The following is a 112091-nucleotide window of genomic DNA, read 5'->3' as shown; positions in this document are numbered from 1 at the left end:
CCCGTGTCCCGGTACCGCGGCAACGCCATCAGCACCGCGACACAGACCTCCTGTGCGAGGTCCTCCACGAAATGGCGCGCGTCACCCGGCAGCCGGCTGAGCCGGGTGCGGCAGTAGCGCAACGCGAGCGGATGGACGTGCGCGAGGAGATCGTGCGTTGCCTGCTCGTCGCCATCGACGGCACGGTGAACGAGTGCACCGATCACCGTGGGCTCGTCGTTGCGCATCGGTCCATGGTGCCTTGGCGGCTGAGAATCCGTGGCACCGCGTCCAATGTTGTGCACCGAAGCGTTATGAGCAGGTGCGCCGGAACTCATCTCCTGCGCCCTCCTCTTCCGCTCGACCGACTTGTCCCCGAGGAACTCCACTCCTCAAGGATGCGGCATCGCGGGGGAAACGGATGCCTTCGGCCATCCGTCGTCCCGCCCACCCGACGGCGGGCGGGGTCCGGCACTCCCCCGCGGCGAACCACTCGTATGGCCTAGCGGACCAGGCCCCAGCGGAATCCGAGCGCCACCGCGTGCGCCCGGTCCGAGGCTCCGAGTTTCTTGAAGAGCCGCCTGGCGTGCGTCTTCACGGTGTCCTCGGAGAGGAAGAGCTCGCGGCCGATCTCGGCGTTGGACCTGCCGTGGCTCATGCCCTCGAGCACCTGGATCTCACGAGCGGTGAGGGTCGGCGCGGCGCCCATCTCGGCCGAGCGCAGCCGCCGCGGGGCGAGCCGCCACGTCGGGTCGGCGAGGGCCTGCGTGACCGTCGCGCGCAGCTCGGCGCGCGAGGCGTCCTTGTGCAGATAGCCGCGGGCACCGGCGGCGACCGCGAGCGCGACGCCGTCCAGGTCCTCCGCGACGGTGAGCATGATGATCCGGGCGCCCGGGTCCGCGGACAGCAGCCGCCGGACGGTCTCGACACCGCCGAGACCGGGCATGCGTACGTCCATCAGAATCAGGTCCGAGCGGTCCGCGCCCCAGCGGCGGAGGACTTCCTCGCCGTTGGCCGCGGTCGTCACGCGCTCGACGCCGGGCACGGTGGCAACCGCGCGGCGGAGCGCCTCTCGGGCAAGCGGGGAGTCGTCGCAGACGAGGACGGATGTCATGGCCGCCCTCCGCAGCTGATGCGCGTCACCTTGAGCCTCCAGGCTGGGTACGTTTCGTCACCTGTGCGGTTGAACGCTCTCGGACATGTGCCCTAGCGCTTGTTCTTTCAACCGCCTCCGCACTCTCAACGACGGTCACTCGAAAGAGTTACGGGTCGGACTCCCGCCTTCAGCACTCTATGTGAGGGGGCGTGCGCAGAGGAGAGCACCGCAGGTCATGAGCCCTTCACCCGGAAGGTCTGCCCCATTTAGCGCCTTTTCTTCCCTTTTTGTAGTGTCTGTAGCTAGATTCGCAATGAGTCATATTTACATCTACTTACATAGTAGATGTACGGTCGTGAGGCACGTGCGGGTGCCGGACCCGGCTCGTAGCCCGCTCGTGTGCGACCTGACCTGTATCCACTCAGCACGGTTTCAAGGGGACATGCGCTATGGCAGATTTCTCCCGCCTTCCCGGACCCAACGCCGATTTGTGGGACTGGCAGCTCCTCGCAGCTTGCCGTGGGGTGGACAGCTCTCTCTTCTTCCACCCCGAGGGCGAGCGGGGTGCCGCACGGAGTGCGCGCGAGAACTCGGCAAAAGAGGTCTGCATGAGGTGCCCGGTCCGCGCGGAGTGCGCGGCGCACGCGCTGGCGGTGCGGGAGCCGTACGGCGTGTGGGGCGGACTGACGGAGGACGAGCGCGAGGAGCTGATGGGGCGTGCACGGCATCGCCTGATCCCGGCCACCAGCGTGGGAGGCGTGACGCGGAACTGACACCCGCGGTTCGAAGGACATTCGAAGAAACGATCCTGCACCACCCCCGCCCGGGCTTCGGACGGGGGTGGCCGGGTCAGCGGGGTGCGGCCAGGCTCAGCTGGTGGAGCGTGGCCGCGACCGCCGGGACCTGAGCCAGGTCCGGCAGTGTGAGCGCCACGATCTCGCGCTCGACGGACGGCTCGACGGTCACGGTGCGTGCACCCCCCAGCCGTACGGACTCCATCGCCAGCTCGGGCAGCACAGCGACGCCGAGACCCGCGCCCACCAGGCCGATCACCGCCGGGTAGTCGTCGGTGGCGAAGTCGATCCTGGGCGTGAAGCCGGCCTCCTCGCAGACCTCCACGAGGTGGTGGCGGCAGCGTGGGCAGCCCGCGATCCAGGACTCGTCGGCGAGATCGCCGATGGCGACGGCCTGTGAACCGGCCAGCCGGTGCCCGTCCGGGACCAGTCCGACAAGGCGGTCGGTGAGCAGAGGGCGGACGATCAGGTCGTCCCACTCCGCGGCCGTCCCGCCGTACCGGAAGGCGAGCGCCACATCGCAGTCGCCCTCCCGCAGCATCTCGACCGAGCGCGGCGGCTCGGCCTCCACGAGCGAGACCCGGGTGCCCGGGTGGGCCGCGCGCAGGGCGGCGAGCGCGCTCGGTACCAGCGTGGAGCTGCCGCTGGGGAAGGACACAAGGCGCACCCGGCCGGCCCGCAGACCGGCGATGGCCGCGATCTCCTCCTCGGCGGCGGTCAGCCCGGCGAGGATGCCGGCGGCGTGGCGTACGAGTGCTTCCCCCGCCTGGGTCAGTCGCATCTCACGGCCCGTACGGATCAGCAGCGGGGTGCCCGCGGACGCTTCGAGCGCCTTCATCTGCTGACTGACGGCGGGCTGCGTACAGCCGAGGCGGCGCGCCGCTGCGGAGAAGGAGCCGGTGGCGGCGACCGCGCGCAGGACTCGGAGATGACGGGCTTCGATCACCCTTTGAATATAAGGGGCCCTTGGAGGCGAAGCCAATTATTGGCTGGATCGTTTGAGAGAGGGCGGTTAGCGTGAGTCCATGAAGCTTCTGACCGTGAATGTGGGCCGGCCCAAGGTCGTCGAGTACACCGACACTCCGGGCCGTACGACCGGTATCGACAAACAGCCGGTCGACGGGGCCGTACGGGTGACGGACCCGGGCCCCAAGGGCGAGGCGGGCGGCGGGGTGGCGGGCGACACGGTCTGCGATCTGCGGCACCACGGCGGCACCGACCAGGCGGTGTACGCGTTCGCCCGCGAGGATCTCGACTTCTGGGAGCGGGAGTTGGGGCGGCCGATCGCCAACGGCGCGTTCGGCGAGAACCTCACCACGAGCGGGCTCGATGTGAGCGGCGCGAGGATCGGCGAGCGCTGGCGGATCGGCGACACGCTGGTGCTGGAGGTGACGAGCGGCCGCATTCCGTGTCGTACGTTCGCCGGCTGGCTGGGCGAGAAGGGCTGGGTCAAGCGCTTCACGCAGCAGGGCGCGCCAGGCGCGTATCTGCGGGTCATCGAGCCGGGCGAGATCCGCGCGGGTGACGCGATCGAGATCGTGCACCGGCCGGATCACGAGGTGACGGTCCACATGGCGTTCCGGTCCGAGACCACCGAGCGGACGCTGCTGCCCCAGGTGCTGACGGCGGGCGAGGCGCTCCACCCCGAGCTGCTCAAGGCCGCACGCGACTACGTCGCGAAGCAGACCTCATAGGGGAAATCCCTTAGTTGGTAAGGGATTTGATTCGGGGACGGCCTGGGGGCCGTCCCCGATGTAGCCACGAGCGCCCCCCGGGACGCTCGTTGTATGTCTCGCTTGAAGCGCGTCCTCATCATTCTCACGACGGTCGTGGTCGTCATCGGCCTCGCACTCGGCGGTGGCGTTCTGTATCTCTACTCCGACGCCGAGGTCTCCACGGTCGGTACCGAGTTCCGCAGCGAGCTGGCCGTGCCGCCACTGGCGAAGTCGACGGTGAAGCGCGACGGAACCCGGCTCTTCGAACTGACCATGCAGGCGGGCCAGAAGAAGTTCCGAGCCGGGAAACAGACACCCACCTGGGGCTTCAACGGCGACTTCCTCGGGCCGACGCTGCGGGCGAAACGCGGCGAGAAGGTCCAGGTGAAGATCAAGAACACGCTGGGTGAGGCATCCACCGTGCACTGGCACGGCATGCATCTGCCCGCGAAGATGGACGGCGGTCCGCATCAGATGGTCGCCCCGGGCGGGACCTTCAGCCCGCACTGGACGGTGAACCAGCCCGCGGCAACGCTCTGGTACCACCCGCATCCGCACGGCAGGACGGAGCAGCATGTCCAGCGGGGTCTCGCCGGGATGTTTCTCCTTGACGACGACAAGTCGGCGCGGCTCGCGCTGCCCAGGACATACGGAGTCGACGATCTGCCGGTCATCGTCCAGGACGTCCGTTTCAACGGGGCGAAGTTCGACCACGGCCACCAGATCCTGCGGGACACCGGCTTTCTGGGCGACCGGACGATGGTCAACGGCACGCTCGATCCGTACAAGGTGGTCGGCGACGAACTTCTGCGGCTGCGGCTGCTCAACGCATCGACCGCCCGCATATACGACTTCGGGTTCTCCGACGACCGGCAGTTCGCGCTGATCGGGACGGACGGCGGGCTGCTCGGGAAGCCGGCCGGGACGAACCGGATACAGCTCTCCCCCGGCGAACGGGCCGAGATCGTGGTGCGGATGAAGCCCGGCGAACGGACCGTGCTGCGCAGCTTCCCGCACACCAGTTACGGGGACGGCTGGCAGGGGCGCTTCGGCGGCGGGGACGACAGCTTCGATGTGCTTCAGCTGCGGGCCGCGACGACGCTGCGGCCCTCGCCCCCACTCGCCGGCGAACTGGGCACGCTGGAGGTGCCCGACGGATCGGACTCGGTGCGCGAACGGTTCTTCGGTCTGGTGACGACCGGCATCAACGGCAAGAAGATGAAGATGGACCGGATCGACGAGACGGTCGTCCGGGGCACCGCCGAGACCTGGACCGTACGCAACGAACACGGCACCCCGCACAACTTCCACGTCCACGATGTGCAGTTCCGGGTCCTGGAGGTGGACGGCAAGGAGCCGCCGCCCGAGCTGCGCGGGGCGAAGGACACGGTCTTCGTGCCCCCGTTCAAGACGGTCAAGCTCGCGATGCGCTTCGAGGGCCCGGCGGACCCGGAGACTCCGTATATGTACCACTGTCATCTCCTGTACCACGAGGACCTGGGGATGATGGGTCAGTTCGTGGTGGTCGAGAAGGGCCAGCAGGCAGGCAAGGTGCGTACACCGCACTCACACTCGGGGCACTAACGTGCCGCCTATGACGACTGCACTGATTACGGGAGCGACCGCGGGGATCGGTGCCGCGTTCGCGCGGCGGCTCGCGGCAGAGGGACACAACCTGGTGCTGGTGGCCCGCGACACCAAGCGGCTGCAGGAGCAGGCCACCGAACTGCACGACCGGCACGGCATCGAGGCGGAGGTGCTGACCGCCGACCTCGCTCAGGACGACGGGATCGAGGCGGTCGAGCGGCGGCTCGCCGACCGGAAGAACGCGGTGGATCTGCTGGTCAACAACGCCGGGTTCGGGAACAAGGGGCGCTTCCTGGAAGTGTCCATGGCCGACGAGCTGACGATGCTGAAGGTGCACTGCGAGGCGGTGCTGCGGCTCACCTCGGCGGCGGCCGGGGCGATGCGCGAGCGTGGCCGCGGCGGTGTGGTGAATGTGGCGTCGGTGGCCGCGTTCGTGCCGCGCGGGACGTACGGCGCATCGAAGGCATGGGTCGTGCAGTTCACGCAGGGAGCCGCGCGGGATCTGGCGGGGTCGGGGGTACGGCTGATGGCGCTCTGCCCCGGCTTCGTACGCACCGAGTTCCATCAGCGGGCCGGGATGGGGACGGACAACATCCCGGGGTGGATGTGGCTGGACGCGGACAAGCTGGTTTCGACAGCGTTGTCCGACCTGGCGCGCGGAAAGACTCTGTCGATCCCGGACCCGCGGTACAAGGTGCTGATGGGTGTGGTGAAACTGGCGCCGCGGGGGCTGCTGGGCGGAGTCAGCTCGAAGGCCGGTCGCAAGTACGGACCTCAGTAGAAGAGACCTGCTGGCAGCGGAGGAGACCCTCTGGCGCTCCCGCGATTCACCTTCTGGTCCATCGGACTACCCCAGCGCCGACCGACCCCGAGCGACGTATGAGGAGCACGAGTTCCAGCATGCACCCCGCCGCTGACAATCGCCGCCCCACCGTCCTGCTCTCCATGGGCCCTGGCGTCGCCGAGCGCCTGTTCGCCGACCACCACCGAACCCGGCTCTGCGCACTCGCCCGCACCGACCCGCAGCTGATCGCCCACGACCTGGCGGCCCCGACACCCGAAGTCGCCGCCGCGCTCGCCGCCGCCGACGTACTGATGACCTGCTGGGGCGCTCCCCCGCTCACCGCCGAAGTCCTTGATGCCGCTCCCAGGTTGCGGGCGGTCGTGCACGCCGCAGGGTCCGTCAGGCATCACATCACCGAGGCGTGCTGGGAGCGCGGCATCGCCGTGACCTCGGCCGCCGCCGCCAACGCCCTGCCCGTGGCCGAGTACACGCTCGCGGCGATCCTCTTCGCGGGCAAGCAGGTGCTTCGCTCGGCACAGCGCTACGGGCAACTGCGCACCGGCCACGACTGGAGCCGCGAGCTCGCCTCCGCCGGCAACTACCGCCGCGCCGTGGGAATCGTCGGCGCGTCGCGGATCGGCCGCCGCGTCATCGAGCTGTTGCGGCCGTTCGATGCCGAGGTGCTGCTGTACGACCCGTACGTCACCCCCGCCGAGGCGGCCGGACTCGGCGTCGCCCTCACCGGTCTTGACGAGCTCTGCGGCCGCAGCCACATCGTCACGGTCCACGCTCCGCAGCTGGCGACAACGCGCCATATGATCGACGCCCGCCTGCTGGCGCTGATGCCGGACGGGGGGACCCTGATCAACACCTCGCGCGGCTCGCTGATCGACGAGGAAGCGCTGCTGCCGGAGCTGGTTTCGGGCCGGCTGCACGCCGTACTCGATGTCACCGACCCCGAAGTCCCACCCGCCGACTCGCCGTTGTACACCCTCCCCAACGTCCTGCTGACTCCGCACATCGCGGGCTCGCTCGGCAATGAACTGCACCGGATGACGGACCGGGCCCTCGACGAACTGGAGCGGTACGCGAAGGGGCTGCCCTTCATGGACCCGGTCCTGGCGGCGACGCGGCACCTGTCCGCCTAGGGCGACAGCGCGCCGCCCGGCCCGGTCCGAGCTCCGGTCCCGCCCGGTCCGGGCCTCAGCTTCACTCGCCGCCCGCCGCGGGGCGGAGGGGACATCGCACGCACTCAGACCGCGTAAAAAACGGTATTCATCACTAAAATGGACGTATCCCCCACCCCTCCGGGAGGCGCCATGAAATTCGTGCAGATAGTCGACTACAAGACCGCGCAGTACGACAGCGTGGACAAGCTCATGGACAAGTGGGTCGAACAGACGAAGGGCAAGCGGACCGCCACACACACCGTCACCGGCAAGGACCGCTCCGACGGCTCCCACTATGTCGAGATCGTCGAATTTCCGTCGTACGAAGAGGCGATGAAGAACTCCCACCTTCCGGAGACCGACCGGATCTTCCAGGACATGGTGGCGCTGTGCGACGGGATGCCCTCGTTCACCGACCTCGACGTGGTTCGCGAGGAGCAGCTGAACACGGCAACCGCCCGCCGCTTCTTCCACGAGATAGCCGCCGGAGGCAATCTCGACGCCCTCCCAGAGGTGTTCGCGGCCGACTACCGCGACCACGACATCATGAAGGAGGAGGACACCGTCGTAGGGATCGACGTTATTCGCAACGACGTCACCATGTGGCGCAACGGCTTCGACTTCACCTTCGATCTCGACAGGCAGGTGTCCGAGGGTGACGACGTCGTGACGTTGTGGACCTGGACGGGGCGGCACAAGGGCGACTTCATGGGCATCGCCCCCACCGGCAAGCAGTGCACCATGACCGGCACCACCGTCTTCCACTTCGAGGACGGGAAGATCCAGGAAGGCTGGTGGCACTTCGACGCCATGCGCCTGATGAAGCAGCTCGGCGCGATGGGCTAGCAGGACGGACCACGGCCGAACGCCGAAGGCCCCCGTTCCCGCAGCGCGGCGGGAACGGGGGCCTTCACACGTCCTACGACGTCGTCGGTGACGGCGTCCGTGACCGTGTCAGTGGCTGACCGTGTCAGTGGCTGTGGCCGTGACCGTGGCCGTGACCCGCGTCGGCCTCTTCCTCGGCCGGCTTCTCGACGACCAGGGTCTCGGTCGTGAGCAGCAGCGAGGCGATGGACGCGGCGTTCTCCAGGGCGGAGCGCGTGACCTTGACCGGGTCGATGACGCCGGCCTTCACCAGGTCGCCGTACTCGCCGGTCGCGGCGTTGAAGCCCTGGCCCTTGTCCAGCTCCGCCACCTTGGCGGTGATGACGTAGCCCTCGAGGCCGGCGTTCTCGGCGATCCAGCGCAGCGGCTCGACGACGGCGCGGCGGACGACCGCGACACCGGTGGCCTCGTCGCCCTCCTTGCCGAGGTTGCCCTCGAGCACCTTGGCGGCGTGGACCAGTGCGGAGCCACCACCGGAGACGATGCCCTCCTCGACCGCGGCGCGGGTCGCGGAGATGGCGTCCTCCAGACGGTGCTTCTTCTCCTTCAGCTCCACCTCGGTGGCGGCGCCGACCTTGATCACGCACACGCCGCCGGCCAGCTTCGCGAGGCGCTCCTGGAGCTTCTCGCGGTCCCAGTCGGAGTCCGTGGACTCGATCTCGGCCTTGATCTGGTTGACACGGCCGACGACGTCCTCGTGGCTGCCGCCACCGTCGACGATCGTGGTGTCGTCCTTGGAGACCGTGACGCGGCGGGCGCTGCCCAGCACGTCCAGGCCGGACTGGTCGAGCTTGAGGCCGACCTCCTCGGCGACCACGGTGGCGCCGGTGAGGGTGGCAATGTCCTGCAGCATCGCCTTGCGGCGGTCGCCGAAGCCCGGGGCCTTGACCGCGACCGCGTTGAAGGTGCCGCGGATCTTGTTGACGACGAGGGTGGAGAGGGCCTCGCCCTCGACGTCCTCGGCGATGATCAGCAGCGGCTTGGAGCTGCCCGCCTGGATGACCTTCTCGAGCAGCGGAAGCAGGTCCTGGATCGAGGAGATCTTGCCCTGGTGGATCAGGATGTACGGCTCGTCGAGGACGGCCTCCATACGCTCCTGGTCGGTCACCATGTACGGGGACAGGTAGCCCTTGTCGAAGGCCATGCCCTCGGTGAAGTCGAGCTCCAGACCGAAGGTGTTGGACTCCTCGACGGTGATGACACCGTCCTTGCCGACCTTGTCCATGGCCTCGGCGATGAGCTCGCCGACCTGCTGGTCCTGCGCGGAGAGCGCAGCGACGGCAGCGATGTCGGCCTTGTCGTCGATCGGACGGGCGGTCGCGAGGAGCTCCTCGGACACGGCCGCGACCGCGGCGTCGATGCCCTTCTTCAGGGCGGCCGGGGACGCGCCGGCGGCGACGTTGCGCAGGCCCTCGCGGACGAGCGCCTGGGCCAGCACGGTGGCGGTGGTGGTGCCGTCACCCGCGATGTCGTTGGTCTTGGTCGCCACCTCCTTCACCAGCTGGGCGCCGAGGTTCTCGTACGGGTCCTCGATCTCGACCTCACGGGCGATGGTCACGCCGTCGTTGGTGATGGTGGGTGCGCCGAACTTCTTGTCGATGACGACATTGCGGCCGCGGGGGCCGATCGTCACCTTGACCGTGTCGGCAAGCTTGTTGACGCCACGCTCGAGGGCGCGACGGGCGTCCTCGTCGAACTTCAGGATCTTCGCCATGGAGCTGAATCAGTCCTCTCAAAATGAACTGCGCCCCGGGCCACCCGGCACGCGTGAATGAACACAGCAGCGGGGGCCAGGGGCGCAGTTCACAGCAAATTCTGGTGAATTACTTCTCGATGATCGCGAGCACGTCGCGAGCCGAGAGGACGAGGTACTCCTCGCCGTTGTACTTCACCTCGGTGCCGCCGTACTTGCTGTACAGCACGATGTCGCCGGTCTTCACGTCGAGCGGAAGCCGCTCGCCGTTCTCGAAACGGCCCGGGCCCACGGCCAGGACGACGCCCTCCTGGGGCTTCTCCTTGGCGGTGTCCGGAATGACCAGGCCAGAGGCCGTGGTCTGCTCGGCGTCGAGCGGCTGGACCACAATGCGGTCCTCGAGCGGCTTGATGGCAACCTTGGAGCTGGCGGTCGTCACGATCCGACCTCCCCCTTCGGAGATCTCACGGGGTTAACTGTCTGAGGTGGCGACCAGGTGGATCCGTCGTCGCGGGTGCCGGACCTGCCCGTCGCTGTGTTGGCACTCTCCGGTGGGGAGTGCCAGAACCGAGACTATGACCGGGATTAGCACTCGGTCAAGCGGAGTGCCAATTGATCTGCCGCGCGGCGGGGTCAAGCAGCCCTTCGGGCGCGGCGCGGGACGGACGCCGCCCGCCCGGCGTAGCCCCCGTCCGGCGTAGTCCCCATCCCACAGTCCCGCCCGGCGTGGTCCCCATCCGGCGCAGTCCGCCCGGCCGTGGTCCCCATCCAGCGCAGTCCCGCCGGCGCAGCTTTCTCAGCACCCGCTCAGCACCATCGCCCCCGTCGCGGCGCCCAACTCAGACGTAGTCCTCCAGGCGTGCCACCGCGTACCCCTGCTCCTGGATGCGGCGCAGCAGCCACACCGTCGTCCTCGCCTCCGCCCGCACGATGTCGCCGGGGCGGAGCCGATCGCCCTCCGCGTACTCCCTGGCCAGCACTACCGCGCGGATCCCGCAGTCCGCCGCCGCCCGCAATGTGTCCTCGTTGTACGTCGCGTGCGGCAGGCGGAACAGATGACGCCCCCGCTGCCCGCAGATCTCGGCGCGCTGCCTCTCGTACGAGAGGGCGCGCAGGTCGGAACGGGCGCTCCGACGGAACATGCTGACCGGCAACTTCAGCTCGGTGGTCATCCGGACGAACCGCGGGTCGTGCGCCGCGCCCTCGTCGAAGGTGAGGAAGACGACCTTGTCCGGGGTGTGCACCCGGTCCACCACATACGCCGTCGAGAGCCGGTGCGCAGGCGGCTTCGGCGCGGCGGCGAGCGGCCCGGCCAGCCCCCACCGCTTGTGCACCGCGGAGCCGGGCGCGCCCGCGCCGGGGGTGACCTTCTGCGCGGCCTTGCGCCCGAGGCGCTCGATCGGGTCCACCGACTGTGCGCACCCCGCGGTGAGCAGCGCACCGGCCGCCAGCAGCCCGGCCAGCAGCCGGTGCGCCCGTGTCATACGTAGTCCTCCAGCCTCGCCACGGCGTAGCCCTTGTCCGTGACCGTCTTCATCACCCGCCGGATCATGTCGGCCATGGTGCCCTTCCAGTCATGGCGGCCACGGAAGTGCGTGAGGATGATGTCGCCGGGGTGCAGGTCCCGGTCCCACTCCCGCCACTCCATGTGATCGGGAAAAGCCTCGGCGGCCCACAGGGGCACGGCCTTCACACCACACGACCGAGCGACGCGCAGCGTGTCCCGGTTGTAGTTGCCGTACGGCGGGCGGAAGAGCGGGGGCCTCTTTCCGTACCGCTTCTCGAGCTTGGTCTGCTGCCCGCAGATCTCCTGCTTCTGCTGGGTGTACGAAAGGCCGGGCAGGTATCGGTGGTTGAGGGTGTGGTTCTGCAGGGCGACGCCGTGGTCCTGCATCTGCTTGAAGTAGTCGTAGTTGTCGTCGATCAAGTAGTCGCTGAGGAAGGCGCTGTACGGGATCTGGAGATCGCTCATCATCCGGAGCAGGGCGGGGTCCTTCTCCGCACCGTCGTCGATCGTCAGGAAAACAATCTTCTCCTTGACCGGCACCGTGGTGAAGACGGGTGGCAGGGACTCGCCACCCTCCACCTCGAAGCCCTTGCGGGTGGTGATCTTGGGCTTCTCGGCGGGTGGCTGGGGCGCGGTCAGCGGGGTCTTGACCAGGCCCCACTTCTTGGCAGCGAGCACTCGTGCTGCCTGGGCGCGCTTCACCTTCGCAACGTACTCCGAGAGCGCGCCGGCCGGCCCTGCCGGCTGCTTCGGCTGCTTCGGCTGCTGACCGGGGGCGGGTTCCGCGCCACTGCTGAGGTCCGGGGACCCGGCGGCGCAGGCGGAGCCGAGGGCGGCGACCAGGAGCACGGCCAGGACGGCACGCGTCCTGCCGACTCGCGCCCCATTTGGCATCCTTTTTAACTTTTGTCTTACTAGCTGCATGGCGCCGCATCCTGTCAGCACCGGTCCGTACGACCCGGCCGACACCGCCGCCGGAGGCGCACCATCCCCCGGCTGGCCCACAATGGGCCGGGTGAACGACCTCGATCCCCTTGCCTCCTTCGCCGCTCTGCTCACCGAGGAGGGGCGGGCGCTGCTGGACTCCCTGGCCGACTACAACCCGTCCGAGGAACTGGCCGTCGCCACCCGGCTGCGCCGCGAGCACCCGGCGGAACTGGTCTCGGCGGCGCTCGGGCAGGCGCGGCTGCGCCAGCGGGCGGCCGCCAAGTTCGGGCCCGAGGACGCGGGCCGGATGTACTTCACGCCGAACGGCGTCGAGCAGGCGACCCGCCGCTCCGTCGCCTCGTACCGCGCCGAGCGCTTCGCCGCCCTCGGCGTACGGAGCGTGGCGGACCTGTGCAGCGGCATCGGCGGCGACGCGATCGCGCTGGCCCGGGCCGGCATCTCGGTGCTGGCGGTGGACCGGGACCCGCTGACGGCCGAGACCGTGCGCGCGAACGCCGAGGCGCTGGGTCTCGCGGAGCTGATCGAGGTCCGGTGCGCGGATGTCACCGACATCGACACGTCCTCCTACGACGCGGTCTTCGTCGACCCGGCCCGCAGGTCAGGACGCGGCCGGATCTTCGACCCGAAGGCGTACTCCCCGCCCCTGTCCTGGGCGATCGACGCGGCCCGAGCCCGCCCGCATGCGGCGCTCAAGATCGCCCCCGGTGTCCCGCACGAGGCCGTCCCCGAGGACGCCGAGGCGGAGTGGATCTCCGACCACGGCGATGTGAAGGAGGCCGTGCTCTGGTTCGGCACGACCCCCCGCACGGTACGGGCCACCCTCCTCCCAGGCCCGCGCTCGCTGACCGGCCGCGGACTGCCGGACCCCGAGGTCCGCAAGGTCGGCCGTTTCCTGTACGAGCCGGACGGCGCGGCCATCCGCGCGCATCTGGTCGCCGAGGTCGCTGAGGAACTGGACGGCGGACTGATCGACGAGACGATCGCGTACATCACGGCGGACGGGCTGCGCCCGACGCCGTTCGCCACCGCGTACGAGATCACCGATGAACTCCCCTTCAATCTGAAGAAGTTGAAGGCGCTGCTGCGGGAGCGGGAGGTCGGCGTACTGACGGTGAAGAAGCGCGGCTCGGCGGTGGAGCCGGAGGAGCTGCGGCGCAAGGTGAAGCCGCAGGGGCCGAATGCGGCGACGGTCTTTCTGACCCGGGTGGCGGGTGCGCCGACGATGCTGATCGGTCGGCCTGCGTAAGCCGGGTCACATCCTCCTTTTCGTCTGCAACTGCTCTGCTGTCAGGCCCGGTTGTTAGGCTGCCGGCTGACCACACCGGAGGGGGAGCCATGGTGGATCACGCCGATCTGGACGTGCCGGAAGATACGGCGAACGTGGGACGTGATGCGTGGGAGGCCGCGGCCCTGCGGCTGTTCGACGACAAGTACTCACTCGTCGCCACGGGCCCGCGCGTGCACTCGGATTGGCTGCTCGATGCCGTGGCCGTGATGAACCGGGACTTCGTCGATCCTCGGGGCTGGAGGGTGCTCGACTGGGACAGGGACAATGCGGACGAGATCGCGCGGCACGGCCATGCCTTCCCCTTCGACTCGCCCAGCACGGAGCTGCTGAACGAGTCGCTCACTCAGATCACTTCCGAGACCGCACCGCTGCTTCTCGTGGCGATGACGGACGACTGGTGCAATCTGCGGAATGCGCCTGGCTTTCCCGACCGGGCCGAGAGTCTGATCGCCGACGCGCACACACTGCTCGCTCGCTACGGGCAGCAATTCGAGTGCTACTCGAACGCGAACGATGTAGAAACGGCACCGGTCCCCCACCTTGCCTGCAAAGTTTCGGGCTGGTCGGCCCTCACGCAGTACACCGCCGACTACGGACTCGTGGTGGTGTCCGACGCGGAGGTCGGGATCTTCTGGTCGTTCAATCCCATCTGACGAACCGGGATGGATAAGCATCCGCGCCAGACGCAACGCCCGCCGCGCCGACGATCGTCGCCGACCTCGGCAACGAGCACATGCGCACGCGCCATCGCCCCTGAGCCGACGTCAGCGGTGCCCGCCGTCGCCCGCCGACACCGGCACGGCCGTCACCAGCCGCACCGCCCACCGGAAGTGGCTCACCGCCTTCGCGATGCCGAGCAGCCCCGTCAGCCAGAGGATCAACCCAAGGCCCATCAGCATCGTGACGTCGGCGTACGTCTCCTGGCCGCGCTCCGCCGTCGCCGGGGTCGCGAACGAGAGCCACAGCCCCAGCGTGCACAGCAGGAACGACGGCACGAACCAGCACAGGCTCACTCCGGGCGAGCGGAAGCGGGCGTCGTTCGTCGGGTCGCGGTCCAGGGACGACCATTGGGTGAGCCGTTCACGGACGGTCTTGTCCCGGCGGACACCAAGACCCATCACGATCCCGGTCGGGATCAGGAACCCGGCGGCCGTGCACGCGAAGATCACGCCGAACAGGGCGCTCAACGCGTCGGGGCGGCTCTCCTCGAAGGTCTTCAGTGCCGCACCGACCAGGCCCCACCCCACTGCCAGGCCGCACGCCAACAGCCACAGCAGCAGCAGTCGCGGCACCCCGATGCTCAGCCGGTGCAGTTCCGCCATCGCCTTCGCGCGGTCGGCGAGCAGCGCCTCGCGGTCGGGCCAGCAGCGTACTTCCGCAGGCGGCGGGGGCGGGGGCAGAGTGCGGGTGGACATGTGTCCGACCCTATCGACCGCCCGGTGCGCACTCGGAGGCCCGGGCCAACAGCAGCTCCCTCTCCCGCTCGTTGCGCGTCAGCGATGCCGCCCGCTCGAACTCCGCCCGCGCCTCTGCCGTACGCCCGAGCCGTGCCAGCAGGTCCCCGCGCACGCTCGGGAGCAAGTGGTAGTCCTTGAGGGCCGGTTCGGCGGCCAGCTCGTCCACCATCGCGAGCCCCGCCTCCGGTCCTTCCGCCTTCGAGACCGCGACCGCGCGGTTCAACTCCACGACGGGCGAGGGGGTGATCGCCGCGAGCTGTCCGTACAGGACGGCGATCGTCTGCCAGTCCGTCTCCTCGTAGCGCACCGCCTGGGCGTGGCAGGCGGCGATCGCGGCCTGGAGGGCGTACGGGCCGGGGGCACCGCCCGCCGTCGCGTTCGCCCGTGCCAGTGCCGCGAAGCCGCGTCGGATCAGCATTTGGTTCCAGCGGGAGCGGTTCTGGTCGGCGAGCAGCACGGGCTCGCCGTCCGGGCCGGTGCGCGCCGCCGTGCGGGAGGCCTGGATCTCCAACAGTGCGACCAGGCCGTGGACTTCGGGCTCCTGGGGCATGAGGCCGGCCAGCACCCGGCCGAGCCGCAGCGCGTCCTCACAGAGCGCCGGGCGCTGCCAGGCGTCGCCCGCCGTCGCCGAGTAGCCCTCGTTGAAGACGAGGTAGATGACTTCCAGGACCGACGACAGGCGTTCGGCGCGCTCGGCGCCGTAGGGGACCTCGAAGGGGACGCCCGCCTTGGCGAGGGCGCGTTTGGCGCGGACGATGCGCTGGGCGACGGTCGGCTCGGTGGCCAGGAAGGCGCGCGCGATCTCCTCGGTGGTCAGGCCGCCGAGGAGCCTCAGGGTGAGGGCGATCCGCGCGTCCGTCGACAGCACCGGATGGCAGGCGGTGAAGATCAGCCGCAGCAGGTCGTCGTCGATGTCCTCGGCGTCGGCCGGTTCGGGCGGCGGCACGTCCTCCAGGGCGCGCCCGACCTCCGCCAGCTTGCGGGCGTAGGTCTCCTTGCGGCGTACAAGATCGATCGCGCGGTGCTTGGCGGTGGCCATGAGCCAGGCGCCCGGCCGGTCCGGAACACCTGACTCCGGCCACTGCTCCAGCGCGGCGACCAGAGCGTCCTGCGCGATCTCCTCGGCGATGCCCACGTCGCGCACGATGCGGGCGACACCGGCGATGATCCGCGCCGACTCGATCCGAAATACCGCTTCAACCGCGCTTGCTGCCGTCACGGCCATCCATCAGAGCAGCCGCGGGGAGGGCGAGCAAGCGCAGGGCGCTCAGCCCTCGGCGATCTCGCGGATCTCGGAGGTGACGTTCCAGTGGTCCTCGTGGACCTGCAGGAACCGCTTGGTCCACTCAAGGACCTCGGCCTTGTCCTTGGCCTGCAGGATGGCGTATCCGCCGACCACTTCCTTGCTCTCGGTGAAGGGCCCGTCGGTGACGGTCAGCTTCCCGCCGGACCAGGTGACGCGGGTGCCCTGCGAGGTCGGGGTCAGCCCGTTGGTGTCGAGCAGGACCCCCGCCTTGGTCATCTCCTCGATCAGCTTGCCCATCCGCTCCATGAGCTCGGGGCTGGGGCCCTCGGCGGGCATCTCGTTCTCGTTGACACGGACCATGGTCAGATAGCGCGGCATGGTGGCTCCTCGGGTCGGGTGAGCAGGGCCGTTCCCCGCCTCTCACCCATGCGTCGAACGGGAGACGACCGGATCGACATCCTCCGGCAGATTCTTCTGAGGTTTTTCCGGAGCGGCCACCGGTACGGCCGGGTCAGTCGACGTCAACCGACTCGAAGCGCCAGCGGTGCGCCGGCCGCGTGATCAGGTCCGCCGTCGGCTCCGGCAGTTCCGGCAGCTCCGCGCCCACGTCCGCCCCCTCCCACCAGGTGATCACCAGCACCCGGTCCTGCGGCGCGCGAAAGGTCTCCCGGCGCAGTGGCTCCCGCGCCAGCTCCTGGGCCCGCGCCCACTCCAGCAGCTCACCACCCCGGCCCTGGGCCGCCCTGGCCTCCCACATCAACGCGACGGTCATGAGTAGAGGTTGTCCTTGCTGATCTCGTGCACATGTTCGTGCGTATGCGCGGCACCCGGCACATGCGGATCCGTCACCGGCAGCGACGAGTCCGCCGACAGCTCCAGGTCGGACACCGGCCTGCCCCGCGCCACCATCTCCGCGCCCAGCGCCGCCACCATCGCGCCATTGTCCGTGCACAGTCCCGGCCGCGGCACCCGCAGCCGGATGCCCGCCCGCTCGCACCGCTCCTCGGCCAGCGCCCGCAGCCGCGAGTTCGCGGCCACTCCGCCGCCGATCATCAAATGGTCCACGCCCTCGTCCTGACAGGCGCGCACCGCCTTGCGGGTCAGTACGTCGACGACGGCCTCCTGGAACGACGCCGCCACGTCCCGTACGGGCACCTCCTCGCCCGATGCACGCTTCGCCTCGATCCAGCGGGCCACCGAGGTCTTGAGCCCCGAGAAGGAGAAGTCGTACGCCGCATCGCGCGGGCCGGTGAGACCGCGCGGGAAGGCGATCGCCGCCGGGTCGCCCTCCTTCGCCAGCCGGTCGATCACCGGACCGCCCGGGAAGCCCAGGTCGAGCACCCGCGCGATCTTGTCGAAGGCCTCGCCCGCCGCGTCGTCGATCGTCGCGCCCAGGGGCCGCACGTCCGACGTGATGTCGGGCGCGAGCAGCAGGGACGAGTGGCCGCCGCTCACCAGCAGCGCCATCGTCGGCTCGGGCAGCCTGCCGTGCTCCAGCTGGTCGACGCAGATGTGCGAGGCCAGGTGGTTCACGCCGTACAGTGGCTTGCCCAGCGCGTACGCGTACGCCTTCGCCGCCGAGACGCCGACCAGCAGCGCGCCCGCGAGGCCGGGCCCGGCCGTCACCGCGATGCCGTCGAGGTCGCGCGCCGAGACGCCCGCCTGCTTCAGGGCTCGCTCGATGGTCGGAACCATCGCCTCCAGATGCGCGCGCGAGGCGATCTCGGGCACCACGCCGCCGAAGCGGGCGTGCGTGTCCACGCTGGAGGCGATGGCGTCGGCGAGCAGGGTGGTGCCGCGGACGATGCCGACGCCGGTCTCGTCGCAGGAGGTCTCGATGCCGAGTACGAGCGGTTCGTCAGCCATCAGTTAGGTCTCTGTTCCTTGTACGTGGAGCCGCATGACGAGGGCGTCGACATTGCCCGGCTGGTAGTAGCCGCGGCGGAATCCGATGGGCTCGAAGCCGAAGCGCTCGTACAGCTTCTGGGCCCTGGTGTTGTCCACGCGCACTTCGAGGAGCACCTCGTCGCACTCGAAGGCGGTGGCGTGCTGCAGCAGATCGGTCAGGAGCCGGGACCCGAGTCCCGTGCCCCACTGCTCGCGGGCGACGGCGATGGTCTGTACGTCTCCAAGGCCGCCGGCCGCCGCGAGGCCCGCGTATCCGACGACCTTGCCGTCCGCCTCGGCCACCACATAGCGGCGGGTGGCCTGCGGGCCGCGCGCATGAGCCAGCTCGGACCAGAACATCCCGGCCGACCAGGCGTCCTCGGGGAAGAGCGCATGCTCGAGCGCGAGCACCGGCTCCAGGTCCCACCAGCGCATCTCACGCAGCACAGCGGTAGGTGCTTCGGTCACTTGGGCGTGACCACCTTGTAGTTCTTCGGGACCTGGGCGTCGGGCCGGCGCAGATACAGCGGCAGTGGCGGCAGGAAGTGGTCCCCCGCGGCCAGCTTCTCGGCGGCCAGCGACGCCAGCGCACCGGCCGAGACGTGCTCGGGCGCGCGGGCGTCCGGGAAGGTCTCGGGATAGAGCAGGGCACCGGCGCCGACGGCGGGCAGGCCCGCGACCTGCTCGGCGATCTCGGCCGGCCGGTCCACGGCGGGTTCGCCGACCCGCGCCCGGGCCGATTCGTACCGCGCCCAGTACACCTCTTTACGGCGCGCGTCCGTCGCCACCACGAACGGTTCGTCGAGACCGGAGGCGTACGCGAGCCCGTCCAGCGTGCACAGCCCGTACACCGGCACCCCCAGCGCGGAGCCGAAGGTCGCGGCCGTCACCAGGCCGACCCGCAGTCCGGTGTACGGACCGGGGCCGACGCCGGCCACCACGGCGGTGACGGCGTCGAGTTTGACCCCGGCCTCGGCGAGGACGCGGTCGACGGCGGGCAGCAGCAGTTCCCCGTGCCGTCGCGCGTCGATGCGGGACGACTCGGCGACGACGGAGCTGCCGTCGTGGAGGGCGGCGGTGACGGCGGGCGTGGCGGTATCAACGGCGAGCAGGAGCACGCAAACAGCCTACGGCTCCGGCGACGGGGGCACGGTGCCCCGTCGGAGCTAACGGTGCTGCTACCGTCACCAACGGATACGTACAAGGGAAAGGTGGGCGTGGTGGCACGGAGCAGCTCGGGACTCGTGGCCGGGCTCACGGCGGCAGCTCTGGCCGGCGTCGGTTTCCTCGCCTACCAGGCGTCGGCGAGCGCCCCCGACCAGCCCGGCAAGCCCGCGACCGCCAGTGCGGCGCCGTCCGCGCAGGCCCCCGGCAGCCCACAGCAGAAGTCCAAGAACCCACTGGCACTGCCCGCGAAGTCGGGCAAGGGCATGCGCGTCGTGTATTCGCTCGGCGAGCGGCGGGTCTGGCTGGTGGGCGCGAACGGGAAGGCGGAGCGGGCCATCGAGGTCATGCCGTCGACGGTCGGCCCGACGCCCGGTACGTACGCGGTGACCTCGCGGTCCGGCACCGTTCCCGGCTCCGACGGGGTGCCGGTCGAGCATGTGGTGCGGTTCGCGAGCATCGACGATGTGTCGATCGGCTTCAGCGCCGCGGTGAACGGGTCGATGGCGAGCCCCGACCCGGCCAGGAAGACCGGCGGCGTACGGATGAAGCGGGCGGACGGCGACGCGATCTGGAAGTTCGCGGCCATCGGCACGAAGGTCGTCGTCGTCCGATAGCCCTCGAATAACCCCCGAACGGGCTACCCGGCGTCGCCCAGCCGTGCCACACGGCGTCACCGACCCGGACGGGCTACGCGGCGTCGCGCCGCGATTCACGCTCCCCGGGGAGCTGTTCCTCGCGCGGCGGAGTGGAGACCGCGCTGGCCGCCGCACACGACGCCAGCAGATCGCGCATCGACACGGCCGACGGCGACGCCGTCACCGGCTCGGCCGGCTGCTGCCGCGGCTGGGATTCGCGCTCGGATGCCGACATGGTCGCCTCCTGAAGCTCCGGGGGCAGGCGTGGTTAGGCAGACCTAACCAGGTCTCACTACCATGTGACCACGCCCGGTGCTCCCTGCGCAACATTTTGCCGACGTCTTGTCGGAACGGACACAAACAGGGCCGTCAACCGGCCAGCAGGGCGAGATCGACCGCTGCCCAGCGCGCGCCGAACCCCGTCAGCGTCACCTCACGCCGCTCGTCCTCGGTGTCACCCACCACCCGGTGGATCAGCACATGCAGCCGGTCGTCCGAGAGATCCTCGACCTTGCCGACGCCCCACTCCACGACCACCACCGACTCGGGCAGCGAAACGTCGAGATCGAGGTCCTCCATCTCGTCGAGCCCGCCGCCCAGCCGGTACGCGTCCACATGGACCAGGGCAGGGCCACCGGTCAGCGAAGGATGGACACGGGCGATCACGAACGTCGGTGAGGTGACGGCGCCGCGCACACCCAGGCCCTCGCCCAGGCCCCGGGTCAGCGTCGTCTTGCCCGCCCCGAGCTCGCCGGTGAGCATCACCAGATCGCCCGGGCGCAGCAGTTTCGCGAGTCTGCGTCCCACGTCCTGCATCTGCTCGGGTGAATCGACGGGGAGGCGGGCGGCAGACTCAGCCGCCTGGCTGTGCGGTGCTTCCATACGGGCCAACGTTAGCCGGTGCCGGCACCGCGCCGACCCGGGCCAGCAGGTCCGCAAGTCGGTCCGTGACGACCTCCGGGTGCTCCAGCATCACCAGATGCCCGGCGTCCGGCACGATCACCAGCTCCGAGTCCGGCAGCAGGTCCGCGATCGCCTCGCTGTGCGAGCTCGGCGTCACCAGATCCTTGTCACCGGCCAGCACGAGCACCGGCACCTCGCGGAAGGCGGGAAGGGCCTCGGCCTTGTCGTGCTCGACGAAGGCCGGGTAGAACTCCGCGACCACGTCGATCGGGGTGGACTCGATGAGCCGTTCCGCGAACCGCGCCACCGCCGGGTCCACGTCCTTGGACGAGAACGAGTACCGCTTGATGAGGCCGGCGAAGAGATCGGCGGTCGCGCGGCGGCCCCGCTCGACCAGCTCGGCCTGCGAGCCGAGCGCCTTGAGCACCCCGGGCAGCACCCGGCGCACCGCGTTCACGCCCGCGACCGGCAGGCCGTAATTGACCTCGCCGAGCTTTCCGCAGGAGGTGCCGACGAAGGCGACCCCGACGACCCGTTCCCTTATCAGCTCGGGGAAGTGGCCGGCGAGCGCCATCATCGTCATCCCGCCCATGGAGTGGCCGACCAGCACCAGCGGCCCCTCGGGCGCGGCCGCGTCGATGACCGCCTTGAGGTCGCGGCCCAGCTGATCGATGGAGACCGGCACGCCGTCCGGTCCCGACTGGGACGCGCCCCTGGCCGAGCGGCCGTGGCTGCGCTGGTCCCAGTGCACGGTGCGCACCAGGCCGCGCAGGGCGGCGCGCTGGAAGTGCCAGGAGTCCTGGCTCAGACAGTAGCCGTGGCTGAAGACGACGGTGACGGGCGCGGGGGCCTTGCGGCCGAAGAGCCTGCGGCGGCGCGGGCCGCCCGCTTCCGGGTCCACCTCGTCGGTCTCGTAGTAGAGCTCGGTGCCGTCGTCGGCGACGGCCGTGCCCGGCATGCCGCGCAATGAGCCGTACGGCCCCGACGCGTCCAGCGCGAGCCGCGCCTTCTGGCGCATGCCGCGGCCGACCGTGAGCCGCTCGATCGCGACGCCCGCGGCCGCACCGGCTGCGATGACGCCTATTGCGGCACCGGCGATGCCCGCCCGGCGCCAGTTGCCCGTCGTGGCGGCCGTCGCCGCGGCCGCCACGACGTCCCCCGTGCTGGTCTCGCTCACCGTGCCGCTCCTAGTCGTCGCTGTCCTCGTTCAGATAGACGCGCGGAACCCTCGTTCCGATGCGGGTGACGATCTCGTACGCAATGGTGCCCGCTGCCTCGGCCCAGTCCTCGGCGGTCGGCTCACCCCGCAGGCCCGGTCCGAACAGCAGCGCCTCGCTGCCTTCCTGGATCTTCTGCCCGCCAAGATCCACCACGAACTGGTCCATCGCGACCCGGCCGGCCACCCGCCGCCACTCGCCGCCGACCAGGACGGGGCCGCGGCCTGAGGCATGGCGCGGGATGCCGTCCGCGTAGCCGATGGGGATGAGGCCGAGCGTCGTCTCGGCCTGTGTTATGTAGTGATGTCCGTAGCTGACGCCGTGGCCCGCGGGGACCTGCTTGACCAGGGCGACGGAGGCGGCGAGCGTCATCACGGGCCGCAGCCCGAAGTCCGCGGGCGTGCCGAGCTCCGGGCTGGGCGAGATGCCGTACATCGCGATGCCGGTCCGTACGAGATCGAAGTGCGCCTCGGGGAGCGTCAGCGTCGCCGGGGAGTTGGCGATGTGCCGGACCTCGGGCTCGATGCCCGCCTTCTCGGCGTACGCCACCATCTCGCGGAACAGGTCCAGTTGGGCGGCTATCGAGGGGTGGCCGGGCTCGTCCGCGCAGGCGAAGTGCGACCAGAGACCGGTGACCTTGACCGTGCCGTCGGCCTCGGCGGCGAGCGCGGCGGTCACCAGCTCGGGCCAGTCGGCGGGCTGGCAGCCGTTGCGCCCGAGGCCGGTGTCGGCCTTGAGCTGGATCCTCGCCGCGCGCCCGGCCCGGCGCGCCGCGGCAGTGACCTCGGTGAGCGCCCACAGGCCGCTCACCGACATGTCGAGATCGGCCTCGATGCCCTCGAGCCAGGGCCCGCCGGGGGTCCACAGCCAGCACATCACGCGCTCCTGGATGCCCGCGGCGCGCAGGGCGAGGGCCTCGTGGGGCGTGGCGGTGCCGAGCCAGGTCGCACCGGCCCGGAGCGCGGCCCTGGCGCAGGGCAGCATGCCGTGTCCGTACGCGTCCGACTTCACCACGGCCATCAGGGCAGCCTGGGGCGCGCGGGCGCGCAGCGCGCGCACATTGGCGCGCAGGGCCGCGAGGTCGATCTCGGCACGGGCTCGGAGGGGCGGTGGCTGGCTCATCGGGCCCAGTGTCTCAGAGGGGTACGAGAGTGTTCGTACAACAGGTCGCGGTTTGAACGAGTGAGGGGTTGTGCGGTTGCTCACGGAGCGCGCTTGCAGCGGGCCTGCTCCCCACCCCGCCCCTTCCCGATCCGGGGGCAAGCCCCCAGCCGCCCGCCGGGGCTCCGCCCCCGTACCCCCGGACGCCCTTCGGGCGTGTCCGGGGTGGCCGGACGGGCTCAGAACGAGCGGGGTTCGGGGCGGAGCCCCAAAGGGTCAGGACTGCACGTCGCGCCACGCGAAACGCAGTGCCTGCGCCACCTCGTACGCCGTGATCGGTACTCCCTCCGACGCCGCGCGGCGCGCCGCAAGGCCGTGCAGATAGGCCGCCGCCGATCCCGCGTCGCGCGCCTCCAGGCCCGCGGCGAGCAGTGAGCCCGCCAGGCCCGACAGGACGTCGCCGCTGCCGGCCGTCGCCAGCCAGGGTGTGCCCATCGGATTCACCCGGACCGGGGACCGGCCGCCGTCCGGCGCGGCGACCAGTGTCGTCGAGCCCTTGAGCAGCACCGTCGCCCCGTAGCGCGCGGCGAGTTCGCGTACCGAGGCGAGCCGCGCGGACTCCACCTCCTCGCGCGACACGCCCAGCAGCGCGGCCGCCTCCCCGGCGTGCGGGGTCAGCAGCGTGGGCGCGCTCCGGGCCCGTACCGTCTCGGCGTCGAGCAGCCGCAGCCCGTCCGCGTCGATCAGCACAGGAACATCGGAGGCCAGCACGTCGCGTACGGGATCGAGCCCGTCGCCGAGCCCCGGGCCGACGACCCACGCCTGCACCCGTCCCGCCTTCGACGGCGGCCCCGCGTGCACCAGGGCCTCGGGGAACCGGGCGATCACGGCGTCGGCACCGGGCCCCACGTACCGCACCGCGCCCGCGCCGCCGCGCAGCGCGCCCGCCACGGCGAGCACGGCCGCGCCGGGGTAGCGCGCGGACCCGGCGGCCACGCCGACGACGCCCCGCCGGTACTTGTCGCTCTCCGCGGCCGGCAGCGGCAACAGCCGTGCCACGTCCTCGTGTTGGAGCGCCTCCAGGTCGGGCACGGACGGCAGATGTTCCTCCAGGCCGATGCCGACGAGCCGCACCGTCCCCGCGTACTCACGCGCCGGATCGATCAGCAGCCCCGGCTTGTACGTCCCGAAGGTCACCGTCACGTCCGCGTGCAGCGCCTCGCCCCGCACCTCCCCGGTGTCCACCTCGACGCCGCTCGGCAGGTCGACGGCGACGATCACCGCATTGGACCCGCGCGCCGCCCGCGCCACCGGTACCGCGTCCGGCCGCAGCCCGCCGCGCCCGCCGATCCCGGTGATGCCGTCCATCACCAGGTCGGCGGCGGCAAGCACCTCGAACGGGTCGTCCGCGACCCGCCCGCCCGCGCCCAGCAGGGCCGCAAGACCGCCCTCGTGCGTGCGCGACCCCAGCAGCACCGCCGAGACGCCCGCCCCGCGCCGGGCCAGCCGCGCCCCCGCGTACAGCGCGTCACCACCGTTGTCCCCGCCGCCGACGAGCAGCACGACTCGCGCGCCGTACACCCGCCCCAGCAGAGCGGCACAGGTGGCGGCAAGCCCGGCGGCGGCCCGCTGCATGAGCGCGCCCTCGGGCAGTCGTGCCATCAACTCGGCCTCGGCGGCCCGTACGGTCTCCACGCTGTAAGCGGTACGCATACGGTCAACCCTCCGCGATCACCACGGCCGACGCCACCCCCGCATCATGGCTGAGCGACACATGCCACGACCGCACGCCGAGCGCGGCCGCCCGCGCGGCCACCGTCCCGCGCACCCGCAGCCGCGGCTGCCCGCTGTCCTCCACGTACACCTCCGCGTCCGTCCAGTGCAGCCCGGCGGGCGCGCCGAGCGCCTTGGCGACCGCCTCCTTCGCGGCGAACCGCGCCGCGAGGGAGGCATAACCGCGCTGCTCCCCGCTGGGCAGCAGCAACTCCCGCTCCAGGAAGACCCGTTCGGCCATTCCCGGGGTACGCCGCATCGATGCGGCGAAGCGGTCGATCTCTGCGACGTCGATCCCCACCCCGATGATCATTCGACGGTGACAGACTTCGCGAGGTTGCGGGGCTGGTCGACCTCGTTGCCGCGCGCCGTCGCCAGCTCGCAGGCGAAGACCTGCAACGGCACGGTCGCGACCAGCGGCTGGAGCAGCGTGGGCGTTGCCGGGATGCGGATGAGATGGTCCGCGTACGGCACGACCGTCTCGTCCCCCTCCTCCGCGATCACGATCGTCCGCGCCCCTCGCGCCCTGATCTCCTGAATGTTGGAGACGATCTTGTCGTGCAGTACGGAGCGCCCGCGCGGCGACGGCACCACGACGACCACCGGCAGATCTTCCTCGATCAGCGCGATCGGTCCGTGCTTGAGCTCGCCCGCCGCGAAGCCTTCCGCGTGCATGTACGCCAGCTCCTTGAGCTTCAACGCGCCCTCCAGCGCCACCGGATAGCCCACGTGCCGCCCCAGGAACAGCACCGTGTCCTTCCCGGCGAGCGAGCGCGCCAGCTCGCGCACCGGCTCCATCGTCTCCAGGACCTTCTCGACCTCGCCCGAGATCTGGGCCAAGTCCCTGATGACGGCCTGGATTTCGTCGCCCCACTTGGTGCCCCGCACCTGCCCCAGATACAGCGCCACCAGGTAGCAGGCCACCAGCTGCGTCAGGAACGCCTTCGTCGAAGCGACGGCCACTTCGGGCCCGGCATGCGTGTACAGCACCGCGTCCGACTCGCGCGGGATCGTCGAGCCGTTCGTATTGCAGATGGCCAGCACCTTCGCGCCCTGTGCGCGCGCGTGCCGCAGCGCCATCAGGGTGTCCATCGTCTCGCCCGACTGGGAGATCGCGATCACCAGCGTCCGCCGGTCCAGGATCGGGTCCCGGTAGCGGAACTCGCTCGCCAGCTCCACCTCGCACGGGATCCGAGTCCAGTGCTCGATGGCGTACTTGGCGATCAGACCGGCGTGGAAGGCCGTGCCGCAGGCCACAATGACGATCTTGTCGGCCTCCCGCAGCACCGATGTGGGGATGCGCACCTCGTCGAGGCTGAGGGAGCCCTCCGCGTCGATCCGCCCCAGCAGGGTGTCGGCAACCGCCTTCGGCTGCTCGGCGATCTCCTTGAGCATGAAGTAGTCGTAGCCGCCCTTCTCGGCGGCGGACGCGTCCCAGTCCACGTGGTACGAGCGCACCTCGGCCGGCAACCCGTCGAAGTCCGTGACGGTCACGCTGTCCCGGCGCAACTCCACCACCTGGTCCTGGCCCAGCTCGATGGCGGAGCGCGTGTGGGCGATGAACGCGGCCACGTCCGAGGCGAGGAAGGCCTCACCCTCGCCGACACCCACCACCAGCGGGGAGTTGCGCCGCGCGCCCACCACCACGTCCGGCTCGTCCGCGTGCACGGCGACCAGCGTGAAGGCGCCCTGCAACTGCCGGCACACCTGACGCATCGACTCCGCCAGATCCCCGCACGACGAGAACGACTCCGCCAGCAGATGCGCCACGACCTCGGTGTCGGTCTCGGACGCCAGCTCGTGCCCGCGCGAGGCCAGTTCGTCGCGCAGGGTCGCGAAGTTCTCGATGATCCCGTTGTGTACGACGGCGACGCGCCCCGCGTTGTCCAGATGGGGATGGGCATTGGCGTCGGTCGGCCCGCCGTGCGTGGCCCACCTGGTGTGCCCGATGCCGGTCGACCCGCTCGGCAGCGGCCGGATCACCAGTTCCTTCTCCAGATTGACGAGCTTGCCCGCCTTCTTCGCCGCGGCCAGCCCGCCGTCGGCGAGCACCGCGACACCGGCCGAGTCGTAGCCCCGGTACTCGAGCCGTTTGAGGCCCGCGATGACCACATCAAGCGCCGACTGTCCGCCGACGTAACCCACGATTCCGCACATAGCCGCAGCCTACGACTCCCGCGCGGCGCATCCGGCGAGTCCCAGCGTGTTCGCGGCGTGAAGGGAGAGGGTCAGCCACCGGTGGCGAAGCCGGGGAAGAGAGTCATCCCGCCGTCCACATAGAGGGTGCTTCCCACCACGTAGTCCATGAGGTCGGAGGCGAGGCCGACGACGGCGTTCGCGATGTCCTCGGGGTCTCCGATGCGGTCGTAGGGAATCAGCTTCAGCAGCTCCTCCCGGGCCTCGGGCGTCTCCCAGGCGCTCTGGTTGATCGGCGTCTTGATGGCTCCCGGGGCGACCGCGTTCACTCTGATCTTCCGGGGAGCGAGTTCCTGCGCCAGCGTCTGCATCATCATCAGTACGCCGCCCTTGGAGGAGGCGTAATTCACGTGCCCCGCCCAGGGGATGAGCTGATGGACCGAGCTCATGCAGATGATTTTTCCGGCCGCGCGCGACACTTCCGGGACGACACCACGGCGCAGAAACTCCTTCGTCACCTCCCGGGCGCACAGGAACTGTCCGGTGAGATTGACGTCCAGCACCTTCTGCCACTGGGCGAGCGTCATGTCGACGAGCCGGGCGTCCCGCTGCAGGCCCGCGTTGGCCACCAGGATGTCGATCGTGCCGAACTCCTGGACCATCCCGTCGACCATGGCGACGACCTGCTCCTCCTTGGAGACATCGGCCTCGTACGCAGCGGCGCGCACCCCGAAGCTCTTGATCTCCTCGACGACCTGCTCGGCGGCGTCGCGGTCGGCCACGTAGTTCACGCCCACGTCGGCGCCGGCCCGGGCGAGTCCGATGGCGGTCGCCTTGCCGATACCGGAATTGGCGCCGGTGACGAGCGCCTTCTGGCCTTTCAGCAGCTGCACGCGGAGCGCACTCTGTGCTGCGCCGGCGGTCGGATTCACGATGGTGTGCCTCCTCGGTGCGTGGCCCCGGTCCCGGGGGCCGCAGCACCCGTCGAGCCGGCTCGTCACAGAATCACCGGCGGGCGGGGGCGGCACCCTCTCCCGGCTCCCATTGGGCCGTTGGGCGGACCTTCTTCGCCCGGTCGGCCCCTGCCCGGCGACCGGCCGGCCCGGTCCACGACGCGGCCGGCCGTCGAAGCCGCAGGCGCAGGCGCAGCCGAGCCGCCCGGGTGCGGGCCACGCCTGAGAGAGGGAGGCTGGAATTGACGCGATCGGCCGTACGGGCCGCCCCGGCTCGTCGGCAGTACTAGTCGAAGGAACGCAACATGACCACTCATGCAGGCGTCCGACAGGACAGCGGGGGGCACAGCCCCCACAGCGGCTTTGCCACAGGATGGATGGTGTTCGCCGCGGTCCTGATGATCTTCGGGGGGTTCATGGCGATCTTCCAGGGCATCGCCGCCATCGCCAAGGACGACGTGTTCGTCGCCACCCGTAACTACATGTTCCAGTTCAACCTGACGGGCTGGGGCTGGATCCACCTGATCCTGGGCATCATCCTCGTGGCCGCAGGATTCGCACTGTTCAGCGGAGCCGTCTGGGCGCGGGTCATCGGTGTCGTAGTGGCGGGCCTGGCCATGATCTCGAACTTCATGTGGCTGCCCCACTACCCCTTCTGGGCTCTGGTGCTCATCGCCGTCGACCTCTTCATCATCTGGGCGCTCTGCGTCGCCCCACGGTCCGAGAAAACCTGACAGCCTGCGGACCGTCACCGGCCGAAGAGCCCTGTCCCGCACCTGGCGGCGGACGGCGATTCGGCGGTTCTCCGGTCGCACGATTCATCCGGAGCGTTTCTCCTGGATGAGCGGCGGACAGCTCCGCCGCTCATACCCCCACGGGACCAGACGCAGGAGCGCTTCATGGCACCCCAGGCATCCGAGCCGGATTCATCGGGTACCGGTCAAGGACCGGAGGTCCCCGCATCATCGAGCGGGCGGCCGGGCGACGCAGCCCCCGAAGGACCGTCACGCGCGAAAGCCGGTGCCCAGCCACCCTCCAGTGATCAGGCAACGTTGGACGAACTGCGGCGCCGTGTTGCGGAGCTGGAGGGCGGAAAGCGGCACCGACACCGTGTCCGGTCGGTGCTCTCCGCCGTACTGGTCATCCTGGCTGCGCTCCTGTCCATCCTCTCGGTCGTCGCCGTATGGGTGAACAGCATCGTGGGAGACACCGACCGCTACGTCGCCACCGTCGCCCCACTGGCGAAGGATCCAGACGTGCAGACGGCTGTCACCAACCGGGCCACCAACGCGATCCTGGCCCAGATCGACGTAGATGCCCTGGTCGCCCAACTGTCCGCGGCAGCAGCCCAGAAAGGCGTGCCTCCCAAGGCTGCCGATCTGATCAACAATCTGAGCGGACCGATCGAGAGCGGCTTGAAGGAACTGATCAGCAGCACGGTCCGCAAGGTCGTCTCCAGCAGCGCGTTCGAGACCCTGTGGGTCGACGCGAACCGGGTCGCTCACAGCGCCCTGGACAAGGCGCTGACCGGTAAGGGCGGCGGCGCGGTCGCCCTGAAGAACAACCAGGTCTCCGTCGATTTGGGCCCCATTGTGGCCAAGGCCAAGGACGAGCTGGTCAAAGCCGGTTTCGCGCCTGCCGCGAACATCCCCGAGGTGCATACGAACTTTGTCGTGTACTCCTCGGACGACCTCGGCAAGATCAAGACATACATGCGGATCCTGCAGATCCTCGGTACCTGGCTGCCGGTGGTGACGGTGATCATCGCCGCCGCCGCGGTGTTCCTGTCGGCCCACCGTCGCCGCATCCTCATCGCGACGGCGCTCTCGATCGCCTTCGCCATGCTGCTGCTCGGCGTAGCCCTCGCCGTCTTCAAGAACATCTATCTCGACCGGCTGCCGCCGAGCGTGTACCAGCCCGCGGCGTCCGCCGTCTTCGACGATCTCGTCAGATTCCTGCGCTCCTCGGTGCGTGCCGTGGCCGCGGTGGCGTTGGTGACCGCCATCGGCGCCTTCCTCATCGGGCCCTCCCGAGCCGCGGTCACGGTGCGACGCGCCGGAGCCGACGGGATCGGCTCCGTACGAGGTGCCACCGAATCGGCCGGACTGCGGCTCGGCCCGGTGGGGCGCTTCGTCCACCGCTACAAGCGCTGGATCGGCGGAGCCATCCTGCTGGCCGCGGTGCTGGTCCTGGTCACCTGGTCCTACCCGACCACGCAGGTGGTGCTGTGGATTGCGCTCGTCGTACTGGCTGCCTTCGCAATCCGTGAGTTCCTGGACGACGCCGGAACACCGGACAAAGCGGAGCGGAGCGGCGCCGACGCGCCACCGAAACCGTCGTGAGCGCGGATGAGGGCGACGCGCCCAGCCGGCGGCAGAAGCGCCGCATCCTGCTCGTTCCGCTGCTGCGCTCGACGGCCGTCGTTGCTTTGCTCACGACGCTCTACTATCTCGCTCCTCTGGACCGCACGGTCGGCCTCTCTACGGCGGTGGGGCTGGCCGCGGGGCTGTTGGCGTTCGGGGCTCTGATCACCTGGCAGACGATGGCCATCATCCGTGCCGAACATCCGCGGCTGCGGGCCATGGAGGCCCTGGCCACGGCTGTGCCCTTGTTCCTGCTGCTGTTCTCGGCGACGTACTACCTCATCGCCAAAGAGCGGCCGTCGTCCTTCTCCCAACACTTGAGCCGCACCGACGCGCTGTATTTCACAGTCACGGTCTTCGCCACCGTCGGCTTCGGCGACATCGTGGCCACGTCGCAAACCACCCGGGTGCTGGCCACCGTGCAGATGATCGTCGACCTGATCCTGGTGGGCGTGATCGCCAAGCTCATCTTCGGAGCGGTTCAGCTCGGGCTGGAACGGCGGAAAGGACGTGTTCCATGACGGAGCCGAGCGCTCGACCGGCCGCATCCGAAGGCGTGACGCAGCCACCGGCGGCCGACCGGCTGCGGGACATGCTGCGCACTCCCGGCTACCTCAAGGCGCTGGTCTTCGCCGCCCTGATGGGTGTTCCGATCTCTCTCGCGGCCTTCTGGTTCCTCGTCGCCCTGCATGAACTCGAGGACGCGGTGTGGGCAGATCTGCCGCAGGCTCTGGGTTGGGACACCCCGCCGTGGTGGTGGCCGCTGCCGCTGCTCCCGGTGGCCGGAGTCGTCGTGGGGCTGGTCGTCACCCATCTGCCCGGCGCGGGCGGCCACATCCCCGCGTCCGGTCTGCACGCCGGAGGAGCCACGGCGAAGGCGCTGCCCGGCGTGATCATCGCGGCGGTGGCGAGCCTCCCGCTCGGCGCGACGCTGGGACCGGAGGCACCCTTGATCGCCCTGGGCGGTGGGTTGGCCATGCTCTTCAGGGATCTCACCCGCGCCCCGGCCACTCCCCGCAGCACCGCCCTGCTGGGCGCGGCCGGCTCCGCGGCTGCCATCGCGGCCATCTTCGGCAACCCGCTCGTCGCCGCGGTGCTCCTCATAGAGGTGGTGGGAGTGGGCGGGCCGCAGCTGTTCGCCATCATGCTCCCGGCGCTGCTGTCGAGCGGCTTGGGAGCCCTGGTGTTCACCGGGTTCGGGCGCTGGACCGGTCTGGACACGGGCAGCCTCAGGCTGAAACTCCCGGAGCCGCCCTCGCGGCTGGACACCGGAGACGTGGTGTGGTCGATCCTGATGGCCGTGGCCGTCGGCGTACTGCTGCACCTGGTGTTCGCCGGAGGACGGCTGACCGTGACATTCGTGGCAGCGCACACCTTCCGCAGGACAGTTGTCTGCGCGGCGGCTGCCGGGTGCTGCGCCGCGCTGTACGCGCTCATCACCGACCGCTCACCGGCCGACGTCGCTTCGTCCGGGCAGGCCACGCTGGCGACCATGGCTTCCGATCCCCATGCCTGGGGCATCGGTGCCCTGCTGGCCGTAGTGTTCTTCAAAGCCGCCGCCTACTCGGTCTGTCTGGGCAGCCTCCGAGGCGGTCCTATTTTTCCCGCTCTCTTCCTGGGCGGGGCGGTGGGGGTGTTGCTGTCACCCCTGCCCGGCCTGGGCGTGGTACCCGGCGTGGCCGCCGGCATGGCGGCAGCCGCCGCCAGCGCCCTGCGGCTGCCGGTGAGCAGCGCGGTTCTCGTGGTTCTGCTGCTGGGAAACTCCGCCACCATTCCCGTGGTGATCCTCGCGGCCGTGGTCGCCTTCGTGACGACCGAGCTGCTGCCCCCCGGGCCGTCGCTCCCGCCGCCGACGCCGCAGCCCCGGAAAGGGGGCGCTGACGCGGCCACTGGGACCTGACCTCAGCGGCTCTGTGCCCGGTCGAGGGCTTCGTCGAGAGTGCTGGCGGCCATGATGAGGGAGAGATGGGTGAACGCCTGCGGGAAGTTTCCGAGTTGCTCACCGCTGGGGCCGATCTCCTCGGCGAACAGGCCCACGTGGTTGGCATACGTGTGCATCTTCTCGAACGCGTAGCGCGCCTGAGGGAGCCGCCCGGCCCTGGCCAGCGCGTCGACGTAGAGAAACGTGCAGAGGCTGAACGTGCCCTCCGAGCCGCGCAGTCCGTCTGGAGAAGCCGTTGGATCGTAGCGGTAGACAAGGCTGTCCGAGACGAGCTTGCGGTCGACGGCGTCGAGCGTGGACAGCCAGCCGGGGCTCTTGGCGGCCAGGAACCGGACCCGTGGAATGAGCAGCAGGGAGGCGTCCATGACGTCGCCGTCGTAGTGCTGGACGAGGGCCTGCTCCTTGTCGCTCCACCCACGTTCCATCACCTGGTCGAGGATGGTGTCCCGTGCGGCGGTCCACAGAGCGGTGTTGGCGGGCCGGCTGAACTCCTGTGCCAGACGCAGTCCGCGGTCGAAGGCGACCCAGCACATCACCCGGCTGTAGGTGAAGTCCTTGCGGCCGCCCCGGGTTTCCCAGATGCCCTCGTCCGGGCGGTCCCAGGATTCGGCAAGCCAGTCGAGCGTCGCGGCGAGCCCCTTCCAGCCGTGGTATCCGGTCCCGACTCCCACCTCGTGGCCTTCGGCCAGGGCGTAGAGCGCCTCGCCGTAGATGTCGAGCTGGAGTTGATCCATGGCGGCGTTCCCGGCCCGTACCGGGGAGGAGCCGCGGTATCCCTCGAAGTGATCGAGGATCTCCTCCGGGATGTCCGGATCCCCGTCGACCCGGTACATGATCTGCAGACGTTCGCCCGGAGAGTCCGCGCGATCGCGCATCCGGTCGCCGAGCCAGCGTGTGAACCGGGCCACCTCGTCGACGAATCCGAGGTCCAGCAACGCCCGCACCGACAACGAACCGTCGCGCACCCAGGTGTAGCGGTAGTCCCAGTTGCGCTCGCCCCCGATCTGTTCGGGAAGACCCATGGTCGCGGCGGCGACCGGAGCACCCGTGGGAGCGTAGGTGAGAAGCTTCAGGGTGATCGCGGAACGATTGACCATGTCCAGCCACCGGCCGCGGTACCGGGAACTGCGCAGCCAGTCCTGCCAGAAGTAGCCCACGGCGAAGAGCTGATCGGAGAGCCCCTCCACCGTGGGGGAAGGAGGCCGCTCACCGTCCGGGTCACAGACAGTGAACTCGGCTGCGGCCGACTCGCCCGCGTTGAGTGTGACCTCGCCCCGCACGTCCAGCCCGTCACGTTCCAGCGGGAAGGTGGCCCAGAGGTATCCGGTCTGCTTCGGCGCCCGGAACGCCGCGCCCTCCGGGCGCAGTTCGAGGTCATGAGTGGCCCGCCCGTAGTCGAACCGCGGTCTGCACTCCAGAGAGAACCGCACCCTGCCGCGTACGCACCGTACGACGCGCACCAGCGTGTGCCGGTCCGTCGGCGTAAGCACCTGGTTCGGCGGCATGCAGTCGATGACCTCGCCGACGCCCTCGGGCGACATGAACCGGGTCACCAGGACTGCCGTGTCGGGGAAATAGAGCTGTTTGCAGACCGCGTTGCCGTCGTCCGGAGCGAAGAGGAAATATCCGCCGCGGTCATGGTCGAGCAGAGCGGCGAAAACACTTGGTGAATCGAACCGGGGTGCCGCGAACCAGTTGATGACGCCGCGGGAGGAGACCAGAGCGGCCGTCTGCAGGTCACCGATCAGACCATGGTCGGCGATGGGAGGATATCGGTCCATGGGAACTCCGATCGGGACCCCGACGAAACGGGCATGCGCTCAGGAGTTGAGGATCTCGCTCTTCTGGGCCTCGAACTCGGCTTCAGTGAGAACACCCTGCGCCTTGAGATCTCCGAGTTCCTTCAATTGGGCAATTTTGCTTTCCATCGAGGGTGCGGGCGGGGGTGGCGGCGCGGCCGGCTGCTGTGCGGCGGCCTGCTGGCTGTCCTGTTCGGCCCATCGGCCGGCCTGCCGTCGCGACACACGGTTGGAGACCGCGGTCGCCGTACCGGCGACGACGGCGGTGCGGGCGACCCCGCGCAGTAGTCCAGGCATGTGCTGTGTCCTTGTCTCGTGAGCAGCCGCTGACGGCTTCCTCAGGAATCGGACTGGGCCTCGGCGGCTTCGAGTGAGGCCAAGATGGCCTGAACCGGAATCCGTCCGCCGGCGACCAACTGGGCGCCGCCGCGCCGCAGGGCGGACGCGAGAGGCGCAGCCCAGAGGTTCTCGTACACAATGATCCCCGCGGAGCTTCCGGGCTCGAGCACGGCGGACGCGTCCTGAATGTCGTCGTCACCGAGCAGACCCGAGGAGGCACCCTCGAAGACGGTCAGGTCGAGTTCACCGTCGCCGTCGATGTCCGCGATTTCCAGCCCGGTGACCGAGCCGTCGGTTTCCTTTCTGACAAAGCTGAGATCGAGAATCCTGATAATTCCGCGCTCGACCAGGTCGACGAGCAGCGGCAGGCCCTCACCGGTCATTCGGTTCCCGGGAAACTCGACGACCATATAGTCGACAGGGCCCATTTCGTAAAGTTCGTCGGCGCTCATACGGGCTCCTCGCACGGTTCGGCTCGACGGGGCTCATCCGCGGAGGAACCCTTCCGGACTGCCGGGCGGCTTTCACACCACCGAACCCATTGCAACACCGCACGGAACTCCGTGCACCTCGGGTCGGGCCTCGCGACCCTGACGAGAACGGCCACAGAGGTCATCCCAATGGGCGCCCACCTTTCGCATTTCCACCGGCTTCGTGTCTCGCTGGATTCGGCGGACGAATGGACGCGGCCGCCGAAGAACCGGCCCCTGGAGGAGTGAGCACGCCGAGATGACTCTCGACCTCGTCCTCATCGGCCTGGCGATCACCCTCGAACCGTTTCCGGTCATGGCATTCATCCTGGTGCTGTCCGCGGAGAAGGGCGTTCGCAAGGGCCTTGTCTTCATCCTCGCCTGGCTCGCATGCCTGGTTCTGGTGATCGCCTGTGTGCTGCTCTTCACCGGCGGGACGCCGCCCAAGGCGAACTCCGCCCCCTCCACGGGGGCACTCGCCGTCAAGCTGGCCATCGGCGTCGGGCTGATCGGCTACGGCGTGCACAAGCGCCGCAGCACCAACCGCCCCCGACGTGCCCCCGCATGGCAGGCGAAGGCGCATGAGGTCTCTCCGTGGGCGGCGGCCGGCCTCGCAGTCCTCCTCCAGCCCTGGGGGCTCGTCGCCGCGGGCGCCGCGACCGTGATGAAGGCGGATCTCTCGCACACCGCCTCGTGGCTGGTGCTGATGCTGTACTGCCTCCTGGCCACCTCCAGCCTGCTGGTGATGGAGTTGTACGCGACATTCCGGCCCCGCGCGGCCACGGCGAGACTCCAGTCACTGCGTACCTGGATGACGGACCACCAGGAGCAGGCCGTCGTCACGTTGTCCCTGCTAGTGGGCTTCTGGCTGGCCGGCCGGAGCATCTCCCAACTTGTCTGACGGCCCCGCACACCCGGGCGGGCCGGCGAACACCGAGCGCAGAGGAGGCGAGGATGGCGCGGTGGCGAGCGTGGTCCCACTCCCTGGACGCCCGTCTGCGTATGCGGCTCGCCGAGGCTCATGCGCGCTTCCCCGTCATCGCTCGCCTCATCTCGCGGATGCACGCCGTCAACATCCTGGACGCCGCGACCCGGCTGGCGGCCCAGTCGTTCCTGACCGCGATCCCGCTGCTCTTCCTGGTCGCCTCCTTCGCCCCGAGCTCGGTGCGCAATCAGCTCGTCAGCTCCCTACGTACGGTCTTCGGCCTCACCGGAGCCGTGAACGCACAGCTCGATCAGCTTCTCCAGTCGCACACGGGTGGCGTGCGCGACACCATCGGCGTGGTGGGCGCTCTCATGGTGCTCATCTCGGCGACAGCCGTCAGCCGGGCGCTGCAGCGGCTCTGCCGACGTGCGTTCGCTGTGCCCAAGACGGCCTCCAAGGTCGCCCCCTGGCGGTGGCTGGTCTGGATCGCCGTCTGGATGCTTGCCCTTGTGGTGCAAGGGCCCCTGCGCAACGGCTTCGGCGCCGGGCTCTGGCTGGGCATCCCGGTGACCGCAATCAGTCTGACCGCCCTCTGGTGGTGGACTCAGCACCTGCTGCTGGGCGGTCGGGTCCGCTGGCTGCCGCTGCTGCCCGGCGCGATTCTCACGGCGGCGGCGTTGACGGCCCTGTCGGTCAGCGCCCGGATCTACATGCCGCGGGCGCTCAACCGCAGCATGGCGGACTACGGATCGCTGGGGTCGGTGTTCACCATGCTCTCGTGGCTGATCGTGGTCTGCGCCGCGATCGCGGTCGCCATCACGGTCGGCGCGGTCCTCGCGCAGGAGCCGTGGCCGGCCCGTTACCTCGGGCCGGTCCTGGAGGAGGGCCCATCTCCGCGTGACCGAGCACACCATCCAGAACCGCCGCCCAGCCCCGACAATGTGTAGGTGATCTCTTCGCCGCCACGAAGCGCCCACCGCCGGGCCGAGCCTGCGTCGACTCCTTACGTCGACCTCACCCGCGCGGAGTGGAGCGCCCTGCGTGAAAAGACCCCGCTCCCCCTCACTGCCGATGAGGTCGAGCAGCTGCGCGGTCTCGGTGATGTCATCGACCTGGACGAGGTACGGGACGTCTACCTCCCGCTCTCCCGGCTGCTCAATCTGTACGTACAGGCCACGGCCGGTCTGCGCGGCGCGCTGAACACCTTCCTGGGCGACGCCGGGAACGGCCACGGCGAGCAGCGCGGCACCCCCTTCGTCATAGGCGTCGCGGGCTCCGTCGCGGTCGGCAAGTCCACCGTCGCCCGACTGCTCCAGGCCCTGCTCGCCCGCTGGCCCGAGCACCCGCGCGTCGAGCTGGTCACCACGGACGGGTTCCTGCTCCCCATGAAGGAGCTCAGGGACCGCGGCCTGATGTCCAGGAAGGGCTTCCCCGAGTCGTACGACCGGCGCGCCCTGACCCGCTTCGTCGCCGACATCAAGGCCGGCAAGGACGAGGTCACCGCCCCCGTCTACTCCCACCTGATCTACGACATCGTGCCCGGCGAGCGCCTGACCGTCGCCCGCCCCGACATCCTGATCGTCGAGGGGCTCAACGTCCTGCAGCCCGCGCTGCCGGGCAAGGACGGCCGCACCCGGGTGGGTCTGGCGGACTACTTCGACTTCAGCGTGTACGTCGACGCCCGCCCCGAGGACATCGAGCGCTGGTACCTCAACCGCTTCCGCAAGCTGCGTGAGACGGCCTTCCAGAACCCCTTCTCGTACTTCAGGAAGTACACCCAGGTCTCCGAGGAGGAGGCCCTGGACTACGCCCGTACGATGTGGCGCACCATCAACAAGCCCAATCTGCTGGAGAACGTGGCCCCGACCCGCGGCCGTGCCACGCTGGTGCTGCGCAAGGGCCCCGACCACAAGGTGCAGCGCCTGTCCCTGCGCAAACTCTGAGGAGCCGCCCGCGTGCTGCATCTGCGCCTGATCACCCCGGCCGACCGCACCGGAGAGGCCGTGCGGCTGATCGAGCGGACCGTCGGCACGACGCATCTCGCCCTCGTTCCCGGTGCCGCGCTCAATCCCCCGGGCGACCTGGTGATGTGCGACGTGGCCCGGGAGGCGGGCGACGAGCTGATCGGCGCTCTGCGGGCGCTCGGCATCGACGAGACCGGCTCGATCGCCGTCGAGAACATCGACCTGTCGCTCTCCCGGCGCGCCGACAAGGCGGAGGAGGAGGCCCCGGGCGAGGGCGCGGACGCGGTGCTGTGGGAGCACCTGACGGACGCGACCCACGAGGAGTCGACGCTCTCCGTCACGTACATCGCCTTTCTGACGCTGGCGACGATGATCGCGGCGTGCGGCGTGGTGCTCGACAACGCGATCCTGATCGTGGGCGCGATGGCGGTGGGCCCGGAGTTCGGCCCGCTGGCGGGTGTCTGCACAGCGCTGGTGCAGCGCGCCCCGCGGCTGGCGTGGCGCTCGTTCCAGGCGCTTGTTGTCGGCTTCGCCGCGGCCATGCTGGTCACGGTGGCCTTCAGCTACTTCATGGACGGGGTGGGCCTCTTCGAGTCGTCGCAGCTGGCGGCCGAGCGCCCGAACACCAACTTCATCTACCGCCCCGACTGGTTCTCCTTCGTCGTCGCCGTGCTGGCCGGGGCGGCGGGGACGCTCTCGCTGACCTCGGCGAAGTCGGGCGCGCTGGTGGGCGTGGCGATCTCGGTGACGACGGTTCCGGCGGCGGCGAACGCGGCGGTGGCCTTCAGCTACCAGGAGTACAAGCAGGCATGGGGCTCGACGGAGCAGCTGCTGCTGAATCTGCTGGGCATCGTGCTGGCGGGCACGCTGACGCTGCTGGCGCAGAAGTACCTGTGGGCGAGGCAGCGGGCGCGTACGGCGGCGAAGACGACGCTGCTCTGACGCCGGGCGGGGGGCAGGCAAAAGCGCCCGGCCCGAACCGTCATGGTCCGCAGAACCGGGCGCAGAGCAAAGCACGGCGGGGGCGCCCTAGTCCACCAGGGCGCCCCCGCCGATTCCGTATCAGCCGAGCGCGGACTTCACCGCGTCCGCCAGCCGGCCGGCCACCGAGCGGGCCTGCTCGATGTCGGCGGCCTCGACCATGACGCGTACCAGCGGCTCGGTACCCGACGGACGCAGCAGGACGCGACCTGTCGCACCCAGCTCGCGCTCCGCCTCGGCGACCGCACCCGCCAGCTCCGTAGAGGTGTTCACCCGCGCCTTGTCCACGTCCGGCACATTGATGAGCACCTGCGGCAGCCGGTCCATGACTCCGGCGAGGTCGGCCAGCGAGCGGCCCGTCGCGGCCACCCGGGCCGCCAGCATCAGTCCGGTGAGCGTGCCGTCGCCGGTCGTGGCGTGGTCGAGCACGATGACGTGCCCGGACTGCTCGCCACCCAGTGCGTAGTCCTCGGCCTTCATCGACTCCAGGACGTACCGGTCGCCGACCGCGGTCTGCACCAGCTGTACGCCCTCGCGCTCCATCGCCAGCTTGAAGCCGAGGTTGGACATCACGGTGGCGACGACGGTGTCCCCGCGCAGGGTCCCGGCCTCACGCATGGCCAGCGCCAGCACGGCGAGGATCTGGTCGCCGTCGACCTCGTTGCCCGCGCCGTCCACGGCGAGGCAGCGGTCGGCGTCGCCGTCGTGCGCGATGCCGAGGTCCGCGCCGTGCTCGACGACCGCGGCCTTCAGCAGGCCGAGGTGCGTGGAGCCGCAGCCGTCGTTGATGTTGAGGCCGTCCGGGTCCGCGCCGATGGTGATCACCTCGGCGCCCGCCCGCGCGAATGCCTCGGGGGAGACGCGCGATGCCGCACCGTGCGCCTCGTCCAGGACGACCTTGAGCCCGTCGATCCGGTTCGGCAGCACGGAGAGCAGATGGGCCACGTACTTGTCGAAGCCCGCGTCGTAGTCGGACACGCGGCCCACGCCCGAACCGGTCGGCCGGTCCCAGGGAGCACCGGTGCGGTGCTCCTCGTACACGGCCTCGATCCTGTCCTCGAGCTCGTCGGCGAGCTTGTGACCGCCGCGCGCGAAGAACTTGATGCCGTTGTCGGGCATGGCGTTGTGGCTCGCGGAGAGCATCACGCCCAGGTCGGCGCCGAGGTCGCCGGTGAGATACGCCACCGCGGGTGTCGGCAGTACGCCGACGCGCAGCACGTCCACGCCCGCACTTGCGAGACCCGCCACGACGGCGGCCTCCAGAAACTCTCCCGACGCACGCGGATCACGTCCGACCACGGCGGTCGGCCGATGCCCCTCAAAGGTCCCCGCCTCGGCGAGCACATGCGCCGCAGCGACCGAAAGGCCGAGCGCGAGCTCCGCCGTCAGATCCGCATTGGCGACACCGCGCACGCCGTCCGTGCCGAAGAGTCGTCCCACAGCTGTCCTCCGAAAATGCTCCGAAAATGCAAGCCCCCGAGCGCCGTAGCCCGTTATACGCCCGGGGTGGTCCATAAACGAACGCCCCGGCAGCACGGAGTGCCGCCGGGGCGAACGAAAGCCGTACAGGCCAGCGAGCGATTAGCGCTTGCTGTACTGCGGGGCCTTGCGGGCCTTCTTCAGACCGGCCTTCTTGCGCTCGACCGCACGGTCGTCGCGGCTCAGGAAGCCGGCCTTCTTCAGCGGGGCGCGGTTGTTGTCCACGTCCGCCTCGTTCAGGGCGCGGGCCACGCCGAGGCGCAGGGCGCCGGCCTGGCCGGAGACGCCGCCACCCGAGATGCGGGCGATGACGTCGTAGCGGTTGTCGAGCTCGAGCACCTTGAAGGGCTCGTTGACTTCCTGCTGGTGCACCTTGTTGGGGAAGTAGTCCTCAAGGGTGCGACCGTTGATCTTCCACTTGCCGGTGCCCGGAACGATCCGGACGCGGGCAATGGCGTTCTTGCGACGGCCCAGGCCGGCAGCCGGCTGCGGGTCGCCGAAGCGGGAAGCCAGGGACTCGGAGGTGTACTCACCCTCGACGGGGGTCTCCGACTCGAAGGTGGTGACCTCCGCGTAGGTCTCTTCGCCCTCGACGGGGGTCTCAACAGTGGTCTCGGCCACGATGCTCCTCAGATTCTTTTCGTCTTAGGGGGTGGCCGGACTTACTGCGCGACCTGGGTGATCTCGAACGGGACCGGCTGCTGAGCAGCGTGCGGGTGGTTCTCGCCCGCGTAGACCTTCAGCTTCGAGAGCATCTGACGGCCCAGGGTGTTCTTGGGGAGCATGCCCTTGACGGCCTTCTCGATGGCCTTCTCGGGGCTCTTCGCGAGCAGCTCGTCATAGCGGACGGAACGCAGACCACCCGGGTAGCCGGAGTGGCGGTACGCCATCTTCTGGGTCCGCTTGTTGCCGGACAGGTGCACCTTCTCGGCGTTGATGATGATGACGAAGTCACCAGCGTCAACGTGCGGCGCGTAGATCGGCTTGTGCTTGCCCCGGAGAAGGGTTGCGGCGGTGGTCGCCAGACGGCCCAGGACAATGTCCTGCGCGTCGATGATGTGCCACTGGCGCGTCACATCGCCGGGCTTGGGGCTGTACGTACGCACGGTCGTAGCCTTCGCTTCTTCAGTGAGTGGGTATCCCCCGGGCCGCAAGGCTCGGAGGAACAGGTCCTGACTAGGCCACCCGGACGATCACGACAGCCTTGGCGGCGCTACGGGGACGCAACCCGAGTGCCTGCCGCTGGTCATCGGCCCGGTGGACCGGCGTAAGGGCCCCTCACGTGAGATAGAGCAAGCCAATACGCATAACGAACCAGAAGAATACCCGCGCTCCCCCGGTCGGGTCAAAACGCCGCCGTCACGGGGCACCCAGCACCTTGGCCAGAAACTGGGCCTCGTTGCGCTCGAGGCCGACGGCGATCGGCGCGCTCCCGCCCGTCAGCCGCTCCATGATCTGCGGGCTGGCCAGCAGCCGGTCGTCACCCTGGACGAACGCCAGATGGTTGTGCGGCTCGGCCCGGCCCGCGACGTTCCCGGTCAGCTCGGCGAACTTCGTCCTGTCGGCATCCTCGAAGGTGACCATGACGGCCCAGCCCTTCGCCCCCGGCCCCGTGTCCTCGAAGGCAGTCACCTTCTTGAACTTGTTGACGGTCATCCCGGGAGCCGTCGACACGACGACACAGGTCTGCGTGTCGTACGAGGTGAAGCCCCGCCCGTCAGGCACGGGCGTCTGCGTCGGGAGCAGCCGCGTGTCCGATCCGGTCGTGCACGAGCCCCGGAACTCGCTCTCCACTTCCAGGATGCGCACGGGCTTGTCCGGCACACCCGCGGCCGCCGCCCCGTCGCCCTCCCAGGGCCGTATCACCAGGAGCACCGCGAGCCCAGCCACCGCGAGCACCGTCCCGCCGCCCGCCCACCACAGTCTTGTACGCCGTACGGGAGCTTGCGCCGCCAGCCGTGAGGTCGGCCGCGGCAGGGGCACCGCATCCGTCGCCGCGTCCGGCTGCACCCGCCGCCGGGCGTCCTCCACCGCGCGGGTCCGCCGCTCCCGGTGCCCTGCGATGGCCTCGATCCACGCCGGGTTCAGCCAGTCCTCGCCGCCGCGGGCGTCCGGCCGCTCCCCGAGCCGGGACGCGCACAGCGCCAGGATCTCGGCGGGAGCGGGCCGCTCCGCCGGGTCCAGCGCCAGACAGGGCAGGACCAGCGCGTCCAGCTCCGGCGGCAGCCCGGAAGTGTCGAGCTCGCCCGTCGCGGCACGCACCAGCTGCTCCATCGCGGAGCCCGCGCCCCCCTCGCGGTACGGCGCCCGGCCCACCGCGAGAAAGAAGAGTGTCGCCCCCAGCGAGAAGACGTCCGAGGCCGCGGTGGTGGGCTCGCCCCGGGCCTGCTCGGGCGCGGCGTACGCGACCGTCCCGAGCGCCGCCTGCGTACGGGTCACATCACCGGCCTGCGAAATGCCGAAGTCGATCACCCGCGGGCCTTCGACCGGGAGCAGCACGTTCGACGGCTTCACGTCCCGGTGCACCAGACCGGCCGCGTGGATGGACACCAGGGCCTCGGCCATACCGGCGGCCACCCAGTGCAGGGCGCTCGGCCCGAGCGGCCCGCAGCCTTCGACCAGATCCCTCAGCGAGGGCGCGGGGATGTACTCGGTCGCCATCCACGGCACCGCGGCATGCGCGTCTGCCTCGACGACGCTCGCGGTGTACACGCCCCGGACGCGCTGCGCCAGCACCACCTCGCGCGCGAACCGCCGCCGGTCGTCCGTGCCGTCGGTGAGCAGTGTCTTGACGGCGACCGTGCGACCGCCGGGGGAGCGGGCGAGATAGATCCGCCCCATGCCGCCGCTGGCCAGTTCGGCCAACACCGTGAACGGCCCGAAACTGCTGTGCCCCACCGGGAGCGCATCCGCCACCCCGTCACCCTGCATACCCGCCCCCCGGGTCCGCCCCACCCGACAACGGGCGCCACTCTAACGGCGGTTGGACCCTGCACTCCAGAGCATTCCAAAGACACCCCCTACGTCACCGCGCCCGTTCCACCCGTCGCTCGTCCCACACCGGCTCCGTCGACTCCCGTACGACCCCGTCCGAGCCGAAGACCAGGTACCGGTCGAACGACTTCGCGAACCACCTGTCGTGCGTGACCGCCAGCACCGTCCCCTCGTACGTCTCCAAGCCCTCCTGCAACGCCTCCGCCGACTCCAGGTCCAGGTTGTCCGTCGGCTCGTCGAGGAGCAGCGCGGTCGTCCCCGCCAGTTCGAGCAGCAGGATCTGGAACCGCGCCTGCTGGCCGCCCGAGAGCTTCTCGAAGCGCTGGTCCCCCTGCCGCTCCAGCTCGTACCGCCGCAGGACCGACATCGCCCCGCCCCGGTCCTTGGCGTGCTCCGTCCACAGAATGTCCACCAGCGTCCGCCCCAGCAGCTCCGGATGCGCATGCGTCTGCGCGAAGTGCCCGGGCACCACCCGCGCCCCCAGCTTCCACTCCCCCTTGTGCGCCACCGGCTCCCCGGCCAGCAGCCGCAGGAAGTGCGACTTCCCGGACCCGTTCGAGCCGAGGACGGCGACCCGCTCCCCGTAGAAGATCTCCAACGAGAACGGCTTCATCAGGCCGGTCAGCTCAAGCCCCGCACAGGTCAGCGCGCGCACCCCGGTCCGCCCGCCGCGCAGCCGCATCCGGATCTCCTGCTCCCGCGGCGGCTCCGGCGGCGGCCCCGCCTCCTCGAACTTCTTGAAGCGGGTCTGCATCGCCCGGTACCGCGACGCCATGTCCGGGCTGATCGCCGCCTGCTGCCGCAGCCGCAGCACCAGCGCCTTCAGCCGCGCATGCTCCTCGTCCCAGCGCCGCTTCAGCTCCTCGAAGCGCGCGAACCGCTCCTTGCGCGCCTCGTGATACGTACCGAAGCCGCCGCCGTGCACCCACACGTCCGACCCCGCCGGACTCGGCTCCACACTCACGATCCGCTCCGCGGCCCGCGCCAGCAGCTCCCGGTCGTGCGAGACGAAGAGCACCGTCTTACGGGTCTCCTTCAGCCGCTCCTCCAGCCACCGCTTGCCCGGCACGTCCAGATAGTTGTCCGGCTCGTCGAGGAGCAGCACCTCGTCAGGACCCCGCAGCAGCGCCTCCAGCACCAGCCGTTTCTGCTCGCCCCCACTCAGGGTGCGCACCAGCCGCCACTGCGCGCTCTCGTACGGAACGCCCAGCGCGGCCATCGTGCACATGTCCCAGACGGTCTCGGCCTCGTACCCCCGCGCCTCCGCCCAGTCGCTCAGCGCCTGCGCGTACTTCATCTGCGCGGCCTCGTCGTCGACCGTCATGATCAGGTGCTCCGCGGCGTCCACCTCGGCGGCGGCCTCGCGGATCCGCGGCTGCGCCACCGACACCAGCAGATCCCGGACGGTCCGCTCGTCCCGCACCGATCCGACGAACTGCGGCATCACACCGAGCCCGCCGCTCGCCGACACCGCACCGCCGTGCGGCTGCAGCTCCCCCGCCATCAGCCGCAGCAGCGTCGTCTTGCCGGCGCCGTTCGCGCCGACCAGGGCGACCACCGCGCCCTCCCCGACCCGGAAGGAGGCGTCACCGAGGAGCACCCGCCCGTCCGGTAGGTAGTACTCCAGATGCGCTGCCTCGAGATGTCCCATGCTCCGATTCTCGCCGTCGTCATCCCCTCGCCCCAACAGGTTTAGGATGCGCGGCATGAGCTTTGGGCAGGGGGGACCTCAGTGGGGGTCCGGTGGACAGAACCAGGACCCGTACGGAGGTCAAGACCCGTACGGGCGACAGGACCGGTACAACTTCGGGCAGAACGACCCGGATCCGTTCGGCCTGCGCGGCTCGGCGGCGGCCGACAACACACCGGACTGGGCCGCGCTCGCCGACGCCTCAGCGACCCGTGCCCGCCGCAGGCGGTGGCTGCTGATAGGCGGCGGCGCAGTCGCGACCGCCGTGATCGCCGGCGTCGTGGCGACCGGGATCGTCTCCTCCAACAGTGACGAGGACAACCGCTCCTCGGGCAAGAACGCCAGCGAGCTCCCCGCGGCGCCCGACCTGCCCAGCGACACGACCCAGCCCGAGCCGTCCTTCTCCTCGGTCGCCCCGCTGCCCCCGCCGAACCCGAAGGACTTCATCTCCGACGAGAAGAAGGACACGGCGCCACTCAGTGCGGAGTCCCTCTTCCCGGGCAAGAAGCTGACGATGGGCGACCGGGTGTACGCCAAGGGCGCCACCGCCCGCACCGGCACCTGCCCCTCCGCCACGCAGGGCGCTCTCGGCTCGATCCTCGAGAGCAACGGCTGCGACCAGGTCTTCCGCGCCACCTACAGCAAGGACGGCATCGCGGTCACCATCGGCGTCGCCGTCTTCGGCACCGAGGCGGAGGCCAAGAAGGCGGCCCAGCAGGCGAAGGGCAATGTCGCCCCGCTCCCCGGCGCCGGCGTCCCCAGCTTCTGCAAGGGCGGCCCGGTCTGCCGGTTCACCGCCAACTCCTACGGCCGCTACGCCTACTTCACCGCCACCGGCTACACCAAGGCCAAGTCAGTCACCTCGGGCGACTCCAAGGCCTTCCAGACGGGCGACGACCTCGCGGAGTTCACCTTCCGTCAGATCGTGCGCCGCGGCGAGGCCCAGGCCTCAGCAGCAGCCGCCAACCCCGCCGGCTGACCCCGGCAGCGAACGCCTGTTGCGGGCCTCCCGGTTCCGGGCGGCCAGCAACTCGTCGGCGGGATAACCGACTTCCTCCAGCGTCAGGCCGTGCGGCCGCACCACATGGACGGCCGAGTCCCGCACCCCGGCGGCCAGCACCTTGCCCGGCCAGTCCACCGGGCGGTGCCCGTCTCCCACGAACAGCAGCGCGCCCACCAGCGAGCGCACCATGTTGTGGCAGAAGGCATCGGCCTTCACGGTCGCCGTGATGATCCCGGCCGCGTCCCGCTCCCACCGAAGCTGCTGCAGCGTACGAATGGTCGTGGCGCCCTCGCGCTTCTTGCAGTACGCCGCGAAGTCGTGCTCCCCCACCAGCTTCTCGGCGGCGGCGTTCATGGCTTCGACGTCCAACGGCCAGTCGTGCCAGAGCACATGGCCGCGCAGCAGCGGATCGACGCCCGCGGGGTGGTCGGTCACCCGGTACGCATACCGCCGCCAGATCGCCGAGAAGCGCGCGTTGAACCCGGCCGGGGCCTCGGCGACCCGCCAGATCCGGACATCGCGCGAGAGCCGACCGGCCAGCCGCTTCAGCAGCTTCTCCCGGTGCTCGGACCAGACGCTCAGGGGCAGATCGACGTGCGCGACCTGCCCGCGGGCGTGGACCCCGGCATCGGTACGTCCGGCGACGGTCAGCTCGTACGTCTGCGAGGAGCGCGTGACCGTACGCAGCGCGTCCTCGATCTCCCCCTGGACCGTCCGCTGCCCGCGGGCCTGCTTGGCCCAGCCGGAGAAGTCAGCCCCGTCGTACGACAGGTCCAGCCGCACCCGTACACATCCGGGCTCCACCTCATCGCTCACGCGACAGATCCTCTCAATGCGGAAGGGCCCGCTCCCGTGAGGGAGCGGACCCGTCCATCAGCCGTCAGAACGCTCAGGCGTCCTTGGACTCGGCGGCCTCGTCGGCCGGCGCGGCGTCCTCGACAACCTCGGCCTCGGCGGCCTTGGTCTCGGACTCCTTGACCGCGCGCTTGGTCGCGGCCTCGGCCTCGGCGACGGTCGCCTTCTTGGCGATCTCACCCTCGACCAGCTCGATCACAGCCATCGGGGCGTTGTCGCCACGACGGTTGCCGATCTTGGTGATGCGGGTGTAGCCACCCGGGCGCTCGGCGTAGCGCGGGGCGATCTCGGTGAAGAGGGTGTGCACGACGCCCTTGTCCGTGATCGTCTGCAGCACCAGGCGACGGTTGTGGATGTCGCCCTTCTTCGCCTTGGTGATCAGGCGCTCGGCGACCGGACGCAGGCGGCGGGCCTTGGCCTCGGTCGTGGTGATGCGGCCGTGCTCGAACAGCGACTTCGCAAGGTTCGCGAGAAGCAGACGCTCGTGCGCGGCGCTGCCGCCGAAACGGGCTCCCTTGGTGGGACGCGGCATGGTGTTTCTCCTTGTGATCTGCACCGGCCGTATCAGGTACCGATGTCAGTTACCGGCGGGCGGCCGCCCACCGGAAGTGTGTGGATCAGGCCCGTCCGGCGGTTGAGAGCAGGGCCGCCGGACGGGTTCCGATCAGTACTGCTCGGTCTCGACGAAACCGGCGTCCGCGTCGTCGTCGGCGCCGAAGGCGTCGGCGGCGGCGGTCGGGTCGAATCCGGGCGGGCTGTCCTTCAGGGCCAGGCCCATGCCGGCCAGCTTCGCCTTGACCTCGTCGATCGACTTCGCACCGAAGTTGCGGATGTCGAGCAGGTCGGCCTCGGAGCGGGCCACGAGCTCACCCACGGAGTGGATGCCCTCGCGCTTGAGGCAGTTGTACGAACGAACGGTGAGCTCGAGCTCCTCGATCGGCAGCGCCAGGTCGGCAGCGAGCGCGGCGTCCGTCGGGGACGGACCCATGTCGATGCCCTCGGCGTCGATGTTGAGCTCGCGCGCCAGACCGAACAGCTCGACCAGGGTCTTACCGGCCGACGCCATGGCGTCACGGGGACGCATGGCCTGCTTGGTCTCGACGTCGACGATCAGCTTGTCGAAGTCGGTGCGCTGCTCGACACGGGTCGCCTCGACCTTGTACGTGACCTTGAGCACCGGCGAGTAGATGGAGTCGACCGGGATCCGGCCGATCTCCTGGCCCACCTGCTTGTTCTGCACGGCGGAGACATAGCCGCGACCGCGCTCGACGGTCAGCTCCATCTCCAGCTTGCCCTTGCCGTTCAGCGTCGCGAGAACGAGGTCCGGGTTGTGGACCTCGACGCCGGCCGGCGGGGCGATGTCGGCAGCGGTGACCAGACCCGGACCCTGCTTGCGCAGGTACATCACGACCGGCTCGTCGTGCTCCGAGGAGACGACCAGCTGCTTGATGTTCAGGATGAGGTCGGTGACGTCCTCCTTGACGCCCGGCACGGTGGTGAACTCGTGCAGGACACCGTCGATACGGATGGACGTGACCGCCGCACCCGGAATCGAGGAGAGGAGCGTACGGCGGAGCGAGTTGCCGAGGGTGTAGCCGAAGCCCGGCTCCAGCGGCTCGATCACGAACCGGGAGCGGTATTCGTCGACGACCTCTTCGGTCAGCGAAGGACGCTGAGCGATAAGCATGAGAAATGCCTCCAGTCTTGGCACCCACTATTTGATGCCAACGGAACAAGGGTACGGGCGGTACGGCACCGAAGCGCCATACCGCCCGCAAAGTCCTACCCGCGAGGGGTCAGACGCGGCGACGCTTCGGGGGGCGGCAGCCGTTGTGCGGGGTGGGGGTGACGTCCTGGATCGAACCGACCTCGAGGCCCGTGGCCTGGAGGGAGCGGATCGCGGTCTCACGGCCGGAGCCGGGACCCTTGACGAAGACGTCGACCTTGCGCATGCCGTGCTCCTGCGCGCGGCGGGCGGCCGACTCGGCGGCCATCTGCGCGGCGAAGGGGGTGGACTTGCGCGAGCCCTTGAAGCCGACGTGGCCGGCGGAGGCCCAGGAGATCACGTTGCCCGCGGGGTCCGTGATCGAGACGATCGTGTTGTTGAACGTGCTCTTGATGTGGGCGTGCCCGTGAGCGACGTTCTTCTTTTCCTTGCGGCGCACCTTCTTGGCAGCGCCCTGACGACCCTTGGGGGGCATCTATTACTCCTACGGGAGGTGGTCGGTCCTACAGCGAAGACCGCTGATGAGCGTCCGGCTGAGGACTACTTCTTGCCCGGCTTCTTCTTACCGGCGATCGCGCGACGCGGGCCCTTGCGGGTACGAGCGTTCGTGCTGGTGCGCTGACCGTGGACCGGCAGGCCACGGCGGTGCCGCAGACCCTGGTAGCAGCCGATCTCGATCTTGCGGCGAATGTCGGCCTGGACCTCACGGCGAAGGTCACCCTCGGTGCGGAGGTTGGCGTCCACGTACTCGCGGATCTTGACCAGGTCCTCTTCGGGGAGGTCACGAACGCGGGTGTTCGGGTTCACGCCCGTCTCGGAGAGGATCTCCTTCGACCGGGTGCGCCCGATACCGAAGACGTAGGTGAGTGCGATCTCCACACGCTTTTCGCGCGGGATGTCAACACCGGAAACGCGTGCCATTCAATGGCTCCTGTGTGTTTCGGGGGTCTTCCGCAGAACCACTCCCGACCGCCGACCGCCTCGAGTGAGGCGGTGGTACGTCCGGGTCCCCGGCCCCCGCCGGAGGTGCCGCCGACCCTTTACGGGCTGGGCGGATTCTGCGTATGTACTTGCTTGGATACGTCGCGCGAAGATCTGCGAATGCAGGTCGTGCGTCAGCCCTGGCGCTGCTTGTGGCGCAGGTTGTCGCAGATGACCATGACCCGGCCGTGACGGCGGATCACCTTGCACTTGTCGCAGATCTTCTTGACGCTCGGCTTGACCTTCATGGGATGTGAGGTTCTCCGGGTCAGTGCCGGCACCCCACGCGATGGGGTGACGACAAGATCTACTTGTACCGGTAGACGATCCGTCCGCGCGTCAGGTCGTACGGAGAGAGCTCCACGACAACCCGGTCGTCCGGGAGGATACGGATGTAGTGCATCCGCATCTTGCCGGAGATGTGCGCGAGGACTTTGTGACCGTTCTGGAGTTCCACCTTGAACATGGCGTTCGGGAGGGACTCGATCACGGTGCCCTCAATTTCGATGGCACCTTGCTTCTTGGCCACGCTTCGCCCTTCGAATCGGCTACCTTGATCGGCTCACACAACCGCATGCAGACACACGGGTACACGAGAGCCGACGCATCAGTCTACGTCAGGCCACTCGAAAAGACGAATCCGGCAAGTTTGCCCATCCGGAGAGATCCTTAAGCGGCCGGACGCGCTCAACTCAAGGGGTCGGGGGCCGCCGTGATCCCGTACTCCGCCAGCTTCGCCCTGCCGCAGTCCGGTGCCGTGAGGACCAGCGGGCCCTGCTCGGTCAGGGCGACGGAGTGCTCCCAGTGCGAGGACCACGTGCCGTCCGTCGTGATGACCGTCCAGTCGTCGGCCAGCACCTCGGTGTGCGGGGTGCCCAGGCTCACCATCGGCTCGATCGCCAGGCAGAAGCCGGGGACCAGCTTCGGGCCCTTGCCGCGCTTGCGCGAGACATAGTTCAGCAGGTGCGGGTCCATGTGCATCTCGGTGCCGATGCCGTGGCCCCCGTACTCCTCGATGATCCCGTACCGGCCACCGCCCGGCTTCGGCTGGCGGCGGATGTACGTCTCGATCGCGCGCGAGACGTCCACGAGCCGGTTGCCGTTCTTCATCGCCGCGATGCCCGCCCACATCGACTCCTCGGTCACCCGCGAGAGCTCGATGAGCTCCGGAGCGTGACCGCTGCCGACGAAGACGGTGTAGGCCGCGTCACCGTGCCAGCCGTCGACGATCGCGCCGGCGTCGACGGAGATGATGTCGCCGTCCTTGAGGACGGTCTTCTCGTCCGGGATGCCGTGCACGACGACCTCGTTCACCGAGGTGCAGATCGTCGCGGGAAAGCCGCCGTACCCGAGGAAGTTCGACTTCGCACCGTGGTCGGCGATCACCTTGCGGGCGACCTCGTCCAGATCTCTGGTGGTGGCACCGGGCACGGCCGCTTCACGCGTCGCCGCATGGATCGCGGCAACGACCAGCCCCGCCTCGCGCATCTTCGCGATCTGCTCCGGGGTCTTGATCTGCACCATGTGCTTGCCTTCCACCTCTGTCGTGTCTGTGCTCAACAGTACGGCCGCGGCGCCCATCGGACACCGCGGCCGAACCACTGGTACTGCGGGGTACTGCTCAGTCCTTGGCGTGCTGCGTGGACTTCTTCAGCGCCTCCATCGCGCGCTCGGTCACATCGGTGACCTTGCCCAGCGCGGAGATGGTGACCACCAGGCCCTGGCCCCGGTAGTAGTCGATGATCGGCTCGGTCTGCGTGTGGTAGACCTCGAGCCGCTTGCGCACCGTCTCCTCGGTGTCGTCGTCACGCTGGTACAGATCGCCGCCGCAGATGTCGCAGAGACCTTCCTGCTTCGGCGGGGAGTACGTCACGTGGAAGACATGGCTGGAGTCGTTGCGGCAGATGCGACGGCCCGCGATCCGCTTCACGACCTCGTCCTCGGGGACCTCCAGGTCGAGCACCGCGTCCAGCGTCATGCCCTCGGACTTCAGCATCGCGTCGAGCGCCTCGGCCTGCGAGACATTGCGCGGGAAGCCGTCCAGCAGGAAGCCGCCCGTGGCGTCGGGCTGCTCCATCCGCCCCTTGGCCATGCCGATGGTGACCTCGTCCGGGACCAGCTCTCCCGCGTCCATGTAGGCCTTGGCCTGCCGGCCGAGCTCTGTGCCCTGGCTGATGTTGGCGCGGAAGAGGTCGCCCGTGGAGATGTGCGGGATCGACAGGTTCCTGGCAAGGTACGCAGCCTGCGTTCCCTTGCCGGCACCGGGCGGTCCGACGAGGACGATTCGCATCAGCGGAGGAACCCTTCGTAATTGCGCTGCTGGAGCTGGCTCTCGATCTGCTTCACGGTCTCCAGACCCACACCCACGATGATGAGGATGCTCGTCCCGCCGAACGGGAAGTTCTGGTTTGCGCCGCCGAAGCCCGCCAACGCCATTGTTGGGACGAGAGCAATCAGACCCAGGTACAGCGAGCCCGGCCAAGTGATCCTGTTGAGCACGTAGCTCAGGTACTCGGCAGTAGGTCGACCAGCCCGGATACCCGGGATGAAGCCACCATACTTCTTCATGTTGTCCGCGACTTCCTCGGGGTTGAACGAAATCGCCACATAGAAGAAGGCGAAGAACACGATCAGGAGGAAGTACGTGGCGATGTAGTACGGGTGGTCACCCTTGACGAAGTGCTGTTGGATCCAAGACTTCCAGCCCGCCTGGGAGTTGGAGAACTGCGCGACCAACGCCGGGATGTAGAGCAGCGACGAGGCGAAGATGACGGGAATCACACCCGCCTGGTTCACCTTGAGCGGGATGTACGTGGACGTGCCGCCGTAGGAACGGCGCCCGATCATGCGCTTCGCGTACTGAACCGGGATACGGCGCTGGGCCTGCTCGACGAAGACGACCAGGGCGACCATCACGAAGCCGATCAGGATGACCGTGCCGAACTCGATCCAGCCCTTGGCGAGCTTGCCGGTCTGCTTGATGGCCCACAGGGCGCCCGGGAAGCCGGCGGCGATCGAGATGAACATCAGGATCGACATGCCGTTGCCGATGCCGCGGTCGGTGATGAGCTCACCGAGCCACATGACGGCCGCGGTGCCCGCCGTCATGCAAGTGACCATGACGATGGTGGTGAAGATCGAGCGGTTCGGAACGATCTGGTCGGCCACCTGGCAGCCGCTGAAGAGCGCGCCGCTGCGGGCCGTGGCCACCAGGCCGGTGCCCTGGAGCACGGCGAGTGCCACGGTCAGATACCGGGTGTACTGCGTGATCTTCGCCGTGCCGGACGAGCCCTCCTTCTTGAGGGCTTCCAGGCGTGGGATGACCACGGTCAGCAGCTGCAGGATGATGCTCGCCGTGATGTACGGCATGATGCCCAGCGCGAAGATGGTGATCTGCAGCAGCGCTCCGCCGCTGAACATGTTCACCAGGCCGAACAGGCTGTTGTTGCCCTTCTGGGCCGCGTCCACGCAGATCTGTACGTTCTGATAACTGACACCCGGGACCGGAATGTGTGACCCGAGCCGGTACAGAACGATGATGCCGAGCGTGAAGAGCAGCTTCTTGCGCAGGTCGGGCGTCTTGAACGCCCGGGCGAACGCGGTGAGCACGGTGCCTCCTGCGACCCCCGCGCTTCTGCGTCAGAGGTGACGGTTATTGAGGATCAACGAATAGGTATTTACAGCAACAGTGCACGCCACCTTACCGGCGGATGCGCTCCCCTAGGAACGACCAACCGGGGATGCCCCTTTTGGGAGGCATCCCCGGTCGGTTTTCAGCTTTCAGCCACTGAACTCGTCTCAGACGAGCTCGGTGACGGTGCCGCCGGCAGCGGCAATCTTCTCCTTGGCGGAGCCGGAGACGGCGTCAACCGTCACCTGCAGCGCCACGGAGATCTCGCCCTGGCCCAGGACCTTGACGAGGCTGTTCTTGCGCACCGCGCCCTTGGCGACCAGATCGGCCACCGTGACCTCGCCACCCTCGGGGTAGAGAGCGCCGAGCTTGTCCAGGTTCACCACCTGGTACTCGGTGCGGAACGGGTTCTTGAAGCCCTTGAGCTTCGGGAGACGCATGTGGAGGGGCATCTGCCCACCCTCGAAGCGCTCCGGAACCTGGTAACGGGCCTTGGTGCCCTTGGTACCACGACCTGCGGTCTTACCCTTGGACGCCTCACCACGACCCACACGGGTCTTCGCGGTCTTGGCACCCGGGGCGGGCCGGAGGTTGTGGACCTTCAGCGGGTTGTTCTCCGCCATGTCAGTCGACCTCCTCAACCGTGACGAGGTGGCGGACGGTGTGCACCATGCCGCGGAACTCGGGACGGTCCTCCTTGACAACCACGTCGTTCAGGCGCTTGAGCCCGAGCGAACGCAGGGTGTCGCGGTGGTTCTGCTTGCTGCCGATGTACGACTTCGTCTGCGTGATCTTGAGGCGGGCCATTACGCACCCGCTCCCGCACGCGCACGAAGCAGAGCCGCGGGGGCGACGTCCTCGAGCGGCAGACCACGGCGAGCCGCGATCTCCTCGGGACGCTGCAGGCCCTTGAGGGCCGCCACGGTCGCGTGCACGATGTTGATCGCGTTGTCGGAGCCGAGCGACTTCGACAGGATGTCGTGAACGCCGGCGCACTCCAGAACGGCGCGCACCGGGCCACCGGCGATAACACCGGTACCGGGGGAAGCAGGCTTGAGCAGGACGACGCCCGCGGCCTTCTCGCCCTGGATCGGGTGCGGGATGGTGCCCTGGATACGGGGGACCTTGAAGAAGTGCTTCTTGGCCTCCTCAACACCCTTGGCGATGGCGGCCGGCACCTCCTTGGCCTTGCCGTAACCGACACCCACGGTGCCGTCACCGTCGCCCACCACGACCAGCGCGGTGAAGCTGAAGCGACGACCACCCTTCACAACCTTGGCGACGCGGTTGATCGCGACAACGCGCTCAACGTACGCGGTCTTCTCGGCGGCAGCAGCGCCACCGTCGCGACCCTTCCGGTCCCGCCGCTCGCCGCCACCGGCACCGCTCCCGCGGCGCTGGGGTCCAGCCATTGGATTACCTCTCTCTGTTACGTCCGTTAGTCCCGGAACCGGGGCCTAGAACTTCAGCCCGGCTTCGCGGGCGGCGTCAGCCAGAGCGGCAATGCGCCCGGCGTACCTGTTGCCACCACGGTCGAACACGACGGCCTCGATGCCCGCAGCCTTGGCACGCTCGGCGACAAGCGCGCCGACCTGCTTGGCCTGGGCGCTCTTGTCGCCCTCGCCACCACGGATCGAGGTGTCCAGGGTCGACGCCGACGCGAGCGTGTGGCCCGCGATGTCGTCGATGACCTGCGCAACGATGTTGCGGTTGGAGCGCGTCACGACCAGGCGCGGACGCTCCGGCGTACCGGAGATGTGCTTGCGGACGCGGATGTGGCGACGCTTGATGGCGGCGCGCTTGTACGCGTCACCCTTGGCGATCTTTACACCGTATGCCATGGCTTACTTACCCGCCTTTCCGACCTTGCGGCGGATGACCTCGCCCGCGTACTTGACGCCCTTGGCCTTGTACGGGTCGGGCTTACGCAGCTTGCGGATGTTCGCGGCGACCTCGCCGACCTTCTGCTTGTCGATGCCCTCGACCGAGAACTTGGTCGGCGACTCGACCTTGAAGGAGATGCCCTCGGGCGCCTCCACCAGGATCGGGTGGCTGTAGCCGAGCTGGAACTCCAGGTTGGAGCCCTTCGCGGCAACGCGGTAACCGACACCGCTGATCTCGAGCGCCTTGACGTACCCCGTGGTCACGCCGGTGATCATGTTCGCCACCAGCGTGCGGGACAGGCCGTGCAGGGCCTTGTTCTGACGCTCGTCGTTCGGGCGCAGCACCTTCAGGGTGCCGTCCTCGCCCTTGGTGACCTCGATCGGCGCGGCGACGGTGTGCGAGAGGGAACCCTTGGGGCCCTTCACCGCGACCGTGCGGCCATCGATGGTGACGTCCACACCGGCGGGAACCTGGATGGGGAGCTTGCCGATTCGCGACATTGGCTATTCCTCCGTTCCCGACTACCAGACGTAGGCGAGGACTTCCCCACCCACGCCCTTCTTCTGCGCCTGCTGGCCGGTCAGGAGACCGTGGGACGTGGAGATGATCGCCACGCCCAGGCCGCCGAGAACCTTCGGCAGGTTGGTGGACTTCGCGTACACGCGCAGACCCGGCTTGGAGATGCGCTTGATGCCGGCGATCGAACGCTCGCGGTTCGGGCCGAACTTCAGCTCCAGGACGAGGTTCTTGCCGACCTCGGCGTCCTCGACCTTCCAGCCGGTGATGAAGCCCTCCTGCTGGAGGATCTCCGCGATGTGCGACTTGATCTTGCTGTGCGGCATCACGACGGAGTCGTGGTACGCCGAGTTCGCGTTACGCAGACGCGTGAGCATGTCTGCGATGGGATCAGTCATGGTCATGAATTGGCCTTCGGCCTCTCTCGCCGGGGTTTCCTGTATGCGCCATCCCTCTCCCCACTCAGTGGCGGGACGGGTGCGGTGCGGGGACCTACGGCGTAGTAAGTCGGTCAGGGCGGCGGGCGCCCAACCCCACAAGCCTACGGCATGTGAAGGAGGGCCCCCGCCGACCAGATACTTACCGAGAGCTTCCGGTGATTCCCAAGTAGGGAATTACCAGGAGCTCTTGGTCACGCCCGGCAGCTCGCCACGGTGAGCCATCTCACGAAGGCACACGCGGCACAGGCCGAACTTGCGGTACACGGAGTGCGGACGGCCGCAGCGCTGGCAGCGGGTGTACGCGCGCACACCGAACTTGGGCTTACGAGCAGCCTTGGCAATAAGAGCCTTCTTCGCCATCTCGCTTACGCCTCCTTGAACGGGAAGCCGAGGTGACGGAGAAGGGCACGGCCCTCAGCGTCGTTGGTCGCCGTGGTCACCACGGTGATGTCCATACCCCGGACGCGGTCGATCTTGTCCTGGTCGATCTCGTGGAACATGACCTGCTCCGTGAGACCGAAGGTGTAGTTGCCACGGCCGTCGAACTGCTTGGGGGACAGACCACGGAAGTCGCGGATGCGCGGAAGCGCGAGCGACAGGGTGCGGTCCAGGAACTCCCACATGCGGTCGCCACGAAGAGTGACGTGGGCACCGATCGGCTGGCCCTCACGCAGCTTGAACTGCGCGATGGACTTACGGGCCTTGGTGACGGCCGGCTTCTGGCCGGTGATCGTGGTGAGGTCCTTGATGGCACCATCGATCAGCTTGGAGTCGCGGGCGGCGTCGCCCACACCCATGTTGACCACGATCTTGACGAGGCCGGGCACCTGCATGACGTTCTCGAACGAGAACTCCTCACGCAGCTTGCCCGCGATCTCCTCGCGGTACTTCGTCTTGAGACGCGGAGTGGTGGTGGTAGCCATCAGATGTCCTCACCCGTCCGCTTGGCAACGCGGATCTTGTTGCCCTCGTCGTCGAAGCGGTAACCGACGCGCGTGACGACCTTGTTGCCGTCCTTCTCCACGACGAGCTGAACATTGCTCACGTGAACAGGGGCCTCGGTCGTGACGATGCCACCGGTCTGCGAACCGCGAGCGGTCTGACCGGCCTTGGTGTGCTTCTTGACCCGGTTGACACCCTCGACCAGGACGCGGTCCTCGCGGGGGAAGGCCGCGATGACCTTGCCCTGCTTGCCCTTGTCCTTGCCGGTGATGACCTGAACCAGGTCGCCCTTCTTGATCTTCATGCTTACAGCACCTCCGGCGCGAGCGAGATGATCTTCATGAACTTCTTCTCGCGCAGCTCACGGCCCACCGGGCCGAAGATACGGGTGCCGCGAGGGTCGCCGTCGTTCTTCAGAATGACGGCGGCGTTCTCGTCGAAGCGGATGTACGAGCCGTCCGGACGGCGGCGCTCCTTGACGGTGCGAACGATGACCGCCTTGACGACGTCACCCTTCTTCACGTTGCCACCGGGGATCGCGTCCTTGACGGTGGCGACGATGACGTCACCGATGCCCGCGTAGCGGCGACCGGAACCACCGAGAACACGGATGCAAAGGATCTCCTTGGCACCAGTGTTGTCGGCGACACGCAGCCGCGACTCCTGCTGGATCACGTCTATCTCCTGATCGTCTGCCGGTTCCCGGCGGGCTGTGCCAGATCACTGGCCCAGCCCACCGAGCCTGGCGGAACTAGTGCTGGGACCGAAGCCCCAGCGGGGGGCATGCGGGGACTCTCCCGTCAGGGAGAACCCCGCAAAATTACTTGGCCTTCTCGAGGATCTCGACGATGCGCCAGCGCTTGGTCGCCGACAGCGGACGCGTCTCCATGATGAGGACGCGGTCGCCGACGCCGGCAGCGTTCTGCTCGTCGTGCGCCTTGAGCTTGTTCGTACGGCGGATGACCTTGCCGTACAGCGCATGCTTCACGCGGTCCTCGACGGCGACGACGACGGTCTTGTCCATCTTGTCGCTGACGACCAGACCCTCACGGGTCTTGCGGAAACCGCGGGCGGTGTTCTCTTCAGTCACATTGCTCTCGCTCATCAGGCGTTCTCCACCGTCTCGATGCCCAGCTCGCGCTCACGCATGAGGGTGTAGATCCGCGCGATGTCCTTGCGGACGGCCTTGAGCCGGCCGTGGTTCTCGAGCTGACCGGTCGCCGCCTGGAAGCGGAGGTTGAACAGCTCTTCCTTGGCCTCGCGGAGCTTGTTGAGAAGCTCCTCGTTGCCCAGCTCGCGCAGCTCGGACGCCTTGGTTCCGGCCGACATCACGCCTCACCTGCCTCGCGCCGAACGATGCGGCACTTCATCGGAAGCTTGTGAGCAGCGCGGGTGAGCGCCTCACGAGCAGTCTTCTCGTTCGGGTAGGACAGCTCGAACATCACCCGACCGGGCTTGACGTTCGCGACCCACCACTCAGGGGAACCCTTACCGGAACCCATGCGGGTCTCGGCGGGCTTCTTGGTCAGCGGGCGGTCCGGGTAGATGTTGATCCAGACCTTGCCGCCACGCTTGATGTGGCGGGTCATCGCGATACGAGCCGCCTCGATCTGGCGGTTGGTCACGTACGCCGGAGTGAGGGCCTGAATGCCGTACTCGCCGAACGCAACCTGCGTACCACCCTTTGCCATACCGCTGCGCTTCGGGTGGTGCTGCTTGCGGTGCTTGACCCTACGGGGGATCAGCATTTCGGTCAGGCCTCCGTTCCGGTGCTCTCAGCCGGAGCAGCGGCGGCGGGAGCCTCGGCCTTGGGGGCCTCGGCTGCCGACGCGGACTGCTGCGGCTTGCGGCCGCGACCGCCACGCTCGCCACCACGGCCACCGCGGCCGGCCGGGCGGTCAGCGCCGCCACGAGCCGGACGGTTGCCGGCGCGGGCAGCGGCGTTCTCGGCGCGAACCTCGGCGATGTTCTTGACGTCGCCCTTGTAGATCCAGACCTTCACACCGATACGGCCGAAGGTCGTCTTGGCCTCGAAGAAGCCGTAGTCGACGTTCGCGCGGAGCGTGTGCAGGGGCACGCGGCCCTCGCGGTAGAACTCCGAGCGGGACATCTCGGCGCCGCCGAGACGGCCGCCACACTGGATCTTGATGCCCTTGGCGCCGGCCTTCATCGAGCTCTGCATGCTCTTACGCATCGCACGACGGAAGGAGACGCGGGAGGACAGCTGCTCGGCGACGGCCTGGGCCACCAGCTGAGCGTCCACCTCGGGGTTCTTGACCTCGAGGATGTTCAGCTGAACCTGCTTGCCGGTCAGCTTCTCCAGCTCGCCGCGGATACGGTCGGCCTCGGCGCCGCGGCGACCGATGACGATGCCCGGGCGGGCGGTGTGGATGTCAACGCGGACGCGGTCGCGGGTGCGCTCGATCTCAACCTTCGAGATACCGGCCCGCTCCATGCCCTTCGTCATCATGCGACGAATGGCGACGTCTTCCTTGACGTAGTCCTTGTACAGCTTGTCGGCGTACCAACGGGACTTGAAGTCCGTGGTGATGCCGAGCCGGAACCCATGCGGGTTAACCTTCTGGCCCATTACCGGGTTCCTTCCTTGCTGCTGACGACCACGGTGATGTGGCTGGTCCGCTTACGGATCCGGTAGGCACGGCCCTGAGCACGCGGACGGAACCGCTTCAGGGTCGGGCCCTCATCCACGTACGCCTCGCTGATGAACAGCGAAGAGGCGTCACTGTGGTCGTAGTTGTGCGCGGCGTTGGCAATGGCGCTGTCCAGCACCTTGCCGACCGGCACGCTCGCGGCCTGCGGGGCGAAACGCAGGACCGCCTGAGCCTCCGTGGCATCCATGCCACGGATGAGGTCCACCACGCGGCGGGCCTTCATGGGCGTGACGCGGATGTACCGCGCCTGGGCCCTGGCTTCCATGGTTGTCCCTTCGGTGTAAGTCATAGTCGTTTCCACCCCGCGTTAGCGGCGCTTCGACTTCCGGTCGTCCTTGACGTGGCCGCGGAAGGTGCGAGTCGGCGAGAACTCGCCGAGCTTGTGGCCGACCATCGACTCGGTGACGAACACCGGGACGTGGGTCTTGCCGTTGTGCACCGCGATCGTGTGGCCGAGCATGGCCGGGATGATCATCGAGCGACGGGACCAGGTCTTGATGACGTTCTTGGTGCCTGCTTCGTTCTGTACGTCCACCTTCTTGATCAGGTGGTCGTCGACGAAGGGCCCCTTCTTGAGACTGCGCGGCATCTAAACCCGCTCCTAGCGCTTCTTGTTCGTCTTGCGGCGGCGGACGATGTACTTGCTCGATGCCTTCTTCGGCGAGCGAGTACGACCCTCCTTCTGACCCCACGGGCTGACCGGGTGGCGACCACCGGAGGTCTTGCCCTCACCACCACCGTGCGGGTGGTCGACCGGGTTCATGGCGACACCGCGGACGGTCGGGCGAACGCCCTTCCAGCGCAGACGGCCGGCCTTGCCCCAGTTGATGTTCGACTGCTCGGCGTTGCCGACCTCGCCGATGGTGGCGCGGCAGCGGACGTCGACCAGGCGGATCTCACCCGACGGCATACGAAGGTGGGCCATGGAGCCCTCCTTCGCCAGCAGCTGCACGGAGGCACCCGCGGAGCGGGCGAACTTCGCGCCGCCGCCGGGCCGCAGCTCGATGGCGTGGATGGTCGTACCGACCGGGATGTTGCGCAGCGCCAGGTTGTTACCGGGCTTGATGTCGGCGGCCGGACCGTTCTCGACACGGTCGCCCTGCGACAGGCCACGCGGCGCGATGATGTAGCGCTTCTCGCCGTCTGCGTAGTGCAGCAGCGCGATGCGCGCGGTGCGGTTCGGGTCGTACTCGATGTGAGCGACCTTGGCCGGCACGCCGTCCTTGTCGTGACGACGGAAGTCGATCACGCGGTAGGCACGCTTGTGGCCACCGCCCTGGTGACGGACGGTCACACGACCGGTGTTGTTACGGCCGCCCTTGCTGTGCAGGGGGCGGACCAGCGACTTCTCCGGCGTGGACCGCGTGATCTCGACGAAGTCGGCGACGGAGGAGCCACGGCGGCCCGGCGTCGTCGGCTTGTACTTGCGGATTCCCATTTCTCAGTCCTCGTCCGATTCCGGACGATCCAGACCGCCGTTAGGCGGTCGGACCGCCGAAGATGTCGATACGGTCGCCCTCGGCAAGGGTCACGATGGCGCGCTTGGTGTTGGCGCGCTTGCCGAAACCGGTGCGGGTGCGCTTGCGCTTGCCCTGACGGTTGATCGTGTTGACCCCGGTGACCTTGACCGAGAAGACCGCCTCGACGGCCTGCTTGATCTGGGTCTTGTTGGAGCCGGGCGCGACGATGAACGTGTACTTGTTCTCGTCGAGCAGGGCGTAGCTCTTCTCGGAGACAACCGGCTTGACGAGAACGTCACGCGGGTCCGAGTAGGTCTTGCTGGTTACGGTCGCCTCAGACATCAGGCGTCGCTCCCTTCGGTCTCATCGGCCTTGGGACCAGACACGAAGGACTCGAAGGCGGCCTTGGTGAAGACCACGTCGTCGGAGACGAGCACGTCGTACGTGTTCAGCTGGCCCGGCTCCAGGAGGTGCACCTGGGGCAGGTTGCGGGCGGAGAGCCACGCGGCCTCGTCGGCCCGCTCGACGACCAGGAGCACGTGCTTGCGCTCACTGATCTTGCCCAGCAGGGTCTTCGCGGCCTTGGTGGAGACCTCGCCCTCGATCACGCCGGTGACGACGTGGATACGGGAGTTGCGGGCCCGGTCGGTGAGGGCACCGCGCAGGGCGGCGGCCTTCATCTTCTTGGGGGTCCGCTGCGAGTAGTCACGCGGCTGCGGGCCGTGGACAACGCCACCGCCGGCGAACTGCGGCGCACGGGTCGAACCCTGACGGGCGCGGCCGGTGCCCTTCTGGCGGTACGGCTTCTTGCCACCACCACGGACCTCGCCACGGCGCTTGACCTTGTGCGTGCCCTGACGGGCGGCGGCCAGCTGCGCGACGACGACCTGGTGGATCAGCGGGATGCTGACCTTGGCGTCGAAGATCTCGGCCGGGAGCTCGACGGTCCCGGACTTGTCGCCCGCGGGCGACAGAATGTCAATGGTGCTCATAGTCCTCAGGCCCCCTTGGCCGCAGTGCGGACCAGGACCAGGCCGCCGTTCGGACCAGGAACCGCGCCCTTGATCAGGAGCAGGCCCTTCTCCGCGTCAACGGCGTGAACGGTCAGGTTCTGGGTGGTGACCCGCTCGTTGCCCATACGGCCCGCCATGCGGAGGCCCTTGAACACACGGCCCGGGGTGGCGCAGCCACCGATGGAGCCGGGAGAGCGGTGCTTGCGCTGGGTACCGTGACCGGCGCCGAGGCCCTTGAAGTTGTGACGCTTCATGACACCGGCGAAGCCCTTGCCCTTGCTCTTGCCCGTGACGTCAACCTTGACGCCGGACTCGAACACCTCGGCAGTGATCTCCTGGCCCAGCGTGTACTCGCTGGCGTCAGGGGTGCGGAGCTCCACCAGGTGGCGGCGGGGGGTCACGTCGGCCTTGGCGAAGTGGCCCTTGAGGGGCTTGTTCACCTTGCGCGGGTCGATCTCGCCGAAGGCGATCTGGACCGACTCGTAGCCGTCGGAGTCATTCGTACGGACCTGGGTAACGACACAGGGCCCGGCCTTGACGACGGTCACCGGGACGACACGGTTGTTCTCGTCCCAGACCTGGGTCATGCCGAGCTTCTCGCCCAGGACGCCCTTGATCTGCTTAGCCATCTCTTCCGCGCCTCTCAGAGCTTGATCTCGATGTCAACGCCGGCCGGAAGGTCCAGGCGCATCAGCGAGTCAACGGTCTTGGGCGTCGGGTCGAGGATGTCGATCAAGCGCTTGTGGGTGCGCATCTCGAAGTGCTCGCGAGAGTCCTTGTACTTGTGCGGCGACTTGATGACGCAGTACACGTTCTTCTCAGTGGGCAGCGGCACCGGGCCCGCGACCGACGCACCAGTGCGGGTCACCGTCTCGACGATCTTCTTCGCCGAGGAGTCGATGACCTCGTGGTCGTAGGCCTTGAGCCGGATGCGGATCTTCTGTCCCGCCATGGCTACTCAGTAGTCCTTTGTCTAGTGAAACGCTCTGGAACTCGGTCGGTCCTGCGATCTTCTCCGACCCCCGCGGTCGGGCGTGTCGCACTCCCTCTACGAAGATCTCCCGAAGGATTTCCCAACCAAGGGGGTGCGGGCCGAAGACCACGCGTCGGGGGAAGAACACCCACCGAGTGCCTGGCCGGTACCCCGCTGACACTTCCCGGAAGATTCCCGTACGTCCGCTCCAGCGCTGCCTTAATGGCAGATGGGGCGACGAGTACTGTGGGACTCGCTTCCGGTCCTCCCGGCGGGAGGCGCGCAGCATTGGCACTCAACCGAGCAACCCGGACAGTCTGCCACACGGGCCGGTGCCCTGGCCAATCGAGCCGAAGAGATTACCCCGGCGGGGTTGCGTGTCAAACAGCGGCACGCGAAGGGCCGGGCGCCCCCGCCGGTCGTTATTGGCTGGAACGCCGCTCGACGGGACTCCTACAGTGACGGGCACATCGTCACCGGGGGGCCGATTCGTCATGCGTACGCACTATCCGCGGACACCGCATCTGCCGTGGTCGCCGGGTGCTGCCTCGGACGATGTGCGGATCGCCGATCTGTCCGGGCTGCTCGGCCGCGAGGTCGTGGTCACCGAGAAACTCGACGGCGAGAACACGACCCTCTACGCCGACGGGCTGCACGCCCGCTCCCTCGACTCGGCGCATCATCCGTCGCGGGCCTGGATCAAGGCCCTGCAGGGGCGGATCGGGCACGGCATCCCGGACGGGTGGCGGGTGTGCGGCGAGAACATGTTCGCGCGGCACTCGATCGCCTATCGGGACCTCGACAGCTGGTTCTACGGATTCTCGGTCTGGGACGGCGACGGCCGGTGTCTGGACTGGGACCGGGGCGTGCGGTTTCTGCGAGACCTGGGCGTTCCGGTGCCGACGGTGCTGTGGCGGGGGGTGTTCGACCGGCGGGCGGAACGTGCGCTGCGGGCGCTGAAGTTCGACACCGAACGGCAGGAGGGTTACGTCGTACGGACGGTCGACGGCTTCGGTCCGCAGGAGTTCGGACAGCGGGTCGCCAAGTGGGTGCGGACCGGGCACGTGGGGACCGACACGCACTGGATGCACGCCACCGTGGTGGAGAACGGACTGGGTCCCGCCGCCGCGCTGTGGGCGGTCCGGTCCGGCGCTGTGCCGGACGCCGAGGCGCTGCTCGCCGCGGTGGGGGTGCCTGAGGGGGATCGGGCCGCGGCCTGTGATGTGTCCGCGCGGCTCGATGCGCTCGGGCGGACCGGCGACGCCCGGCTCGCCGGAGTCGTTGCCGCGCTGCTGCACGAGCGCCCGCGCTCCTGGCTCGCGGGCCGGCTGGCCGCACCGCTGGGCATGCCGACGGCCCGCCGCGTCGCGGACCTGGTCGGGCTGCACACCGGGCTGCACCGGCCCTACCCCGACGAGCAGCGCCGGACCGGACTCGTACGCATGTCGTACGCAGTGGACCTGGGTGTGCTGCACGCCGTCGCCGGGGCCCTGGCGCCGGACGCCGAGGCGTGCGAGCAGGTGGATTGGTCCCAGCTGCACGCGGAAGGGGTCGATGAGCCGGCGGGCCTGCGGGAGGCGTTCGCCGACCTGGACACCGACGCGGCCGACCGCTGCTGGGCCGAGGCACGCGAGGCGTACGCCCAGGGACGCATCACGACCGCCGAGGAGGCCGTCGCCGCGAGCTGGCGCTGGCGGTCCGGGGAGTTTCCGAAGCTGATCCACATGGTCGGTCCTTCGGGCAGCGGGAAGAGCACCTTCGCGCGCGGCCTGGACGCCGATGCGTACGTGTCCCTCGACGATCTGCGCGAGGCCCGCGGATCACGCGCCGACCAGCGCGCCAACAAGGACGTCCTGCGCACCGGCCTGGAGCGGCTCGACACCGCACTGGCCGAAGGTGGGACCGTGGTGTGGGACGCCACATCCCTGAACCCGCACCAGCGTTCCCTGGTGCACGCGGTCGCCCACCGCCGCGACGCGCTGACCACGCACGCCGTGGTGCTCGTCGACGCGGCCGAACTGGCCCGGCGCAATACCGACCGGGCGAACCCGGTGCCGCCGCAGGTGCTCGGCGCGCAGCTGCACCGCTTCGTACCGCCGTACCCCGGCCAGGCGCACCGCACCTGGTACATCGGAGCGCGCGGGACCGTCGAGGAGGAGGCGTAGGTGCATACCAGCGAGGAGATCTATCACCGGGTCCGCTGGGACTCGCGCTTCGACCCGGCGCGGTTCGTGATGGGGATCAACCAGCGGTCCGCGCCGCCCAAGCGGATTCCACTGGACGCATTCGACCCCGGCGGCGAGATCCCGTGGCACCGGGTGCTGTTCTTCGAGGCGGACGGCGAGGTCGTGTGGGACCGCTCCTCGGGGGTCGACCGGATGGACGCGACGGACGCCGGACGGATACGGGACCCACGTCGACTGCGCGCGCCGTTCTTCGCCGCGAGGACTCCGTACGCCTGGGACCGGGAGCAGGACGCCTGGGTGCCCGCGCGGACGCCCCGGGGCGCGGCCGTGTCGGAGGGTCTGCGCGTACTGACCTGGAACACCCTGTGGGACCGCTACGACAGCGACCGCATCGACACCGCCCGGCGCCGCCCGCTGCTGCTCAAGGACCTCCGTGACGCAGACGCGGACGTCATCGCGCTGCAGGAGGTCGAGGCGGAGCTGCTCATCATGCTGCTGCGGACCGGATGGGTGCGCGACGGCTACACGCTGGGCACCGACCCGGCCGCCGAGGACGTCGAGGACTGTGGGCTGCTGCTGCTCAGCCGGTTGCCCGTGCGGGAAGCGGGCCTGCATGTCCTCGGCCCGCACAAGGCCGTCACCGCCGTCGTCGTGGACACGGCGTCCGGCCCACTCGCCATCGCCGCGACCCATCTCACCAGCGACCACTCCGAGAACGGCCAGGTCAGGCGGGAGGCCGAACTGGTCCGGCTGGCCGAAGGCCTGGCGGGCGTCGAGGGCGACGTGGTCCTGCTCGGCGACTTCAATGACGGCGGGGACGCCCCGCAGACGACTCTCGGGATGCGGGACGCGTGGAGCGAGGTGCACGGGGCGCACGACCGGACGCCCACCTTCGACCCGGCCGCCAATCCGCTGGCCGCGGTGTCCTCGCTGTCGGGGCGGGCCTCCCGGCTGGACCGGGTACTGCTGCGCGCGGAGGGCCTGCGGGCGGACGGGGCGGTTCTGCGGGGCAGTGTGCCCGGGCCGGACGGGCTGTACGTCTCCGACCACTACGGCGTCGAGGCGGAGCTCGGTTTCGGCGGGGACGAGGCCGGCGAGGTGCTCGCCGTACGGCCGACGGCCCGTACGGCGGTGGCGTGGATTCCCCCGCAGAAGCTGTGGCCGCCGATCCAGCACATCCGCCGGGAACACGACCGCCAGATCCACCGCTGGCCGCCGCACGTCAATGTGCTCTTCGGTTTCGTACCGGAGTCCGAGTTCGAGCGGGCGGCCCCGCTGCTCGCCGCGGCGGCGGCCGAGACACCGGCGTTCACCGCCCGGCTGGAGGGCGTGCACTGGTTCGGACACCGGGAGGACTCCACCGTCTGGCTCGACCCGGCCGCGGACGGCGAGGAGCCGTGGGGTCGGCTGCACCACGCGCTGGAGCGGCGCTTCCCGCGCTGCGGGGGCCGCGCGAAGGGCTTCACCCCGCACCTTTCGCTGGGCCGGACCAGGGATCCGCACGGGCTCGCCGCCCGCTGCGCTGCCCTGCTCGACGGCATGACGGCGCGGGTCGGGGAGCTGGTCCTGCTCGCCCGACGGGGAGAGGAGCCCATGCGGGTACGCGCGACGGTGACGCTGGGGACGGGCGAGGTGCGATGGGTGCCCGAGGACGGCGCCGCGGGTGCTCCGGCCGCCGAGGACCCCGCCCGGTCCGAGCATGCCGGCCGGATCGCATGGCGCGTCTCGCAGGCGCTCGGCGACGGAGCCGTCCACCTCGTCGGCTCCCGGCGCATGGGGTGCGCCCTGCCCGGCGCGGACCTGGACCTGGTGGCCGCGCTGCCGGGCACGGCCGAACCGGCCGACGTGCGGGCCCGGTTGGCGGCCGCTCTGCCCGACGCGACCGAGGTGCGGGAGGTGATCGGGGCACGCGTGCCGGGGCTGCGACTGAACGTCGACGGCCTGGGCGTCGACCTGGTCGTCGTCGCCACCGGAGCGATGGATCCCGCTCAAGCGGTCGGCCGCCGGGCCGAGTTGGGTGAGGCGGCGGCGATCGCGCTCAGCGCGGTGAGCGACGCGAACGACCTCCTCGCATCGGTCGGCGCCCACAGCGCGGCGTTCGCCCGACTGGCCACCCAGGTCAAGGCGTGGGCGAAAGCGCGCGGCCTCGACTCGGCCCCCTTCGGTGGCCTGCCGGGCCTGGCCTGGTGCGTACTGGCGGCCCGTACCGTCCGTGAGGCCGGCGACCTGCCGCCCGCCGACCTGCTGCGCCACTTCTTCGCGACATGGGCGGCCTGGGACTGGCGCGAGCCGGTGGGCCCACCAGGACCCGGGGGCCCGGTCGTCGGCCCACCGGGGCCCGCCGCCGTCCCGGTCGTGGACTCCCCATGGCCTGCCGTCCCCGTCGCGATCATGACCCCGTCGGAGCCGGTCCGCCCCTGCACCGCCCAGGTGACCGCCGCCGGCCGGGACCTGCTGGTCCAGGAACTGTTCCGCGCCTGGGAGCTCCTGGAGAGGGACCCGGACCCGTGGCCGGAACTGCTGTCACCACCGCCCCTGCACCGCCGCCACGCGGCGTGGGCCGTCGTGACCGTCCCCCGCGGCCCGGACGAGGGCCGGGTCCGCGGCCGCATGAGGGCGCTGCTCACGGCCCTGGAGGAGGCGGGTGTACCGGACGTGCACGCCTGGCCCCACTCGTTCGGGACGGACCCGGCCACCACGCGGTATGCCATCGGTCTGGGCCCCACCCCGCCCGACCGGGCCCTGTTCGACGAGATCGCTGACCGCTGGCTGAGGGGCCTGCCCGGCGTGACGCTCGCCCAGGCGCCCGGCGGCGAGGTCCCGACGCTGGGCTGATCCTTTCCTGTCCCGTCCGGTCCCGTCCTGCGGATCCTGCGGACGGGAACAACACACCAACGCGCAGGCAACCTGGCGTGCCCGCTTTCCGTCTACTTGAGCGCGGAGAGCGGCTCCGACCAGCCTCTCCGGCATCTGGGGAGATGACAGTACGCAGACGGGGGCCCGGCCCGACCGCTGCGGGGGGAAGCGGACGGAGCACTGGTGAACGACGGAGCTGTCCGCGCGCTGCCCACGGCCGCGCGCGCAAGGGCCGAGGACATACCCGCGGCCGGGGCGCACGGTGACACGGCGACCGCCGGCGGGCGAAGCCGGCCACGCAGGCGCAGTGTCGTCGCCGCGTTGACCGCCCTGGTGGCGGCGGGCGCGGTCACCTCCTGCTCCGTACCCGCCCCGCGCCGGGCCACCGCCACCGCCGACCCCGCGCCCGGCATGCCGATAGCCAGCTCCCGCCGGGCCCAGCTGATGCAGATACTGGCCCACCCGGACGACGATCTGTACTTCATGAACCCGGACACCCAGCGGATGCTGGACGCCGGGGTCCCGCTCGTCAGCGTCTATGTCACCGCCGGCGAGCACGACGGCAGGAACCACATCCCGGGGGAGAAGGACGTCCCCGCGGACAAGGCCGACTACTCCTCCGCACGCCACCAGGGCCTGCGCCAGGCGTACGCCGCGCTGATAGGGCTCGACAAGTTCGCCGACTGGACCAAGGGCGTCGTCTCGCTGAACGGCGACCGCCAGGCCGAGATCAACACCCTCACCAACGGCAGCCGCAGGGTCGAGCTGATCTTCCTCAACCTCCCCATGCACACCGCCCGCCGCTACATGGCCCTCCCCAGCCTGTGGCAGGACCGCGCACTCGGCCTGAACACCGTCGTCGCCGCGGACTCCCGGCTGCGCAGGACCGTCGCGTACGACTACGACGCGCTCATCGACGTACTCGTCGGGCTGATGGAGCAGTACCGGCCGACCGTGATCCAGACCCTGGACCCCGACCCGGACATCCAGCACAGCGACGAGGCGACCCGCAAGAAGGACAGCGAGCAGCACGGCTACTCGGATCACGCCGACCACACCGCCGTCGCCTCGTTCAGCTGGGCCGCGATGGTCCGCTGGGTCGCCCACGCCACCAAGGACGACGGTGAGGTGCCCGGCTTTGTCGCCACCTCGTTCCGCGGCTACTACAACCGCCACTGGCCGAAGAACCTCCCGGTCCCGGTCCTCAGGGAGAAGGCCACGGGCCTCGTCCCGTACGGCGGCGACCCGGACTGGGAGTGCGGCAACCCGGCCGGCTGCGGCGACTACAACGTCGGTGGCATCCGCCCGCTCAGGAACAGGAAGGGCTGGGTGCGCTCCACCCACTACCGCTACCCCGGCGCCCGGCCCGTCGTCGCCGCCGAGCCGTCCGGCCGGCTGGTCGCCTATGGCGTGCTCGGGCTGCGTACGGTCCGCTGGCGCGAGACACGGCCGGGCAGCGGCCGGTGGGGAGCCCCGGACGACCTCGGCGGCGGCCCGCTCGCGCCCACGCTCGGCGCGGCGACCCTGAGGGACGGCCGTCAGCTGCTGTTCGCGCTGCGCTTCGCCTCGATCGGCGGCCACGGCAGCACCAACCGCCGCGAGATAGTGCTGCTGGAGCAGCGCTCCCCCGGCGGCGAGTTCCTCGCCTGGGACGGTCTCGGCAACCCCGAGCGGGACGACGACCGGGGGCGGCGCATAGGCGTGCCGGTCGCGGTCGCGGCCCCCGACGGCCGGGTGCATCTCTTCGTACGCAACGCGGACAAGGGCATCAGTACCCGCATACGCGACACCGACGGCAGCTGGGACCGCTGGCGCGACCTCGGCGGCGCGGAGATCCAGGACGGTCTCTCGACGGTCGTGGACGGCGCCGGGCGGGTCCATGTCTTCGGCGCAGGGCGGAAGAACGTGCACCACTGGACGCAGGAGACGATGGGGCTGCCGCTCACATTCCGCTCGGACGGCGAGCTGCCCGTGCCCGGGGACCAGCCGGCCCCCGTCCGGACGCGCGACGGCGGTATCGAGCTCTTCTACCGCAGGCCAGCTTCCTCACTGGTGCTGGCCGTACGACCCGGTGGCGCCCCCTCGCGACCCCGCAAGGAGGGCTTCGAGGGCTACGGTCTGCTCAGCGCGGCCGCGGCTCCCGGCGGCCCGGTGCTGCTCGGCAAGGACACCCGCGGCCGGGTCCAACTCCGCACCGGCAGACAGCTTCTGACACGCACTCAGGGCAACGCGGCGCTGGACTCCCCCGCCCTCCACCTGCGCGGCCCGCGCGGCACCGCCACGGCGGTGGGCATGGGCGCGGACGCACACCCCTGGATCTGGTCCCCGCAGTCCGGCACCGCAGGCTGACAGCGCCGACTGACACCGTCGGCTGACAAGAACCTCATCCCGCACAACGCGAAGGGCCCCGCACCGAAGTGCGGGGCCCTTGCTGTTGCTTCAGGAGCAACCAGGTCAGATCAGCAATTACTTGTTGATCTTGGTGACCTGGCCGGCGCCGACGGTCCGGCCACCCTCACGGATGGCGAACTTGAGGCCCTCCTCCATGGCGACCGGCTGAATCAGCGAGACCGTCATGGTGGTGTTGTCGCCCGGCATGACCATCTCGGTGCCCTCGGGGAGGGTCACAACGCCGGTCACGTCCGTGGTACGGAAGTAGAACTGCGGGCGGTAGTTGTTGAAGAAGGGGGTGTGACGACCACCCTCGTCCTTCGACAGGATGTAGGCCTGGGCCTCGAACTCGGTGTGCGGCGTGACCGAACCGGGCTTGATGATGACCTGGCCGCGCTCGACGTCCTCGCGCTTGATGCCACGGAGGAGCAGACCGACGTTCTCACCGGCCTGGCCCTCGTCGAGCAGCTTGCGGAACATCTCGATGCCGGTGACCGTGGTGGTGGTCTTCTCCTGCTTGATACCGACGATGTCGACGGTCTCGTTGACCTTGAGGACACCACGCTCGATACGACCGGTGACAACGGTGCCACGGCCGGTGATCGTGAAGACGTCCTCGATCGGCATCAGGAACGGCTTGTCGACGTCACGCTCGGGCTGCGGGATCGACTCGTCGACGGCCTTCATCAGGTCGAGAACGGTCTGGCCCCACTCGGCGTCGCCCTCGAGCGCCTTGAGCGCCGAGACCTTGACGACCGGCAGGTCGTCGCCCGGGAACTCGTACTCGGAGAGGAGCTCACGGACCTCGAGCTCGACGAGCTCCAGGATCTCCTCGTCGTCCACCATGTCGGCCTTGTTCAGGGCGACAACGATGTACGGAACGCCGACCTGGCGGGCCAGGAGCACGTGCTCCTTGGTCTGCGGCATCGGGCCGTCGGTCGCGGCAACCACGAGGATCGCGCCGTCCATCTGCGCGGCACCCGTGATCATGTTCTTGATGTAGTCCGCGTGACCGGGGCAGTCGACGTGCGCGTAGTGACGCGACTCGGTCTGGTACTCGACGTGCGCGATCGAGATCGTGATACCGCGCTGGCGCTCCTCAGGAGCCTTGTCGATCTGGTCGAAGGCCGAGGCCTCGTTCAGGTCCGGGTACGCGTCATGCAGCACCTTGGTAATGGCGGCCGTGAGGGTCGTCTTACCGTGGTCGATGTGACCGATGGTGCCGATGTTGACGTGCGGCTTAGTCCGCTCGAACTTCGCCTTCGCCACTGGGGTCCTCCTGTGGAGTGGTTCTGTACGCCTTACTCATCGGCGCCAGGTGATCTTTGCTGGGATGCCGGGGCCCGGGGCACTCCATCCGGGATTCGGGTGGAATGCCCCAGCGGGCTCCGGTGACAAGCCTAAAGCGTGTACTCGGGAGAGTTACTCGCCCTTGGCCTTCGCGATGATCTCCTCGGCGACGTTCCGCGGAACCTCGGCGTAGGAGTCGAACTGCATCGAGTAGCTTGCGCGACCCGAGGTCTTGCTGCGGAGGTCTCCGACGTAGCCGAACATCTCCGACAGCGGAACCAGGCCCTTGACGACCCGGGCACCGCTGCGCTCCTCCATGGCCTGGATCTGGCCACGGCGGGAGTTGAGGTCGCCGATGACATCGCCCATGTAGTCCTCGGGCGTGGTGACCTCGACGGCCATCATCGGCTCGAGAAGCACGGGGGACGCCTTGCGGGCACCCTCCTTGAACGCCTGCGAACCGGCGATCTTGAACGCGAGTTCGGAGGAGTCGACCTCGTGGTAACCACCGTCGAGAAGGGTGACGCGGACGCCCACCATCTCGTACCCGGCCAGGATGCCGAACTGCATGGCTTCCTGCGCACCCGCGTCCACCGAGGGGATGTACTCACGGGGGATGCGGCCACCGGTGACCTTGTTCACGAACTCGTACGACGCGTCGCCGCCCTCGATGGGCTCCAGCGCGATCTGCACCTTCGCGAACTGACCGGTACCACCGGTCTGCTTCTTGTGCGTGTAGTCGATACGCTCGACGGCCTTGCGGATCGTCTCGCGGTACGCGACCTGCGGCTTGCCGACGTTCGCCTCGACGCGGAACTCGCGCCGCATGCGGTCGACGAGCACCTCAAGGTGAAGCTCGCCCATACCACCGATGATGGTCTGGCCGGTCTCCTCGTCGGAGTGGACCTGGAAGGAGGGGTCCTCCTCCGCGAGACGCTGGATGGCGACACCCAGCTTCTCCTGGTCACCCTTGGACTTGGGCTCGATCGCGACCTGGATGACCGGCGCCGGGAAGTCCATGGACTCCAGGATCACCGGGTTCTTGTCGTCGCACAGCGTCTCACCGGTGGTGGTCTGCTTCAGGCCCATGACGGCGACGATGTCGCCGGCGCCCACCGACTCGATCTCCTCACGCTTGTTCGCGTGCATACGGTAGATCTTGCCGATGCGCTCCTTCTTGCCCTTGGTGGGGTTCAGCACAGCGGTGCCGGACTCCAGGCGACCCGAGTAGACCCGGATGAAGGTGAGCTTGCCCAGGTGCGGGTCGCTCGCGATCTTGAAGGCCAGGGCGGACAGCGGCTCGTCGTCGGACGGCTTGCGCTTGACGACCGTCTCCGGGTCCTTCACGTCGTGGCCCTCGATGGCCTCGACGTCCAGGGGAGAAGGCAGGTAGCGCACGACCGCGTCGAGCAGCGGCTGAACACCCTTGTTCTTGAAGGCGGTGCCACAGAACACCGGGGTGACCGTGGTGCCGCCGCCCTTGCCGGACGCGATGGTGATACGACGGATCGCGGCGTACAGCTGCTCCTCGGTGGGCTCGACGCCCTCCAGGTACAGCTCCATGACCTCTTCGTCGTTCTCCGCCACGGTCTCGATCAGCTTGCCGCGCCACTCCTCGGCAGCCTCGGTGTGCGTGGCCGGGATGTCGACGACGTCGTACATCTCGCCCTTGGTGGCCTCGGCGGACCAGACCAGAGCCTTCATACGGACGAGGTCGACGACGCCCTTGAAGTCAGCCTCGGCGCCGATCGGCAGCTGCATCACGATCGGGGTCGCACCAAGGCGGTCCACGATCATGTCGACGCAGCGGTGGAACTCCGCGCCGGTGCGGTCGAGCTTGTTGACGAAGCAGATGCGGGGCACGCCGTAACGGTCGGCCTGACGCCACACCGTCTCGGACTGCGGCTCAACACCGGCCACACCGTCGAACACCGTGACGGCACCGTCGAGCACGCGGAGCGAACGCTCCACCTCGACCGTGAAGTCGACGTGGCCCGGGGTGTCGATGATGTTGATGGTGTGATCGACGTCCTCGAGCGGCCAGTGACAGGTCGTCGCGGCGGACGTGATCGTGATGCCGCGCTCCTGCTCCTGCTCCATCCAGTCCATCGTGGCAGCGCCGTCGTGGACCTCACCGATCTTGTAGCTCACACCGGTGTAAAACAGGATGCGCTCGGTGGTCGTCGTCTTGCCCGCGTCGATGTGGGCCATGATCCCGATGTTGCGGACCTTGGCCAGGTCAAGCGAAGTGGTGGCCATAAGGCTCAATCTTCTCTCGGTCTCGATGTGGGTAGCGACTACCAGCGGTAGTGCGCGAAGGCCTTGTTGGACTCGGCCATCTTGTGCGTGTCCTCACGCTTCTTGACCGAAGCGCCGAGGCCGTTGGAGGCGTCGAGCAGTTCGTTCATGAGGCGCTCGGTCATGGTCTTCTCGCGGCGGGCGCGGGAGTAACCCACGACCCAGCGCAGCGCGAGGGTGGAGGCGCGACCGGGCTTGACCTCGATCGGCACCTGGTAGGTGGCGCCACCGACACGGCGGGACTTGACCTCGAGGGACGGCTTGACGTTCTCGAGAGCGCGCTTCAGCGTGATGACCGGGTCAGCGCCGGTCTTCTCGCGGAGGCCTTCCATGGCGCCGTAGACGATCCGCTCGGCAGTGGAACGCTTGCCGTTGAGCAGGATCTTGTTGATCAGCGACGTGACAAGAGGAGAACCGTAGACCGGGTCGATGATGACCGGGCGCTTCGGGGCGGGGCCCTTACGAGGCATTCTTACTTCTCCTTCTTGGCGCCGTAGCGGCTGCGGGCCTGCTTGCGGTTCTTGACGCCCTGGGTGTCCAGGGAACCGCGGATGATCTTGTAACGAACACCCGGCAGGTCCTTCACACGGCCACCACGCACGAGCACGATGGAGTGCTCCTGCAGGTTGTGTCCCTCACCCGGGATGTAAGCCGTGACCTCGATGCCAGAGGTCAGACGCACACGCGCGACCTTACGCAGCGCCGAGTTCGGCTTCTTCGGGGTGGTCGTGAACACACGCGTGCAGACGCCGCGACGCTGAGGGGAACCCTCGAGTGCGGGCGTCTTGTTCTTCTCGACCTTGTCCTGCCGGCCCTTCCGGACCAGCTGCTGGATCGTAGGCACTACTTCTCCGGTTTCTGTGTGCCGTTCGTGAAGCTAACCTGGAACGTCGCCGACCCACGCGGTCGGGTGTGTCGAATACTGCAGGCTCCTGCCGCAAGGCAAAGAGAGCGCAGATTACGGTGGCCGATTTTTCAGGCTCGCCATGCGGTTGAGGACACGCACACGAGCCCAGGCACACCCCAGGCACAAGGTCTGAGCGTACCTACCTCATGGACTTCGGTCAAAACAAATGGAAGGGCGCCGCGACACGCCGGACTGCCCACCCCGCTACCGCACCATCACGGCGCGGTCAATCCATTGGCGCATTCGCGCCCACGAGACCCCACGCCTTCAGTAGCTTGACCGGTCTGCTGTGACAACCGGGGGAGCCATGACGGCGGTGAACTTACCCGACGACGGGGGTCTGGACGACCGCGTGCCCTTCCTGGCACGCCTCGAGACCGAGGACCGGCAGGCGCTGCTGGCACTCGGCCGCGAGCTGGGCTTCGCGCCCCGTGTCGTCCTGCTGCATCAGCACGAACCCTCCTCCCACGTCCTGTTTCTCACCCAGGGCTGGACCAAGGTGACCGCTGCGGCCGCCAACGGCTACGAGGCGCTGCTGGCGCTCCGCGGCCCCGGCGACATCATCGGGGAGTCCGCCGCGCTGACGGGCCGGCCGCGCTCGGCGACGGTGACCGCGCTGGAACCCGTACGGGCGGTGGCGGTGGAGCACGAGCGGTTCAAGGAGTTCCTCGCCCGCTCCCCCGATGTCTCCTTCGCCCTCCTCGGGCTCACCTCCGACCGGACCCGCGCCGCCGACCGGCGCCGTCTGCAGTTCGCCTCGATGAGCGTGCGCGAGCGTTTCGCCGCGCTGCTGCTGGATCTGGCCCGTATGCACGGCCGACGTACGAACGCGGGGATCGAACTGGCCGTGCCGCTGAGCAAACAGGAGCTCGCCGGGTCGGTGGGGGCCTCCCGCGAGATGGTGCAGCGGCTGCTCAAGGAGCTGCGGACGCGCGAGGCGGTGGCCACCGGGCGGCGGGCGCTGCTGATCACGCGCCCGGACGTGCTGCGCCGGATAGCCCGCTCGGAACAAGCCGATCCCTGACCGCGGCGCCCTCCGCCGTCCTCCTTGCTTCCGCTTGTTCCGCGGCGCGGTGCCCTCACTCACGGTGTCCGCATGCTTCCCAGGAGCGACTCTGTGCACACGGTCACACTCCGAGTGCGTCATCGTTCCTCACCGCCGACGGCAGCGGGCCAGCAGTCTTTCTGCCACCCCGTGCGGCACCCCATCGAAAGGTGACCATGACCGATCCCGTGAGCCGGACGATCCTCCTGCTCGACATCGAGAAGTACAGCGACCGGGACGATGTCGAGCAGGCCTACCTGCGTCGCATGCTCTACGGCATCACCGACAGCGCCCTGGAGGCGGCAGGCGTCGACGAGACCCTTCGGCTGCGCGCCGACCGCGGCGACAGTGTGATGGAGCTGATCGACGCCAATGCCTCGGTGACCGCGCTGCTGCGCGCGCTCCTGTCCGAGGTACCGGCCCAGTTGCGCGCGGTGAACCGGATGGCGTCCAGCTCCGCGCAGATCCGGCTGCGTGGAGTCGTGGCGACGGGATATGTCGCGGTCGACGGGCACGACGGATGGGTCGGCTCCGATCTCAACCACGCCTGCAGGCTCCTCGACGCGGAACTGCTGCGCGCGGCGCTGCGTCAGCGCACCGACGACTTCGCTCTGTGCGTCTCGCAGAGCGTGCACGACGGGATCGTGCGGCACAGCCACCCGGGCATCCCGGCCGAGGACTTCCACGCCATCACCGTCAGCAGCAAGAACGGCCCGCTCAAGGCGTGGCTGCACGGGCCGGTGCCGAAGGAGGGCGGGAGCCCGGAAAAGGACCAGGGGGATGCGGGGACGGGGGGCGGCCCGGTGCCGGAGCAGGAGGGGGGCTCCGGCACCGGGCCGAAGCAGGGCGCGGACCCGGGATCGTCGCAGGCCGCGGCTCCCGGGTCCGCGGCTCCCGGGTCCGCGGTCTTCAACTTCAACGGCGGCGCCCCCGGCTTCGGCGGCTCGCTGGTCGGCGGCGACCAGCACGGGGTGTCCGGCGGGCAGGTCACGGGCGATGTGCACCTCGGCGGCTCGGGCCCGGGCTCCGCGTCAGGTTCCGGCTCCGCGTCGGGTTCCGGCTCCGGGTCGGGCCCGGTCTCCGGCTCTCGCGGTCCGGAGCAGGGTGAGCCCGCATGAACGTACCCCCGCGGGCCGACCACGCCCCCGGCGCCGTACCACCTGCCCAGCAGCAGTCGCCGACCCCGGACCCCGGCCCGCCGGCGGCGGAAGCGGCCGAGCCCGAGGAGCAGTCCCAGGAGGCACGGGCCGCGCAGCGTGAACTCTTCGCGCACGCACCGGGATTCATCCTCGGTTCGGCCGCGGCCTTCGGCGGCTCGCTGGTCGGCGGTGCCCAGCACGGGGTGTCCGGCGGGCAGGTCGCCGGTGACGTCTTCATGGGCGGCAAGACCGAGATTCACCATCACGGTCCGGCGGCCGGGTCCGCGTACGCCTCCGGGGAGATCCCACGCGCACGGCTCGACCGACTCGCCGGCGTCTTCGTGGAGACCCCGGCCTTCACGGCTGCCCTCCAACGGCTGTGCGACGAGCGGGTCCTGGTGCTGTCGGGCGCCCACGCGACCGGGCGCAGCGCGGCCGCGCTGATGCTGCTGCACCGCCTCGGCGTCCCCGCCGTACGCGCTCTCCAGCCCGAGACCAGCCCGGCGGCGCTGGCCGCGCAGCTCGCGCAGCCGGGCGGCCACGTCCTGCACGACATGCCCCTGAGCCGCAACAAGCCCCTTCGCGACACCCACCTGTACTCAGCCCGCGACCAGCTCAAGGCGTCCGACGGCTATCTGGTGATCACCGTGGAGAATTCGCCGTATCTGTTGGGGGTCACGCCTTCGCCGTGGGAGCCGCCGGAGGCCGAGGCCGTTCTGCGGGCGCATGTGGCGGCCCTGCGCGCCGAGGACGACATCGAGTCGCTGCTCGCGCTCGCCCCCGTACGGGACTTCCTGGCGCACGGCCACCACCGGCCCGCCGAGGCCGCCGACTTCGCCGAAGGGCTCGCCGCGTACGACGGGAGTGAGGAGGCGCTCGGGCGGCTCGCGGGGTTCGGTCTCGCCGCGGTCGAGAAGCAGTGCCGCACGTGGCTGAGCGACCCTGCGCTCGGGCTGCGGGACAAGGCCTTTCTGATCTCGCTCGCGGTGTTCGACCACGCGCCCTATGTGCTCGCCGCCGAGCTCGCCGACAAGCTGTTCGTCCACTTCCAGCGACTCCAGCACCCCGAACAGCCGCCGGAGATCCCCGTGTTCGGTCCCGCGGTCACCGACCGGCTGGGCCTCGCGCGGGCCGGCGGCGAGCTGCGGCACGAGACGACCGAATGGGGTCCCGTCCCCCAGTACATGGCGCAGTTCAGCGAGGACCGCACCCCGCGCGCCCTGCTCACCGAGGTGTGGACGGGCCACCCCTCGGCCCGGCCCGCCCTGGTCGACTGGCTCAAGCAGCTGGCCCGCGACGGCCGCCCGCTCGTACGGACCCGGGCAGCCGCAGCCACCGCGCTGCTGGCCGCCGCCGATCTGCCCTCCACGATGGCGCTGCTGCTCGACGGCTGGGCTCTCTCGCGTTCCTTCGGGCCCCGGGTGACCGCCGCGAACACCCTCACGCTCGCCCAGCTCCTCGACGCCCCCGTGATCCTGCGGCTGCTCTCACAGTGGTGCACCGACCCGCACTGGGCCCGCCGCTGGACCGCGATCCGCGCCTTCGCGCTGCTTGCGCCGCTGCGTCCCGATCTGGCCGGGCCCGCCCTGGACGCGCTCGCGGCACGGGCCCGGGCCGACGACAGCAGCGAGGCGGAGCGCCACAACCTCGTCGAGTCCACGGCTCTGCTGCTGTCCGCGGGCAGCCGCAGGGAGATGCTTTCCGAGCTGGTGCGACTGCTCTACCTGGACACGCCGGCGGTCCGCGCACTCGCCCTCGCCGCGTTCGTGCGCGCCTGCGACAACGCCGAGGAGCACGGACTCGTCGAGTGGTACACGGAGTACGGCATGGACGACGCGGAATCCGCCCGCGATCTCGCCACGCTCTGGCGCACCGCTCTGGGCGACCGCACCCACACCAAGCAGGCGATGGAAGCGCTGCGGACCTGGCTGTACGTCGCCGAGCGGCGGGCCGACACGGCACAGGCCCTGGAGCTGCTGCTGCCCGCGCTGGTCAGCACGGCCGCCGACCGCGACCGGCTGAGCCATCTGCTGGACACCCTGCGCGCCGAGGACGGCGGGCCGCGGCCCGCGATCGCCGACCGGCTGCTGAAGGTGCTCCACCCCGCGCGCCCGCCGGCCCCGTCCCACTGATCCGAGATGCACCTGCCCGATGTCCGACCCACCCGTCCCTGAACCGTCGAGGAGTTGACCCATGGCGGACTTCCGCCGTCAGCCGGAGTGGCAGCAACAGGCCGACCGGCACAGTACGTTGATCGACCCGGTGCTCACCGTGCGGCCGATGTCGCGGTTCGACTACACGGCCCGCAGGCCCGTCACCGCGATCGACCACGCACTGGTCTTCGCCACCGCCAAGGGGACGTACGACGTCTTCGTCCCGCCGCACCGGCCGAGCCGCGCAGACGCCGCGGCCCGGCGCTACGCCTCCGTGTACGAGGTGGACATGGGCACCCACCCCGTACAGCTGGGGCTGCAACTGCCCAGTGACGACGACGCGTTCTCCTTCGGGGTCACTGCCGATCTGACCTGGCGCGTCTCGGATCCGATCGCCTATGTGGCGGGGGGCGAACGCGACGTACCCACGCGACTGACCCGCGAGCTGAACCAGTTGGCGCGGCCGGTCAGCCGCCGCTTCTCGATCGAGGACAGCCCGGCGGCCGAGGCCGCAGTGCAGCAGGCGGTCGAGAGCGGAGGCTTCGCGGCGGGCATCGGACTCGCGGTCACCTGTGTGGTGCGGCTGCGGCTCGACGACGAGGCGATCGCGCACCGGCGGCGGCAGCGGAGTCTGCGGTACGAGAACGAGATGCTCGAGCCCGAGCACCAGTTCCGGCTGCGGATGGCGCACCAGCAGCACGAGCTGGAGGTGCTGCGCCAGCAGCAGTCGCACGAGCTGGTGGCGCAGAAGATCGCGTTCTACCAGTACCACTTGCAAAACGGCGGGGTCGGAGTGTGGGCGCTGCATCTGGCTCAGCACCCCGAGGACACCCAGCTGGTCATGAACAGCATCAGACAGGACCAACTGGCACTCATCAAAAGCCAGTTGGAGCTGATCGGCGGGGACGCCCTGGAGGACTACCAGAAGGCCGAGTCGGCGAAGCACGCCCTGAGCGCGGTCAACGACCTCATCCGTCAGCACGGGCTCACCTCGCCGATGCCACCGCCTCCGGCCGAAGAGCGGGGCGTGCTGCCGGCCGGATCGGTTCCGCAGCAGCAGCCGTACGGCGATCAGGCGCCGCAGCAGCCGTACGCGGGGCAGACCCCCGGAGCCGTACCGCAGCAGCCCTACGCGGGTCAGCCGGCCGGCGCGGTACCAGCACCGGCACCACCGCCGCCGTACGGGGGTCAGGCTCCTGTGGCCGCACCCCCGCAGCCGTACGGCACCCCACAGTTCTACGCTCCCCCGCCGTACACGCCGCCTCCGCCGGGGGCCGAACCACCGCCTCCCCCGGCGCCTCCGCAGAACGCCGCGGGTTCAGGCTCCTCATGACGGCGCCGGACACCGCTGACGGCACCAAGACCGCCGAGCGGCTGCTCACCGAACTGCGGGCCGAGATCGCGCGGGCCGACAGCAAGGCCGCCGTGCTGGTGGCGGCGCTGGGCATGACCGCGGGTGTGTTCAGCGCACTGCTCGCCGGGCGCCACTGGGCGCCCGGCACGCTCTCCATGTGGGGCACGGCCGCCTGGTGGCTGGGGGCGTCGACGCTCGCTCTCGCCCTCTTCGCGCTGCTGCTGGCCGTACTGCCCCGCTACCGCAGCGGCACCTGGGCCCCCGGACAGCCGCTCTCCTACTTCGGCGACATCCAACAGGCGGCACGGCAGGGCCGGTTGGCGGCCGCACTCGCCGAGACCGAACGCGACCCCGCCGCCGGCCTGACGGCGGCCCTCACCGAAACCAGCCGCATCGCCGCCCGCAAGCACCAGTGGATCCGCACGGGGCTGATCGCGTTCTGCGTCGGCACGGTGCTGCTCCCCGCATCCCTGCTGATCGGCTGACGTCCCCAACGATCCGAAGGAAGTCCCATGTCCCAGCCACCGGGCCCCACCTACCCGGAGCCCCAGTACCCGGGGGCGGACACCGCGCCTCCGCAGTACCCGAGCGCCGCGCCGTCCCCGGCGCCGCAGTACCCGGGGTCCGCGCCGTCCCCTGCCCCGCAGTACCCGGAGGCCGCCGAGCCCCTGCACTACCCCGCGCCCACTCCCACGGCGGCGCACTACCCCGCGCCCACGCCGCCCGCCCCGCAATACCCGGAGGCGGCCGCCCAGACGCCGCAGTATGCGGCCGCCGCGCCTCCGCCGGCCCCGCAGTATCCGCAGGGAGCAACCCCGTACCCCCACCCCGCGACGGCCGCGGCCCCGCAACAACCCGCCCCCGTCCCCCACCAACCCCCCGCCGACGACCTCGATTACCGCCACCGCGGCTCCCGCGTCCACGTGGCGGCCCACCAGCGCGGTGCCGACGCCACCGCCATCGGGCGGCTGGCGATCCACGTACCGGGGTTCCTGGTGAGCCTCGCCGCGGTCGCCGCGATCTCTCAGGGGATATTCGGCACGGTCGGCGGCTGGCTCGTCGTGCTCGCCTGGCTGGCATCCGGCGCCCTGGTCTTCCACCGCCCCACCGAGCTGGCCTACGCCCGACGAGTGCTCAAGCTGCGGCCCCCGCTGGCGGAGGAGCGGGCCAGGCTGGAGCCGGTCTGGCGCGAGGTCACCGCCCGGGCGGGCGTCGAGAGGCACACGTACGAACTGATGGTGGAGAGCAGCACCGAGCTCAATGCCATGGCCGCCGCCGGGCACGTCGTCGGGGTCACGACGTACTCGCTCAACCGGCTGTCCAGCAGCAACCTGGCCGCCGTACTCGCCCATGAACTCGGCCACCACACGGGCGGCCACGCCTGGGCGGGCCTGCTCGGTTACTGGTACTCGCTGCCCGGGCGCATGGCCTGGTCCGTGGCCCGGGGATTCGCCCGGATCGCGCTCTTCATCGCCAGGCGGCTTTCCTTTGCGGCGTACGGCATCCTCATCCTCTTCTTCGGGATGCTCGTGACAGCGGGTCTGCTCGGCGCCTGGTTCATCACCATCCCCTTGGTCATCGCCCCGTATCTGCTCGCCTACGTGGGCCGGCAGGCCGAACTCCGCGCCGACCAGCAGGCCGCGGCCCTCGGCTTCGCGCAAGAGATGGCCGAGGTGCTGCAGCGGCTCCAGGCCGAGGAGGACGCGGACAAGGCCCGCGCCGCCGCAGCCGGCCAGAAGCTCAACGAGCCGGGCACGCTGGCCAAGCTGCTCGACACCCACCCCGACCACGCCACCCGGCTGCGCGCCCTGGAGCCCTACCGCCGGCTCGGCCGCTGAGGCCCAGAAACGCCGGGCCCAAGAACGCCGAAGGGCGGCCACCCCGTGCGAAACGGGGTGACCGCCCTTCGTCAGACCTACGCCTTACTGGTTGTACGGACCGTAGTCGTAGTCCTCCAGCGGAACGGCCTGGCCGGAGCCGGTGCCGAACGGCGAGTAGTCGATGTCGTCGTAGCCGACGGCCGAGTACATCGCGGCCTTGGCCTCCTCGGTGGGCTCCACCCGGATGTTGCGGTAGCGGGACAGACCCGTACCGGCCGGGATGAGCTTACCGATGATGACGTTCTCCTTGAGGCCGATCAGGGAGTCCGACTTGGCGTTGATCGCCGCGTCGGTCAGGACCCTGGTCGTCTCCTGGAAGGACGCCGCCGACAGCCACGACTCGGTGGCCAGCGAGGCCTTGGTGATACCCATCAGCTGCGGACGGCCGGAGGCGGGGTGACCGCCCTCGGTGACCACACGACGGTTCTCGGTCTCGAACTTCGAGCGCTCGACGAGCTCGCCCGGCAGCAGTTCGGCGTCGCCGGACTCGATGATCGTCACACGGCGCAGCATCTGCCGGATGATGATCTCGATGTGCTTGTCGTGGATCGACACACCCTGCGAGTTGTAGACCTTCTGGACCTCGCCGACCAGGTGGACCTGGACCGCGCGCTGACCGAGGATCCGCAGCACGTCGTGCGGGTTGGTGGCACCCACGGTGAGCTTCTGGCCCACCTCGACGTGGTCGCCCTCGCCCACCAGCAGACGGGCACGCTTCGAGATCGGGAACGCCGTCTCGTCGCTGCCGTCGTCCGGGGTGACGACGATCTTCTTGGTCTTCTCGGTCTCCTCGATACGGATGCGGCCTGCCGCCTCCGAGATCGGGGCGACACCCTTGGGCGTACGAGCCTCGAAGAGCTCGACGACACGGGGCAGACCCTGGGTGATGTCGTCACCGGCCACACCACCGGTGTGGAAGGTACGCATCGTCAGCTGAGTACCGGGCTCACCGATGGACTGGGCGGCGATGATGCCGACCGCCTCACCGATGTCGACCAGCTTGCCGGTGGCCAGCGAACGGCCGTAGCAGAAGGCACAGGTGCCGACCGCCGACTCACAGGTCAGGACCGAGCGGGTCTTGACCTCCTCGACACCGGCGCCCACCAGGGCGTCGATGAGCACGTCACCGAGGTCGACATTGGCCGGCGCGATGACCTTGCCGTCGACGACGACGTCCTCGGCGAGCATCCGCGCGTACACGGAGGTCTCGACGTCCTCGGTCTTGCGCAGCGTGCCGTCGGCGCCGCGCTCCGCGATCTTGAGCTTCAGACCGCGGTCGGTGCCGCAGTCCTCCTCGCGGATGATGACGTCCTGCGAGACGTCCACCAGACGACGGGTCAGGTAACCCGAGTCGGCGGTACGCAGGGCGGTGTCCGCGAGACCCTTACGGGCACCGTGCGTGGAGATGAAGTACTCCAGCACGGACAGACCCTCACGGAACGACGCCTTGATGGGCCGCGGGATGGTCTCGTTCTTGGCGTTGGACACCAGACCACGCATACCGGCGATCTGACGCATCTGCATCATGTTTCCGCGAGCACCCGAGTTGACCATCATGAAGATGGGGTTGGTCTTCGGGAAGTTCGCGTTCATCGCCTCGGCAACCTCGTTGGTCGCCTTGGTCCAGATGGTGATGAGCTCCTGCGTGCGCTCCTGCTTGGTGATCAGACCGCGCTCGTACTGCTTCTGGACCTTCTCGTCCTGCGCCTCGTAGCCCTTGACGATCTCCTTCTTCGCCTCGGGAACGACGACGTCGGAGATGGCGACCGTGACACCGGAACGGGTGGCCCAGTAGAAGCCCGCCGCCTTCAGGTTGTCGAGCGTCGCCGCCACGATGACCTTGGGGTAGCGCTCGGCGAGGTCGTTGACGATCTCGGAGAGCTGCTTCTTGCCGACCGAGTAGTCGACGAAGGGGTAGTCCTCGGGCAGCAGCTCGTTGAAGAGCGCGCGGCCCAGGGTCGTACGCAGCCGGAAGCTGTCACCCTGCTGCCACTCGCCCGCGGCGATGTCCGAGCCCTCCTCCGCGACCGGCGGGGTCCAGCCACGCGGCGGGATCGTGCCGACCGGGAAGCGGATGTCGACCTTCGCCTGGAGCGAGAGCTCCCGGGCGTCGAAGGCCATGATCGCCTCGGCGGTGGAGTTGAACGCACGGCCCTCGCCGCGCACCTCGCGCTCCTCCTCGTCCGTGGTGAGGAAGAAGAGGCCGAGCACCATGTCCTGGGTGGGCATGGTGACCGGACGGCCGTCGGCCGGCTTGAGGATGTTGTTCGAGGACAGCATCAGGATGCGGGCCTCGGCCTGCGCCTCCGCGGACAGCGGCAGGTGCACGGCCATCTGGTCACCGTCGAAGTCCGCGTTGAACGCGGTGCAGACGAGCGGGTGGATCTGGATGGCCTTGCCCTCGACCAGCTGCGGCTCGAAGGCCTGGATGCCGAGGCGGTGCAGCGTGGGCGCACGGTTCAGCAGCACCGGGTGCTCGGCGATGACCTCTTCGAGGACGTCGTACACGACGGTGCGGCCGCGCTCGACCATGCGCTTGGCCGACTTGATGTTCTGCGCGTGGTTCAGGTCGACCAGACGCTTCATCACGAACGGCTTGAAGAGCTCCAGCGCCATGGCCTTGGGCAGACCGCACTGGTGCAGCTTCAGCTGCGGGCCGACGACGATGACGGAACGCGCCGAGTAGTCGACTCGCTTGCCGAGCAGGTTCTGACGGAAGCGACCCTGCTTGCCCTTGAGCATGTCGCTCAGGGACTTCAGCGGGCGGTTACCGGGACCGGTCACCGGGCGACCACGGCGGCCGTTGTCGAACAGCGCGTCGACGGCCTCCTGCAGCATCCGCTTCTCGTTGTTCACGATGATCTCGGGGGCACCGAGGTCAAGGAGACGCTTGAGGCGGTTGTTGCGGTTGATCACACGGCGGTACAGGTCGTTCAGGTCGGAGGTCGCGAAGCGGCCACCGTCCAGCTGCACCATCGGACGCAGGTCCGGCGGGATGACCGGCACGCAGTCCAGCACCATGCCCTTGGGGCTGTTGCTGGTCTGCAGGAACGCGGAGACGACCTTGAGGCGCTTGAGCGCACGGGTCTTCTTCTGGCCCTTGCCGGTACGGATGATCTCGCGGAGACGCTCGGCCTCCTCCTCGAGGTCGAAGGACTCCAGGCGCTTCTGCAGCGCCGCGGCACCCATCGAGCCGTCGAAGTACGTGCCGAAGCGGTCACGCAGCTCGCGGTAGAGCAGCTCGTCACCCTCCAGGTCCTGGACCTTGAGGTTCTTGAAGCGGTTCCACACCTCGTCGAGACGGTCGATCTCGCGCTGCGCACGGTCGCGCAGCTGCTTCATCTCACGCTCGGCGCCCTCGCGCACCTTGCGGCGCACATCGGCCTTGGCACCCTCGGCCTCGAGCTCGGCCAGGTCGGTCTCGAGCTTCTTGGCGCGGGCCTCGAGGTCGGCGTCGCGGCGGTTCTCGACCTGCTGGCGCTCGACGGAGACGTGCGCCTCCAGCGAGGGCAGGTCGCGCGTGCGGCGCTCCTCGTCCACGAACGTGATCATGTACGCGGCGAAGTAGATGACCTTCTCGAGGTCCTTCGGCGCGAGGTCGAGCAGGTAGCCCAGGCGCGACGGGACGCCCTTGAAGTACCAGATGTGGGTGACGGGCGCGGCCAGCTCAATGTGGCCCATCCGCTCACGGCGCACCTTGGCGCGGGTGACTTCGACGCCACAGCGCTCACAGATGATGCCCTTGAAGCGGACACGCTTGTACTTGCCGCAGTAGCACTCCCAGTCCCGGGTCGGACCGAAGATCTTCTCGCAGAAGAGTCCGTCCTTCTCGGGCTTGAGCGTGCGGTAGTTGATGGTCTCCGGCTTCTTGACCTCGCCGTGCGACCACTGTCGGATGTCGTCCGCGGTGGCCAGGCCGATCCGCAGCTCGTCGAAGAAGTTGACGTCGAGCACTTGTCGTCAATCCCTCTTTCGGGGTCGTGTCTCAATCATGGTCTGTACGGGTCCGGGGCAGGGCCGGGGCCTCACGAGGAGGTCCCGGCCAGACCCGTCAGACCTCTTCGACGCTGCTCGGCTCGCGCCGGGACAGGTCGATACCGAGCTCCTCCGCAGCGCGGAAGACGTCCTCGTCCGTGTCGCGCATCTCGATGGACATACCGTCCGAGGAGAGCACTTCCACGTTGAGGCAGAGCGACTGCATTTCCTTGATGAGCACCTTGAAGGACTCGGGAATGCCGGGCTCGGGGATGTTCTCGCCCTTGACGATGGCCTCGTAGACCTTCACTCGGCCGGTGACGTCGTCGGACTTGATGGTCAGCAGCTCCTGGAGGGCGTACGCGGCGCCGTATGCCTCCAGCGCCCACACCTCCATCTCACCGAATCGCTGGCCACCGAACTGAGCCTTACCACCCAGCGGCTGCTGGGTGATCATCGAGTACGGGCCGGTCGAGCGGGCGTGCAGCTTGTCGTCGACCAGGTGGTGGAGCTTGAGGATGTACATGTACCCGATCGAGATCGGGTCCGGGAACGGCTCGCCGGAGCGGCCGTCGAACAGGTTGGCCTTGCCGGACGGCTGGACCAGCCGGTCACCGTCACGGTTCGGGATCGTGGCCTCGAAGAGACCCGCGATCTCGTCCTCGCGCGCACCGTCGAAGACCGGGGTCGCGACGTTGGTGCCGGGGGCGACCTGGTCGGCGCCGATGGCCTGCAGGCGCTGGGCCCAGTCGTCGGCGAGACCGGAGACGTCCCAGCCGCGGCTGGCGAGCCAGCCGAGGTGGATCTCGAGGACCTGTCCCGGGTTCATTCGGGACGGGACACCGAGCGGGTTGAGGATGATGTCGACAGGGGTGCCGTCCTCCAGGAACGGCATGTCCTCGATCGGCAGGATCTTCGAGATGACGCCCTTGTTGCCGTGACGGCCGGCGAGCTTGTCACCGTCGGTGATCTTGCGCTTCTGCGCGACGTACACGCGAACCAGCTGGTTCACGCCCGGCGGCAGCTCGTCGCCCTCCTCGCGGTCGAAGACCCGTACGCCGATGACCTTGCCGGTCTCGCCGTGCGGCACCTTCAGCGAGGTGTCACGGACCTCACGCGCCTTCTCGCCGAAGATCGCGCGGAGCAGACGCTCCTCCGGGGTCAGCTCGGTCTCACCCTTGGGCGTGACCTTGCCGACCAGGATGTCGCCGGCGACGACCTCGGCACCGATACGGATGATGCCGCGCTCGTCGAGGTCGGCGAGGACCTCCTCGGAGACGTTCGGGATGTCCCGGGTGATCTCCTCGGGGCCGAGCTTGGTGTCACGGGCGTCGACCTCGTGCTCCTCGATGTGGATCGAGGAGAGGACGTCGTCCTGCACGAGGCGCTGCGACAGGATGATCGCGTCCTCGTAGTTGTGACCCTCCCACGGCATGAACGCGACCAGCAGGTTCTTGCCGAGCGCCATCTCGCCCTGCTCGGTGGCCGGACCGTCGGCGAGGACCTGGCCCTCGACGACCCGGGCGCCCTCGTCCACGACAACCTTCTGGTTGACCGAGGTGCCCTGGTTCGACCGGGAGAACTTGGCGATGCGGTACGTGGTGTACGTGCCGTCGTCGTTGGCGACGGTGATGTAGTCCGCGGAGACCTCCTGGACAACACCTTCCTTCTCCGCCTTGATGACGTCACCGGCGTCGACCGCGCAGCGGTACTCCATGCCGGTGCCGACCAGCGGCGCCTCGGCCGTGATCAGCGGAACGGCCTGGCGCATCATGTTCGCGCCCATGAGGGCACGGTTGGCGTCGTCGTGCTCGAGGAACGGGATCATGGCGGTCGCGACCGACACCATCTGGCGCGGCGAGACGTCCATGTAGTCCACGTCGGAGCCCGGGACGTAGTCGACCTCGCCGCCACGGCGGCGGACCAGGACACGAGCCTCTGCGAAGCGCATGTCGTCGGTCAGCGCGGCGTTGGCCTGCGCGATGACGAACCGGTCTTCCTCGTCGGCGGTCAGGTAGTCGACCTCGTCGGTCACCTGGTCGTCGACGACCTTGCGGTACGGCGTCTCGACGAAGCCGAACGCGTTGACCCGGCCGTACGAGGCGAGCGAGCCGATAAGGCCGATGTTCGGGCCTTCAGGGGTCTCGATCGGACACATGCGGCCGTAGTGCGACGGGTGCACGTCACGGACCTCGAAGCCGGCCCGCTCACGAGAGAGACCACCCGGGCCGAGCGCCGACAGACGACGCTTGTGGGTGAGACCCGACAGCGGGTTGTTCTGGTCCATGAACTGCGACAGCTGGCTGGTGCCGAAGAACTCCTTGATGGAGGCGACGACCGGCCGGATGTTGATCAGGGTCTGCGGCGTGATCGCCTCGACGTCCTGAGTCGTCATGCGCTCACGCACGACGCGCTCCATACGAGCCAGACCCGTGCGGACCTGGTTCTGGATGAGCTCGCCGACGTTGCGCAGACGACGGTTGCCGAAGTGGTCGATGTCGTCGGTCTCGACGACGATCTGGGTGCCACTCTCGCCCACGGTCTCGGTCTCACCGGCGTGCAGCTTGACCAGGTACTTGATGGTCGCGATGACGTCGTCGGTGGTGAGCACGCCGGCGTCCAGCGGCTCGTCGGCGCCGAGCTTCTTGTTCACCTTGTAGCGGCCGACCTTGGCGAGGTCGTAGCGCTTCGGGTTGAAGTAGAGGTTCTCGAGCAGCGTCTGAGCGGCCTCACGCGTCGGCGGCTCGCCCGGACGGAGCTTGCGGTAGATGTCGAGCAGCGCGTCGTCCTGGCCCTGGGTGTGGTCCTTCTCCAGGGTGGCGCGCATGGACTCGTACTCGCCGAACTCCTCGAGGATCTGCTCGGTGGTCCAGCCGAGAGCCTTGAGCAGGACGGTGACGGACTGCTTGCGCTTGCGGTCGATGCGGACACCGACCATGTCGCGCTTGTCGATCTCCATCTCCAGCCAGGCACCCCGGGACGGGATGATCTTGGCCGTGAAGATGTCCTTGTCGGACGTCTTGTCGATGTTGGAGTCGAAGTAGACACCCGGCGAGCGGACCAGCTGCGACACCACGACACGCTCGGTGCCGTTGATGACGAAGGTGCCCTTGTTGGTCATGAGCGGGAAGTCGCCCATGAAGACCGTCTGGGACTTGATCTCGCCGGTCTCGTTGTTGGTGAACTCGGCCGTGACGAAGAGCGGGGCAGCGTACGTGAAGTCGCGCTCCTTGCACTCGTCGATGGAGTTCTTCGGAGGCTCGAAGCGGTGGTCGCGGAAGGTCAGCGACATCGACCCGGAGAAGTCCTCGATCGGAGAGATCTCCTCGAAGATCTCCTCCAGACCGGACTTGGTGGGGACGTCCTGTCCGCTTTCGAGAGCCGCCTCGACACGAGCCTTCCATGCGGCATTGCCGAGCAGCCAGTCAAAGCTCTCGGTCTGCAGCGCGAGGAGGTTCGGAACCTCGAGGGGCTCCTTGATCTTTGCAAAGGAAATGCGCAGCGGGGCGGTGCTGGCGCCGTTGTTCATATTCGCGGTCGAGGCGTTGCGCGAGGCGGCCAAGAGGGGGTCCTTCCGAGGGCTCGGACTCACTACGCGCGTACCGGTCCCACCATGGGCACGGAGACAGACGCTCCTGATTGGTCAAGTGACCAGGTCAGGGATGCTTCTATCAACGATGCTCATACGTGGGGATGCCCCTGGTGACGGGCAGGGGGCAGTTAACAGGCAGCGCAAAGGGTCAGTGTAGCCACTTGGCACACTGATGTCCAGTGCGGGTTTTCGAGACCCTCGTTGTCCTCAACTCCGCGGAACCCTCGCGCCGTGTGGCGCACATCGATACTGCCCGTTCGGTCGTCGATCCATGCCTCGGATACGGATCGTTGTGACGACGCGTCCTGAGAATTGCGCGCTGCGTGCGGTTCGTCAAGGCCCCCCAACCCAAACTGGCTGCTGAGATCGTCACTGACCAGGACTGACCAGGGTCTGGAGCGCACGGCGAAGATCACCATACTCGCCGCCCCCGGAAGAGCAAGGGAGGCCGTCACAACGCCGAAGGGCGACCACCCGGATGGGTGATCGCCCTTCGCTGTGTCCCTTGTGACCCCTTGCGGAGCCACGAGTCAGAGACTCAGATCACACGCCGGCAGGCGCGCGTCGGACTTACTTGACCTCGACGGAGGCGCCGGCGGCCTTGAGGGACTCGGCAGCCTTCTCGGCGGCCTCCTTGGCGACCTTCTCGAGGACCGGCTTCGGGGTGCCGTCGACGAGGTCCTTGGCCTCCTTCAGACCCAGCGAGGTCAGCTCACGCACGACCTTGATGACCTGGATCTTCTTCTCGCCGGCGCCGGTGAGGATGACGTCGAACTCGTCCTGCTCGGCCTCGGGCTCGACCGGAGCGCCCGGGACGGCAACGCCGGCGGCGGCGACCGGGGCGGCAGCGGTGACGTCGAACTTCTCCTCGAAGGCCTTCACGAACTCGGAGAGCTCGATGAGGGTCATCTCCTCGAACTGCGCAAGCAGGTCGTCCTGGCTGAGCTTCGCCATGATGGCGGTCCTTCCACTAATTCGGCTGGTGCCGGATGTATATGTCGGCGGGCGTTCGGCCCGCTGCGACCAGCGCCTTCAGGCGGCGCTGATCAATGCGCGAGCCGAATTACTCGGCACCGCCCTGCTCGGCCTTCTTGGCACGAAGCGCCTCCGCGGTGCGGACGAACTTCGAGGGAAGCGCCTGGAAGAGCGCGGCAGCCTGGGACTGCTTGCCCTTCATGGCGCCCGCCAGCTTGGCGAGCAGAACCTCGCGGGACTCGAGGTCCGCAAGCTTCTTGATCTCATCGGCGGACAGCGCCTTACCGTCAAGGACACCGCCCTTGATGATGAGGTTGGGGTTGTCCTTGGCGAAGTCACGAAGACCCTTCGCCGACTCCACCGGGTCACCGGTGATGAAGGCAACCGCCGTCGGACCCGCGAAGAGGTCGTCCAGCGTGTTGATCCCGGCCTCGTTGGCCGCAATCTTGGTCAGCGTGTTCTTCACCACGGCGTACTGGGCGTTCTCACCGAGCGAACGACGCAGTGTCTTGAGCTGCGCCACGGTGAGACCCCGGTACTCGGTCAGCACGGCGGCGTTCGAGCTGCGGAACTGGTCCGCGAGCTCGGCTACCGCGGCAGCCTTGTCGGGCCTTGCCATAGAGCGTCGGCCTCCTTCCGGGTGATGAGGACCGCTCAGAAGGGGCTGGACAAAACGAAACGCCCCGGCGCAGGCGCACGGGGCGTAGCTCAACCGGAGCGAATCCGGGAACTTTCCACAGTCACCTGCGCAGGACGTCCGCAGCTAGCGGATCCTTCGGCCGCTGCACCCTCTTGCGAGCGCACAGCAACGACCAGCGGTCTTTGGCTTCTGTGGAAGAGTACGGGACCGGATCCCGGTCAGGCAAATCGGGCCTTGCGCAGTCGGCTTCCGGCCCCGCCATCCTGCTTCATGGCGCCCGCCACGGTGCCGCCGACGTACTTCGGCTCCCCGGGGCCGGTGGGCCCGCCCCCAGGCCGCCGGCGAGCCCACCGCGGTCACACCGGCGCCCCGGGCCCGCTTCCTGCCGGGCAAAAGAACCGGCCCCCGCGCCTCGTACGAGGTGCGGGGGCCGGCTCCAGTGCGCGAGAGACGCGACTGCCGTCAGATTCAGACGGCGGCCGGGTCCTCCTCGACGAGGAGGTTGCGGGTGCGGTTGGAGTCCAGCGGGATGCCGGGGCCCATCGTCGTGGTCAGGGTCGCCTTCTTGATGTAGCGGCCCTTCGCGGCGGACGGCTTCAGACGGAGGATCTCCTCCAGCGCCGTGGCGTAGTTCTCGACCAGCTTCGTCTCGTCGAAGGAAACCTTGCCGATGATGAAGTGCAGGTTCGAGTGCTTGTCGACACGGAACTCGATCTTGCCGCCCTTGATGTCGTTCACAGCCTTGGTGACATCGGGGGTGACGGTGCCGGTCTTCGGGTTCGGCATCAGACCACGCGGACCGAGCACGCGGCCGAGGCGGCCGACCTTGCCCATGAGGTCCGGGGTGGCGACGACGGCGTCGAAGTCCAGACGGCCCTTCGCAACCTCGTCGATGAGCTCGTCGGCGCCGACGATGTCGGCGCCCGCGGCGCGCGCGGCCTCGGCACGGTCACCGGTCGCGAAGACCAGGACCCGGGCGGTCTTACCGGTGCCGTGCGGGAGGTTCACGGTGCCACGGACCATCTGGTCGGCCTTGCGCGGGTCAACGCCCAGGCGGAAGGCGACCTCGACGGTGCCGTCGAACTTGGTGCCTGCGGTGTCCTTCGCAAGACGGACGGCCTCGAGCGGGGCGTAGTTGCGCTCCCGGTCGATCTTGGCGTCCGCGTTGCGGAGAGCCTTGCTGCGCTTCACTTCTTCTCCTGGTGGTTCAGGTATGGAGTCGTGGTGCGGACCAGCGCGTGGTCCTGCCACTGAGGTCTACGGCGCCATGGGTGCTGCCGACGCCGAGTGGGGGCTGATTCAGCCCTCGACCGTGATGCCCATGGAACGGGCGGTGCCGGCGATGATCTTCGACGCGGCGTCCAGGTCGTTGGCGTTCAGGTCGGGCATCTTGACCGTGGCGATCTCACGGACCTGGGCGCCGGTGAGCTTGGCGACCTTGGTCTTGTGCGGCTCGCCGGAGCCCTTGTCCACACCCGCGGCCTTGAGGATCAGCTTGGCGGCCGGCGGAGTCTTGGTGATGAAGGTGAAGGAACGGTCCTCGTAGACCGTGATCTCCACCGGCACGACCATGCCACGCTGCGACTCGGTCGCGGCGTTGTAGGCCTTGCAGAACTCCATGATGTTGACGCCGTGCTGACCCAGCGCGGGGCCGACCGGCGGTGCCGGGTTGGCCGCGCCGGCCTGGATCTGGAGCTTGATAAGCCCCGTGACCTTCTTCTTCTTGGGAGGCATTGCTCTCTCCGGGTCCTAGTGAGAGTTTCCAGCGCTCCAGCCGATCATCCGGATGGAGGCATACCGCACAACGATAACGGGTATAGCTGCGCGGCCAAAAACCGAGCAGGTCAGAGCGGCTGCGAGAGCCGTTCTGACCTGGTCGGAGGCTTATGTTCCAGAGAGGGTGTCAGTTCTTCTGGATCTGGTCGAAGCTCAGCTCGACCGGAGTCTCGCGGCCGAAGATCTCGACGAGGCCCTTGACCTTCTTCGAGTCGGCGTTGATCTCGTTGATCGTGGCCTGCAGCGTCGCGAACGGGCCGTCGGTGACGGTGACCGAGTCGCCGACCTCGAAGTCCAGCACCTGGACCTCGACCTTGCGAGCCGGAGCCGGCTTGCCCTCGGCCTCTGCGGCCTCGCGGGCGGCCTTCTCCTCGGCCTCCGGGGCGAGCATCTTGAGGATCTCGTCCAGGGTCAGCGGGTACGGGTCGTAGGCGTTGCCCACGAAGCCGGTGACGCCGGGGGTGTTGCGGACGACGCCCCAGGACTCGTTCGTCAGGTCCATACGGACGAGCACATAGCCGGGGAGCTTGTTCTGGCGGACGTTCTTGCGCTCGCCGTTCTTGATCTGGACGATCTCTTCCTCGGGCACTTCGGCCTGGTAGATGAAGTCCTCGACGTTCAGCGAGACGGCGCGCTGCTCAAGGTTGGCCTTCACGCGCTTCTCGTACCCGGCGTACGTGTGGATGACGTACCACTCGCCGGGCAGACCGCGGAGCTCCTCGCGCAGGGCCGCGACCGGGTCGACCGAGGCCTCGGGCTCGGCCGGCTCGCCCTCTTCGAGCTCTGCGGCGGCGGCCGGGGCGGCCTCCTCCACGGCGAGCTCGTCCTCATCGACCTCGGCCGCCTCGCCCTCGACGTGCACCGCGGCCGCATCGGCCGGGGTACCCGCGTCGGCGTCGGCAGCCTCGGCCTCGTCAGGCTCCACAGCGTCCGCCGCCTCAACGATGTCGAGCTCGTCCTCTACGGACTCGACCGACTCGCCGGCGTCGTTCAGGTTCGGGTCAGACACGGTGGCTGCTTCTTCCTGGATACAGATGGGGTGGAACATGCGAAAGGGGCGCCGCTGCCGGCGCCCTCCGCGGGATCAGCCGAAGACGTACTTGACGGCTTCCTGGAACCCATAGTCAATCACGGTCACCAGACCAATCATGACGACTACGAAGACAATCACCACTGTGGTGTACGTGGTCAGCTGGCTGCGAGTGGGCCAGACGACCTTGCGCAGCTCGGCGATGATCTGTCGGTAGAAGAGCGCGAGACGGCCCAGGGGGCCCTTCTTTCCGCGCTTGCCACCCTTGCGGGACTTCTTCTTCGACTCCGGCGCCTCGTCCTCGGCATCAGGCATGTCGATGGAGCCCACGGCGTCCGTCACGATCTTTCACCTGGTTCCGGGTCGTGGCCGTGCCGCACCCGGTGGAGCCGCACGGCGGTTCATTGAATGTACGTACATGCGCACACAACCTGGCGGAGGTGTGTGTAGCAGGGCCGGAGGGACTTGAACCCCCAACCGCTGGTTTTGGAGACCAGTGCTCTACCAATTGAGCTACGACCCTTTGTGGTTTCCCCAACCTACCCCATCCCACGATGTGGTTGGTGAGGGCCAACGACGAGTGAGTGTACGTGGTCATGGGCCCGGCGTCGAACAGATAGCTCCCGAGCGCTTTCGGTCCGCTACCCGAAAGCTTCCGGTCCGCTCCTCGAAACACGTGTGCCGGGCGCGACAGCCGTCTGGGACGATGGACCGCATGAGCGCTGCAACCTCTCCCACCGAGCGCCGGGTCTCCGCCCGCATCGGCGCGATCTCCGAGTCCGCGACCCTCGCCGTCGACGCCAAGGCCAAGGCCCTCAAGGCCGCCGGGCGCCCGGTGATCGGCTTCGGCGCCGGTGAGCCCGACTTCCCGACGCCCGACTACATCGTCGAAGCGGCCATCGAGGCCTGCAAGAACCCCAGGTACCACCGGTACACCCCGGCCGGCGGGCTCCCCGAGCTCAAGGCCGCCATCGCCACGAAGACGCTCCGCGATTCCGGCTATGAGGTCGAGGCCTCCCAGATCCTGGTCACCAACGGTGGCAAGCAGGCGATCTACGAGGCGTTCGCAGCCATCCTCGACCCGGGCGACGAGGTCATCGTGCCGGCGCCGTACTGGACCACCTACCCCGAGTCGATCCGGCTCGCGGGCGGGGTCCCGGTCGACGTCGTCGCCGACGAGACCACCGGCTACCGGGTCTCCGTCGAGCAGCTGGAGGCGGCGCGCACGGAGCGTACGAAGGTTGTGCTGTTCGTCTCGCCGTCCAACCCGACGGGCGCGGTCTACAGCAGGGCCGACGCCGAGGCGATCGGCCGCTGGGCCCACGAGCACGGCCTGTGGGTGCTGACGGACGAGATCTACGAGCACCTGGTGTACGGCGACGCCACGTTCACCTCGCTGCCGACGCTCGTGCCCGAGCTGCGCGACAAGTGCATCGTGGTCAACGGTGTGGCCAAGACCTATGCGATGACCGGCTGGCGCGTGGGGTGGATCGTCGGCCCGAAGGACGTGGTGAAGGCCGCGACCAACCTGCAGTCGCACGCCACGTCGAACGTCTCCAACGTGGCGCAGGTCGCGGCGCTGGCAGCCGTCTCCGGTTCGCTGGACGCGGTCGCGGAGATGCGGACCGCCTTCGACCGCCGCCGGCAGACGATCGTGCGGATGCTCAACGAGATCGACGGCGTGCTCTGCCCGGAGCCGGAGGGCGCCTTCTACGCGTACCCCTCGGTGAAGGCACTGCTCGGCAAGGAGATCCGCGGCAAGCGCCCGGAGACCTCGGTGGAGCTGGCGGCGCTGATCCTGGACGAGGTCGAGGTGGCGGTCGTACCGGGCGAGGCCTTCGGTACGCCGGGCTATCTGCGGCTGTCGTACGCCCTGGGCGACGAGGATCTGGTCGAGGGTGTGTCGCGGCTGCAGAAGCTGCTGGCCGAAGCGCGCGACTGACCTACTGCGGCAGTCCGCCGCAGTCACAGCAGTCACAGCAGTCCAACGACGGCCCGGCGAGGGTCCGTCGGGGTTCGTCGGCAACGGAGACCACCGGCTCACACGAGTCGGTGGTCTCCGTTTCTTCGTTCGGGCAAGAACCCGATCGGGGAAAGGGGCTGCCGCGCGGCGGGCGGGTGCGGCAAGATCCTGCAATGGAGCGCGTACGAGATCTCAGCCTGCTGCCGAAGGCCCACCTGCATCTGCACTTCACCGGCTCGATGCGGCCCACCACGTTGCTGGAGCTCGCCGACAAGTACGGCGTCCATCTGCCCGATGCGCTGACCAGCGGGGAGCCCCCCAAGCTGCGGGCCACCGACGAGCGCGGCTGGTTCCGCTTCCAGCGGCTGTACGACATGGCGCGTTCCTGTCTGCGCCGGCCCGAGGACATCCAGCGGCTGGTGCGCGAGGCCGCCGAGGAGGACATCAAGGACGGCTCGGGCTGGCTGGAGATCCAGGTCGACCCGACCTCGTACGCGCCGCGGCTCGGTGGGCTGATCCCGGCCCTGGAGATCATTCTGGACGCGGTGGAGACCGCGGCGCGGGACACCGGCCTCGGGATGCGGGTACTGGTCGCCGCGAACCGCATGAAGCACCCCCTGGATGCCCGCACGCTGGCGCGGCTCGCGGTGCGGTACGCGGAGCGCGGCGTCGTCGGCTTCGGCCTCTCCAACGACGAACGCCGGGGCATGGCACGGGACTTCGACCGCGCCTTCGCGATCGCCCGGGACGGCGGGCTGCTCGCGGCGCCGCACGGCGGCGAGCTGACGGGCCCCGCGTCGGTGCGGGACTGCCTGGACGATCTGCATGCCTCGCGCATCGGCCACGGGGTGCGGGCCGCGGAGGACCCCCGGCTGCTGCGGAAACTCGCCGAGCGCGGGGTGACCTGCGAGGTGTGCCCCGCCTCGAATGTGGCGCTGGGTGTGTACGAGAAGCCGGAGGACGTGCCCCTGCGGACGCTGTACGACGCGGGGGTGCCGATGGCGCTGGGGGCCGACGACCCGCTGCTCTTTGGCTCACGGCTGGCGGCTCAGTACGAACTGGCGCGCAGGCATCACGGCTTCACGGACGAGGAACTGGCGGAGTTGGCGAGGCAGTCGGTGCGGGGGTCGGCGGCGCCGGACGAGGTGAAGGCCAAGCTGAAGGCCGGTGTCGACGACTGGCTGGCCGGTTAGCCGATTCCGCGCAGGAGGGTGCGGGCGAGTCCGGCGGCGAATTCTTCGACGGGCTGCGGGGGTTTCCCGTCCTCGGTCATGTCGTACGCGAAGGCGCGCTGGGCACAGGCGCCGAGGAGCAGGGACGCCGCGGCGTAGGTGTCGGCTTCGGGGCTGATACGGCCGGCGGCCTGCTCGGCGCGGAGGTAGGCGTCGAGGCCCCGGATGGGCATGTGCGGGCCTCTGCCCATCTCACGCAGGGCGGCGTCGTGGCGCTGCTTCAGCTTGGGCTCGGCGTAGAGCGAAGCGGCGATCGGGAAGCTCTGGGCGTAGAAGAGGGCGGCCTCGCGGGCGATCTCGGTGAGGTTCTCCTCGACACTCCGCTCCCCCGGGTCCTCGGCCAGCCGGCTCAGCAGCGGATTGAGCCCGGGCAGCCGCTCCTTCAGTACGGTCACGAACAGGTCTTCCTTGCTCGCGAAGTACTTGTAGAGCGCCGCCTCGGAGCAGCCGGCCGCCTTGGCGATCTCCTTGGTTGTGGCGCGGGCGAGGCCGATGGTGAGTATGAGCTCATGGGCGGCGTCGAGGATGCGGACGCGGGCCGGTTTCTGCATGGATCCTCCGACCGGGAGACCTGGACTTGACGGGTGGGTGAGTGTTTACCCACTCTAGGGGTGAGTGAACACTTACCCACCTTGGAGGTGCGGGCAGATGAGGCTCACGGTTTTCGGTGCGACCGGCGGCATCGGACAGGAGATAGTGCGGCAGGCGCTGGCGTCGGGACACGAGGTGACGGCGGTGGTGCGCGATCCGTCACGGTTCCCGATCACAGGCCCTGACCTGCAGGTGTTCAAGGCGGACCTGAAGGAGGGCGAGTCGTTGCGGGCGGCTGTCGCCGGGCGCGACGCGGTGCTCTCGGGTTTGGGGGCACGGCGCCGCGCCGACGCCGGGATCGCGGCGAAACTGACGCGCTCGGTGCTGTGGGCGATGGAGGCGGAGCAGACCCGCCGGCTGCTGGTGGTCAGCGCGGGCCCGCTCGGTCCGGCCCCGGAGCGAACGCCGCTGCTCGACCGCACGATGCTGGCGGTGATCAACCTGCTGCTGCAGGACGTGTACGCCGATCTGCGGGCCATGGAGGAGGAGCTGGCCCGCAGTGCGACGGACTGGACGTCGGTGCGCCCGCCGCGGCTGCTGAACAAGCCGCTGACGGGCTCGTACCGGACGGTCGTCGGGGGAAATCCACGCAGCGGGCGGACGATCGGGCGCGCGGATGTGGCACACGCGATGCTGGCGATGGTGGACGACCCGGCGACGGTCAAGCAGGGGGTCGGGGTGGCGTACTAGCGCCCCGGGTCAGGCGCACATGGGCGGCTTCTCGCCGGGTCCGGCGGGCCGGAATTCGATCGGAGCGCCACCGGCGTACTCGAATCGGAGTGTGTCCCCGGACATCTTCGCGAAGCCGCTCACGATCGTGAACCGTCCACTCCCGTCCATGCCGGTCTCCTTCGTGTAGTCACGCACGGTCGTCCACAAACGGCTGTCGAACGTGGCGTAGCGGAGGCCGCAGTGGACGTAGAGGCCGTATGGATACCAGGCCCCCTCCTGGGCCTTCAGAGGCGCGAGTTCCAGGACCGGCGGCTTGGCCGGGTTCGGTGCCGGGTTGATGGGGCAGTTCCCGCCGCCCGTCGCCGTGCGGAACGTGATGGGGCCTCGCTTGGATCCTGGCGGGAACTCGAAGCGTGCGGTGTCCTTCGACGTCAGGGTCATGTAGCCGGATACGTGGTCGGTGGCCCACCTTGCCTTGCTGTTCGATTCCGTGGTGCTGACCCAGTTGCTGTCGCCGAAGGTGGCGAAGCGTAGATCACAGCTGGTGACCAGGTCGTAGGGGTACTTAACCCCGATCTTCGGGTCGGGCGGCCCCAGTCGCAGGGACCGCTCCGGGGCTGGTGTCACCCTGGACGCGAGCGGGTCCGGGGTACGCGGCGCGTGGTCCGTCAGCCGCAGGCCGAGGTCAACTCCCCCTGCAACCAGGACCGTCGCGCAGCAGACCGCCGTGGCGCGGCGCATGTGGCGGGTCCGGCGGCCCCGGGTCACCAGGGCGTCGACCGCGGGCGGCCCCGTGGTGCTGCCGGATTCGGCCAGCTCATGCAGGCCCCGCCTCAGCAGGTCCTCGTCCGAGTGAGTCGTGTCGCTCATCGCGTGCCCCTTCCCGCGTAACCGGCCAGCGCCCCCGTCGCGCGCAGCCGCTCCAAGGCCCTGTGGGTACGGCTCTTGACCGTCCCGGGCGAACAGCCGAGCAGCTCGGCCGTCTGTTCCACCGACAGGTCCTCGTAAAAGCGGAGCACCACCACGGCGCGCTGGGCACGGGGCAGCGCGGCGAGCGCACGGCCCAGTTCGAGCCGTGCTTCCGCGCCGCCCGCCATGTCGTGACCGTCCGGAGCACTGTCCTTCTCCGGGCGGACGACTTCCGTGTGCCAGCGGCGCCTGCGCCAGGTCGCGTAGAGATTGACGACCACCTTGCGCGCATACGCCTGGGGTGAGTCCCAGCCCGCCGAGCGGCCCCAGTGCAGATAGACGCGCACCAAGGCGGCCTGCACCAGGTCCTCCGCGGTGTGCGGATCGCCGGTCAGCAGACGGGCGGTCCGCAGCAGCGACATATGCGCCGCCGTCACGAAATCCGCGAACTCCAGGTCGCGTGCCGAACCGCCGTCGCCCACAGGCGCTCCCCCCGAGGAGTGTGGTCCTGAAGGACCCTGTCACCCACTCGACAACATGGCAGGCTCGGGGGGTTCCATCGGTTCTGCGGGCGGTCTTTACAGGCTGACGCCGACCGTCACCGGCTCATTGACCAACGTGACGCCGAATGCCTCGCGCACACCCGCCACGACCTCGCGGGCCAGTGCCAGCAGGTCCTCGGTGGTGGCTTCGCCGCGGTTGGTGAGGGCGAGGGTGTGCTTGGTGGAGATGCGGGCCGGGCCGGAGCCGTACCCCTTGGTGAAGCCGGCCCTGTCGATCAGCCAGGCCGCCGAGGTCTTGGTGTGGCCGTCCCCCGCCGGGAAGGCGGGCGGCACGACGTCCGGGCCGAGGCGGTCGCGGACCCGGGCGAGGAATGCCTCGTACGCGGCCTGGTCGAGGATCGGATTGGTGAAGAACGAGCCCGCCGACCAGGTGTCGTGGTCCTCGGGCTCCAGCACCATCCCCTTGCCGGCGCGCAGCTTCAGGACGGTCTCGCGGGCGGCTGCGGCGGGGACGCGGTCACCCGCCTCGACGCCGAGGGCCCGGGCGGTCTCGGCGTACTTGAGTGGTGCCGAGAAGCCGTTCGCGTCCTCGAGCTCGAAGCGGACGCGCAGGACGACATAGCGGTCCGGGTCCTGCTTGAAGCGGCTGTGGCGGTACGAGAAGGCGCACTCGGCGTTCGGGACGGTGACCGTCTCGCCGGTGCGGCGGTCGTAGGCGACGACCTCGGTGATGGTGCTGGAGACTTCCTGGCCGTACGCGCCGACGTTCTGGATCGGCGTGGCACCGGCCGAGCCGGGGATGCCGGCCAGGCACTCGATGCCCGCGAGTCCTGCCTCCACGGTGCGGGCGACGGCGTCCGTCCAGACCTCGCCGGCGGCCAGCTCCAGCCGCGTGCCGTGGAGTTCGAAGCCCTTCGTCGCGATGCGGAGGGCGGTGCCTTCGAAGCCCTTGTCGCCGATGACCAGATTGCTGCCGCCGCCGATGATCAGCAGCGGGGTGCCGGCGGCGTCCGCCGCGCGTACGACGGCGACCACCTCGTCGTCGGTGGTCGCCGTGACGAGTCGGGTCGCGGGGCCGCCGAGCCGGAAGGTGGTCAGGGGGGCGAGGGGGACGTCGTGGAGTTCCTGCACGGGGACAAGGGTACGGTCCGTGGCCCGCCGCTCGGACGGGACCACGGACCGTGGACGTGTACCTCTTCTCATACGGCTCATGCGGCGACTTTCGTACGCCTTGTCATGGGCCTTGTCATGCGCCTTGATCCGGCGCTCGGGTCCGGCAGCGGTTCACGCGCCTTGTCACACGGCGACGGACTGGGGCTCCTCGGTGACCTGGGCAGGCGCCTGGGACGCGGCCTGCGCGGCCTGCTCCATGCGGCGGCGGCCAGGGATCAGCAGGGCGACCAGCGCCGCGAGGGCCACCGCACCCGCGCCGATCCAGAGCGCCGGGACGGTGCCGTCGGTGAAGGCGTCCGGCGTCTCGTATCCGCCCTGAGCTGCGAAGACCGCACCCAGGACCGCGACGCCCAGGGCGCCGCCGACCTCGCGCAGAGCGTTGTTGGCGCCGGAGGCGATGCCCTGCTCGCCGGGGCGGACGCTGGACATGACCACGCTGGCCGCCGGGGCGAAGTACAGGGCCATGCCGACGCCGCTGAGGATCAGACCGGGGAGCTGGACCGCGTACGACACACCCGGCTCGAGGACCAGGGCGAAGAGCCCGAGGCCGATGGCCTGGAGGGCGAGGCCGGTGGCGACGACCGGGCGGCCGCCGATCCTGTCGGAGAGTATTCCGGCGATCGGCGCGACGATCAGCGGCATACCGGTCCAGGGGAGCATCCGCAGCCCGGCCTCGGTGGGCGAGTACCCGGCGACGCCCTGAAGGAACTGGCTGAGCAGGAAGATCGAGCCGAACATGCCCAGGAACATCAGCAGGCTCGCGATATTGATCCCGAAGAAGGCGCGGTCACGGAAGAGCCGCATGGGGAGCATCGGGTTCTTGCTGACGAGTCCGTGCCGGACGAAGGCGACGAGGAGCAGGGTGCCCAGGATCAGACCAGCCAGGATCGGGGTGCTGGTCCAGCCGTCGGCCTGGCCGTTGACCAGGGCGTAGACGATCCCGAAGAGCCCGCCGCTGACGAGCAGGGTGCCGGGTACGTCGAGCCGGGCGTTGGGGGCGTACGACTCGTCCAGACGCAGCCGGGCCAGAGGCAGCAGAGCCAGGCCGACCGGCACGTTCAACCAGAAGATCCATCCCCAGGAGATGTGCTCGGTGAGGCTGCCGCCGATGAGCGGACCGCTGGCGACGGCCAGGCCGGTGACAGCACTGAAGATGCCGAGGGCCGCGCCGCGGCGGGCCGCCGGGACGGCCGCGGTGAGCAATGTCAGCGTCAGCGGCATCATGATCGCGGCGCCGACGCCCTGGACCGCGCGGGCGGCGATCAGCGCGTCGATACCGGGCGCCAGGGCGGCTGCGGCGGATGCGCCGGTGAAGACGGCCAGGCCCGCTATGAAGAGCCTGCGGCGGCCGAAGCGGTCGCCCAGCGCGGCACCGAGCATCAGCAGGACGGCGAAGGTGAGCGTGTATGCGCTCACCGTCCATTCGAGGTCTTCCAGCGCGCCGCCCAGGTCCTTGCGGATAGAGGGGAGGGCGGTGGTGACGACGAGGTTGTCGAGGGCCGCCATGAAACCGGCGACGCTGGTGATGACAAGAGCCCAGGCAGCGCTGCCGCGGCGGGCTGTTTGCTGGTTCATTGCTCCCCCAGAGGATTAGTTATTGATGACTAACTTTTGCGGGTACAACTCACCCATCCCCGAGGGGACGGGATCGCGCTTCTAACGCGGAGCCTTGAGGTCGGACATGTCGAGTCCGGACCAGACCCGGTGATCCTCGGGGAAGCCCAGCGCCACCAGAACGTTGATCAGCATGCCGCAGCCGAGGAAGTCGGTCGTCTCACGCGCGTCCCCGGCGAAGGCGACCTGCGCCAGGTCCCAGATCTCGGCCCAGGCGGCCCTGATCTCTTCACCGAACTCGTGATCGCCGGCCGCCTCGGCGGAGGCCACCGCGACATACGTCTGCATCTGCATCAGCAGCTTGTCGCTGTCGTTGATCATCCGCATGTACGCGGCCGCCATCGCCTCGAGCGGCGAGCTGTCGGGGCGCTGCTCCAGGGCGTCGGCGAAGGCTTTGGGGGTCTCCTCGAGGCAGCGGAGGGCCGCCGCGAGGAACAGCTCCCGCTTGTTCTTGAAGAGCCGGAAGAGATACGGCTGCGACACTCCGACCCGCTTGGCGATCGCCTCGGTGGAGGTGCCGTTGTAGCCACCGCGCGCGAACTCGGTGATCGCGGCGCGGATGACGCTCTCACGTCGCTCGTCTGCGCTCATCCTGACCATGTGAAGTAAGTTAGTGGCCAATCACTAATGAAGTCAAGGGCTGACGAGAAAGTCCCGCACGAAGCGCACGAAGTAGGGGGCACCCGCCACTGACGGGTGCCCCCTACTCGTATCCGCACTGCTCAGGACTCGTACTGCTCACGATTTGTACCGCGCAGGACTCGTACTGCTCAGGCGAGCTGTACGACGGCGCGGGACATCCCCAGCACCTTCTGCCCGGCGCTCATCGCCGTCAGGTCCACACGCACCCGGTTGTCGTCCAGCTTCACCGCAACCTTGCCGCTGACCTCGATCAGCGCACCCTTGTCGTCGTTCGGCACCACGACGGGCTTGGTGAAGCGCACGCCGTACTCGACGACCGCGCCCGGGTCACCCACCCAGTCCGTCACCACGCGGACCGCCTCGGCCATGGTGAACATGCCGTGCGCGATCACGTCCGGCAGCCCGACCTCGGTGGCGAACTTCTCGTTCCAGTGGATCGGATTGAAGTCGCCCGAGGCTCCCGCGTACTGCACCAGCGTGGCGCGGGTCACCGGGAAGCTCTGTGCCCGCAGTTCGGTGCCGACCTCGACGTCCGCGTAAGAGATCTTCGCCGTCATGACGTCTCACACCTCCTCGGCGGCGCGCGCCACCAGCTTCGTCCAGGCGGTCACGACATGCTCGCCCGCCTCGTCGTGCACCTCACCGCGGATGTCCACGATGTCGTTGCCCGCAAGGGACTTGATGCTCTCGATGGTCGACGTGACCGTCAGCCGGTCCCCCGCCCGCACCGGCCGGGTGTACGCGAACTTCTGGTCGCCGTGCACCACCCGGTCGTAGTCCAGCCCCAACTGCGGGTCCTGAATGACCTGTTCCGCCGCCTTGAAAGTGATCGCAAAGGCGAAAGTCGGCGGAGCGATCACATCGGAGTGGCCGAGCGCCTTGGCGGCCTCCTGGTCGGTGTACGCGGGATTGGCGTCACCCACCGCCTCGGCGAACTCGCGGATCTTTTCCCGGCCGACCTCATAGGGCGAGGTGGGCGGATAGGTCCGCCCCACGAAGGACTGGTCGAGCGCCATGGGCTGGCTCCCTCCTGCTGGATTGACCTGACGGCGTTGGCCTGATCGATTGAACTGATGGCCTGGTCTGACGGATTGGCCTGTCGGATTGGCCACAACAAACGACACGAGGCCGCCCCCAGTGGGGACGGCCTCGTATACGAGCCTGATTCAGCGCGTTTCGCGGTGCGCCGTGTGCGAGTTGCAGCGCGGGCAGTGCTTCTTCATCTCAAGACGGTCCGGGTTGTTGCGCCGGTTCTTCTTGGTGATGTAGTTCCGCTCCTTGCACTCCACGCAGGCCAGCGTGATCTTCGGGCGGACGTCGGTGGCAGCCACGTGAGTGCTCCTTGGACGGACGGATGAACGGATGAACGCATAAAAGAGTAGCCGATCGGAGGACCGACCCCACAATCGGCTACTGTGTGTAGCGGTGACCGGACTTGAACCGGTGACACAGCGATTATGAGCCGCTTGCTCTACCGACTGAGCTACACCGCTGCGATACCGGATCCCCTCACCCGAAGGTGAGGATCACCGACATCAGAGCCCCAATACGGAATCGAACCGTAGACCTTCTCCTTACCATGGAGACGCTCTACCGACTGAGCTATTGGGGCGAGCGATGAAGACATTACACGGTCGGTCGCCGATCGCCCAAATCCGTTTCTCCGCCCCCCGACCGGTCTGCGCCCCGCCTGTCCCGTACGCCACTCGTGGCCACACCGGTACGACTATTGCGCTCCTCCTCGAAGCACGCTCGACGCGCCCCTAGGCTCGACTCACGCTGCGTGATCTTGCCCTTCGTCACGCCGCCCGAGCCCCACCGCCCGACGCAGGAGCGCAATGCCCGACAGCCAGCCGCAGCCGCCCGACGGCGCCACCGCGGACACCACCGCGCTGCTGCTCTGCGGCGCTCGGCTCACTGACGGCCGCACCGTCGACGTACGACTCAGCGGCGGCCGCATCGAGGCGGTCGGCACCGCGGGCAGCCTCACCCCGTACTACACGCGCGTCGACCTGAGCGGCTATCTGCTGCTGCCCGCGCCGGCCGAGCCGCACACCCACGGCGACACCGCTCTCACCGCCGACTCCCCCGGACCCGTCTCGTACGACATCGAAGAGGTCCAGCGGCGTGCCACCGAGGCCGCGCTCCTGCAGCTGGGGCACGGGGCGACGGCGCTGCGCTCGCACGTACGCATCGGGGATGTGCAGGGTCTTGGCCCGCTGGAGGCGGTGCTGCAGGCCCGGCGCTCGCTGCGCGGGCTCGCGGATCTGACGGCGGTCGCGGTGCCTCGGCTGCTCACGGGCGTGGCGGGGGCGGACGGTCTGGCGATGCTGCGGGACGCGGTGAAGATGGGCGCCGGGGTTGTGGGCGGCTGCCCGGACGCCGACCCCGATCCCACCGGGTACGCGGAGGCCGTGCTGGAGGTCGCGGCCGAACACGGCTGCCCCGTCGATCTGCACACCGACGGGGACGACCCGGCCAGGCTCGGGCGGCTTGCGGCGATGGCGGGCGGGCTGCGGCCGGGGGTGGTGATCGGGCCGTGCGCGGGGCTCGCCCGGCTGCCGCGCGAGGCCGCCTCCAGGGCGGCCGACCAGCTCGCGGCGGCCGGTGTCACAGTGGTCTGCGTGCCGCAGGGCGGGTGCGGACCCGTCGAACACCGGGGCAACGCGCCGGTACGGCTGCTGCGTGCGGCCGGCGTACGGGTCGCGGCCGGCAGCGGGGCGCTGCGGGACGTCTCCAACCCGGTGGGCCGTGGCGATCCGCTGGAGGCCGCTTATCTGCTGGCTTCGCAGGGCGGGATGCGGGCGCGGGACGCGTACGGGGCGGTGGCGGGGGCGGCACGGGAGGCGATGGGGCTGCCCGAGGTGCGGGTGGAGGCGGGTTTTCCGGCGGAGCTGCTGGCGGTCCGCGGCGAGCGGATCTCGGGGGTGCTGTCGCTCGCGTACAGCCGGATCGTGATTCACCGGGGGCGGGTGGTGGCGCGGACGAGCGCGGTGCGGGAGTACTGCGACTCGGCGGCGGCGGTCGCGCTCGAGCTGCCGCGGCAGGGGCGGCCGGATCCCGGCCCCTGAGCGCCGAGCGCGCTCGGGACGTACCGTCGTAGTCATGCGTATTGTCATCGCCGGAGGACATGGACAGATTGCACTTCGCCTGGAGCGGCTGCTCTCGGCGGGTGGACACGAGGTCGCAGGCATCATCCGCACACCGGAACAGGGTGACGACCTGCGCGAAGCGGGAGCCGAACCGGTTCTGCTCGACCTGGAGTCGGCCTCGGTGGAGCAGGTCGCCGCGGTACTGCAGGGCGCGGGCGCCGCGGTCTTCGCGGCTGGGGCGGGTCCGAACAGCGGTGCCGCTCGCAAGGAAACGGTGGACCGCGGCGCCGCGGTGCTCTTCGCGGACGCGGCGGAACGGGCAGGCGTACGGCGGCACATCGTCGTTTCCTCGATGGGCGCCGACTCTCAGCATCCGGGCGACGACGTGTTCGACCTCTATCTGCGCGCGAAGGGTGCTGCCGACGACTACGTACGGTCCATGCCGGGCCTCGACTGGACGATTCTGCGGCCGGGCATGCTCACGAACGACGCAGGAACCGGTCTCGTAGCCCTGAAGGCATCGACCGGGCGCGGGACGGTACCGCGGGACGATGTGGCGGCGGTACTGGCGGAGATCGCGGAGACGCCGGGCACGGCGGGGCTGACGCTGGAGCTGATCAGCGGGTCGGTGCCGGTGACGGTCGCGGTGAAGGCCGTGGCAGGGAACTAGCCGAACGTGGCTCCCTCTTCGCTTTCTTCTCTCTCTGCGATTTCCTCTCTGCGATGAATTCCCGGTCTCCGTACGGTCCTTGATGTCATGAGGGAACAGATGCCTGAGATCCAGCCCGCGGTCGTCGAGCGCGGAGAGCAGCCCTACGCCTTCATCCGCGGGTCCGTACGGATGGACGCCTTCGCCCCGATCGCGGACCGGCTGCCGGAGTTGATCCGTTGGCTGGCCGGCCGTGGGGCAGAGTTCGCCGGTGCTCCCTTCTTCCGTTTCAACAGCATTGACACGGAAGGGGAGTCGGAGGTCGAGGCAGGCATGCCCGTCGTGTCCACGCCGGAGCCCGAGGGTGACATCGGCGTCGCGGTGCTGCCGGCGGGCCGGTATGTGACGGTCACTCATGTCGGCCATCCCGACCGGCTGCCCGGGGTCATCACCGCCGTACGGGAGTGGGCGGAGCGGCAGAGCCTGGAGTGGGACATGACGGTGGTCGACGGTGTTGAGCGCTGGGCGTGCCGCCTGGAGTCGTATCTGACCGATCCGAGGGAGGAGCCGGACATGTCCAAGTGGGAGATCGAGCTGGCGTTCCGGCTGGCCGACTGAGGCCGCACTGTTCCGGGTGGCCCAGCAGCCAGTACATACTCGCCGAGCCTTCGGGGACGGCCTATAGGCTGCCGAAATGACTTCGTCGCCGCGCCTGGAGAAGGTCACACCGGACAACGTTCTGGCCGCGTGCCGGTTGAAGGTGCAGCCCTACCAGGAGCGCCTCGTGGCTCCGGTCGCACGGTCTCTGGCCGAGGCATATGTGCACCCTGAGCTGGCCTGGCCGCGACTGATCTTCGACGGTGAGCAGCTCGTGGGCTTCGTCATGGGTTTCTTCGAGGCCAATTTCGCATCGGACGGCTCTGACGACGATTTCCGCTCCGGAATCTGGCGGCTGAACATCGCCGCCGGTCAACAAGGACGCGGGTACGGCCGCTTCGCCGTGGAGTCCGTGTGCGAGGAGGTCCGCAGGCGCGGGCACACACGCGCAACGACGACATGGGCGCCCGGAGAGCACGGGCCGGAGCGGTTCTACCTGCGGCTAGGTTTTCGACCGACCGGAGAGAAGAGCGGCGATCAGACCGTGGGCGAGCTGGACCTGACCGGGGCCTGAGAGTCCCGGACCGCTTGCCGGCACACAGCAGAGGCGGAGCGAGACCGTGCGCTCGGCCGACGGCAGACAACGACGATCCGGATCTTGCCCTCGGCCTGCCGCTCGCCCGTGGTGGCCGGCCCGAGGGCCGTGGCGCGGCTCAGGGCGTCTTTGTGGTGGACCGCTTCGCGCGTGTGCTCCTACTGGTGCCGGTGCTGCTCCGCCTGGGCTTGGCGGGCGCACTCTTCCGCCTCTTCGGGGTCTCTTTTGTGCCTGCTACCGCCTGCGATTGCGCTGTTCGGGTGAGTGCCGGCCACTTGAACTCGATCTCCAGCTCGATCTCCCCGTCGCCGACCTCGACCTCTATCTCGCTGCGAAGGTCGTCGGGGATCCGCAGGCTCAGCGTCCCGGGGCCGAGTTCCAGTTCGGCATCCCCACCTTCCCTCAGCGCGGCCGCGAGCGCCATGAGCTGATCAGCCGCCTCAAGGCGTGACAGCGAGCGCTTCTGCTCAAACTTGAGGTCCTTCATGGGCTGGCTCCGATCCGGCAGAAACAGTAGATAGCGCCAATTCTGATGCCATGCACTGAATCGGACATCCTCATGGCCGGGTGAAGAACCGGAACGACCGACGACTGGTCAAGGTGCCGTCCGAGCTCCCCGGGAGGGCTTTTGGAGCATCCGTTCTCGTGGGGGCGCTGGTGACCGGTGTGTGTCGTCGATGGACACGTTCGGGCCTGTCTGATTCGGAGGGCAGCTCACGTGGGTTCGTGCGACGGAGAAGGAGTGGTGCTCGCAACCAGGCCCTGAGGAAGGAATGCCGCCGCGGCGAGGCCGGCGAGCCCGAGGATCGCCAGCGTGATCATCGCGGCACCGTAGGCGTGGGCAGTGAGGCCGGCGACGAGGATGGTGCCGGCGACTGCAGTGCCGAGCGAGGAACCCAGGTTGGACACGCTGCGTGACAGCCCGGAGATTTCGCCTTGCTGCTCCTCAGGGAAGCTTGACTGCACGACGTTGACCGACGGGGTCAGCATCACACCGAGTCCCAGGCCGATCAGCAGCAGTCCGGGCGCGAAGGCCCAGGCACTCGGAGAGCCGCTCACCATGGCCAGCAGGACGCCGATTCCGGCGATCGTCACGACGAAGCCCGTCATGATGAGGGTGCGCTGGGCGCGCCGCTTCGCCAGGCGTGCGGCGGCCAGTGACGACACGAGCAGGCCGAGCGTGGCCGCCGTGAAGATCACGCCGGTCTGGATCGCGTCGTATCCGCGCACGACCTGGAGATAGGCCGCGACGACGAACGACGTCCCCATGAGCAGCAGCCACTGAACGTTCTGTGTGACGAGACCGAGATTGGAAGTGCGGTTACGGAACAGGCTCGTCGACAGGAGCGGCTCCTCGCCGGCCCGCTCCTTGGCTCGTACTGATCGGAAGAACCACAGCAGCACGAGCGCACCGAGGGCGAGCAGACCGAGCATCAGCCAGATGTTGTTGTCGGCTGCCAGGATCCCCGTGACGATGAGGATGAGGCCGACGGCCGAGAGGATCGCTCCGCCGGTGTCGAAGCGGCGCGTGGGATCTGGTGGCAGGGGGTCCTGGATCCGGCGGCTCAGCATGACGATCAATGCGATCACCAGGGCCTGGAATACGAAGGCCGCCCGCCAGCTGATGCCCGAGGTGATGAGTCCCCCGATCAGCGGCCCCGCGGCGGCGCCGATTCCTCCGAGCGCCATGATGGCCCCGAACGCGCGGGCACGTGAGGTCACTTCCGTGAAGAGAAGCGTCGTGAGGATGTAGACGGGCGGGATGAGCAGCGCCGTGCCGACACCCTCGAGGATCGAGTTGCCGAGGATGAGGACACCCAGGCCCGGGGCGGCCGCGCTCAGTAGGGCGCCGACGCCGTATACGGCGAGACCGGTCAGGAAGCACCGCTTGCGGCCGTAGCGGTCGGTCAGCTTGCCGCCGGGGATCATCAGCGCCGCCATGACCAGAAGAAAGATCGTGATCGCGACCTGCACTCCCTGCACGGTCGTGTCCAGGTCCTCGCTGATGTCGTTGATCATCACGTTCATGTTCGAACCGGCGAAGCTGCAGATGAACTGCGCGAGGGCGAGTGGGGCCAGCACGCCGCGCGTTGCACTTGGCGTTCGTCCCGGGGTATCCGCTTCAGCCACCGGCGCTGCCCCCTTCTGCCGCGTCGAGCTGCTCATCGAGGGCGATGGCCGCGGCGATCAGTGCGAGGAGTGCGGAAAGCCGACAGTAGCCACCACACTCGCTGTCGAGGGGCGAGGCGAACACGCCGGGGGAGTCGAAACGTGGCGTACACCACCAGTCGATCGTCCCCTCGGAGGACACCAGCGCGGCAGTCCGAAGGTCGCCGACCATCCCGTGATCGGCGACAGGCGGGCAGGCGTTCACAGGAGGCTCCCTCGCCCGAACCGGGATCCGGCACGTTCAAGAGCGCTTCCCGACCCGTGTCCCGGTGCCGCGGCAGCCCATGAGCGCCTGGGTCTGCGGTGCCCCGGGCTGCCACCGTGCTGCCTTGCCTCAAGCCTGCGCCGCGGCTGTGCTCACCGCACCTCGGACAAGGCGGCTGTGCTCACCGCACCTCGGACAAGGATAAGCCGGCGCATGCCCGGACGGCCGACCTGCCGCGGTGGCTCTCCCTGGTCAAGCACCTGTCGGTCCAGGGGACTCAGAGGTGAACTAAGAGGCACAGCTTCCGGGCAGGTAGCTGTAGCCGTCGAGGAAGAGGAGAGGTCCCAGGACGGGGTCCTGGACCACTTCCCAGGAGGATACGAAAGGCGACTCCCCCGGCACGTGGAAGGTCATGGATCGGGAGTCGCTGACGACGACACCCGAGAAACCCGCGTTGCCCCTGCTCGCGATGAACTCTCCGGTATTGGAGAATTGATACGTCCAGTGTCCTTCGGCGTTGCTGCCGCCGCACCAGACGCCGACGACGCTGTCGGGGACCGACCCCTCGACGAGCCCGCTGCTCTCCGTGGGTTCTTCGGTGGGTTCCTCGGTGGGCTCCCCTGTGGGTTCCTCGGTGGGTTCCTCGGTGGGTTCCTCGGTGGGTTCCTCGGTCGGCCCTTCGGTCGGCTCCTCCGTGGGCTCCTCGGTCGGCGCCTCCGTGTATTCGTAGGTCGTTCCACCGGAGTCGTTCGGCGAAGGGCCTGGCCCGCAGGCACTTGCGGTCAGCAGCGCGGCTATGAGAATCGCTGAACACGCGGCGCCGCGGCGGGTGGCATTCGTGGTGGACGGCATGCGGGGGCCTCCTGATGTGCGAGGTCGGACAGGGATGTGGTTCCGATGGCGCGGGCGCCTGCGGCGGGGGGGGGACCCCCCCGGGGGGCCCCCCCCCCCCCCCGGGAGCGGAACCATTGGCGGGGCCCCCCCAGCAGTCCCCGGGCGGGGGACACCCAAAAAAACCCGGCCCCCACCCCCCCGG

At 69.0% G+C, this 112091-nt stretch carries 119 protein-coding genes, 3 tRNA genes and 1 pseudogene (1 of these 123 cut by a window edge); 34 read left to right on the top strand and 89 right to left on the bottom strand.

Going from position 1 to position 112091, the window contains the following annotated elements:
• Window positions 1–227 carry the start of a sigma-70 family RNA polymerase sigma factor gene (locus tag ACI2LP_RS18965; protein ID WP_360884119.1) on the bottom strand. The gene continues 349 nt to the left of window position 1, outside the view, so only the first 227 of its 576 coding nucleotides appear in the window; the start codon lies at window positions 225–227; the stop codon falls past the left edge of the window.
• Between the two features lie 254 nt (window positions 228–481).
• Complete coding sequence (locus ACI2LP_RS18960; protein ID WP_003948568.1) at window positions 482–1093, bottom strand: response regulator transcription factor; 612 nt, start codon at window positions 1091–1093, stop codon at window positions 482–484.
• 431 nt (window positions 1094–1524) lie between these two features.
• Here ACI2LP_RS18960 and ACI2LP_RS18955 point away from each other — a divergent pair, with 431 nt between their 5' ends.
• Window positions 1525–1848 carry a WhiB family transcriptional regulator gene (locus tag ACI2LP_RS18955; RefSeq protein ID WP_360884116.1) on the top strand — a complete coding sequence of 108 codons (324 nt, stop codon included), beginning with the start codon at window positions 1525–1527 and terminating at the stop codon, window positions 1846–1848.
• 76 nt (window positions 1849–1924) lie between these two features.
• On the opposite strand, the gene ACI2LP_RS18950 is transcribed toward ACI2LP_RS18955, so the two are convergent.
• Complete coding sequence (locus ACI2LP_RS18950; RefSeq protein WP_404725622.1) at window positions 1925–2815, bottom strand: LysR family transcriptional regulator; 891 nt, start codon at window positions 2813–2815, stop codon at window positions 1925–1927.
• 79 nt (window positions 2816–2894) lie between these two features.
• Here ACI2LP_RS18950 and ACI2LP_RS18945 point away from each other — a divergent pair, with 79 nt between their 5' ends.
• The 5 genes from ACI2LP_RS18945 (at window position 2895) to ACI2LP_RS18925 (ending at window position 7970) form a co-directional block, all read left to right on the top strand.
• Window positions 2895–3563 (top strand): MOSC domain-containing protein, encoded by a 669-nt coding sequence (locus ACI2LP_RS18945; protein ID WP_404725621.1) that lies wholly within the window; start codon window positions 2895–2897, stop codon window positions 3561–3563.
• 93 nt (window positions 3564–3656) lie between these two features.
• The gene (locus tag ACI2LP_RS18940; protein ID WP_404725620.1) at window positions 3657–5168 is read left to right on the top strand and encodes a multicopper oxidase family protein; all 1512 of its coding nucleotides are present in this window, start codon (window positions 3657–3659) and stop codon (window positions 5166–5168) included.
• A 10-nt stretch (window positions 5169–5178) separates the two neighbouring features.
• On the top strand, window positions 5179–5952 hold the full coding sequence (locus tag ACI2LP_RS18935) for an SDR family NAD(P)-dependent oxidoreductase (protein ID WP_404725619.1): 774 nt from the start codon (window positions 5179–5181) through the stop codon (window positions 5950–5952).
• A gap of 119 nt (window positions 5953–6071) precedes the next feature.
• Window positions 6072–7103, top strand: a complete 1032-nt coding sequence (locus tag ACI2LP_RS18930; protein WP_404725618.1) for a hydroxyacid dehydrogenase — start codon at window positions 6072–6074, stop codon at window positions 7101–7103.
• Window positions 7104–7274: 171 nt separating this feature from the next.
• Window positions 7275–7970: an ester cyclase gene (locus ACI2LP_RS18925; protein WP_404725617.1), complete on the top strand. Its 696-nt coding sequence runs from the start codon at window positions 7275–7277 to the stop codon at window positions 7968–7970.
• 124 nt (window positions 7971–8094) lie between these two features.
• Here the strand turns inward: ACI2LP_RS18925 and groL are convergent, their stop codons facing one another.
• From groL to ACI2LP_RS18905, 4 genes are all read right to left on the bottom strand, one after another.
• Window positions 8095–9723: a chaperonin GroEL gene (groL, locus tag ACI2LP_RS18920; protein WP_404725616.1), complete on the bottom strand. Its 1629-nt coding sequence runs from the start codon at window positions 9721–9723 to the stop codon at window positions 8095–8097.
• Window positions 9724–9832: 109 nt separating this feature from the next.
• Window positions 9833–10141, bottom strand: coding sequence for a co-chaperone GroES (gene groES / locus ACI2LP_RS18915; RefSeq protein WP_055493212.1), 309 nt, complete (start codon window positions 10139–10141; stop codon window positions 9833–9835).
• Window positions 10142–10541: 400 nt separating this feature from the next.
• Window positions 10542–11186: a polysaccharide deacetylase family protein gene (locus ACI2LP_RS18910; RefSeq protein ID WP_404725615.1), complete on the bottom strand. Its 645-nt coding sequence runs from the start codon at window positions 11184–11186 to the stop codon at window positions 10542–10544.
• On the bottom strand, window positions 11183–12103 hold the full coding sequence (locus tag ACI2LP_RS18905) for a polysaccharide deacetylase family protein (RefSeq protein ID WP_404725614.1): 921 nt from the start codon (window positions 12101–12103) through the stop codon (window positions 11183–11185). Before ACI2LP_RS18905 ends, ACI2LP_RS18910 begins: the two co-directional genes overlap by 4 nt.
• Before the next feature lie 112 nt (window positions 12104–12215).
• On the opposite strand from ACI2LP_RS18905, the gene ACI2LP_RS18900 reads away from it, so the two are divergent.
• Both ACI2LP_RS18900 and ACI2LP_RS18895 read left to right on the top strand, forming a co-directional pair.
• A complete protein-coding gene (locus ACI2LP_RS18900) occupies window positions 12216–13403 on the top strand; it encodes a methyltransferase domain-containing protein (RefSeq protein WP_404725810.1) in 1188 nt (395 codons plus the stop codon).
• An 89-nt stretch (window positions 13404–13492) separates the two neighbouring features.
• Window positions 13493–14098: a hypothetical protein gene (locus ACI2LP_RS18895; protein ID WP_404725613.1), complete on the top strand. Its 606-nt coding sequence runs from the start codon at window positions 13493–13495 to the stop codon at window positions 14096–14098.
• A gap of 111 nt (window positions 14099–14209) precedes the next feature.
• On the opposite strand, the gene ACI2LP_RS18890 is transcribed toward ACI2LP_RS18895, so the two are convergent.
• From ACI2LP_RS18890 to tsaB, 7 genes are all read right to left on the bottom strand, one after another.
• Window positions 14210–14860, bottom strand: a complete 651-nt coding sequence (locus tag ACI2LP_RS18890; RefSeq protein ID WP_404725612.1) for a hypothetical protein — start codon at window positions 14858–14860, stop codon at window positions 14210–14212.
• A 10-nt stretch (window positions 14861–14870) separates the two neighbouring features.
• On the bottom strand, window positions 14871–16127 hold the full coding sequence (locus ACI2LP_RS18885; protein WP_404725611.1) for an RNA polymerase sigma factor: 1257 nt from the start codon (window positions 16125–16127) through the stop codon (window positions 14871–14873).
• 42 nt (window positions 16128–16169) lie between these two features.
• The gene (locus ACI2LP_RS18880) at window positions 16170–16526 is read right to left on the bottom strand and encodes a YciI family protein (protein ID WP_360884080.1); all 357 of its coding nucleotides are present in this window, start codon (window positions 16524–16526) and stop codon (window positions 16170–16172) included.
• 133 nt (window positions 16527–16659) lie between these two features.
• Window positions 16660–16920, bottom strand: coding sequence for a hypothetical protein (locus ACI2LP_RS18875; RefSeq protein WP_404725610.1), 261 nt, complete (start codon window positions 16918–16920; stop codon window positions 16660–16662).
• Entirely contained in the window at window positions 16917–18014 is a 1098-nt protein-coding gene (gene tsaD, locus ACI2LP_RS18870) for a tRNA (adenosine(37)-N6)-threonylcarbamoyltransferase complex transferase subunit TsaD (protein WP_404725609.1), read from the bottom strand. Before tsaD ends, ACI2LP_RS18875 begins: the two co-directional genes overlap by 4 nt.
• Window positions 18015–18017: 3 nt before the next feature.
• Entirely contained in the window at window positions 18018–18470 is a 453-nt protein-coding gene (rimI, locus tag ACI2LP_RS18865) for a ribosomal protein S18-alanine N-acetyltransferase (protein WP_404725809.1), read from the bottom strand.
• 29 nt (window positions 18471–18499) lie between these two features.
• Entirely contained in the window at window positions 18500–19153 is a 654-nt protein-coding gene (gene tsaB / locus ACI2LP_RS18860) for a tRNA (adenosine(37)-N6)-threonylcarbamoyltransferase complex dimerization subunit type 1 TsaB (protein ID WP_404725608.1), read from the bottom strand.
• Window positions 19154–19255: 102 nt separating this feature from the next.
• Between tsaB and ACI2LP_RS18855 the strand changes: the two genes are divergently transcribed.
• Window positions 19256–19816: a L,D-transpeptidase gene (locus ACI2LP_RS18855; RefSeq protein WP_404725607.1), complete on the top strand. Its 561-nt coding sequence runs from the start codon at window positions 19256–19258 to the stop codon at window positions 19814–19816.
• 73 nt (window positions 19817–19889) lie between these two features.
• On the opposite strand, the gene ACI2LP_RS18850 is transcribed toward ACI2LP_RS18855, so the two are convergent.
• The 8 genes from ACI2LP_RS18850 to ACI2LP_RS18815 all read right to left on the bottom strand — a co-directional run bounded on the left by ACI2LP_RS18850 (window position 19890) and on the right by ACI2LP_RS18815 (window position 27854).
• Window positions 19890–20072, bottom strand: a complete 183-nt coding sequence (locus ACI2LP_RS18850; protein WP_404725606.1) for a hypothetical protein — start codon at window positions 20070–20072, stop codon at window positions 19890–19892.
• A 134-nt stretch (window positions 20073–20206) separates the two neighbouring features.
• Window positions 20207–20719, bottom strand: a complete 513-nt coding sequence (gene tsaE / locus ACI2LP_RS18845; protein WP_404725605.1) for a tRNA (adenosine(37)-N6)-threonylcarbamoyltransferase complex ATPase subunit type 1 TsaE — start codon at window positions 20717–20719, stop codon at window positions 20207–20209.
• On the bottom strand, window positions 20691–21917 hold the full coding sequence (locus ACI2LP_RS18840) for an alpha/beta fold hydrolase (protein ID WP_404725604.1): 1227 nt from the start codon (window positions 21915–21917) through the stop codon (window positions 20691–20693). The genes tsaE and ACI2LP_RS18840 overlap by 29 nt, the downstream gene beginning before the upstream one ends.
• Before the next feature lie 10 nt (window positions 21918–21927).
• A complete protein-coding gene (gene alr / locus ACI2LP_RS18835; protein ID WP_404725603.1) occupies window positions 21928–23079 on the bottom strand; it encodes an alanine racemase in 1152 nt (383 codons plus the stop codon).
• A 255-nt stretch (window positions 23080–23334) separates the two neighbouring features.
• On the bottom strand, window positions 23335–24771 hold the full coding sequence (locus ACI2LP_RS18830) for an NAD(P)H-hydrate dehydratase (RefSeq protein WP_404725602.1): 1437 nt from the start codon (window positions 24769–24771) through the stop codon (window positions 23335–23337).
• A gap of 4 nt (window positions 24772–24775) precedes the next feature.
• Complete coding sequence (locus tag ACI2LP_RS18825; RefSeq protein ID WP_360878918.1) at window positions 24776–25144, bottom strand: holo-ACP synthase; 369 nt, start codon at window positions 25142–25144, stop codon at window positions 24776–24778.
• Window positions 25141–26988 (bottom strand): glutamine--fructose-6-phosphate transaminase (isomerizing), encoded by a 1848-nt coding sequence (glmS, locus tag ACI2LP_RS18820; RefSeq protein WP_404725601.1) that lies wholly within the window; start codon window positions 26986–26988, stop codon window positions 25141–25143. The genes ACI2LP_RS18825 and glmS overlap by 4 nt, the downstream gene beginning before the upstream one ends.
• A 71-nt stretch (window positions 26989–27059) precedes the next feature.
• The gene (locus tag ACI2LP_RS18815) at window positions 27060–27854 is read right to left on the bottom strand and encodes an SDR family oxidoreductase (protein ID WP_404725808.1); all 795 of its coding nucleotides are present in this window, start codon (window positions 27852–27854) and stop codon (window positions 27060–27062) included.
• A 371-nt stretch (window positions 27855–28225) separates the two neighbouring features.
• Here ACI2LP_RS18815 and ACI2LP_RS18810 point away from each other — a divergent pair, with 371 nt between their 5' ends.
• The 4 genes from ACI2LP_RS18810 (at window position 28226) to ACI2LP_RS18795 (ending at window position 32183) form a co-directional block, all read left to right on the top strand.
• Window positions 28226–28654, top strand: a complete 429-nt coding sequence (locus ACI2LP_RS18810) for a hypothetical protein (protein ID WP_404725600.1) — start codon at window positions 28226–28228, stop codon at window positions 28652–28654.
• A gap of 387 nt (window positions 28655–29041) precedes the next feature.
• Entirely contained in the window at window positions 29042–30262 is a 1221-nt protein-coding gene (locus ACI2LP_RS18805; RefSeq protein WP_404725599.1) for a hypothetical protein, read from the top strand.
• Complete coding sequence (locus ACI2LP_RS18800; protein WP_404725598.1) at window positions 30259–30804, top strand: potassium channel family protein; 546 nt, start codon at window positions 30259–30261, stop codon at window positions 30802–30804. Before ACI2LP_RS18805 ends, ACI2LP_RS18800 begins: the two co-directional genes overlap by 4 nt.
• Window positions 30801–32183 carry a chloride channel protein gene (locus ACI2LP_RS18795; RefSeq protein WP_404725597.1) on the top strand — a complete coding sequence of 461 codons (1383 nt, stop codon included), beginning with the start codon at window positions 30801–30803 and terminating at the stop codon, window positions 32181–32183. The genes ACI2LP_RS18800 and ACI2LP_RS18795 overlap by 4 nt, the downstream gene beginning before the upstream one ends.
• A gap of 2 nt (window positions 32184–32185) precedes the next feature.
• Here ACI2LP_RS18795 and ACI2LP_RS18790 read toward each other — a convergent pair whose 3' ends face one another.
• The 3 genes from ACI2LP_RS18790 to ACI2LP_RS18780 are packed head-to-tail and all read right to left on the bottom strand — an operon-like array spanning window position 32186 to window position 34815.
• Complete coding sequence (locus ACI2LP_RS18790; protein ID WP_404725596.1) at window positions 32186–34006, bottom strand: glycoside hydrolase family 15 protein; 1821 nt, start codon at window positions 34004–34006, stop codon at window positions 32186–32188.
• Between the two features lie 39 nt (window positions 34007–34045).
• Entirely contained in the window at window positions 34046–34321 is a 276-nt protein-coding gene (locus tag ACI2LP_RS18785) for an SHOCT domain-containing protein (protein ID WP_404725595.1), read from the bottom strand.
• A gap of 41 nt (window positions 34322–34362) precedes the next feature.
• A complete protein-coding gene (locus ACI2LP_RS18780; protein ID WP_404725594.1) occupies window positions 34363–34815 on the bottom strand; it encodes a DUF6325 family protein in 453 nt (150 codons plus the stop codon).
• A 277-nt stretch (window positions 34816–35092) separates the two neighbouring features.
• On the opposite strand from ACI2LP_RS18780, the gene ACI2LP_RS18775 reads away from it, so the two are divergent.
• The 4 genes from ACI2LP_RS18775 to ACI2LP_RS18760 are packed head-to-tail and all read left to right on the top strand — an operon-like array spanning window position 35093 to window position 38664.
• Window positions 35093–35734, top strand: a complete 642-nt coding sequence (locus tag ACI2LP_RS18775; RefSeq protein WP_404725593.1) for a GAP family protein — start codon at window positions 35093–35095, stop codon at window positions 35732–35734.
• A 53-nt stretch (window positions 35735–35787) separates the two neighbouring features.
• A complete protein-coding gene (locus ACI2LP_RS18770; protein WP_404725592.1) occupies window positions 35788–36705 on the top strand; it encodes a YhjD/YihY/BrkB family envelope integrity protein in 918 nt (305 codons plus the stop codon).
• Complete coding sequence (gene coaA / locus ACI2LP_RS18765; RefSeq protein WP_404725591.1) at window positions 36706–37701, top strand: type I pantothenate kinase; 996 nt, start codon at window positions 36706–36708, stop codon at window positions 37699–37701.
• A 12-nt stretch (window positions 37702–37713) separates the two neighbouring features.
• Window positions 37714–38664, top strand: a complete 951-nt coding sequence (locus ACI2LP_RS18760) for a DUF389 domain-containing protein (RefSeq protein ID WP_404725590.1) — start codon at window positions 37714–37716, stop codon at window positions 38662–38664.
• Between the two features lie 120 nt (window positions 38665–38784).
• Here ACI2LP_RS18760 and glmM read toward each other — a convergent pair whose 3' ends face one another.
• From glmM to ACI2LP_RS18735, 5 genes are all read right to left on the bottom strand, one after another.
• A complete protein-coding gene (gene glmM / locus ACI2LP_RS18755) occupies window positions 38785–40143 on the bottom strand; it encodes a phosphoglucosamine mutase (RefSeq protein ID WP_404725589.1) in 1359 nt (452 codons plus the stop codon).
• 141 nt (window positions 40144–40284) lie between these two features.
• A complete protein-coding gene (gene rpsI, locus ACI2LP_RS18750) occupies window positions 40285–40803 on the bottom strand; it encodes a 30S ribosomal protein S9 (RefSeq protein WP_404725588.1) in 519 nt (172 codons plus the stop codon).
• Between the two features lie 41 nt (window positions 40804–40844).
• Window positions 40845–41288: a 50S ribosomal protein L13 gene (gene rplM, locus ACI2LP_RS18745; protein WP_142214189.1), complete on the bottom strand. Its 444-nt coding sequence runs from the start codon at window positions 41286–41288 to the stop codon at window positions 40845–40847.
• 253 nt (window positions 41289–41541) lie between these two features.
• Window positions 41542–43098 (bottom strand): protein kinase, encoded by a 1557-nt coding sequence (locus tag ACI2LP_RS18740; RefSeq protein ID WP_404725587.1) that lies wholly within the window; start codon window positions 43096–43098, stop codon window positions 41542–41544.
• Between the two features lie 109 nt (window positions 43099–43207).
• Window positions 43208–44827, bottom strand: coding sequence for an ABC-F family ATP-binding cassette domain-containing protein (locus ACI2LP_RS18735; protein ID WP_404725586.1), 1620 nt, complete (start codon window positions 44825–44827; stop codon window positions 43208–43210).
• A 55-nt stretch (window positions 44828–44882) separates the two neighbouring features.
• On the opposite strand from ACI2LP_RS18735, the gene ACI2LP_RS18730 reads away from it, so the two are divergent.
• A complete protein-coding gene (locus ACI2LP_RS18730) occupies window positions 44883–45845 on the top strand; it encodes a hypothetical protein (RefSeq protein ID WP_404725585.1) in 963 nt (320 codons plus the stop codon).
• On the opposite strand, the gene truA is transcribed toward ACI2LP_RS18730, so the two are convergent.
• The 31 genes from truA to rpsJ all read right to left on the bottom strand — a co-directional run bounded on the left by truA (window position 45816) and on the right by rpsJ (window position 62941).
• Window positions 45816–46685 carry a tRNA pseudouridine(38-40) synthase TruA gene (gene truA / locus ACI2LP_RS18725; RefSeq protein ID WP_404725584.1) on the bottom strand — a complete coding sequence of 290 codons (870 nt, stop codon included), beginning with the start codon at window positions 46683–46685 and terminating at the stop codon, window positions 45816–45818. The genes ACI2LP_RS18730 and truA overlap by 30 nt on opposite strands.
• A 73-nt stretch (window positions 46686–46758) precedes the next feature.
• A complete protein-coding gene (gene rplQ / locus ACI2LP_RS18720) occupies window positions 46759–47256 on the bottom strand; it encodes a 50S ribosomal protein L17 (RefSeq protein WP_360878860.1) in 498 nt (165 codons plus the stop codon).
• Window positions 47257–47388: 132 nt separating this feature from the next.
• Entirely contained in the window at window positions 47389–48411 is a 1023-nt protein-coding gene (locus ACI2LP_RS18715; RefSeq protein WP_003956430.1) for a DNA-directed RNA polymerase subunit alpha, read from the bottom strand.
• Window positions 48412–48520: 109 nt separating this feature from the next.
• Entirely contained in the window at window positions 48521–48925 is a 405-nt protein-coding gene (gene rpsK, locus ACI2LP_RS18710) for a 30S ribosomal protein S11 (protein ID WP_006376016.1), read from the bottom strand.
• 65 nt (window positions 48926–48990) lie between these two features.
• Entirely contained in the window at window positions 48991–49371 is a 381-nt protein-coding gene (gene rpsM / locus ACI2LP_RS18705) for a 30S ribosomal protein S13 (RefSeq protein ID WP_360878855.1), read from the bottom strand.
• 194 nt (window positions 49372–49565) lie between these two features.
• A complete protein-coding gene (gene rpmJ, locus ACI2LP_RS18700; protein ID WP_003956441.1) occupies window positions 49566–49679 on the bottom strand; it encodes a 50S ribosomal protein L36 in 114 nt (37 codons plus the stop codon).
• A 59-nt stretch (window positions 49680–49738) separates the two neighbouring features.
• A complete protein-coding gene (gene infA, locus ACI2LP_RS18695) occupies window positions 49739–49960 on the bottom strand; it encodes a translation initiation factor IF-1 (RefSeq protein ID WP_003956442.1) in 222 nt (73 codons plus the stop codon).
• A 158-nt stretch (window positions 49961–50118) separates the two neighbouring features.
• Window positions 50119–50955, bottom strand: a complete 837-nt coding sequence (gene map, locus ACI2LP_RS18690; protein ID WP_404725583.1) for a type I methionyl aminopeptidase — start codon at window positions 50953–50955, stop codon at window positions 50119–50121.
• 97 nt (window positions 50956–51052) lie between these two features.
• Window positions 51053–51721: an adenylate kinase gene (locus ACI2LP_RS18685; protein WP_404725582.1), complete on the bottom strand. Its 669-nt coding sequence runs from the start codon at window positions 51719–51721 to the stop codon at window positions 51053–51055.
• Window positions 51721–53040 carry a preprotein translocase subunit SecY gene (gene secY, locus ACI2LP_RS18680; RefSeq protein WP_360878847.1) on the bottom strand — a complete coding sequence of 440 codons (1320 nt, stop codon included), beginning with the start codon at window positions 53038–53040 and terminating at the stop codon, window positions 51721–51723. The genes ACI2LP_RS18685 and secY overlap by 1 nt, the downstream gene beginning before the upstream one ends.
• A 189-nt stretch (window positions 53041–53229) precedes the next feature.
• Window positions 53230–53685: a 50S ribosomal protein L15 gene (rplO, locus tag ACI2LP_RS18675; protein ID WP_142214197.1), complete on the bottom strand. Its 456-nt coding sequence runs from the start codon at window positions 53683–53685 to the stop codon at window positions 53230–53232.
• A gap of 1 nt (window position 53686) precedes the next feature.
• Window positions 53687–53869: a 50S ribosomal protein L30 gene (gene rpmD, locus ACI2LP_RS18670; protein WP_005313525.1), complete on the bottom strand. Its 183-nt coding sequence runs from the start codon at window positions 53867–53869 to the stop codon at window positions 53687–53689.
• A complete protein-coding gene (rpsE, locus tag ACI2LP_RS18665; protein WP_005313527.1) occupies window positions 53869–54474 on the bottom strand; it encodes a 30S ribosomal protein S5 in 606 nt (201 codons plus the stop codon). Before rpsE ends, rpmD begins: the two co-directional genes overlap by 1 nt.
• A gap of 45 nt (window positions 54475–54519) precedes the next feature.
• Window positions 54520–54903 (bottom strand): 50S ribosomal protein L18, encoded by a 384-nt coding sequence (gene rplR, locus ACI2LP_RS18660; protein ID WP_360878843.1) that lies wholly within the window; start codon window positions 54901–54903, stop codon window positions 54520–54522.
• A 3-nt stretch (window positions 54904–54906) separates the two neighbouring features.
• Window positions 54907–55446 carry a 50S ribosomal protein L6 gene (gene rplF, locus ACI2LP_RS18655; RefSeq protein WP_360878840.1) on the bottom strand — a complete coding sequence of 180 codons (540 nt, stop codon included), beginning with the start codon at window positions 55444–55446 and terminating at the stop codon, window positions 54907–54909.
• A 21-nt stretch (window positions 55447–55467) separates the two neighbouring features.
• Entirely contained in the window at window positions 55468–55866 is a 399-nt protein-coding gene (gene rpsH / locus ACI2LP_RS18650; protein WP_005313538.1) for a 30S ribosomal protein S8, read from the bottom strand.
• A 210-nt stretch (window positions 55867–56076) separates the two neighbouring features.
• A complete protein-coding gene (locus tag ACI2LP_RS18645; RefSeq protein ID WP_003956452.1) occupies window positions 56077–56262 on the bottom strand; it encodes a type Z 30S ribosomal protein S14 in 186 nt (61 codons plus the stop codon).
• 5 nt (window positions 56263–56267) lie between these two features.
• Entirely contained in the window at window positions 56268–56825 is a 558-nt protein-coding gene (gene rplE / locus ACI2LP_RS18640) for a 50S ribosomal protein L5 (protein ID WP_360878836.1), read from the bottom strand.
• Entirely contained in the window at window positions 56825–57148 is a 324-nt protein-coding gene (gene rplX, locus ACI2LP_RS18635) for a 50S ribosomal protein L24 (RefSeq protein WP_142214201.1), read from the bottom strand. Before rplX ends, rplE begins: the two co-directional genes overlap by 1 nt.
• Window positions 57149–57150: 2 nt before the next feature.
• The gene (rplN, locus tag ACI2LP_RS18630) at window positions 57151–57519 is read right to left on the bottom strand and encodes a 50S ribosomal protein L14 (protein WP_003998823.1); all 369 of its coding nucleotides are present in this window, start codon (window positions 57517–57519) and stop codon (window positions 57151–57153) included.
• Window positions 57520–57664: 145 nt separating this feature from the next.
• Entirely contained in the window at window positions 57665–57949 is a 285-nt protein-coding gene (rpsQ, locus tag ACI2LP_RS18625; protein ID WP_360878832.1) for a 30S ribosomal protein S17, read from the bottom strand.
• Window positions 57949–58173 carry a 50S ribosomal protein L29 gene (gene rpmC / locus ACI2LP_RS18620; RefSeq protein ID WP_059079052.1) on the bottom strand — a complete coding sequence of 75 codons (225 nt, stop codon included), beginning with the start codon at window positions 58171–58173 and terminating at the stop codon, window positions 57949–57951. Before rpmC ends, rpsQ begins: the two co-directional genes overlap by 1 nt.
• Complete coding sequence (rplP, locus tag ACI2LP_RS18615) at window positions 58173–58592, bottom strand: 50S ribosomal protein L16 (RefSeq protein ID WP_360878828.1); 420 nt, start codon at window positions 58590–58592, stop codon at window positions 58173–58175. Before rplP ends, rpmC begins: the two co-directional genes overlap by 1 nt.
• Window positions 58593–58597: 5 nt before the next feature.
• Complete coding sequence (rpsC, locus tag ACI2LP_RS18610; protein WP_327369311.1) at window positions 58598–59434, bottom strand: 30S ribosomal protein S3; 837 nt, start codon at window positions 59432–59434, stop codon at window positions 58598–58600.
• Window positions 59434–59781 (bottom strand): 50S ribosomal protein L22, encoded by a 348-nt coding sequence (rplV, locus tag ACI2LP_RS18605; RefSeq protein WP_058848120.1) that lies wholly within the window; start codon window positions 59779–59781, stop codon window positions 59434–59436. Before rplV ends, rpsC begins: the two co-directional genes overlap by 1 nt.
• A 42-nt stretch (window positions 59782–59823) precedes the next feature.
• Window positions 59824–60105, bottom strand: coding sequence for a 30S ribosomal protein S19 (rpsS, locus tag ACI2LP_RS18600; protein WP_142214205.1), 282 nt, complete (start codon window positions 60103–60105; stop codon window positions 59824–59826).
• A gap of 12 nt (window positions 60106–60117) precedes the next feature.
• The gene (gene rplB, locus ACI2LP_RS18595) at window positions 60118–60954 is read right to left on the bottom strand and encodes a 50S ribosomal protein L2 (RefSeq protein WP_351498702.1); all 837 of its coding nucleotides are present in this window, start codon (window positions 60952–60954) and stop codon (window positions 60118–60120) included.
• A gap of 40 nt (window positions 60955–60994) precedes the next feature.
• Window positions 60995–61318 (bottom strand): 50S ribosomal protein L23, encoded by a 324-nt coding sequence (gene rplW / locus ACI2LP_RS18590; RefSeq protein ID WP_360878823.1) that lies wholly within the window; start codon window positions 61316–61318, stop codon window positions 60995–60997.
• On the bottom strand, window positions 61318–61968 hold the full coding sequence (gene rplD, locus ACI2LP_RS18585) for a 50S ribosomal protein L4 (RefSeq protein ID WP_360878820.1): 651 nt from the start codon (window positions 61966–61968) through the stop codon (window positions 61318–61320). Before rplD ends, rplW begins: the two co-directional genes overlap by 1 nt.
• Before the next feature lie 5 nt (window positions 61969–61973).
• Window positions 61974–62618, bottom strand: a complete 645-nt coding sequence (gene rplC, locus ACI2LP_RS18580) for a 50S ribosomal protein L3 (protein ID WP_360878816.1) — start codon at window positions 62616–62618, stop codon at window positions 61974–61976.
• A gap of 14 nt (window positions 62619–62632) precedes the next feature.
• Entirely contained in the window at window positions 62633–62941 is a 309-nt protein-coding gene (gene rpsJ, locus ACI2LP_RS18575; protein WP_003948644.1) for a 30S ribosomal protein S10, read from the bottom strand.
• A 515-nt stretch (window positions 62942–63456) separates the two neighbouring features.
• On the opposite strand from rpsJ, the gene ACI2LP_RS18570 reads away from it, so the two are divergent.
• From ACI2LP_RS18570 to ACI2LP_RS18560, 3 genes are all read left to right on the top strand, one after another.
• Window positions 63457–65127, top strand: coding sequence for an RNA ligase family protein (locus ACI2LP_RS18570; RefSeq protein ID WP_404725581.1), 1671 nt, complete (start codon window positions 63457–63459; stop codon window positions 65125–65127).
• A complete protein-coding gene (locus tag ACI2LP_RS18565; protein ID WP_404725580.1) occupies window positions 65128–67983 on the top strand; it encodes a poly(A) polymerase in 2856 nt (951 codons plus the stop codon).
• Window positions 67984–68244: 261 nt separating this feature from the next.
• On the top strand, window positions 68245–70353 hold the full coding sequence (locus tag ACI2LP_RS18560) for a PIG-L family deacetylase (RefSeq protein WP_404725807.1): 2109 nt from the start codon (window positions 68245–68247) through the stop codon (window positions 70351–70353).
• Between the two features lie 117 nt (window positions 70354–70470).
• Here ACI2LP_RS18560 and tuf read toward each other — a convergent pair whose 3' ends face one another.
• The 4 genes from tuf to rpsL all read right to left on the bottom strand — a co-directional run bounded on the left by tuf (window position 70471) and on the right by rpsL (window position 74827).
• On the bottom strand, window positions 70471–71664 hold the full coding sequence (gene tuf, locus ACI2LP_RS18555; RefSeq protein WP_404725579.1) for an elongation factor Tu: 1194 nt from the start codon (window positions 71662–71664) through the stop codon (window positions 70471–70473).
• 153 nt (window positions 71665–71817) lie between these two features.
• Window positions 71818–73944: an elongation factor G gene (gene fusA / locus ACI2LP_RS18550; RefSeq protein ID WP_360878804.1), complete on the bottom strand. Its 2127-nt coding sequence runs from the start codon at window positions 73942–73944 to the stop codon at window positions 71818–71820.
• A gap of 38 nt (window positions 73945–73982) precedes the next feature.
• A complete protein-coding gene (gene rpsG / locus ACI2LP_RS18545) occupies window positions 73983–74453 on the bottom strand; it encodes a 30S ribosomal protein S7 (RefSeq protein WP_006347241.1) in 471 nt (156 codons plus the stop codon).
• Window positions 74454–74455: 2 nt separating this feature from the next.
• Window positions 74456–74827, bottom strand: coding sequence for a 30S ribosomal protein S12 (gene rpsL, locus ACI2LP_RS18540; RefSeq protein ID WP_003948652.1), 372 nt, complete (start codon window positions 74825–74827; stop codon window positions 74456–74458).
• Window positions 74828–75197: 370 nt separating this feature from the next.
• Here rpsL and ACI2LP_RS18535 point away from each other — a divergent pair, with 370 nt between their 5' ends.
• From ACI2LP_RS18535 to ACI2LP_RS18510, 6 genes are all read left to right on the top strand, one after another.
• The gene (locus tag ACI2LP_RS18535; protein ID WP_404725578.1) at window positions 75198–75914 is read left to right on the top strand and encodes a Crp/Fnr family transcriptional regulator; all 717 of its coding nucleotides are present in this window, start codon (window positions 75198–75200) and stop codon (window positions 75912–75914) included.
• A gap of 197 nt (window positions 75915–76111) precedes the next feature.
• Window positions 76112–77053 (top strand): hypothetical protein, encoded by a 942-nt coding sequence (locus ACI2LP_RS18530; RefSeq protein ID WP_404725577.1) that lies wholly within the window; start codon window positions 76112–76114, stop codon window positions 77051–77053.
• Window positions 77050–79206 (top strand): hypothetical protein, encoded by a 2157-nt coding sequence (locus tag ACI2LP_RS18525; protein WP_404725576.1) that lies wholly within the window; start codon window positions 77050–77052, stop codon window positions 79204–79206. Before ACI2LP_RS18530 ends, ACI2LP_RS18525 begins: the two co-directional genes overlap by 4 nt.
• 61 nt (window positions 79207–79267) lie before the next feature.
• Window positions 79268–80560, top strand: coding sequence for a PE-PGRS family protein (locus ACI2LP_RS18520; RefSeq protein WP_404725575.1), 1293 nt, complete (start codon window positions 79268–79270; stop codon window positions 80558–80560).
• A complete protein-coding gene (locus ACI2LP_RS18515; protein ID WP_404725574.1) occupies window positions 80557–81066 on the top strand; it encodes a Pycsar system effector family protein in 510 nt (169 codons plus the stop codon). The genes ACI2LP_RS18520 and ACI2LP_RS18515 overlap by 4 nt, the downstream gene beginning before the upstream one ends.
• A 27-nt stretch (window positions 81067–81093) precedes the next feature.
• Window positions 81094–82419, top strand: a complete 1326-nt coding sequence (locus ACI2LP_RS18510; RefSeq protein WP_404725573.1) for a M48 family metalloprotease — start codon at window positions 81094–81096, stop codon at window positions 82417–82419.
• Between the two features lie 84 nt (window positions 82420–82503).
• Here ACI2LP_RS18510 and ACI2LP_RS18505 read toward each other — a convergent pair whose 3' ends face one another.
• The 9 genes from ACI2LP_RS18505 to ACI2LP_RS18465 form a co-directional block, all read right to left on the bottom strand.
• Entirely contained in the window at window positions 82504–86415 is a 3912-nt protein-coding gene (locus ACI2LP_RS18505) for a DNA-directed RNA polymerase subunit beta' (RefSeq protein ID WP_404725572.1), read from the bottom strand.
• A gap of 97 nt (window positions 86416–86512) precedes the next feature.
• The gene (rpoB, locus tag ACI2LP_RS18500; protein WP_404725571.1) at window positions 86513–89998 is read right to left on the bottom strand and encodes a DNA-directed RNA polymerase subunit beta; all 3486 of its coding nucleotides are present in this window, start codon (window positions 89996–89998) and stop codon (window positions 86513–86515) included.
• A 600-nt stretch (window positions 89999–90598) separates the two neighbouring features.
• Window positions 90599–90982, bottom strand: coding sequence for a 50S ribosomal protein L7/L12 (gene rplL, locus ACI2LP_RS18495; protein ID WP_404725570.1), 384 nt, complete (start codon window positions 90980–90982; stop codon window positions 90599–90601).
• A gap of 109 nt (window positions 90983–91091) precedes the next feature.
• A complete protein-coding gene (rplJ, locus tag ACI2LP_RS18490; protein ID WP_360878772.1) occupies window positions 91092–91622 on the bottom strand; it encodes a 50S ribosomal protein L10 in 531 nt (176 codons plus the stop codon).
• A gap of 489 nt (window positions 91623–92111) precedes the next feature.
• Window positions 92112–92834 (bottom strand): 50S ribosomal protein L1, encoded by a 723-nt coding sequence (gene rplA / locus ACI2LP_RS18485; protein ID WP_404725569.1) that lies wholly within the window; start codon window positions 92832–92834, stop codon window positions 92112–92114.
• Between the two features lie 108 nt (window positions 92835–92942).
• On the bottom strand, window positions 92943–93377 hold the full coding sequence (gene rplK, locus ACI2LP_RS18480; RefSeq protein ID WP_307661693.1) for a 50S ribosomal protein L11: 435 nt from the start codon (window positions 93375–93377) through the stop codon (window positions 92943–92945).
• A gap of 169 nt (window positions 93378–93546) precedes the next feature.
• Window positions 93547–94428, bottom strand: a complete 882-nt coding sequence (gene nusG, locus ACI2LP_RS18475) for a transcription termination/antitermination protein NusG (RefSeq protein WP_404725568.1) — start codon at window positions 94426–94428, stop codon at window positions 93547–93549.
• Window positions 94429–94503: 75 nt separating this feature from the next.
• Window positions 94504–94791, bottom strand: a complete 288-nt coding sequence (secE, locus tag ACI2LP_RS18470) for a preprotein translocase subunit SecE (protein WP_404725567.1) — start codon at window positions 94789–94791, stop codon at window positions 94504–94506.
• A gap of 108 nt (window positions 94792–94899) precedes the next feature.
• Window positions 94900–94972, bottom strand: a tRNA-Trp gene (locus ACI2LP_RS18465).
• Window positions 94973–95164: 192 nt separating this feature from the next.
• Here ACI2LP_RS18465 and ACI2LP_RS18460 point away from each other — a divergent pair.
• Complete coding sequence (locus ACI2LP_RS18460; protein WP_404725566.1) at window positions 95165–96391, top strand: pyridoxal phosphate-dependent aminotransferase; 1227 nt, start codon at window positions 95165–95167, stop codon at window positions 96389–96391.
• A gap of 194 nt (window positions 96392–96585) precedes the next feature.
• On the top strand, window positions 96586–97605 hold the full coding sequence (locus ACI2LP_RS18455; protein WP_404725565.1) for an adenosine deaminase: 1020 nt from the start codon (window positions 96586–96588) through the stop codon (window positions 97603–97605).
• On the opposite strand, the gene ACI2LP_RS18450 is transcribed toward ACI2LP_RS18455, so the two are convergent.
• Window positions 97602–98195, bottom strand: a complete 594-nt coding sequence (locus ACI2LP_RS18450) for a TetR/AcrR family transcriptional regulator (RefSeq protein ID WP_404725564.1) — start codon at window positions 98193–98195, stop codon at window positions 97602–97604. The two genes, ACI2LP_RS18455 and ACI2LP_RS18450, sit on opposite strands and share 4 nt — an antisense overlap.
• A 97-nt stretch (window positions 98196–98292) precedes the next feature.
• Between ACI2LP_RS18450 and ACI2LP_RS18445 the strand changes: the two genes are divergently transcribed.
• Window positions 98293–98925 (top strand): NAD(P)-dependent oxidoreductase, encoded by a 633-nt coding sequence (locus ACI2LP_RS18445; RefSeq protein WP_404725563.1) that lies wholly within the window; start codon window positions 98293–98295, stop codon window positions 98923–98925.
• A gap of 9 nt (window positions 98926–98934) precedes the next feature.
• Here the strand turns inward: ACI2LP_RS18445 and ACI2LP_RS18440 are convergent, their stop codons facing one another.
• The 10 genes from ACI2LP_RS18440 to ACI2LP_RS18395 form a co-directional block, all read right to left on the bottom strand.
• Entirely contained in the window at window positions 98935–99777 is an 843-nt protein-coding gene (locus ACI2LP_RS18440; RefSeq protein WP_404725562.1) for a hypothetical protein, read from the bottom strand.
• Window positions 99774–100298 (bottom strand): SigE family RNA polymerase sigma factor, encoded by a 525-nt coding sequence (locus tag ACI2LP_RS18435; RefSeq protein ID WP_404725561.1) that lies wholly within the window; start codon window positions 100296–100298, stop codon window positions 99774–99776. The genes ACI2LP_RS18440 and ACI2LP_RS18435 overlap by 4 nt, the downstream gene beginning before the upstream one ends.
• A 96-nt stretch (window positions 100299–100394) precedes the next feature.
• Window positions 100395–101450 (bottom strand): UDP-N-acetylmuramate dehydrogenase, encoded by a 1056-nt coding sequence (locus tag ACI2LP_RS18430; RefSeq protein ID WP_404725560.1) that lies wholly within the window; start codon window positions 101448–101450, stop codon window positions 100395–100397.
• 165 nt (window positions 101451–101615) lie between these two features.
• Entirely contained in the window at window positions 101616–103067 is a 1452-nt protein-coding gene (locus ACI2LP_RS18425) for a DHA2 family efflux MFS transporter permease subunit (RefSeq protein ID WP_404725559.1), read from the bottom strand.
• An 81-nt stretch (window positions 103068–103148) separates the two neighbouring features.
• Window positions 103149–103706 carry a TetR/AcrR family transcriptional regulator gene (locus ACI2LP_RS18420; RefSeq protein WP_404725558.1) on the bottom strand — a complete coding sequence of 186 codons (558 nt, stop codon included), beginning with the start codon at window positions 103704–103706 and terminating at the stop codon, window positions 103149–103151.
• Between the two features lie 170 nt (window positions 103707–103876).
• Window positions 103877–104305 (bottom strand): MaoC family dehydratase, encoded by a 429-nt coding sequence (locus tag ACI2LP_RS18415; RefSeq protein ID WP_404725557.1) that lies wholly within the window; start codon window positions 104303–104305, stop codon window positions 103877–103879.
• Window positions 104306–104311: 6 nt separating this feature from the next.
• Entirely contained in the window at window positions 104312–104764 is a 453-nt protein-coding gene (locus ACI2LP_RS18410; protein ID WP_404725556.1) for a MaoC family dehydratase N-terminal domain-containing protein, read from the bottom strand.
• Between the two features lie 150 nt (window positions 104765–104914).
• The gene (rpmG, locus tag ACI2LP_RS18405) at window positions 104915–105079 is read right to left on the bottom strand and encodes a 50S ribosomal protein L33 (protein WP_003956487.1); all 165 of its coding nucleotides are present in this window, start codon (window positions 105077–105079) and stop codon (window positions 104915–104917) included.
• An 89-nt stretch (window positions 105080–105168) separates the two neighbouring features.
• Window positions 105169–105241 (bottom strand) — tRNA-Met (locus ACI2LP_RS18400).
• A 46-nt stretch (window positions 105242–105287) separates the two neighbouring features.
• A tRNA-Thr gene (locus ACI2LP_RS18395) sits at window positions 105288–105360 on the bottom strand.
• 226 nt (window positions 105361–105586) lie between these two features.
• On the opposite strand from ACI2LP_RS18395, the gene ACI2LP_RS18390 reads away from it, so the two are divergent.
• The 4 genes from ACI2LP_RS18390 to ACI2LP_RS18375 all read left to right on the top strand — a co-directional run bounded on the left by ACI2LP_RS18390 (window position 105587) and on the right by ACI2LP_RS18375 (window position 108660).
• Entirely contained in the window at window positions 105587–106819 is a 1233-nt protein-coding gene (locus tag ACI2LP_RS18390; RefSeq protein WP_404725555.1) for an amidohydrolase family protein, read from the top strand.
• Between the two features lie 34 nt (window positions 106820–106853).
• On the top strand, window positions 106854–107510 hold the full coding sequence (locus tag ACI2LP_RS18385; RefSeq protein ID WP_404725554.1) for an SDR family oxidoreductase: 657 nt from the start codon (window positions 106854–106856) through the stop codon (window positions 107508–107510).
• A gap of 99 nt (window positions 107511–107609) precedes the next feature.
• Window positions 107610–108107 carry a GyrI-like domain-containing protein gene (locus tag ACI2LP_RS18380; RefSeq protein ID WP_404725553.1) on the top strand — a complete coding sequence of 166 codons (498 nt, stop codon included), beginning with the start codon at window positions 107610–107612 and terminating at the stop codon, window positions 108105–108107.
• Window positions 108108–108183: 76 nt separating this feature from the next.
• On the top strand, window positions 108184–108660 hold the full coding sequence (locus tag ACI2LP_RS18375; protein WP_404725552.1) for a GNAT family N-acetyltransferase: 477 nt from the start codon (window positions 108184–108186) through the stop codon (window positions 108658–108660).
• Window positions 108661–108799: 139 nt separating this feature from the next.
• Here the strand turns inward: ACI2LP_RS18375 and ACI2LP_RS18370 are convergent, their stop codons facing one another.
• The 4 genes and pseudogenes from ACI2LP_RS18370 to ACI2LP_RS18355 form a co-directional block, all read right to left on the bottom strand.
• Complete coding sequence (locus tag ACI2LP_RS18370; RefSeq protein ID WP_404725551.1) at window positions 108800–109168, bottom strand: amphi-Trp domain-containing protein; 369 nt, start codon at window positions 109166–109168, stop codon at window positions 108800–108802.
• A gap of 227 nt (window positions 109169–109395) precedes the next feature.
• The gene (locus ACI2LP_RS18365; RefSeq protein ID WP_404725550.1) at window positions 109396–110763 is read right to left on the bottom strand and encodes an MFS transporter; all 1368 of its coding nucleotides are present in this window, start codon (window positions 110761–110763) and stop codon (window positions 109396–109398) included.
• A gap of 121 nt (window positions 110764–110884) precedes the next feature.
• Window positions 110885–111055: pseudogene (locus ACI2LP_RS18360) on the bottom strand (trehalase-like domain-containing protein); the annotation flags it as partial.
• Window positions 111056–111343: 288 nt separating this feature from the next.
• A complete protein-coding gene (locus ACI2LP_RS18355) occupies window positions 111344–111907 on the bottom strand; it encodes a PT domain-containing protein (RefSeq protein ID WP_404725549.1) in 564 nt (187 codons plus the stop codon).
• Window positions 111908–112091 lie beyond the last annotated feature (184 nt).

It is taken from the genome of Streptomyces sp. NPDC019890 (assembly GCF_044903445.1).
In the GTDB taxonomy this organism is placed as follows: Bacteria; Actinomycetota; Actinomycetes; order Streptomycetales; family Streptomycetaceae; genus Streptomyces.
The sequence above is the reverse complement of the archived record's forward strand: the minus strand, read 5'-3'. Positions and strand labels throughout refer to the sequence as shown.

Coding starts and splice junctions, on each gene's coding strand:
- ACI2LP_RS18960 (WP_003948568.1), bottom strand. CDS start 1,093: ATGACATCCGTCCTCGTCTGCGACGACTCCCCGCTTGCCCGAGAGGCG.
- ACI2LP_RS18955 (WP_360884116.1), top strand. CDS start 1,525: ATGGCAGATTTCTCCCGCCTTCCCGGACCCAACGCCGATTTGTGGGAC.
- ACI2LP_RS18945 (WP_404725621.1), top strand. CDS start 2,895: ATGAAGCTTCTGACCGTGAATGTGGGCCGGCCCAAGGTCGTCGAGTAC.
- ACI2LP_RS18940 (WP_404725620.1), top strand. CDS start 3,657: ATGTCTCGCTTGAAGCGCGTCCTCATCATTCTCACGACGGTCGTGGTC.
- ACI2LP_RS18935 (WP_404725619.1), top strand. CDS start 5,179: ATGACGACTGCACTGATTACGGGAGCGACCGCGGGGATCGGTGCCGCG.
- ACI2LP_RS18930 (WP_404725618.1), top strand. CDS start 6,072: ATGCACCCCGCCGCTGACAATCGCCGCCCCACCGTCCTGCTCTCCATG.
- ACI2LP_RS18925 (WP_404725617.1), top strand. CDS start 7,275: ATGAAATTCGTGCAGATAGTCGACTACAAGACCGCGCAGTACGACAGC.
- groL (WP_404725616.1), bottom strand. CDS start 9,723: ATGGCGAAGATCCTGAAGTTCGACGAGGACGCCCGTCGCGCCCTCGAG.
- ACI2LP_RS18910 (WP_404725615.1), bottom strand. CDS start 11,186: ATGACACGGGCGCACCGGCTGCTGGCCGGGCTGCTGGCGGCCGGTGCG.
- ACI2LP_RS18905 (WP_404725614.1), bottom strand. CDS start 12,103: ATGCCAAATGGGGCGCGAGTCGGCAGGACGCGTGCCGTCCTGGCCGTG.
- ACI2LP_RS18900 (WP_404725810.1), top strand. CDS start 12,216: ATGGGCCGGGTGAACGACCTCGATCCCCTTGCCTCCTTCGCCGCTCTG.
- ACI2LP_RS18895 (WP_404725613.1), top strand. CDS start 13,493: ATGGTGGATCACGCCGATCTGGACGTGCCGGAAGATACGGCGAACGTG.
- ACI2LP_RS18890 (WP_404725612.1), bottom strand. CDS start 14,860: ATGTCCACCCGCACTCTGCCCCCGCCCCCGCCGCCTGCGGAAGTACGC.
- ACI2LP_RS18885 (WP_404725611.1), bottom strand. CDS start 16,127: ATGGCCGTGACGGCAGCAAGCGCGGTTGAAGCGGTATTTCGGATCGAG.
- ACI2LP_RS18880 (WP_360884080.1), bottom strand. CDS start 16,526: ATGCCGCGCTATCTGACCATGGTCCGTGTCAACGAGAACGAGATGCCC.
- ACI2LP_RS18875 (WP_404725610.1), bottom strand. CDS start 16,920: ATGACCGTCGCGTTGATGTGGGAGGCCAGGGCGGCCCAGGGCCGGGGT.
- tsaD (WP_404725609.1), bottom strand. CDS start 18,014: ATGGCTGACGAACCGCTCGTACTCGGCATCGAGACCTCCTGCGACGAG.
- rimI (WP_404725809.1), bottom strand. CDS start 18,470: ATGCGCTGGTGGGACCTGGAGCCGGTGCTCGCGCTCGAGCATGCGCTC.
- ACI2LP_RS18850 (WP_404725606.1), bottom strand. CDS start 20,072: ATGTCGGCATCCGAGCGCGAATCCCAGCCGCGGCAGCAGCCGGCCGAG.
- tsaE (WP_404725605.1), bottom strand. CDS start 20,719: ATGGAAGCACCGCACAGCCAGGCGGCTGAGTCTGCCGCCCGCCTCCCC.
- alr (WP_404725603.1), bottom strand. CDS start 23,079: ATGAGCCAGCCACCGCCCCTCCGAGCCCGTGCCGAGATCGACCTCGCG.
- ACI2LP_RS18830 (WP_404725602.1), bottom strand. CDS start 24,771: ATGCGTACCGCTTACAGCGTGGAGACCGTACGGGCCGCCGAGGCCGAG.
- ACI2LP_RS18825 (WP_360878918.1), bottom strand. CDS start 25,144: ATGATCATCGGGGTGGGGATCGACGTCGCAGAGATCGACCGCTTCGCC.
- glmS (WP_404725601.1), bottom strand. CDS start 26,988: ATGTGCGGAATCGTGGGTTACGTCGGCGGACAGTCGGCGCTTGATGTG.
- ACI2LP_RS18810 (WP_404725600.1), top strand. CDS start 28,226: ATGACCACTCATGCAGGCGTCCGACAGGACAGCGGGGGGCACAGCCCC.
- ACI2LP_RS18795 (WP_404725597.1), top strand. CDS start 30,801: ATGACGGAGCCGAGCGCTCGACCGGCCGCATCCGAAGGCGTGACGCAG.
- ACI2LP_RS18790 (WP_404725596.1), bottom strand. CDS start 34,006: ATGGACCGATATCCTCCCATCGCCGACCATGGTCTGATCGGTGACCTG.
- ACI2LP_RS18785 (WP_404725595.1), bottom strand. CDS start 34,321: ATGCCTGGACTACTGCGCGGGGTCGCCCGCACCGCCGTCGTCGCCGGT.
- ACI2LP_RS18780 (WP_404725594.1), bottom strand. CDS start 34,815: ATGAGCGCCGACGAACTTTACGAAATGGGCCCTGTCGACTATATGGTC.
- ACI2LP_RS18775 (WP_404725593.1), top strand. CDS start 35,093: ATGACTCTCGACCTCGTCCTCATCGGCCTGGCGATCACCCTCGAACCG.
- ACI2LP_RS18770 (WP_404725592.1), top strand. CDS start 35,788: ATGGCGCGGTGGCGAGCGTGGTCCCACTCCCTGGACGCCCGTCTGCGT.
- ACI2LP_RS18735 (WP_404725586.1), bottom strand. CDS start 44,827: ATGGGACATCTCGAGGCAGCGCATCTGGAGTACTACCTACCGGACGGG.
- ACI2LP_RS18730 (WP_404725585.1), top strand. CDS start 44,883: ATGAGCTTTGGGCAGGGGGGACCTCAGTGGGGGTCCGGTGGACAGAAC.
- rplQ (WP_360878860.1), bottom strand. CDS start 47,256: ATGCCGCGTCCCACCAAGGGAGCCCGTTTCGGCGGCAGCGCCGCGCAC.
- ACI2LP_RS18715 (WP_003956430.1), bottom strand. CDS start 48,411: ATGCTTATCGCTCAGCGTCCTTCGCTGACCGAAGAGGTCGTCGACGAA.
- rpsK (WP_006376016.1), bottom strand. CDS start 48,925: ATGCCCCCCAAGGGTCGTCAGGGCGCTGCCAAGAAGGTGCGCCGCAAG.
- rpsM (WP_360878855.1), bottom strand. CDS start 49,371: ATGGCACGCGTTTCCGGTGTTGACATCCCGCGCGAAAAGCGTGTGGAG.
- rpmJ (WP_003956441.1), bottom strand. CDS start 49,679: ATGAAGGTCAAGCCGAGCGTCAAGAAGATCTGCGACAAGTGCAAGGTG.
- map (WP_404725583.1), bottom strand. CDS start 50,955: ATGGTGCAGATCAAGACCCCGGAGCAGATCGCGAAGATGCGCGAGGCG.
- ACI2LP_RS18685 (WP_404725582.1), bottom strand. CDS start 51,721: ATGCGAATCGTCCTCGTCGGACCGCCCGGTGCCGGCAAGGGAACGCAG.
- rplO (WP_142214197.1), bottom strand. CDS start 53,685: ATGGCGGAGAACAACCCGCTGAAGGTCCACAACCTCCGGCCCGCCCCG.
- rpmD (WP_005313525.1), bottom strand. CDS start 53,869: ATGGCCCGCCTCAAGATCACGCAGACGAAGTCGTACATCGGCAGCAAG.
- rpsE (WP_005313527.1), bottom strand. CDS start 54,474: ATGGCTGGACCCCAGCGCCGCGGGAGCGGTGCCGGTGGCGGCGAGCGG.
- rplR (WP_360878843.1), bottom strand. CDS start 54,903: ATGGCATACGGTGTAAAGATCGCCAAGGGTGACGCGTACAAGCGCGCC.
- rplF (WP_360878840.1), bottom strand. CDS start 55,446: ATGTCGCGAATCGGCAAGCTCCCCATCCAGGTTCCCGCCGGTGTGGAC.
- rpsH (WP_005313538.1), bottom strand. CDS start 55,866: ATGACCATGACTGATCCCATCGCAGACATGCTCACGCGTCTGCGTAAC.
- ACI2LP_RS18645 (WP_003956452.1), bottom strand. CDS start 56,262: ATGGCGAAGAAGGCTCTTATTGCCAAGGCTGCTCGTAAGCCCAAGTTC.
- rplE (WP_360878836.1), bottom strand. CDS start 56,825: ATGGCTACCACCACCACTCCGCGTCTCAAGACGAAGTACCGCGAGGAG.
- rplX (WP_142214201.1), bottom strand. CDS start 57,148: ATGAAGATCAAGAAGGGCGACCTGGTTCAGGTCATCACCGGCAAGGAC.
- rpsQ (WP_360878832.1), bottom strand. CDS start 57,949: ATGAGCGAGAGCAATGTGACTGAAGAGAACACCGCCCGCGGTTTCCGC.
- rpmC (WP_059079052.1), bottom strand. CDS start 58,173: ATGTCGGCCGGAACCAAGGCGTCCGAGCTGCGCGAGCTGGGCAACGAG.
- rplP (WP_360878828.1), bottom strand. CDS start 58,592: ATGCTGATCCCCCGTAGGGTCAAGCACCGCAAGCAGCACCACCCGAAG.
- rpsC (WP_327369311.1), bottom strand. CDS start 59,434: ATGGGCCAGAAGGTTAACCCGCATGGGTTCCGGCTCGGCATCACCACG.
- rplV (WP_058848120.1), bottom strand. CDS start 59,781: ATGGAAGCCAGGGCCCAGGCGCGGTACATCCGCGTCACGCCCATGAAG.
- rpsS (WP_142214205.1), bottom strand. CDS start 60,105: ATGCCGCGCAGTCTCAAGAAGGGGCCCTTCGTCGACGACCACCTGATC.
- rplB (WP_351498702.1), bottom strand. CDS start 60,954: ATGGGAATCCGCAAGTACAAGCCGACGACGCCGGGCCGCCGTGGCTCC.
- rplW (WP_360878823.1), bottom strand. CDS start 61,318: ATGTCTGAGGCGACCGTAACCAGCAAGACCTACTCGGACCCGCGTGAC.
- rplD (WP_360878820.1), bottom strand. CDS start 61,968: ATGAGCACCATTGACATTCTGTCGCCCGCGGGCGACAAGTCCGGGACC.
- rplC (WP_360878816.1), bottom strand. CDS start 62,618: ATGGCTAAGCAGATCAAGGGCGTCCTGGGCGAGAAGCTCGGCATGACC.
- rpsJ (WP_003948644.1), bottom strand. CDS start 62,941: ATGGCGGGACAGAAGATCCGCATCCGGCTCAAGGCCTACGACCACGAG.
- ACI2LP_RS18570 (WP_404725581.1), top strand. CDS start 63,457: ATGCGTACGCACTATCCGCGGACACCGCATCTGCCGTGGTCGCCGGGT.
- fusA (WP_360878804.1), bottom strand. CDS start 73,944: ATGGCCACCACTTCGCTTGACCTGGCCAAGGTCCGCAACATCGGGATC.
- rpsG (WP_006347241.1), bottom strand. CDS start 74,453: ATGCCTCGTAAGGGCCCCGCCCCGAAGCGCCCGGTCATCATCGACCCG.
- ACI2LP_RS18535 (WP_404725578.1), top strand. CDS start 75,198: ATGACGGCGGTGAACTTACCCGACGACGGGGGTCTGGACGACCGCGTG.
- ACI2LP_RS18530 (WP_404725577.1), top strand. CDS start 76,112: ATGACCGATCCCGTGAGCCGGACGATCCTCCTGCTCGACATCGAGAAG.
- ACI2LP_RS18525 (WP_404725576.1), top strand. CDS start 77,050: ATGAACGTACCCCCGCGGGCCGACCACGCCCCCGGCGCCGTACCACCT.
- ACI2LP_RS18520 (WP_404725575.1), top strand. CDS start 79,268: ATGGCGGACTTCCGCCGTCAGCCGGAGTGGCAGCAACAGGCCGACCGG.
- ACI2LP_RS18515 (WP_404725574.1), top strand. CDS start 80,557: ATGACGGCGCCGGACACCGCTGACGGCACCAAGACCGCCGAGCGGCTG.
- ACI2LP_RS18510 (WP_404725573.1), top strand. CDS start 81,094: ATGTCCCAGCCACCGGGCCCCACCTACCCGGAGCCCCAGTACCCGGGG.
- rplL (WP_404725570.1), bottom strand. CDS start 90,982: ATGGCGAAGCTCAGCCAGGACGACCTGCTTGCGCAGTTCGAGGAGATG.
- rplJ (WP_360878772.1), bottom strand. CDS start 91,622: ATGGCAAGGCCCGACAAGGCTGCCGCGGTAGCCGAGCTCGCGGACCAG.
- rplK (WP_307661693.1), bottom strand. CDS start 93,377: ATGCCTCCCAAGAAGAAGAAGGTCACGGGGCTTATCAAGCTCCAGATC.
- ACI2LP_RS18460 (WP_404725566.1), top strand. CDS start 95,165: ATGAGCGCTGCAACCTCTCCCACCGAGCGCCGGGTCTCCGCCCGCATC.
- ACI2LP_RS18455 (WP_404725565.1), top strand. CDS start 96,586: ATGGAGCGCGTACGAGATCTCAGCCTGCTGCCGAAGGCCCACCTGCAT.
- ACI2LP_RS18450 (WP_404725564.1), bottom strand. CDS start 98,195: ATGCAGAAACCGGCCCGCGTCCGCATCCTCGACGCCGCCCATGAGCTC.
- ACI2LP_RS18445 (WP_404725563.1), top strand. CDS start 98,293: ATGAGGCTCACGGTTTTCGGTGCGACCGGCGGCATCGGACAGGAGATA.
- ACI2LP_RS18440 (WP_404725562.1), bottom strand. CDS start 99,777: ATGAGCGACACGACTCACTCGGACGAGGACCTGCTGAGGCGGGGCCTG.
- ACI2LP_RS18425 (WP_404725559.1), bottom strand. CDS start 103,067: ATGAACCAGCAAACAGCCCGCCGCGGCAGCGCTGCCTGGGCTCTTGTC.
- ACI2LP_RS18420 (WP_404725558.1), bottom strand. CDS start 103,706: ATGGTCAGGATGAGCGCAGACGAGCGACGTGAGAGCGTCATCCGCGCC.
- ACI2LP_RS18415 (WP_404725557.1), bottom strand. CDS start 104,305: ATGACGGCGAAGATCTCTTACGCGGACGTCGAGGTCGGCACCGAACTG.
- ACI2LP_RS18410 (WP_404725556.1), bottom strand. CDS start 104,764: ATGGCGCTCGACCAGTCCTTCGTGGGGCGGACCTATCCGCCCACCTCG.
- ACI2LP_RS18390 (WP_404725555.1), top strand. CDS start 105,587: ATGCCCGACAGCCAGCCGCAGCCGCCCGACGGCGCCACCGCGGACACC.
- ACI2LP_RS18385 (WP_404725554.1), top strand. CDS start 106,854: ATGCGTATTGTCATCGCCGGAGGACATGGACAGATTGCACTTCGCCTG.
- ACI2LP_RS18380 (WP_404725553.1), top strand. CDS start 107,610: ATGCCTGAGATCCAGCCCGCGGTCGTCGAGCGCGGAGAGCAGCCCTAC.
- ACI2LP_RS18375 (WP_404725552.1), top strand. CDS start 108,184: ATGACTTCGTCGCCGCGCCTGGAGAAGGTCACACCGGACAACGTTCTG.
- ACI2LP_RS18370 (WP_404725551.1), bottom strand. CDS start 109,168: ATGAAGGACCTCAAGTTTGAGCAGAAGCGCTCGCTGTCACGCCTTGAG.
- ACI2LP_RS18355 (WP_404725549.1), bottom strand. CDS start 111,907: ATGCCGTCCACCACGAATGCCACCCGCCGCGGCGCCGCGTGTTCAGCG.